The organism is Aeromicrobium sp. JP4, from assembly GCF_054957925.1.
The window spans coordinates 57,672-169,991 of the sequence record NZ_CM143290.1 but is presented as its reverse complement, the minus strand read 5'-3'; the positions used below and the strand labels follow the sequence as shown (position 1 = coordinate 169,991).

Annotated in this window: 113 protein-coding genes and 1 pseudogene (2 of these 114 running past the window's edge); 46 read left to right on the top strand and 68 right to left on the bottom strand. The window is 69.3% G+C overall.

The window, feature by feature from the left end; genetic code table 11:
• The 3 genes from ACY1JX_RS00865 to ACY1JX_RS00855 all read right to left on the bottom strand — a co-directional run.
• On the bottom strand, positions 1-904 hold the 5' portion of the coding sequence (locus tag ACY1JX_RS00865) for a hypothetical protein (RefSeq protein WP_462564886.1). The gene continues 413 nt to the left of window position 1, outside the view; the window shows 904 of its 1,317 coding nt (coding positions 1-904); the start codon lies at positions 902-904; the stop codon falls past the left edge of the window.
• A 105-nt stretch (positions 905-1,009) separates the two neighbouring features.
• A complete protein-coding gene (locus ACY1JX_RS00860; RefSeq protein ID WP_286928454.1) occupies positions 1,010-1,549 on the bottom strand; it encodes a DUF2231 domain-containing protein in 540 nt (179 codons plus the stop codon).
• Positions 1,550-1,582: 33 nt separating this feature from the next.
• Complete coding sequence (locus ACY1JX_RS00855; RefSeq protein WP_286928453.1) at positions 1,583-2,041, bottom strand: GNAT family N-acetyltransferase; 459 nt, start codon at positions 2,039-2,041, stop codon at positions 1,583-1,585.
• A 365-nt stretch (positions 2,042-2,406) separates the two neighbouring features.
• Between ACY1JX_RS00855 and ACY1JX_RS00850 the strand changes: the two genes are divergently transcribed.
• On the top strand, positions 2,407-3,003 hold the full coding sequence (locus tag ACY1JX_RS00850) for a C40 family peptidase (protein WP_286928451.1): 597 nt from the start codon (positions 2,407-2,409) through the stop codon (positions 3,001-3,003).
• A gap of 56 nt (positions 3,004-3,059) precedes the next feature.
• Here ACY1JX_RS00850 and ACY1JX_RS00845 read toward each other — a convergent pair whose 3' ends face one another.
• Positions 3,060-4,016 (bottom strand): NAD(P)-dependent alcohol dehydrogenase, encoded by a 957-nt coding sequence (locus ACY1JX_RS00845; protein ID WP_462564885.1) that lies wholly within the window; start codon positions 4,014-4,016, stop codon positions 3,060-3,062.
• A gap of 18 nt (positions 4,017-4,034) precedes the next feature.
• Between ACY1JX_RS00845 and ACY1JX_RS00840 the strand changes: the two genes are divergently transcribed.
• Positions 4,035-4,394: a VOC family protein gene (locus tag ACY1JX_RS00840; protein ID WP_462564884.1), complete on the top strand. Its 360-nt coding sequence runs from the start codon at positions 4,035-4,037 to the stop codon at positions 4,392-4,394.
• Here ACY1JX_RS00840 and ACY1JX_RS00835 read toward each other — a convergent pair.
• The 7 genes and pseudogenes from ACY1JX_RS00835 to ACY1JX_RS00805 all read right to left on the bottom strand — a co-directional run bounded on the left by ACY1JX_RS00835 (position 4,391) and on the right by ACY1JX_RS00805 (position 8,565).
• Complete coding sequence (locus ACY1JX_RS00835) at positions 4,391-5,563, bottom strand: SGNH/GDSL hydrolase family protein (RefSeq protein WP_462564883.1); 1,173 nt, start codon at positions 5,561-5,563, stop codon at positions 4,391-4,393. The two genes, ACY1JX_RS00840 and ACY1JX_RS00835, sit on opposite strands and share 4 nt — an antisense overlap.
• The gene (locus ACY1JX_RS00830) at positions 5,560-6,156 is read right to left on the bottom strand and encodes a TetR/AcrR family transcriptional regulator (RefSeq protein ID WP_462564882.1); all 597 of its coding nucleotides are present in this window, start codon (positions 6,154-6,156) and stop codon (positions 5,560-5,562) included. Before ACY1JX_RS00830 ends, ACY1JX_RS00835 begins: the two co-directional genes overlap by 4 nt.
• A 23-nt stretch (positions 6,157-6,179) precedes the next feature.
• A complete protein-coding gene (locus ACY1JX_RS00825) occupies positions 6,180-6,464 on the bottom strand; it encodes a YciI family protein (protein WP_462565904.1) in 285 nt (94 codons plus the stop codon).
• 28 nt (positions 6,465-6,492) lie between these two features.
• Complete coding sequence (locus ACY1JX_RS00820) at positions 6,493-6,762, bottom strand: alpha/beta fold hydrolase (protein WP_462565903.1); 270 nt, start codon at positions 6,760-6,762, stop codon at positions 6,493-6,495.
• A gap of 119 nt (positions 6,763-6,881) precedes the next feature.
• Positions 6,882-7,217 (bottom strand): annotated as a pseudogene (locus ACY1JX_RS00815) (alpha/beta fold hydrolase); the annotation flags it as partial.
• Between the two features lie 31 nt (positions 7,218-7,248).
• A complete protein-coding gene (locus ACY1JX_RS00810) occupies positions 7,249-7,488 on the bottom strand; it encodes a hypothetical protein (protein WP_462564881.1) in 240 nt (79 codons plus the stop codon).
• Positions 7,489-7,623: 135 nt separating this feature from the next.
• Entirely contained in the window at positions 7,624-8,565 is a 942-nt protein-coding gene (locus tag ACY1JX_RS00805) for a hypothetical protein (RefSeq protein ID WP_462564880.1), read from the bottom strand.
• Between the two features lie 85 nt (positions 8,566-8,650).
• Between ACY1JX_RS00805 and ACY1JX_RS00800 the strand changes: the two genes are divergently transcribed.
• From ACY1JX_RS00800 to efeB, 4 genes are read left to right on the top strand one after another with little or no spacing between them, the layout of a single operon-like run.
• On the top strand, positions 8,651-9,901 hold the full coding sequence (locus ACY1JX_RS00800) for an HNH endonuclease signature motif containing protein (RefSeq protein ID WP_462564879.1): 1,251 nt from the start codon (positions 8,651-8,653) through the stop codon (positions 9,899-9,901).
• A gap of 15 nt (positions 9,902-9,916) precedes the next feature.
• Positions 9,917-10,774 carry an iron uptake transporter permease EfeU gene (efeU, locus tag ACY1JX_RS00795; protein WP_462564878.1) on the top strand — a complete coding sequence of 286 codons (858 nt, stop codon included), beginning with the start codon at positions 9,917-9,919 and terminating at the stop codon, positions 10,772-10,774.
• A complete protein-coding gene (efeO, locus tag ACY1JX_RS00790) occupies positions 10,771-11,982 on the top strand; it encodes an iron uptake system protein EfeO (RefSeq protein ID WP_462564877.1) in 1,212 nt (403 codons plus the stop codon). The genes efeU and efeO overlap by 4 nt, the downstream gene beginning before the upstream one ends.
• Positions 11,979-13,226, top strand: a complete 1,248-nt coding sequence (gene efeB / locus ACY1JX_RS00785; RefSeq protein WP_462564876.1) for an iron uptake transporter deferrochelatase/peroxidase subunit — start codon at positions 11,979-11,981, stop codon at positions 13,224-13,226. Before efeO ends, efeB begins: the two co-directional genes overlap by 4 nt.
• On the opposite strand, the gene nusB is transcribed toward efeB, so the two are convergent.
• From nusB to ACY1JX_RS00695, 18 genes are read right to left on the bottom strand one after another with little or no spacing between them, the layout of a single operon-like run.
• Positions 13,158-13,670, bottom strand: a complete 513-nt coding sequence (gene nusB, locus ACY1JX_RS00780; RefSeq protein WP_462564875.1) for a transcription antitermination factor NusB — start codon at positions 13,668-13,670, stop codon at positions 13,158-13,160. The two genes, efeB and nusB, sit on opposite strands and share 69 nt — an antisense overlap.
• Entirely contained in the window at positions 13,670-14,236 is a 567-nt protein-coding gene (gene efp, locus ACY1JX_RS00775) for an elongation factor P (protein ID WP_241733185.1), read from the bottom strand. Before efp ends, nusB begins: the two co-directional genes overlap by 1 nt.
• Complete coding sequence (locus ACY1JX_RS00770; RefSeq protein ID WP_462564874.1) at positions 14,233-15,306, bottom strand: M24 family metallopeptidase; 1,074 nt, start codon at positions 15,304-15,306, stop codon at positions 14,233-14,235. Before ACY1JX_RS00770 ends, efp begins: the two co-directional genes overlap by 4 nt.
• Positions 15,299-16,381: a 3-dehydroquinate synthase gene (gene aroB, locus ACY1JX_RS00765; RefSeq protein ID WP_462564873.1), complete on the bottom strand. Its 1,083-nt coding sequence runs from the start codon at positions 16,379-16,381 to the stop codon at positions 15,299-15,301. The genes ACY1JX_RS00770 and aroB overlap by 8 nt, the downstream gene beginning before the upstream one ends.
• Positions 16,378-16,890 (bottom strand): shikimate kinase, encoded by a 513-nt coding sequence (locus ACY1JX_RS00760; RefSeq protein WP_462564872.1) that lies wholly within the window; start codon positions 16,888-16,890, stop codon positions 16,378-16,380. The genes aroB and ACY1JX_RS00760 overlap by 4 nt, the downstream gene beginning before the upstream one ends.
• A complete protein-coding gene (gene aroC, locus ACY1JX_RS00755; protein ID WP_286928430.1) occupies positions 16,887-18,065 on the bottom strand; it encodes a chorismate synthase in 1,179 nt (392 codons plus the stop codon). Before aroC ends, ACY1JX_RS00760 begins: the two co-directional genes overlap by 4 nt.
• A 37-nt stretch (positions 18,066-18,102) precedes the next feature.
• Complete coding sequence (locus ACY1JX_RS00750; protein WP_462564871.1) at positions 18,103-18,759, bottom strand: prepilin peptidase; 657 nt, start codon at positions 18,757-18,759, stop codon at positions 18,103-18,105.
• A gap of 10 nt (positions 18,760-18,769) precedes the next feature.
• Positions 18,770-19,573, bottom strand: coding sequence for a shikimate dehydrogenase family protein (locus ACY1JX_RS00745; protein ID WP_462564870.1), 804 nt, complete (start codon positions 19,571-19,573; stop codon positions 18,770-18,772).
• Position 19,574: 1 nt separating this feature from the next.
• Positions 19,575-20,714 carry an endolytic transglycosylase MltG gene (gene mltG, locus ACY1JX_RS00740; RefSeq protein ID WP_181755992.1) on the bottom strand — a complete coding sequence of 380 codons (1,140 nt, stop codon included), beginning with the start codon at positions 20,712-20,714 and terminating at the stop codon, positions 19,575-19,577.
• Positions 20,711-21,190 (bottom strand): Holliday junction resolvase RuvX, encoded by a 480-nt coding sequence (ruvX, locus tag ACY1JX_RS00735; protein ID WP_462564869.1) that lies wholly within the window; start codon positions 21,188-21,190, stop codon positions 20,711-20,713. Before ruvX ends, mltG begins: the two co-directional genes overlap by 4 nt.
• Entirely contained in the window at positions 21,187-23,844 is a 2,658-nt protein-coding gene (alaS, locus tag ACY1JX_RS00730; RefSeq protein ID WP_462564868.1) for an alanine--tRNA ligase, read from the bottom strand. Before alaS ends, ruvX begins: the two co-directional genes overlap by 4 nt.
• Positions 23,844-24,113: a DUF6167 family protein gene (locus ACY1JX_RS00725; RefSeq protein ID WP_181755995.1), complete on the bottom strand. Its 270-nt coding sequence runs from the start codon at positions 24,111-24,113 to the stop codon at positions 23,844-23,846. Before ACY1JX_RS00725 ends, alaS begins: the two co-directional genes overlap by 1 nt.
• Entirely contained in the window at positions 24,110-24,634 is a 525-nt protein-coding gene (locus ACY1JX_RS00720; protein ID WP_462564867.1) for a hypothetical protein, read from the bottom strand. Before ACY1JX_RS00720 ends, ACY1JX_RS00725 begins: the two co-directional genes overlap by 4 nt.
• A gap of 10 nt (positions 24,635-24,644) precedes the next feature.
• Positions 24,645-26,006 carry a replication-associated recombination protein A gene (locus ACY1JX_RS00715; RefSeq protein ID WP_462564866.1) on the bottom strand — a complete coding sequence of 454 codons (1,362 nt, stop codon included), beginning with the start codon at positions 26,004-26,006 and terminating at the stop codon, positions 24,645-24,647.
• Between the two features lie 16 nt (positions 26,007-26,022).
• Positions 26,023-26,559, bottom strand: coding sequence for a DinB family protein (locus ACY1JX_RS00710; RefSeq protein WP_462564865.1), 537 nt, complete (start codon positions 26,557-26,559; stop codon positions 26,023-26,025).
• On the bottom strand, positions 26,556-28,316 hold the full coding sequence (gene aspS, locus ACY1JX_RS00705; protein ID WP_462564864.1) for an aspartate--tRNA ligase: 1,761 nt from the start codon (positions 28,314-28,316) through the stop codon (positions 26,556-26,558). Before aspS ends, ACY1JX_RS00710 begins: the two co-directional genes overlap by 4 nt.
• Positions 28,313-29,635 carry a histidine--tRNA ligase gene (gene hisS, locus ACY1JX_RS00700; protein ID WP_181756000.1) on the bottom strand — a complete coding sequence of 441 codons (1,323 nt, stop codon included), beginning with the start codon at positions 29,633-29,635 and terminating at the stop codon, positions 28,313-28,315. The genes aspS and hisS overlap by 4 nt, the downstream gene beginning before the upstream one ends.
• Positions 29,632-30,327, bottom strand: a complete 696-nt coding sequence (locus tag ACY1JX_RS00695) for an MBL fold metallo-hydrolase (RefSeq protein WP_462564863.1) — start codon at positions 30,325-30,327, stop codon at positions 29,632-29,634. Before ACY1JX_RS00695 ends, hisS begins: the two co-directional genes overlap by 4 nt.
• Before the next feature lie 56 nt (positions 30,328-30,383).
• Here ACY1JX_RS00695 and ACY1JX_RS00690 point away from each other — a divergent pair, with 56 nt between their 5' ends.
• Positions 30,384-31,607 (top strand): DUF349 domain-containing protein, encoded by a 1,224-nt coding sequence (locus ACY1JX_RS00690; RefSeq protein WP_462564862.1) that lies wholly within the window; start codon positions 30,384-30,386, stop codon positions 31,605-31,607.
• A gap of 30 nt (positions 31,608-31,637) precedes the next feature.
• Here ACY1JX_RS00690 and ACY1JX_RS00685 read toward each other — a convergent pair whose 3' ends face one another.
• From ACY1JX_RS00685 to thrS, 21 genes are all read right to left on the bottom strand, one after another.
• A complete protein-coding gene (locus tag ACY1JX_RS00685) occupies positions 31,638-31,994 on the bottom strand; it encodes a GIY-YIG nuclease family protein (RefSeq protein ID WP_462564861.1) in 357 nt (118 codons plus the stop codon).
• 170 nt (positions 31,995-32,164) lie between these two features.
• Complete coding sequence (locus tag ACY1JX_RS00680; RefSeq protein ID WP_462564860.1) at positions 32,165-34,486, bottom strand: RelA/SpoT family protein; 2,322 nt, start codon at positions 34,484-34,486, stop codon at positions 32,165-32,167.
• A gap of 127 nt (positions 34,487-34,613) precedes the next feature.
• The gene (locus ACY1JX_RS00675; RefSeq protein ID WP_286928410.1) at positions 34,614-35,144 is read right to left on the bottom strand and encodes an adenine phosphoribosyltransferase; all 531 of its coding nucleotides are present in this window, start codon (positions 35,142-35,144) and stop codon (positions 34,614-34,616) included.
• A complete protein-coding gene (gene yajC / locus ACY1JX_RS00670; protein ID WP_286928408.1) occupies positions 35,141-35,428 on the bottom strand; it encodes a preprotein translocase subunit YajC in 288 nt (95 codons plus the stop codon). The genes ACY1JX_RS00675 and yajC overlap by 4 nt, the downstream gene beginning before the upstream one ends.
• Positions 35,429-35,438: 10 nt before the next feature.
• Entirely contained in the window at positions 35,439-36,491 is a 1,053-nt protein-coding gene (ruvB, locus tag ACY1JX_RS00665; protein ID WP_181756006.1) for a Holliday junction branch migration DNA helicase RuvB, read from the bottom strand.
• A gap of 2 nt (positions 36,492-36,493) precedes the next feature.
• Positions 36,494-37,084 (bottom strand): Holliday junction branch migration protein RuvA, encoded by a 591-nt coding sequence (gene ruvA, locus ACY1JX_RS00660; RefSeq protein WP_181756007.1) that lies wholly within the window; start codon positions 37,082-37,084, stop codon positions 36,494-36,496.
• Positions 37,081-37,593 (bottom strand): crossover junction endodeoxyribonuclease RuvC, encoded by a 513-nt coding sequence (ruvC, locus tag ACY1JX_RS00655; RefSeq protein WP_206680075.1) that lies wholly within the window; start codon positions 37,591-37,593, stop codon positions 37,081-37,083. The genes ruvA and ruvC overlap by 4 nt, the downstream gene beginning before the upstream one ends.
• A gap of 87 nt (positions 37,594-37,680) precedes the next feature.
• On the bottom strand, positions 37,681-38,073 hold the full coding sequence (locus ACY1JX_RS00650) for a hypothetical protein (RefSeq protein ID WP_462564859.1): 393 nt from the start codon (positions 38,071-38,073) through the stop codon (positions 37,681-37,683).
• Between the two features lie 24 nt (positions 38,074-38,097).
• Positions 38,098-38,856: a YebC/PmpR family DNA-binding transcriptional regulator gene (locus ACY1JX_RS00645; RefSeq protein ID WP_181756010.1), complete on the bottom strand. Its 759-nt coding sequence runs from the start codon at positions 38,854-38,856 to the stop codon at positions 38,098-38,100.
• 19 nt (positions 38,857-38,875) lie between these two features.
• Positions 38,876-39,469, bottom strand: coding sequence for a pyridoxal 5'-phosphate synthase glutaminase subunit PdxT (gene pdxT / locus ACY1JX_RS00640; protein ID WP_462564858.1), 594 nt, complete (start codon positions 39,467-39,469; stop codon positions 38,876-38,878).
• A gap of 26 nt (positions 39,470-39,495) precedes the next feature.
• Positions 39,496-40,917 (bottom strand): signal peptidase I, encoded by a 1,422-nt coding sequence (locus ACY1JX_RS00635; protein WP_462564857.1) that lies wholly within the window; start codon positions 40,915-40,917, stop codon positions 39,496-39,498.
• Positions 40,914-41,600: a SipW-dependent-type signal peptide-containing protein gene (locus ACY1JX_RS00630; RefSeq protein WP_462564856.1), complete on the bottom strand. Its 687-nt coding sequence runs from the start codon at positions 41,598-41,600 to the stop codon at positions 40,914-40,916. Before ACY1JX_RS00630 ends, ACY1JX_RS00635 begins: the two co-directional genes overlap by 4 nt.
• Positions 41,582-42,334 carry a hypothetical protein gene (locus ACY1JX_RS00625; RefSeq protein ID WP_462564855.1) on the bottom strand — a complete coding sequence of 251 codons (753 nt, stop codon included), beginning with the start codon at positions 42,332-42,334 and terminating at the stop codon, positions 41,582-41,584. The genes ACY1JX_RS00630 and ACY1JX_RS00625 overlap by 19 nt, the downstream gene beginning before the upstream one ends.
• Positions 42,331-42,906 (bottom strand): signal peptidase I, encoded by a 576-nt coding sequence (locus ACY1JX_RS00620; protein WP_462564854.1) that lies wholly within the window; start codon positions 42,904-42,906, stop codon positions 42,331-42,333. The genes ACY1JX_RS00625 and ACY1JX_RS00620 overlap by 4 nt, the downstream gene beginning before the upstream one ends.
• Before the next feature lie 47 nt (positions 42,907-42,953).
• Positions 42,954-43,493 (bottom strand): alternate-type signal peptide domain-containing protein, encoded by a 540-nt coding sequence (locus ACY1JX_RS00615; RefSeq protein ID WP_181756016.1) that lies wholly within the window; start codon positions 43,491-43,493, stop codon positions 42,954-42,956.
• 256 nt (positions 43,494-43,749) lie between these two features.
• The gene (locus ACY1JX_RS00610; RefSeq protein ID WP_462564853.1) at positions 43,750-44,808 is read right to left on the bottom strand and encodes a signal peptidase I; all 1,059 of its coding nucleotides are present in this window, start codon (positions 44,806-44,808) and stop codon (positions 43,750-43,752) included.
• A complete protein-coding gene (locus ACY1JX_RS00605; protein ID WP_462564852.1) occupies positions 44,805-45,437 on the bottom strand; it encodes a SipW-dependent-type signal peptide-containing protein in 633 nt (210 codons plus the stop codon). The genes ACY1JX_RS00610 and ACY1JX_RS00605 overlap by 4 nt, the downstream gene beginning before the upstream one ends.
• Positions 45,438-45,656: 219 nt before the next feature.
• Positions 45,657-46,568: a pyridoxal 5'-phosphate synthase lyase subunit PdxS gene (gene pdxS / locus ACY1JX_RS00600; protein ID WP_462564851.1), complete on the bottom strand. Its 912-nt coding sequence runs from the start codon at positions 46,566-46,568 to the stop codon at positions 45,657-45,659.
• A gap of 70 nt (positions 46,569-46,638) precedes the next feature.
• The gene (pgsA, locus tag ACY1JX_RS00595; protein ID WP_462564850.1) at positions 46,639-47,244 is read right to left on the bottom strand and encodes a phosphatidylinositol phosphate synthase; all 606 of its coding nucleotides are present in this window, start codon (positions 47,242-47,244) and stop codon (positions 46,639-46,641) included.
• Positions 47,244-47,747: an HIT family protein gene (locus tag ACY1JX_RS00590; protein WP_462564849.1), complete on the bottom strand. Its 504-nt coding sequence runs from the start codon at positions 47,745-47,747 to the stop codon at positions 47,244-47,246. The genes pgsA and ACY1JX_RS00590 overlap by 1 nt, the downstream gene beginning before the upstream one ends.
• Positions 47,747-49,732 carry a threonine--tRNA ligase gene (gene thrS / locus ACY1JX_RS00585; RefSeq protein ID WP_462564848.1) on the bottom strand — a complete coding sequence of 662 codons (1,986 nt, stop codon included), beginning with the start codon at positions 49,730-49,732 and terminating at the stop codon, positions 47,747-47,749. Before thrS ends, ACY1JX_RS00590 begins: the two co-directional genes overlap by 1 nt.
• A 145-nt stretch (positions 49,733-49,877) precedes the next feature.
• Between thrS and ACY1JX_RS00580 the strand changes: the two genes are divergently transcribed.
• On the top strand, positions 49,878-50,633 hold the full coding sequence (locus ACY1JX_RS00580) for a hypothetical protein (protein WP_286928388.1): 756 nt from the start codon (positions 49,878-49,880) through the stop codon (positions 50,631-50,633).
• A gap of 21 nt (positions 50,634-50,654) precedes the next feature.
• On the opposite strand, the gene ACY1JX_RS00575 is transcribed toward ACY1JX_RS00580, so the two are convergent.
• The 4 genes from ACY1JX_RS00575 to ACY1JX_RS00560 are packed head-to-tail and all read right to left on the bottom strand — an operon-like array spanning position 50,655 to position 56,670.
• Entirely contained in the window at positions 50,655-51,962 is a 1,308-nt protein-coding gene (locus tag ACY1JX_RS00575) for a PucR family transcriptional regulator (RefSeq protein ID WP_462564847.1), read from the bottom strand.
• Positions 51,959-53,392, bottom strand: a complete 1,434-nt coding sequence (locus tag ACY1JX_RS00570) for a phytoene desaturase family protein (protein WP_462564846.1) — start codon at positions 53,390-53,392, stop codon at positions 51,959-51,961. Before ACY1JX_RS00570 ends, ACY1JX_RS00575 begins: the two co-directional genes overlap by 4 nt.
• Positions 53,389-55,182 carry a DUF3556 domain-containing protein gene (locus ACY1JX_RS00565; RefSeq protein WP_462564845.1) on the bottom strand — a complete coding sequence of 598 codons (1,794 nt, stop codon included), beginning with the start codon at positions 55,180-55,182 and terminating at the stop codon, positions 53,389-53,391. The genes ACY1JX_RS00570 and ACY1JX_RS00565 overlap by 4 nt, the downstream gene beginning before the upstream one ends.
• 24 nt (positions 55,183-55,206) lie before the next feature.
• Complete coding sequence (locus ACY1JX_RS00560; RefSeq protein ID WP_462564844.1) at positions 55,207-56,670, bottom strand: class I adenylate-forming enzyme family protein; 1,464 nt, start codon at positions 56,668-56,670, stop codon at positions 55,207-55,209.
• Positions 56,671-56,900: 230 nt separating this feature from the next.
• Between ACY1JX_RS00560 and ACY1JX_RS00555 the strand changes: the two genes are divergently transcribed.
• The 3 genes from ACY1JX_RS00555 to ACY1JX_RS00545 are packed head-to-tail and all read left to right on the top strand — an operon-like array spanning position 56,901 to position 59,895.
• A complete protein-coding gene (locus ACY1JX_RS00555) occupies positions 56,901-57,677 on the top strand; it encodes an MBL fold metallo-hydrolase (protein ID WP_462564843.1) in 777 nt (258 codons plus the stop codon).
• On the top strand, positions 57,674-59,716 hold the full coding sequence (locus ACY1JX_RS00550) for a hypothetical protein (protein ID WP_462564842.1): 2,043 nt from the start codon (positions 57,674-57,676) through the stop codon (positions 59,714-59,716). The genes ACY1JX_RS00555 and ACY1JX_RS00550 overlap by 4 nt, the downstream gene beginning before the upstream one ends.
• On the top strand, positions 59,713-59,895 hold the full coding sequence (locus tag ACY1JX_RS00545) for a hypothetical protein (protein ID WP_462564841.1): 183 nt from the start codon (positions 59,713-59,715) through the stop codon (positions 59,893-59,895). Before ACY1JX_RS00550 ends, ACY1JX_RS00545 begins: the two co-directional genes overlap by 4 nt.
• A gap of 1 nt (position 59,896) precedes the next feature.
• Here ACY1JX_RS00545 and ACY1JX_RS00540 read toward each other — a convergent pair whose 3' ends face one another.
• Positions 59,897-60,901, bottom strand: coding sequence for an asparaginase (locus tag ACY1JX_RS00540; RefSeq protein ID WP_462564840.1), 1,005 nt, complete (start codon positions 60,899-60,901; stop codon positions 59,897-59,899).
• A gap of 50 nt (positions 60,902-60,951) precedes the next feature.
• Between ACY1JX_RS00540 and ACY1JX_RS00535 the strand changes: the two genes are divergently transcribed.
• A complete protein-coding gene (locus tag ACY1JX_RS00535) occupies positions 60,952-61,410 on the top strand; it encodes an RrF2 family transcriptional regulator (RefSeq protein ID WP_181756028.1) in 459 nt (152 codons plus the stop codon).
• Between the two features lie 13 nt (positions 61,411-61,423).
• Here the strand turns inward: ACY1JX_RS00535 and ACY1JX_RS00530 are convergent, their stop codons facing one another.
• The gene (locus tag ACY1JX_RS00530; RefSeq protein ID WP_078700849.1) at positions 61,424-61,603 is read right to left on the bottom strand and encodes a hypothetical protein; all 180 of its coding nucleotides are present in this window, start codon (positions 61,601-61,603) and stop codon (positions 61,424-61,426) included.
• 77 nt (positions 61,604-61,680) lie between these two features.
• Positions 61,681-62,286 (bottom strand): phosphoribosylanthranilate isomerase, encoded by a 606-nt coding sequence (locus ACY1JX_RS00525; protein ID WP_462564839.1) that lies wholly within the window; start codon positions 62,284-62,286, stop codon positions 61,681-61,683.
• 58 nt (positions 62,287-62,344) lie between these two features.
• Here ACY1JX_RS00525 and ACY1JX_RS00520 point away from each other — a divergent pair, with 58 nt between their 5' ends.
• Entirely contained in the window at positions 62,345-62,716 is a 372-nt protein-coding gene (locus tag ACY1JX_RS00520) for a VOC family protein (RefSeq protein ID WP_462564838.1), read from the top strand.
• Here ACY1JX_RS00520 and ACY1JX_RS00515 read toward each other — a convergent pair.
• Positions 62,709-63,296, bottom strand: coding sequence for a TetR/AcrR family transcriptional regulator (locus ACY1JX_RS00515; RefSeq protein ID WP_462564837.1), 588 nt, complete (start codon positions 63,294-63,296; stop codon positions 62,709-62,711). The two genes, ACY1JX_RS00520 and ACY1JX_RS00515, sit on opposite strands and share 8 nt — an antisense overlap.
• Before the next feature lie 79 nt (positions 63,297-63,375).
• Between ACY1JX_RS00515 and ACY1JX_RS00510 the strand changes: the two genes are divergently transcribed.
• Positions 63,376-64,530 carry an MFS transporter gene (locus tag ACY1JX_RS00510; protein WP_462564836.1) on the top strand — a complete coding sequence of 385 codons (1,155 nt, stop codon included), beginning with the start codon at positions 63,376-63,378 and terminating at the stop codon, positions 64,528-64,530.
• 31 nt (positions 64,531-64,561) lie between these two features.
• Here ACY1JX_RS00510 and ACY1JX_RS00505 read toward each other — a convergent pair whose 3' ends face one another.
• A complete protein-coding gene (locus ACY1JX_RS00505; RefSeq protein ID WP_462564835.1) occupies positions 64,562-65,368 on the bottom strand; it encodes a MerR family transcriptional regulator in 807 nt (268 codons plus the stop codon).
• A 78-nt stretch (positions 65,369-65,446) separates the two neighbouring features.
• Here ACY1JX_RS00505 and ACY1JX_RS00500 point away from each other — a divergent pair, with 78 nt between their 5' ends.
• The 3 genes from ACY1JX_RS00500 to ACY1JX_RS00490 all read left to right on the top strand — a co-directional run bounded on the left by ACY1JX_RS00500 (position 65,447) and on the right by ACY1JX_RS00490 (position 67,711).
• Entirely contained in the window at positions 65,447-65,797 is a 351-nt protein-coding gene (locus ACY1JX_RS00500) for a nuclear transport factor 2 family protein (protein WP_462564834.1), read from the top strand.
• Between the two features lie 62 nt (positions 65,798-65,859).
• The gene (locus ACY1JX_RS00495) at positions 65,860-66,246 is read left to right on the top strand and encodes a DUF1304 domain-containing protein (RefSeq protein ID WP_462564833.1); all 387 of its coding nucleotides are present in this window, start codon (positions 65,860-65,862) and stop codon (positions 66,244-66,246) included.
• Between the two features lie 94 nt (positions 66,247-66,340).
• Entirely contained in the window at positions 66,341-67,711 is a 1,371-nt protein-coding gene (locus tag ACY1JX_RS00490) for a YncE family protein (RefSeq protein WP_462564832.1), read from the top strand.
• A gap of 110 nt (positions 67,712-67,821) precedes the next feature.
• Here ACY1JX_RS00490 and ACY1JX_RS00485 read toward each other — a convergent pair whose 3' ends face one another.
• Positions 67,822-68,322 carry an LURP-one-related/scramblase family protein gene (locus ACY1JX_RS00485; protein ID WP_286928369.1) on the bottom strand — a complete coding sequence of 167 codons (501 nt, stop codon included), beginning with the start codon at positions 68,320-68,322 and terminating at the stop codon, positions 67,822-67,824.
• Positions 68,323-69,016: 694 nt separating this feature from the next.
• Between ACY1JX_RS00485 and ACY1JX_RS00480 the strand changes: the two genes are divergently transcribed.
• Both ACY1JX_RS00480 and ACY1JX_RS00475 read left to right on the top strand, forming a co-directional pair.
• A complete protein-coding gene (locus ACY1JX_RS00480) occupies positions 69,017-69,970 on the top strand; it encodes a tyrosine-type recombinase/integrase (protein ID WP_462564831.1) in 954 nt (317 codons plus the stop codon).
• Between the two features lie 745 nt (positions 69,971-70,715).
• On the top strand, positions 70,716-72,323 hold the full coding sequence (locus ACY1JX_RS00475) for a hypothetical protein (protein WP_462564830.1): 1,608 nt from the start codon (positions 70,716-70,718) through the stop codon (positions 72,321-72,323).
• Between the two features lie 293 nt (positions 72,324-72,616).
• On the opposite strand, the gene ACY1JX_RS00470 is transcribed toward ACY1JX_RS00475, so the two are convergent.
• The 4 genes from ACY1JX_RS00470 to mobF form a co-directional block, all read right to left on the bottom strand.
• The gene (locus tag ACY1JX_RS00470; RefSeq protein ID WP_462564829.1) at positions 72,617-72,859 is read right to left on the bottom strand and encodes a DUF2188 domain-containing protein; all 243 of its coding nucleotides are present in this window, start codon (positions 72,857-72,859) and stop codon (positions 72,617-72,619) included.
• Between the two features lie 464 nt (positions 72,860-73,323).
• A complete protein-coding gene (locus ACY1JX_RS00465; protein ID WP_462564828.1) occupies positions 73,324-73,617 on the bottom strand; it encodes a hypothetical protein in 294 nt (97 codons plus the stop codon).
• Positions 73,618-74,564: 947 nt separating this feature from the next.
• Positions 74,565-74,762: a hypothetical protein gene (locus tag ACY1JX_RS00460; protein ID WP_462564827.1), complete on the bottom strand. Its 198-nt coding sequence runs from the start codon at positions 74,760-74,762 to the stop codon at positions 74,565-74,567.
• Between the two features lie 222 nt (positions 74,763-74,984).
• A complete protein-coding gene (mobF, locus tag ACY1JX_RS00455; protein ID WP_462564826.1) occupies positions 74,985-78,524 on the bottom strand; it encodes a MobF family relaxase in 3,540 nt (1,179 codons plus the stop codon).
• Positions 78,525-78,863: 339 nt separating this feature from the next.
• Between mobF and ACY1JX_RS00450 the strand changes: the two genes are divergently transcribed.
• The 12 genes from ACY1JX_RS00450 to ACY1JX_RS00395 are packed head-to-tail and all read left to right on the top strand — an operon-like array spanning position 78,864 to position 89,599.
• Positions 78,864-79,481 carry a hypothetical protein gene (locus tag ACY1JX_RS00450; RefSeq protein ID WP_462564825.1) on the top strand — a complete coding sequence of 206 codons (618 nt, stop codon included), beginning with the start codon at positions 78,864-78,866 and terminating at the stop codon, positions 79,479-79,481.
• A complete protein-coding gene (locus ACY1JX_RS00445) occupies positions 79,463-80,416 on the top strand; it encodes a hypothetical protein (RefSeq protein WP_462564824.1) in 954 nt (317 codons plus the stop codon). Before ACY1JX_RS00450 ends, ACY1JX_RS00445 begins: the two co-directional genes overlap by 19 nt.
• Positions 80,417-80,442: 26 nt before the next feature.
• Positions 80,443-81,099 (top strand): SAF domain-containing protein, encoded by a 657-nt coding sequence (locus tag ACY1JX_RS00440; protein WP_462564823.1) that lies wholly within the window; start codon positions 80,443-80,445, stop codon positions 81,097-81,099.
• Position 81,100: 1 nt separating this feature from the next.
• Positions 81,101-81,868, top strand: coding sequence for a hypothetical protein (locus ACY1JX_RS00435; protein ID WP_462564822.1), 768 nt, complete (start codon positions 81,101-81,103; stop codon positions 81,866-81,868).
• A complete protein-coding gene (locus tag ACY1JX_RS00430) occupies positions 81,865-83,346 on the top strand; it encodes a CpaF family protein (protein WP_462564821.1) in 1,482 nt (493 codons plus the stop codon). The genes ACY1JX_RS00435 and ACY1JX_RS00430 overlap by 4 nt, the downstream gene beginning before the upstream one ends.
• The gene (locus ACY1JX_RS00425) at positions 83,343-84,188 is read left to right on the top strand and encodes a type II secretion system F family protein (RefSeq protein WP_462564820.1); all 846 of its coding nucleotides are present in this window, start codon (positions 83,343-83,345) and stop codon (positions 84,186-84,188) included. The genes ACY1JX_RS00430 and ACY1JX_RS00425 overlap by 4 nt, the downstream gene beginning before the upstream one ends.
• A complete protein-coding gene (locus tag ACY1JX_RS00420; protein WP_462564819.1) occupies positions 84,185-85,090 on the top strand; it encodes a type II secretion system F family protein in 906 nt (301 codons plus the stop codon). Before ACY1JX_RS00425 ends, ACY1JX_RS00420 begins: the two co-directional genes overlap by 4 nt.
• Positions 85,091-85,119: 29 nt before the next feature.
• A complete protein-coding gene (locus ACY1JX_RS00415) occupies positions 85,120-85,302 on the top strand; it encodes a hypothetical protein (protein ID WP_462564818.1) in 183 nt (60 codons plus the stop codon).
• A gap of 25 nt (positions 85,303-85,327) precedes the next feature.
• A complete protein-coding gene (locus tag ACY1JX_RS00410; RefSeq protein ID WP_462564817.1) occupies positions 85,328-85,690 on the top strand; it encodes a TadE/TadG family type IV pilus assembly protein in 363 nt (120 codons plus the stop codon).
• Positions 85,687-86,109 (top strand): TadE/TadG family type IV pilus assembly protein, encoded by a 423-nt coding sequence (locus tag ACY1JX_RS00405; protein ID WP_462564816.1) that lies wholly within the window; start codon positions 85,687-85,689, stop codon positions 86,107-86,109. The genes ACY1JX_RS00410 and ACY1JX_RS00405 overlap by 4 nt, the downstream gene beginning before the upstream one ends.
• Positions 86,106-86,525 (top strand): pilus assembly protein TadG-related protein, encoded by a 420-nt coding sequence (locus ACY1JX_RS00400; protein WP_462564815.1) that lies wholly within the window; start codon positions 86,106-86,108, stop codon positions 86,523-86,525. The genes ACY1JX_RS00405 and ACY1JX_RS00400 overlap by 4 nt, the downstream gene beginning before the upstream one ends.
• Positions 86,522-89,599 (top strand): LysM peptidoglycan-binding domain-containing protein, encoded by a 3,078-nt coding sequence (locus tag ACY1JX_RS00395; protein WP_462564814.1) that lies wholly within the window; start codon positions 86,522-86,524, stop codon positions 89,597-89,599. Before ACY1JX_RS00400 ends, ACY1JX_RS00395 begins: the two co-directional genes overlap by 4 nt.
• A gap of 133 nt (positions 89,600-89,732) precedes the next feature.
• Here the strand turns inward: ACY1JX_RS00395 and ACY1JX_RS00390 are convergent, their stop codons facing one another.
• The 3 genes from ACY1JX_RS00390 to ACY1JX_RS00380 all read right to left on the bottom strand — a co-directional run bounded on the left by ACY1JX_RS00390 (position 89,733) and on the right by ACY1JX_RS00380 (position 96,605).
• Positions 89,733-90,248 carry a GIY-YIG nuclease family protein gene (locus ACY1JX_RS00390; RefSeq protein WP_462564813.1) on the bottom strand — a complete coding sequence of 172 codons (516 nt, stop codon included), beginning with the start codon at positions 90,246-90,248 and terminating at the stop codon, positions 89,733-89,735.
• Positions 90,249-90,361: 113 nt separating this feature from the next.
• Positions 90,362-91,849, bottom strand: a complete 1,488-nt coding sequence (locus ACY1JX_RS00385) for a hypothetical protein (RefSeq protein ID WP_462564812.1) — start codon at positions 91,847-91,849, stop codon at positions 90,362-90,364.
• Positions 91,850-91,853: 4 nt separating this feature from the next.
• On the bottom strand, positions 91,854-96,605 hold the full coding sequence (locus tag ACY1JX_RS00380; protein WP_462564811.1) for a DEAD/DEAH box helicase: 4,752 nt from the start codon (positions 96,603-96,605) through the stop codon (positions 91,854-91,856).
• A gap of 256 nt (positions 96,606-96,861) precedes the next feature.
• Here ACY1JX_RS00380 and ACY1JX_RS00375 point away from each other — a divergent pair, with 256 nt between their 5' ends.
• Genes ACY1JX_RS00375 through ACY1JX_RS00345 form a run of 7 tightly spaced genes read left to right on the top strand, consistent with a single transcriptional unit; the run spans position 96,862 to position 102,558 of the window.
• Complete coding sequence (locus ACY1JX_RS00375) at positions 96,862-97,776, top strand: bifunctional DNA primase/polymerase (protein ID WP_462564810.1); 915 nt, start codon at positions 96,862-96,864, stop codon at positions 97,774-97,776.
• Positions 97,773-98,141, top strand: coding sequence for a hypothetical protein (locus ACY1JX_RS00370; protein WP_462564809.1), 369 nt, complete (start codon positions 97,773-97,775; stop codon positions 98,139-98,141). Before ACY1JX_RS00375 ends, ACY1JX_RS00370 begins: the two co-directional genes overlap by 4 nt.
• Positions 98,138-98,974, top strand: a complete 837-nt coding sequence (locus ACY1JX_RS00365) for a serine/arginine repetitive matrix protein 2 (RefSeq protein ID WP_462564808.1) — start codon at positions 98,138-98,140, stop codon at positions 98,972-98,974. The genes ACY1JX_RS00370 and ACY1JX_RS00365 overlap by 4 nt, the downstream gene beginning before the upstream one ends.
• Entirely contained in the window at positions 98,931-99,950 is a 1,020-nt protein-coding gene (locus tag ACY1JX_RS00360; RefSeq protein ID WP_462564807.1) for a ParB N-terminal domain-containing protein, read from the top strand. The genes ACY1JX_RS00365 and ACY1JX_RS00360 overlap by 44 nt, the downstream gene beginning before the upstream one ends.
• Positions 99,951-99,978: 28 nt before the next feature.
• Positions 99,979-100,647, top strand: coding sequence for a hypothetical protein (locus tag ACY1JX_RS00355; RefSeq protein ID WP_462564806.1), 669 nt, complete (start codon positions 99,979-99,981; stop codon positions 100,645-100,647).
• Positions 100,648-100,657: 10 nt separating this feature from the next.
• The gene (locus ACY1JX_RS00350) at positions 100,658-102,247 is read left to right on the top strand and encodes a M23 family metallopeptidase (protein WP_462564805.1); all 1,590 of its coding nucleotides are present in this window, start codon (positions 100,658-100,660) and stop codon (positions 102,245-102,247) included.
• Between the two features lie 17 nt (positions 102,248-102,264).
• Complete coding sequence (locus ACY1JX_RS00345) at positions 102,265-102,558, top strand: DUF6112 family protein (RefSeq protein ID WP_462564804.1); 294 nt, start codon at positions 102,265-102,267, stop codon at positions 102,556-102,558.
• A 61-nt stretch (positions 102,559-102,619) separates the two neighbouring features.
• Here ACY1JX_RS00345 and ACY1JX_RS00340 read toward each other — a convergent pair whose 3' ends face one another.
• Entirely contained in the window at positions 102,620-103,795 is a 1,176-nt protein-coding gene (locus ACY1JX_RS00340; RefSeq protein WP_462564803.1) for a competence protein CoiA family protein, read from the bottom strand.
• Positions 103,796-103,923: 128 nt separating this feature from the next.
• On the opposite strand from ACY1JX_RS00340, the gene ACY1JX_RS00335 reads away from it, so the two are divergent.
• The 8 genes from ACY1JX_RS00335 to ACY1JX_RS00300 form a co-directional block, all read left to right on the top strand.
• The gene (locus tag ACY1JX_RS00335; protein ID WP_462564802.1) at positions 103,924-104,238 is read left to right on the top strand and encodes a DUF6112 family protein; all 315 of its coding nucleotides are present in this window, start codon (positions 103,924-103,926) and stop codon (positions 104,236-104,238) included.
• A 31-nt stretch (positions 104,239-104,269) separates the two neighbouring features.
• Complete coding sequence (locus ACY1JX_RS00330; RefSeq protein WP_462564801.1) at positions 104,270-105,523, top strand: conjugal transfer protein TrbL; 1,254 nt, start codon at positions 104,270-104,272, stop codon at positions 105,521-105,523.
• Positions 105,520-106,986 carry an SCO6880 family protein gene (locus ACY1JX_RS00325; RefSeq protein ID WP_462564800.1) on the top strand — a complete coding sequence of 489 codons (1,467 nt, stop codon included), beginning with the start codon at positions 105,520-105,522 and terminating at the stop codon, positions 106,984-106,986. Before ACY1JX_RS00330 ends, ACY1JX_RS00325 begins: the two co-directional genes overlap by 4 nt.
• 47 nt (positions 106,987-107,033) lie before the next feature.
• Positions 107,034-107,441 carry a hypothetical protein gene (locus ACY1JX_RS00320; protein WP_462564799.1) on the top strand — a complete coding sequence of 136 codons (408 nt, stop codon included), beginning with the start codon at positions 107,034-107,036 and terminating at the stop codon, positions 107,439-107,441.
• Positions 107,438-108,919: an ATP-binding protein gene (locus ACY1JX_RS00315; RefSeq protein WP_462564798.1), complete on the top strand. Its 1,482-nt coding sequence runs from the start codon at positions 107,438-107,440 to the stop codon at positions 108,917-108,919. The genes ACY1JX_RS00320 and ACY1JX_RS00315 overlap by 4 nt, the downstream gene beginning before the upstream one ends.
• 186 nt (positions 108,920-109,105) lie before the next feature.
• Positions 109,106-109,777: a hypothetical protein gene (locus ACY1JX_RS00310; RefSeq protein ID WP_462564797.1), complete on the top strand. Its 672-nt coding sequence runs from the start codon at positions 109,106-109,108 to the stop codon at positions 109,775-109,777.
• Positions 109,774-111,759, top strand: coding sequence for an ATP-binding protein (locus ACY1JX_RS00305; protein WP_462564796.1), 1,986 nt, complete (start codon positions 109,774-109,776; stop codon positions 111,757-111,759). Before ACY1JX_RS00310 ends, ACY1JX_RS00305 begins: the two co-directional genes overlap by 4 nt.
• A 117-nt stretch (positions 111,760-111,876) precedes the next feature.
• Positions 111,877-112,320, top strand: partial view of a hypothetical protein gene (locus ACY1JX_RS00300; protein ID WP_462564795.1) — the beginning only. The gene runs 1,566 nt beyond the window's last position; only the first 444 of its 2,010 coding nucleotides appear in the window; it begins with the start codon at positions 111,877-111,879; the stop codon falls past the right edge of the window.

Genomic DNA, 112,320 nt, shown 5'->3' with positions numbered 1-112,320 from the left:
TCATCGCGACGGCACGCGCGGCGCGATCTCCGTGCGCTGCGAACTTCCCCAGAGTGGCGATGACCCGGGCGGTGTCGCCGACGATCGGGACGATCCCGACCAGGCTGAGAATTGCGTCGACGAGGTCCAAGGTTCCCAGATTCGCCGCGAGATCCCGCACGTCACCGACGCCCACCAGCCCACTGATGAGCTGCCCGATCAGGTATTCCGGCGACTGGAGCTGCTGCTCGTTGAGGCGGCCGATCTTGCGAGCAGCCCAAGCCCAGTCGCCCGCGCTCGCTCCCACGACGAAAGCACCCGCTGCCTGGGCCAGACTGAGGTCGTAGGCCAGAGGGTCAGATCCGCGTTCGTACTCCGCCTTGTCCGAGTACGAGTCGTCGTCCGGATTCGCGGACGACGGATCGGAGCCGAACGCCAGTTCCACGTCGTCGCGCAGGCCATCGTCATCGGTGTCCGGCTGGCGAGGGTCCAGATCGGCGAAGAACTCGCTGCCGTCGTCGAGCCCGTCGCCATCGGTGTCGGTCTCAGTCGGGTCGGAGAGTCCGGCGTACGTTTCCGACGCCGCACCCGCAGCGCGCTCACGTGGTCCGGCTTCAAGCGGGTCGACCAGGCCGTCGCCGTCGGTGTCCTGCTTCTTCGGGTCCGTCGTGTACACGCTGCCGTCGCTGACCTTCCAGCCGCGGAGCTCCTCGCGATCGGACAGTCCGTCGCTGTCGGAGTCCCTGAGGGCGTCGAACCAGGGCAGGCCCAGGTTTCGAGCCGCACGGTCAACGGAGTCACTCGCGCCCGCGACATTGAAGGTCAGCGTCGCCGCCACGAGCGTTGCAGCCGCCAGCAGCGCCACGCCTCTCCGGCGGCCACGCCGCACACCATGCGGATCGAGGTGCCGTTCGTTGTCTTCCATCCACCGTCCCGTATCGCCGCTTCCGTCGATGCAGACTAGGCGCTTTCGCGCGCGCCTATCGGTGGAATCCGGAGTTCGCCGGCTCGGGCGATGACGATCGGACCCTCAGGGAGTGGCGACCGTGCGGTTCGCCGTTCCCTTCGTGAGGGCCAGGTGCCCTCCGAGCAGGCCGGCGCCGACCATGACGAGGTTGCCCGCGATCGCGAGCTTCGAGCCCGTGGCGCGGTTCCCCCGCATCCGCGCGACGAGGGACCCGAAGAAGAGGAAGGTGGCGATGTCCGTGCCGGCGGCGTGCACCGCGCCGATCCTGCGTTCCGCGCCCGACAGCTCGGTCCAGTCGGCGGCACCGGCGACGGCGGTCGGTACCGCGGCCGCGAGCCCGCTCGCGACCAGCAGCCTCGCACTGTCGTGCGCCTTCGATCCGCCGGCCACGTCGAGGATCGAGGCACTGAGCCAGCAGCCGAGCGTGACGTCGGTGAGCACGGGATGCACCGAGTGGCCCAGGACTCCGGAGTGCAGCGGGCTTCGCCTGGCCCACTCGAGCAGTGGGCGGTAGACGGTCTGCTGGGCGTCGGCGACCCACTCCGCGACCGGGCTCTCGCCCACGGCCCGGACCATGCCCTGCACCATCGAGCCCGACGACACCCCTTCAACGTACGCCCGCAGTCCGGCGTCGGGCTAGGGGCGCGGACGCCTCAGCACGATCTCGTCGTCGGAGAGCTCGCCGGTCTCGACGAAGCCCAAGGACCGGTAGAGCCCGAGCGCGACCTCGTTGTCGTCCGAGACCGACAGCGCCGCCTCCCGGTAGGGCGTCCCGGAGAGCGCGGGCTCGTCGCGCTCCCACAGGGTCAGCAACGCCTCGACGGTGGCGCGGCCCAGGCCCTCGCCCTGTCGTCCCGCGTCGATCACGAGGCCGCCGATCCAGTGGCTGTCGTCGTCGGGATCGACGGCCCACATGACGTGCCCGACGGTCGTCCCGTCCTCGGTCCGCACGGCACAGGAGCGCCACAGCCCGTCGTACGCCGACAGGCACAGGTAGTAGGTGGGCTCGGCGACCCAGCCGCTCTGGGCCTCGGAGGCGCGGACCTTCGCGATGTCGCGCCAGTTCTCGGCGGTGGCAGGTTCGAGGATGACCATGGGTGCATCCTCCCCGACACCGCGAAAGTGTGAGATGGCTCACGTCATGTCTGTTCGTGCAAACCGCGTTTAGCGCTGGAATGCCAGTAACCGCAACGATCTCAGACGGAAACGGCGGAATCTCTCCGATTCGTGGTCCCGGATTTCACGTGCCTATGGTCCCTGAGGCCCTACTTGGGCCAGGCCGTGAGCACGCTGAACTCGCCGAGGTTCACGGGACCAGTCCATCAACACACAATCGGCGAGCCGGGGAAACCAGCATTGCGTCGCGTTCGCGCGACTTGGGGCTAACCACCGAGCGTGGGGCACACCTTCACTGCCAGTCCGACAGGTCTCTCCTCGAAGGCGTTGAAGGAGATCCCCCTATGCGACATGTCGCAACGATTCTCGCTGCCTCCCTGGCGGCCTCCATCATGACCGTGAGTGCTCCCGCCCAGGCGGCCCCGGCCACCGTCAGCTCGAGCGGCGCCCAGAGCTCCGTCTCCACCACGACCGCGGCCCCGTCCGCGGCCCAGCTCCGCTACCAGCGCATCGTGAAGCGCAAGGCCGCGATCAAGCGCAAGAAGTACGTCATCGCCCGCAAGAAGGCGATCAAGCGCAAGCGCGCCATCATCCGCGGCAAGAAGATCATGAATACCGCCGCGAAGTACAAGGGCACCCCGTACCGCTACGGCGGCGCGAGCCCGTCGGGCTTCGACTGCTCCGGCCTGGTCAAGTACGTCGTGAAGAAGTCCGTCAAGAAGAGCATGCCGCGCGTCGCCGGTGCCCAGATGTCGAAGGGCAAGAAGGTCTCCAAGGGCAACAAGCGCAAGGGCGACCTGATCGGCTTCTACAACGGCTCGGGCGTCTACCACATCGCGATCTACGCCGGGAACAACAAGATCTGGCACTCGCCCCGTCCGGGCAAGTCCGTCGAGAAGGTCAAGATCTGGACCGGTTCGTACAAGGTCCGTCGGGTCTGAGCGACCGCAGATCCCGTCGAGGGCGAGTCACCGCACGGTGGCTCGCCCTTGGCATGTCACGAGGACGGGACCACCACGACCTTGCCCAGGGCACGCCCCTCGCCGACGTGGGCGAGGGCCTCCGGTACCTCGTCGAGGCGGTAGGTCCGCTCGGTGTGCACCCTGACGTCGCCGCGGCTGACCAGGTGGGCGAGCGGCACGAACTGCGCGGGCCCCTCCCTCACCACGAGGACGCCCAGCGAGCGGCCGGTGGCCTTCCCGACCACCGTGCCGGCGGTGAGCACCCGCAGGAGCGTGCCGACCGAGCCGCCCACGCAGCGATACGTCCCGCCGCGCGCCACCGAGCGGCGGTACGCGAGGACGGAGCGGTGCGCCACGAGGTCGAGGACGAGGTCGTACGGCCCGGTCCGGCTGAAGTCCTGGAGCCGGTAGTCGAGCACCTCGTCGGCGCCGACCGAGCGCATGAAGTCCAGCTTGGTGGCGTTGTCGACGCCGGTGACGTGGGCACCGAGGCGCTTCGCGAGCTGGATCGCGAACGAGCCCGATCCGCCGCCCGCGCCGTTGAGCAGCACGCGCGAGCCCGGTCGCGCCCACGCGGTGCCCTGGACCGCGATCGCGCCGGCCTGCGGAATCGTCGAGGCGTCGGCGAAGGAGAGCCCGGCCGGCTTGGCGGCGAGCACCGACTCCGGGGCCACCGCGTACTCCGCGAAGCCGCCCTTCAGCGCGAGGTTGTCGCCGTACACCTCGTCGCCAGGACGGAACGAGGTCACGCCCTCGCCCACGGCCTCGACGACGCCGGCGATGTCGGAGCCGAGTGTGGGGCGCGCCGGGGCCCGCAGCCCTCCGATCCGCGCGTACGCCGGGGACCCGACGAGGCACTCCCAGTCGCTGAGGTTGACCGAGGTCGCCTCGACCCGGACCAGCACCTGGCCCGCTGACGGCGTCGGCACCGGCACGTCCTCGACCCGCAGGACCTCCGGTCCGCCGTAACGGTCATGGACCACCGCTCTCATGTGCGACATCATCCACCCATGGCGGGATCAATCACGCACATGATCGCCGGAGTGCCGGTGTCCGACCTCGACGCCTCGCTCGACTGGTACCGGCGGCTCTTCGGTCGCGAGCCGGACTTCCGCGCCGGCGACGAGATCCTCTGGGACATCGAGGAGCACGCGACGCTCTTCATCGAGCCGGGTCCCGAGCGCGCCGGCGCCGGCCGCGTCACCTTCGGCGTCTCCAGCCTCGACGACCTGCTGGAGCGCCTCGCAGCCGCCGGGATCGGGCACGGCGAGATCGAGACCTACGGCAACGGGGTGCGCCACGTGATGGTGCGCGACCCGGACGGCAACGCGCTGGCGTTCGCCGAGATGCCGCCCGAGGACGCGTCCTAGTCCGAGCCGAAGACGCCGCCCGCGGCGAAAGCGAGCTTCGCGAAGCGCTCCCCCATGAGGCGGTGGGTGTCGGCGCTGGGGTGGAGGGCGTCCGGCAGCGGGTCGGTCTCGAAGTCGGCCTCGCCGTAGAGCTCGCGCCCGTCGAGCAGGTACAGGTGCGGATCGTCGACCCGGCGCGACTCCACGACCTGTGCCATCTGCTCGCGGATCACGCGCAGCGTGAGCTTGCCGAACGCGACGTCGGCCGGGTCGCCGCCGGCCTTGAACCGGACGTCGTCGGTGCCGAGGGTCGCTGGGTCGACGAGGCCGGGTCCCGGGGTGTCCTCGTGGATCGGGCACAGGATCGGCGAGACGAGCAGCAGGGGCGTCTCGGGGTGGCCGTCGCGGATGGTGTCGAGGAAGCCGTGCAGCGCCGCGACGAACCCTCGGACGCGCATGAGGTCGGCGTTGACGAGGTTGATCCCCATCTTGACGCTGATCACGTCGGCCGGGAGGTCGCGCATCGTGCGGGCGGTGGCCGGGTCGAGCAGGGCACTGCCGCCGAAGCCGAGGTTCACCAGGTCCACTCCCCCGGCGGTTGCCGCGACGGCGGGCCAGGTCCCGGTGGGGCGCACGGCGGCGGAGCCGTGGCTGATGGAGCTGCCGTGGTGCAGCCACACCCTCCGGTCGGCCGCCTGCACGGGGTCTGCCGGTGCGTCCGCCCGGAGTGCGACGACCTCGGTCAGCTCGTTGTGCGGGAGCCAGATCTCGACCGTCTTCTCCGTCGCCGGCAGGCCCTCGAAGGTCACGGTGCCGGGCTCTCCGTGGGTCACCTCGCGTCCGCCGGTGCTCATGTCGATGGTGAGCACGTCTCCCCCGCCGACCGATCCTTGCCCGGCCGGCACGCCGTCGACGAGCAGCTCGTAGACGCCGAGCGGGCGCGGCGGCGCCCCGACGTAGGCCACGCGGGTCGGCTGGGCCGTGATCGCGATCGTCGTGGCCGCCGTGCGCATCACGAGGCGCACGCCGGAGGGCTGGGCCTCGGCCATGAGGAGCTGCGGGTCGGGCAGCTGTCGCCGGGCCCACGCCGGCAGCCGGTGCGGCTGCACGCCGCGCGCCGTCGGCTCGAGCTCGACCGCGCCGCGGAACAGCTCCTCGGTCAGAGGGACGTCATGGAGAGTTGGGTTCATCGTGAGGTGTCCTGGTCGGGTGCGGCCTTGACGGGCCAGTGGGTGAGGGCGCTGTCGAGCGCCTGGGTCATGCGGAGCCACGAGTCCTCGGGGTCGGGCTCGGAGTGGTCGAAGCCGCCGTTCACGTGCAGGCGCACGAAGCCGTTGACGGTGCTGCCGATGAGGCGCACGGCGTGCGTCTGCTCGTCCTCCGGCAGCCCGTACGCACGGACGACGCCGAGCATCAGGGCGCCGACGCGCGCACCCGCCGGAGCGGCCTCCGGCGCGGTGATGCGGACCTGCGTCGCCTCCCACCGCCCAGGGTGCTCCAGCGCGTAGCCGCGCACCGTGTCGACGAGCGCACCGAGCGCGTCCCGACCGGCACGCCCGGCGAGCGCGAGGGCCAGCCGGTCGCCGAGCTCGGCGAGGGCCAGCGTGCTGACGCGACCGCGCAGGTCGTCGGCGCCGTCGAGGTGGAAGTACACGCTCGCGGGCTTGACCCCCACGCGCCGCGCGACCTCGGAGACGCTGAGCCGCTCGAAGCCGAGCTCGTCTGCGATGGCCGCAGCCGTAGTGGCGAGCGACTCTGCGGTGAGGATGGGGCGGGCAGCCATGCGAAACTACTTCCTATAGGTGTTCACCTACATCCTATAGGTTGCCCACGGAGTGACGCTCCCCGACCGTCCGCTTTGCCCGGGTCGCACCTGAAGATCGACATCCCCCGGAACGACGGGTCCGACTGCTCCAGGAAGGGTCCGTTCGCGACGAGGACGCCGCGGCGCCCCAGCTCGGCGCGATACGCGAGGTGGCGCTCCTGGAGGGCCTCGAGCTCGTCCTCGGGCAGCTCCGGCGCGTCGACGGGCCTGCGCAGGATCACCACGGCGTAGGCGTCGAAGGCGCCAGGAACGTCGCCGGCCGTCACGGGGACACCCGGGCCAGCCACTGACGGATCAGCGCGCCCAGCAGCTCGGGCTGCTCGTGCGGAGCGCGTGACCCGCGTCGTCAACGACGGCGAGCGTCGCGCGCGGATGGACGCCGAGCAGCTCGACCGCACCCGCGTACCCCACCGTCGAGTCCAGCCGCCCGGCCACGACCAGGGTCGGTCCGGGGTACGGCACCGCGGCCAGCGAGAGTCCCCAGTTCTCGCCGATGCACTCCATCGCCGCCTCGTCGACGAGCGCCGCCGAGGGCGCGACGAACCTCTCGTACCGCTCGAGCATCTGCGGTGTCTGGACCACGAAGTAGTCGCGGAAGACGGCGTCGCCGAGACCCCCGGGCCGGCGACCACCCGGTGCTCAGGCACGTTGTGGTCGCCCGTCAGCACGGGGCACACCAAGGCCAGCCCGGCCACCTGCTCGGGCACTCGCGCGGCCATCCCCCGCGCGAGGTACGCACCCCACGAGTGGCCGAGGAGCAGGAACGGCTCGCGCCCGCACTCGGCGTGCACGAAGTCCAGCATCAGGTGCAGGACGTCGTCGGACGACCGCAGCGACTCCGGCGCGGGCGAGCGTCCCATGCCCGGCAGGTCGGGATACACGCGGCGCAGCCCGTCGACCTGCCCGAGGATCGGCTCGAAGCACGCCTCCGGCTCGCGGTGGTCGACCCCGGCGCCGTGCAGCACGACCACCGGGCGACCCTGCCCGTGACGGAGGACGTGTAGTGCTGCGGGCTCCATCCTCGCAACGTAGTCCCCCGCGATGCCGGAGTCAGCCCATCTTGTCGACCCAGCGCACGAGCAGGCCGTGCTTGTCGACGTCGTGGTAAGCCGGCGGGCCCGGCACGGGGTCGTCACGCAGGCACGCGATGACCTCGGCCGGGCCGTGCAGGTGCTCCTCGACGGCGGTGGTCCAGTGCACGTCCGGGGCGAGGCTCCGCTCCAGCCGCACCCAGTCGCGGCGCTCGATCAGGCTCAGGATGTTGCCGACGGCAGGGACGAACTCAGCCACGGGTCTCCAGGTCCGGCGCCGCCTGCTGCAGCGCCCACTCGAGGGCACGGTCGGCCACAGCCTCCCAGCCCGGGAGCGGACCAGTCCAGTGGACGCGCTCGTGGCTTCCCGGAGTTCGCCCGACATCAGAGCCGATCAGTCGGTAACGCTGGCCGGTCGCGCGTCGCGCCACGCCGTGATGTGGTCACGAAGCGTCGCGAAGAGCCGTTCGTCGGTGACTCCGGACGCATTCAGGGTCCACGTCCAGCCGTCGGCCGTCGTCCACTCCGTCAGCGCAGTTCGATGTTCCTCAGGATCGCGGGACGCCTGTCCGGTGACGCCGACGGAGCAATAAGCCTCGAAGTCGATCATGACGACGTCAGGGTCGAAGGAGCGCACCTCGACCGTCAACGGCACCTCCGCGGTCACGTGGGGCAGATCGAGCTCCTCTGCCAGCCTCTCGCCGCGGAGCGCCGCCTCCCGGAACTGCTCACGCGCCGAGGGAGGAACGTCGCCGACCAGCTCGTCGCCCACCCCCACGTAGCCGAACCACCGAGGTTCTGTCGTGGAGCCGTCCCAGCGCCACTGCTCCTCGTCGATCGAGTCGAGCACCTCCAGGTCGGTCCACCGAAGGACGGAGGAACGGGCCTCGGTCATCTCCAAGGGCATTCCCGTGACGGCGTCCAGCACGAGGTGCAGGGGGAAATCGTCGTGGTACGTGTGATCCAACGTGACGGAGACGGTCGCGCGACCGAACCTCTCACCGCGCTCGACGGGCCCGTCCGCCCGCCGTTCGCTCAGCTCCAGGTCACGGAGGCTGGGGCCGGCCAGTCGGTGCCACGGCGCATCCTCGTCGTGGAGACCGAAGGCCTCAGCGCTCATCGAGAAGGGACGGTCCGAGCCTTCGGAGAAGCTGAGCAGGCGCTCGCCGTCGCAGATCATCTGCAGCCGGCCTTCCGGCGTCTCCACCCTCACCCGCTCGGCATGCTTCCAGACGCGATGCCGCCGACCGCCGATCACCACGGTGCCGACGATCGGCGGCTCTGACGGGACCCCGCATGCGAGACGTACCAGCATCTCGACGACCTCTTCGTTCACAGCGTCAACCTAGTGTTCGCGCTTCCCTCGCACAGGACTTTCCGCGCTCTCGGTTTCTGTCGGTGGGGCCCACTAGGTTGGGTCCATGAGTTGGAACCGGGCGATCGTGACGGGCGACGCCGTGCGTCGCGCCCGGGCGATCGCCGAGTTCGAGGAGTGGGATTTCATCGCCTCATTCCACGCCAAACGGGTGGCCGACATCGATCGCACGGACGACATCCTGCTGTCGAAGGACCTGGCGCGGCGCGAGGTCACCCTCGAGCTGGCTCAGGCGCTGCACGTCACCGAACGCCAGGTGTGGGCGATGGTCAGCGAGGCCACGGTGGTCCGTGAACGAGTGCCTGCGGTCTGGTCGGCATTCCGATCGGGCGACATCGACGGAGTCTGCATGTCCGCGATCGCCGACACCGCCGAGCGCCTGGAGACCCCGGAGGCCTGGGCGGCGCTCGAGGCCTCCGCTCCCGACTACGCCTCCACCCACACGATCGCCGAGCTGCGGGCCTGGCTGCGGCGGCTGCGCGCCCGGCTCGAGCCCGAGCAGGTCCGCGAGGAGACGGATCGGGCGGTCGAGGAGCGCCGCGTCTCGATCAGCCACAACAGCGACGGCACGTCGTGGCTCAACGCCCTCCTGCCCACGGGGGTCGCCATCGCCGTCGGCGACCGGCTGCGTCGCGCTGCGAGGGCTTTGCCGTCAATGGACCGGGAGTCCGGCGAGAAGGACCGACGCACGCGCGAGCAGAAGCAGGCCGACCTCGTGGCGCACTGGCTCACGTCCTGCACCGGCACCAGCACCGACATCCGCGCCGAGATCGCGATCAGTATTTCGGCCACCGACCTCATCGGCCTGACCGACGGCCCCGGACTGACTCTCGACGGCGAGCCGGTCGGCAGCGCGTGGGCCCGCGAGCTCGCCCAGTCCGAGCATGCCGTGCTCAGACGTCTGGTCCTCGACCCGGTGGGCGAGGTCCTCGACACCACGGTCCTGAAGTACCGGCCGCCCGAATCACTGAGACAAGCGCTCCGCTGGCGCGACGGCACCTGCCGGGTCGCCGGCTGCCGCGCCCCGGTCCACGAGACCGACGTCGACCACGCGAAGGCCTACGACAGCGGCGGCGCGACCAGCGGATCCAACCTCAGGTGCCTGTGCAGGAAGCACCACAACATGAAGTCCCACGGTCACCTCGACGACCGGTACCTCGACACGCCCGTGCGGCACCTCGAGCGCTACCAGATCCCCCCGCGGCGGCCACGTGGCTTACTACACACCGCCCGCGTCGACGCACGGCCGACGCAGGAGTACCTTGGTGAGGCTGACCTAACACCGGGTCGGCCCTGAAGCTGAAAGTCGCTGATGCTCGGTACCTTCCTGATCGGTCTTCGCGAGGGCCTCGAGGCCGCGCTGATCGTCGGCATCCTCATCGCCTACGTCCGAAAGATCGGCCGTGACGACGTGGTGCCACGCATCTGGGCCGGCGTCGCCATGGCCGTGGCGCTGTCGCTCGGACTCGGCGCTCTGCTCACCTTCGGCACCTACGGCCTGACGTTCGAGGCCCAGGAGATCATCGGCGGCACGCTGTCGATCGTGGCCGTCGGGCTCGTCACGTGGATGATCTTCTGGATGGCACGCACCGCGCGCGGCCTGAAGGGCGAGCTCGAGCAGCAGGTCGACTCCCGGCTGGACGGGCCGGGATGGGGGCTCGTGGCCGTCGGCTTCCTCGCGGTCGCCCGCGAAGGCCTCGAGACCGCGCTCTTCCTGTGGAGCGCCGTCCGCTCCACCGATGACACTCCCCTGGCCTGGGTCGGCGCGGTGCTCGGCCTGGCCACGGCGGTTGCCATCGGCTGGCTGATCTACCGCGGCATCGTCCGCATCAACCTCGGCACCTTCTTCACCTGGACGGGAGCCCTGCTGATCGTGGTGGCCGCCGGAGTCCTCGCCTACGGCATCCACGACCTCCAGGAGGCCGGTGTGCTTCCCGGACCGTGGACGCAGGGCGAGTCCGCGTGGGCGTTCCGGCTCAGCGACACGATCGACCCGTCCGGACTCCCGGCCGCCCTGCTCAAGGGCACGATCGGCTTCTCCCCCGACATGACCAAGCTCGAACTCGCCGTCTGGGCGACGTACCTCGCCGTCGTCGGCTTCGCGTACGCACGCGTCGTCCGGCGACCCACCCCGACCCGACCCGTCACGACCGAAGGAACTCCCGCATGAACCGTCGCTCCCGCTCCACCGTGCTGGCCGTCGCCCTCACCGCGACGCTCGGCCTGAGCGCCTGCGTCAAGAACTCCGACTCCGACTCCGCCGCGATCAAGGTCTCCAGCACCGCCGACGGGTGCGAGGTGTCCGAGGTCGAGGCCGGCAGCGGCACCATCACGTTCGACGTCGCGAACGACGGGGACAAGATCACCGAGTTCTACCTGCTCGACAGTGACAAGCTGCGGATCATCGGCGAGGTCGAGAACATCGCGCCGGGCACCTCGCGCAACCTCACCGTCCAGGCGCAGCCCGGCGACTACTTCACCGAGTGCAAGCCCGGCATGGTGGGCGACGGTGTCGGGAACGCGCAGTTCACCGTCACCGGTGACGACGTTGAGGTCGACCAGGACCAGCAGAAGGCGATCGACGCCGCCGTCGCCTCGTACACCGCCTACACGAAGGACCAGGTGGGCGAGCTCGTCACGAACGTCGACGACTTCGTCGACGCGTACACCTCCGGCGACGACGAGACCGCGCGCCGGCTCTTCCCGATCACGCGCATCAACTACGAGCGCATCGAGCCCACCGCCGAGCAGTTCGGCGACCTCGACCCCAAGATCGACTACCGCAAGCCCGGGGCCGAGGCCGAGAACCTGCCCTTCACCGGCTTCCACCGCATCGAGATGGACCTGTGGCTCGACGAGGCGCGCAAGAACTACCCCGACGAGAAGCTGGCGGCGCTCGACGAGGCCGGCCGCGCCGAGCTGGGTGCCCAGCTGAAGACCGACATCCAGGCGCTCTACGACAAGGTCCACTCCGACGACTTCGTCCTGACGATCGGCGACATCACCAACGGCGCCATCGGCCTGCTCGACGAGGTCGCCGCGCCCGACGGCAAGCTGCCCGGCGAGGAGGACGAGTTCAGCCACACCGACCTGTACGACTTCTACGCCAACGTGGAGGGCGCCAAGGTGGCCTACGCCTCGGTCCGCGGAATCGCCGAGAGCAAGGGCGCCGACGGTGAGCAGCTCGTGAGCAGCCTCGACGAGCAGTTCGGGTCGATGTTCGCCCTGCTCGAGACCCACGGCGACTACGACGAGGGCTTCGTCTCGTACGACACGGTCGAGCAGCCGCAGCGCAACGAGCTCGGCGCCCAGCTCAACGCCCTCAGCGAGCCGCTGTCGCAGCTGACGCACACCGTCCTCGGGGTCTCCTCGTCGTGACCGGGCCTCGCCTGTCCCGGCGCTCCGCCCTGGGCCTGCTCGGTGCCGCCGGAGCCGCAGGAGCCGTCGGGGTGGCCGGCGGCTTCGCTGCGGGAGCCGCGCAGGACAGCACCGCCAGCGGCACCGACCTCGCCGTCCCGTTCCACGGCAAGCACCAGGCCGGGATCGCCACGACGGTGCAGCAGCACCTGTACTTCGCGTCGTTCGACATGACGTCCACGGCCGATCGCGAGGACCTCCAGGCCCTCCTGGCCGACTGGACCGACGCGGCCGCGCGGATGACCACGGGCCGCGAGGTCACCCCCGAAGGCGCCGTCGGGGGTGGGCCGTACAAGCCGCCGGACGACACCGGTGAGGCGCTCGACCTGGCCGCCAACGCGCTGACGATCACGTTCGGGTTCGGCCCGACGCTGTTCGACGAGCGGTTCGGGCTCGCCGGCCGCCGGCCGGAGGAGCTCGTCGAGCTGCCGTCCTTCGCGTTCGACCTGCTCGAGGACCGATTCAGCGGGGGCGACCTGTGCATCCAGGCGTGCGCGAACGACCCGCAGGTCGCCGTGCACGCGATCCGCAACCTCTCGCGCATCGCCTTCGGCCGGGCCCAGGTGCGGTGGACCCAGCTCGGCTACGGCCGCACGTCCACCACCTCCAAGACGCAGTCCACCCCTCGGAACCTGTTCGGGTTCAAGGACGGCACGGCCAACATCTTCGGCGACGACACGTCCGACCTGGCGGCGTCGGTGTGGACCGACGGCTCCGACCAGTCGTGGATGGCCGGCGGCACCTACCTCGTGGCTCGTAAGATCCAGATGCTGATCGAGTCCTGGGACCGGGTGCGGCTGGAGGAGCAGGAGGCCATCATCGGCCGCGACAAGGGGCAGGGAGCTCCCTTGTCGGGCGGCACGGAGTTCACCGAGCCCGACTTCGACGTGGTCTCCACGAAGGCCGGCGGGCCGGCGATCCCCGAGACGGCACACGTGCGCCTGGCTCATCCCGACCGGAACGGCGGGGCACGGCTGCTGCGCCGCGGCTACAACTACGTCGAGGGCAACAACGACCTCGGTCAGCTGAACGCCGGGTTGTTCTTCCTGGCGTTCAGCCGCTCACCGCAGCAGTTCATCACGATCCAGAGGTCGCTGGCCGGGGATGCGCTCAACGAGTACATCCGCCACATCGGGTCAGCGCTCTTCGCCGTCCCCGGGGGCGTCCGTCCCGGTGGGTCCGTCGGCGACGGCCTCTTCACCTGACGGGTCCTCGATCTCGGGCTCGGGCTCTGGCTCGCCCAGCGTCAGGGTCGACTTGATCTGCGAGACCTTCGACAGCAGGCCGTTGACGAAGCGCGGCGACTCGTCGGTCGACAGCTCCTTCGCCAGCTCGACGGCCTCGCTGATCGCCACCGGGTCGGGCACGTCGTCGGCGTAGAGGATCTCGTAGACGCCGATCCGCAGCAGGTTGCGGTCCACGGCCGGCATGCGGTCGAGGGACCAGGCGTGCGAGTGCTCCTCCAGCAGCCCGTCGATCTGCCGGACGTGCGCCGCGACGCCCTCGACCAGCCCGACCGTGTAAGGGTTCACCGGCGGGTCGTTGGCCTCGAGCCGGTCGGCGAGGGTGCCGTCGGCGGACAGCCCGCGGGACTCGGACTCGAACAGGATGTCCAGGGCCCGCTTGCGGTACTTGGTGCGTGCAGCCATCAGGCCTTCACGCGACCGAGGTAGCTGCCGTCCCTGGTGTCGACCTTGACCTTCTCGCCCGAGCCGACGAACAGCGGCACCTGGATCTCCTTGCCGGTCTCCAGGCGGGCCGGCTTCGTGCCACCGCTGGAGCGGTCGCCCTGCAGGCCCGGATCCGTGTGCTCGATGACGAGCTCGACCGAGGCGGGCAGCTCGACGTAGAGCACGCGGCCCTCGTTCGTGGCCACGACGGCGTCCTGGTTCTCCAGCAGGTAGTCGACGGTGTTGCCCATGACCTCGGGCGTGACCTCGATCTGGTCGAACGTGGACGTGTCCATGAACACGAAGCTCGAGCCGTCGTTGTAGAGGTACTGCATGTCGCGCTTGTCGACGCTGGCCGTCTCGACCTTGGTGCCGGCGTTGAACGTGCGGTCGAGCGTCTTGCCCGACTCGACGTCCTTGAGCTTCGTGCGGACGAAGGCGGGGCCCTTGCCCGGCTTGACGTGCTGGAACTCGACGACAGCCAGCAGCCGTCCGTCGATCTTGAGCACCATGCCGTTCTTGAGGTCGTTCGTGGTTGCCATCAGTCGATCTCCAGGAGTTCTTTGGTCAGATCGGTGAGCACGTCGGGCTCACCGCCGTGGGCGGGGTCGGTGACGAGGACGGTGTCCTCGATGCGCACGCCCCCACGGCCCGGAAGGTAGATCCCCGGCTCCATCGTCAGGACGGTGCGGCTGGCAAGTCTACCCGTGTGGGACGACGCGATGAACGGGTCCTCGTGGATCTGCAGTCCGACGCCGTGCCCGAGGCCCGTCGTGAACGCGTCCAGCCAGCCCGAGGCCTCGAGCGATCCGCGCGCGGCGGTGTTCGCATCGGCCACCGGAACGCCGTCGCGGAGGCGGTCGAGACCGGCGGCCTGCGACTCGCGGACGGCGGCGTGGATCTCGCGCTGCCAGTCGGCCGCGGGGCCGAGGACGAAGGTGCGCGTGCAGTCGGCATGGTAGCCGTCGACGCGCGCACCGAAGTCGATCTTCAGCAGGTCGCCGCGGCGCAGCTCGCGGTCGGTGGGGTCGTGGTGCGGGATCGCCGTGTGCTCCCCCGCCGCCAGGATCGTCTCGAACGCCTTGTCCTCGGCGCCCAGCTCGAGCATCCGCCACTCGAGGTCGCGGGCGACCTCGCGCTCGGTACGGCCGACCAGCGGGCCGGCCACGAGCGCCTCCAGTGCCTCGCAGGAGATCTCGCAGGCGCGACGCAGGGCGGCGATCTCGCTGTCGTCCTTCGTCTCGCGGAGCCGCTCGACCACCCGGCCCGAGGACTCGGGACGGTCCAGCTGCTGCCACGAGTCCACGTCGAGCGAGTGCGTCTCGGCCACGAGGTCGGCCGGGGCGCGGCCCGCCGCGACCCCGAGGAGGTCGCGGGTCACGACGATCTCGATGTCGTCGTTCCCGGCGGCGGCGAGCTCGGCGGCGGACTGGTCGCGGTAGCGCCCGTCGGTGAGGAAGACCGCCTCGCCCTCGGCACGAACGAGGCAGGCACCGTTCGAGCCGGTGAACCCGGTCAGGTAGCGCACGTTGATCAGGTCGGACACGTACATCGCGACATGCCCGGACTCCGCGAGGAGGCCACGCAGCCGGTCGAGGCGGGTCGGCTCAGCCACGGACGGCCTCCCAGCTGGCACGCAGGACGTCCTCGTCCGGCCCGGCGAGGATCCGCGGGGACGCCAGCGCGTCCAGCACCACGAACCTCAGCTGGTCGCCGCGCGTCTTCTTGTCCAGGCGCATGCCGCTGAGCAGCTCCTCGAACGACGCTCCGTCGTAGCTCGTCGGCAGGCCCACGAGACCCAGCGTCGCACGGTGCCGGGCCACCAGCGCCTCGTCGATCAGGCCGGAGCGTTGCGCGAGCTCGGCGACGAACACCATGCCCACGCTGATCGCCTCGCCGTGGCGCATCGTGTACTTCTCGTGCCGCTCGATCGCGTGGCCGAGGGTGTGACCGTAGTTGAGCGCCTCGCGGCCGATCGAGCCGTCCGCGCCGGTCTCGCGCAGGTCGCCGGCCACGGTGCGGGCCTTGACCGCGATGCCGCGCGTGACGAGGTCGGCGAGCAGGTCGTCGGCGGGGTCCAGCGCGCGCTCGGGGGTCGCCTCCACGTCGTCCAGGATCGACGGGTCGGCGATGAAGCCGCACTTGACGACCTCGGCCAGTCCCCCACGCAGCTCGCGCTCGGGCAGCTCGGCGAGCGTGGCGAGGTCGCACAGCACGCCGACAGGCTCGTGGAACGCGCCGACCAGGTTCTTGCCGGCGGCGACGTTGATGCTGGTCTTGCCGCCGACGGCGGCGTCGACCATCCCGAGCACCGTGGTGGGCACCGTGACGAAGCGGACGCCGCGCAGCCAGCTGGCGGCGACGAAGCCCGCCAAGTCGGTCGTGGCCCCTCCCCCGACGCCGATCACGAGGTCGGAGCGGGTGAAGCCGCGCAGGCCCAGCTGGTCCCAGCAGTGCGCGAGGAACTCGACGGTCTTGGCGCGCTCGCCGTCGGGCGCCTCGATCAGCAGCACCTCGCGGCCGGGCAGGTGCTGCGCGAGCCCCTCGGCCACGCCCAGGACCGGGCCGGCGTGGATGATCGCCACGCGCAGGGCGTCCTCGGGCACGAGACTCTCGAGCTCAGCCATGACGCGGTGGCCGACCACGACCTCGTAGGGCTGAGCCGTCTCGACGGCGACGCGGCGGGTCATCGACCCAGCTCCTCGAGGACGCGGTCGACGACCTCGTCCGGGCTCAGGTCGTTCGTGTCGATCGTGAAGGTGGCGACCTCGTTGTAGAGCGGACGGCGCGCGTCCATGAGCTTCTTGAGCTGGCCGCGGATGTTGCCCATGAGCAGCGGTCGGCCGGAGTTCATGCCGACGCGGGCGGCGGCGTGCGCGAGCCCGACGTCGAGGTGGGCGACCGTGTGCTCCGCCAGCAGCGCGCGCGTGCCCTCGTCCATCACGGCGCCGCCACCGAGGGCGAGGACGCCGTCGTGGGTGCGCAGGGCCTCGGCCACCGCGGCGGCCTCGAGCTCGCGGAACACCGGCTCGCCGCGGCTGACGAAGATGTCCTGGACGGTCTCGCCCTCGTTCGCCTCGACGTCCTGGTCGGTGTCGCGGACCCGGACCCCGAGCCGGTCGGCGAGGAGCTCGGCGACCGTGGTCTTGCCCGCACCCGGCGGCCCGACCACGACGACGACCGGACGGGTCCCGGTCACCGGTGGCTCAGGTTCTCGAGGTAGGTGCGCACGTTGCGGGCGGTCTCGCCGACGGAGTCGCCGCCGAACTTCTCCAGCAGCGCGTCGGCCACGACGAGGGCGACCATCGCCTCGGCGACGATGCCGGCGGCCGGCACGGCGCAGACGTCGGAGCGCTGGTGGTGCGCCCGGGTCTCCTCGCCGGTGGCGACGTCGACGGTGCGCAGGGCGCGCGGCACGGTGGCGATCGGCTTCATGGCGGCGCGGACCCGCAGCAGCTCACCGGTGGTCATGCCGCCCTCGGTGCCGCCCGCGCGACCGGAGACGCGGCGGATGCCCTCGGAGGTCGGGACGATCTCGTCGTGCGCGAGGGAGCCGCGGGTTCGCGCCAGCTCGAAGCCGTCGCCCAGCTCGACGCCCTTGATCGCCTGGATGCCCATCAGGGCGGCGGCGAGGCGGCTGTCGAGGCGACGGTCCCACTGCGTGTGCGAGCCCAGGCCCGGCGGCAGCCCCTCGACGATGACCTCGACGACGCCACCGAGGGTGTCGCCGTCCTTGTGGGCCGCGTCGACCTCGGCCACCATCGCCTGCGACGTCTCGGGGTCGAAGCAGCGCAGCGGGTCGGCGTCGAGCCGCTCGACGTCGGCGTGGCTCGGCAGCACGCCCGCCGGCGCCTTGACGGTGCCCAGCTCGACGACGTGGCTGACGATCCGGGCACCCGTGGTCTGGGCGATGAACTGCGCGGCGATCTCGCCCAGGGCGACGCGGGCGGCGGTCTCGCGGGCGCTCGCGCGCTCGAGGATCGGCCGGGCCTCGTCGAAGTCGAACTTCTGCATGCCCGCGAGGTCGGCGTGCCCCGGGCGGGGACGCGTCAGCGGCGCGTTGCGCTTGAGCCCGGCGAGCGTCTCGGGATCGACCGGGTCGGCCGCCATGACCTGCTCCCACTTCGGCCACTCGCTGTTGCCGATGCGCATCGCGATCGGGCTGCCGAGGGTGCGTCCGTGGCGGATGCCGCCGATGATCTCCAGCTCGTCGGCCTCGAAGGCCATCCGGGCGCCGCGACCGTAGCCGAGACGGCGCCGCGCGAGGGCGGCCTGGATCTCCTTGCTCGTGACCTCCACACCGGCCGGGAGGCCGTCGAGGGTCGCGACGAGTGCGGGGCCGTGTGACTCACCGGCAGTCAACCAACGAAGCATGGGGCGATTCTCTCAGACCCCCGGCGCCCAGCCTCTGTCAGACCCAGAGTGCGGCGAACGCACCGAGCAGCAGGTACGGACCGAAGGCGATGGGGATCCGCTGCCCGATGCGGCCGCGCACGAGCACCAAGCCCACGACGGCACCGATGCACAGGCCGAAGAACACGCCGTAGTACGTGGCCACCAGACCCAGGGGGCCCAGCCCGACGCCGACCACGGCCGACAGCCGGACGTCGCCGTATCCCATGGGTCCGAGGACGGCGAGGAGGAAGTAGAAGCCGAACACCGCGAGGTTGCCGATCAGCGCGTGCAGCAGCACCGAGGCGTCCTGCATCCACAGCGCGCTCACGCCGATCAGCAGCCACGAGACGACGTACAGGCGCGAGACGATGAGGTACGGCAGCAGGTGCACCTTCCAGTCCACCCAGGCCAGCACGGGCGTGGCGGCCGCGATCGGGATCCACACCGGCAGCAGCCTCGGCTCCGAGATCGTCGCGGCGGCCACCGCTCCCAGCGCGGCCGCCGGAAGCGCCAGCCACAGTCCGAGCCGGGGCACGGCCGCCAGGTCGGCGTACGGGATCTTCGGCGGCATGTCGTCGTCGGGCTCCGCCACCGGCTCGGGGAGCCGCGCGAGCAGCAGCGGGGAGACCGCTGCCAGCAGACCGGCCAGCAGGGCACTCACGACGAGGGGCACGAGGTGCACCCTAACGGCTGGCGAGCGCCTCCATGGCCGCTGTCACCAGGACGGCCGGCTCCACCGTGTCGCCGGCCATGAGGTCCACCTGGAGCACCGCCTGGTGCGCCAGCAAGTCGAGTCCGGTGGCCAGCGAGCGGCCCTCGGAACGGGCCGATCGCATGAGCGCCGTGGGCCACGGGTCGTACACCGCGTCGAACACCGCGTTCGTCGCGCCGACGAACCCGTGCTCACGCCCGGCGAGCGACCCGTCCGGGACCGTGTTGACCAGGAGGTCGACCGACTCGAGCACCTCGACGTGCAGCGGGACCACCGTGACGGCCAGGCCGAGACCCTCGATGGTCCGGGCCGTGGAGGCCGCGCGGGCGGTGTCGCGGACCCGCAGCTCGACCTCGCGGGCGCCGAGACGCCGGCACGCCAGGGCCATGGACGCCGCCGTGGCGCCGGCACCGACGATCCGCACCGAGCGCAGGGAGCCGACGCCGATCTCGTGCAGCGCGCTCACCGCTCCGGGCACGTCGGTGTTGTGCGCGGACCAGCCCCCGTCGATGGCGACGAGGGTGTTCGCGACGCCGAGGGCCTCCACGTAGGCGTCGCGCTCCGCGGCCAGGCCGGCCGCCTCGCGCTTGAGCGGCGCGGTGACGGAGTAGCCGCGCCAGCCCTCGCGGTGCTCGGACACGAACTCGGTGAGCTCGCCGTCCTGCACGTCGAAGGCGCCGTAGCTCCAGTCGAGGCCGAGCTGGCGGTACGCCGCGCGGTGCATCGCCGGCGACAGCGAGTGCGAGATCGGCGAGCCGACGACGGCGCACCTCATGTCAGCCGCCGCACGAACCGGCGCCGTACTCAGCCTGGCAGTCGGAGTTGTGCTTGCCGAAGTCCTCGTTGTAGACCACCGAGCCGTCCTTCTTCGCGAAGAAGTACAGCCACGGACCGGTGGCCGGGTTGAGCGCAGCCTCGATCGAGGCCTCACCCGGCGAGCCGATCGGTCCCGGCGGCAGGCCCTGGTGCTGGTACGTGTTGTACAGCGACGGGTTGGCGCGCTCCTCGGCCGTGGTCCACACGTCGCCCTTGCGCTCGCTGACGTAGGACACGGTGGAGTCCAGCTGCAGGGGCATGCCCTGCTCGATGCGGTTGTAGAGCACGCGGGCGATCTTGGCGTAGTCCTCGGGCTTCTGGCCCTCGTACTCCAGGATGCTGGCCACCGTGAGGACCTCCTCGCCGGACAGGCCCAGCGCGGGCGCCCGGGTGCCGATGTCGAGGTCCTTCGCCACCTTGAGCGTCTGCTGCACCATGCGGGTCAGGACGGCCTTGGCGTCGTCACCCGGCTCGACGAAGTAGGTCTCGGGGTACAGGTAGCCCTCGGGGTTCCCGTTGGCGTAGTCGGGCAGGCCGATCGAGGCGGGGTCGTCGAGCGCGGCCTCGAGGTCCTTGGACTCCAGCTCGGTGTTCTTGGAGATGATCTCCACGATCTGGCCCACGCGCGCCCCCTCGGGCACCGTGAACTTCGCCTGGACGCGGGCCGACGGGTCGACCAGGGCAGCGAGTGCGGCCTCGGCGGACATCTGCTGGCGCAGCGTGTAGGTGCCGGGCTGGATCTGCTGGGCGCGCGCGTCGGTGAGGCTCAGCTGGTAGAACGCCTCGGACGACTTCACGACGTCCTGCTCGGCCAGGATCCGGGCGATCTGGACGCCGTTCGCGCCCGAGGGGATGGTCACCTCGGCCGTGCCGGTGCCGGATCCGGAGTAGTCCTCGGCGCCGCCCATCCGGTCCATGGCCTTGGTGACCACGACGTAGCCACCGATCAGGATCGCGATGACCGCGATCAGGGCGATCACGTTCTTCAGGCCCGACTTCTTCTTCGCCGGGGGCTCCTCCTTGCGACGCGAGCCCGGACGGTTGCGTCGGGGCTCCTCCTCGCCGGTCAGGATCTCCAGCCCGCCGTCACTCTCGCTCATCCGTCGTTTCCTTCCGTCGCCACGTCGACCACTTCGCCGGGCGCGCTTCCGCGCGCCTTCTCGGCGTCGATCGCCGACTGGAGAATCACCACGGCAGCCGCCTGGTCGATGACCGATCGTGACGATTTCGTCGTGCGCCCACTCGCGTGCAGCTGGGCCTGGCCCGCCACCGTCGAGAGTCGTTCATCGATCAACCGTACCGAAACACCTGGAAGCGCCGCTGCCAGAGCGGTCGCGTAGGCCCTCACCTTGACCGCGGCGGGGCCCTCGCGACCCGACATCCCGAGGGGCAGACCGACGACGACCTCGAGGGCCTCGTACTCCTCCACGAGCGCCACGAGGCGGGCGATCGAGCCCTCCCCCGCCTTGACGGTCTCGACCGGCGTGGCGATCAGTCCGTCGGGGTCGCACGACGCGACCCCGATGCGGGCGTCGCCGACATCGACCCCGAGGCGGCGTCCCCTGCGCCAGGTCATCCGCGCAGGGCGTCCCGGACGGCGGCGAAGGCCGCATCGATGCCACCGAGATCGGTGCCACCACCCTGGGCGACGTCGGCCTTGCCGCCACCGCGGCCACCGATCCGCTCGCCGACGGTGGCGATGAGCTGCTGGGCCGAGAGGCCTCGGTCGACGGCCTGCGGGTTGAGCGCGACGACCGCGGAGGGCTTGTCGCCCGCCGTGCCGATCACGACGACCACGGCCGGGCGGTCGGCGAGGCGACCCCGGATGTCGAGCGCGAGCTGGCGCACGTCGCCGCCACCGACGCCCTCGGCACGGTGTGCGACGAACGCGACGCCGTCGATGTCCTCCGCCGACTTCGCGACGTCACCGGCACCGGCCTGCAGCTGCGCCGTCCGGAACTTCTCGAGCTCCTTCTCGGTGGACTTCAGGCGCGAGACGAGGTCCTGCACGCGGGCGGGCAGGTCGTCGGCCTTGGCCTTGAGCACGTCGCTGAGCTGGAGCACGAGATCGCGCTCGCGGGCGAGGTACTGGAAGCCCTCGATGCCGGTGAGCGCCTCGATGCGGCGGTTGCCCGCGCCGACCGAGGAGTCCGAGGTCAGCACGACGGTGCCGATCTGGCTGGAGCGCTCGACGTGGGTGCCGCCGCAGAGCTCGCGCGACCAGGGCCCGCCGATCTCGATGACGCGCACCTCCTCGCCGTACGTCTCGCCGAACAGCGCGAGAGCACCGAACTCCCTGGCCTCGGGCAGGGTCATCCAGTGCTGCGAGACCTGCAGGTCCTCGCGCAGCGCCCGGTTCGAGACCTGCTCGACCTGGTGGAACTGCTCGGGGTCGAGCGCGCCGCCCCAGCCGAAGTCGAGGCGCAGGTAGCCGGGCCGGTTGTACGAGCCGGACTGCAGCGCCGTGGGGCCGAGCACCTCGCGCAGCGCCGCGTGCACGACGTGGGTGCCCGAGTGCGCCTGACGGGCGCCGATGCGCCACTCGTGGTCGACCTCGGCCGAGACCTCGGAGCCCGCGGTCAGCTCGCCCTGGACGACGCGCACCTGGTGCACGACGAGGCCGCGGATGGGCCGCTGGACGTCGAGCACCTCGGCGTGGCCACCGTCCCACCGCAGGACGCCGGCGTCAGCGTTCTGGCCGCCCGACTCGGCGTAGAAGCCGGTGCGGTCGAGCACGACCTCGCCGACCTGGCCCTCGGTGATGACGGGCACCGACTGGCCGCCCGAGAGCAGGGCCAGCGCCTTGGACTCGGTGATCAGGTTCGTGTACGCCACCCAGTCGGTGGGTCCGAATGCGTCGATCGTCTCGCGGTACACCGTGGTGTCCGCGTGCAGGCCCTTCTTGGACTTCGCGTCGGCCTTCGCCCGGGCCCGCTGCTCGGCCATGAGGGAGCGGAAGCCCTCCTGGTCGACCGAGAGGCCCTGCTCCTGTGCCATCTCCAGCGTGAGGTCGATCGGGAAGCCGTACGTGTCGTGCAGCTGGAAGGCCTGGCTGCCGCTGAGCACGCTGCCGCCGGACTGCTTCGTCTCGCCCGCGGCCACGTCGAAGATCTGGGTGCCCTTGTCGAGCGTCTGGCGGAACGCCTCCTCCTCGGCGTAGGCGATCTGGCTGATCCGGGCGAAGTCCGTCTCCAGCTCGGGGTAGGACGCCTTCATCCGCTCCATGCTCACCGGGAGCAGCTGGGGCAGCGCGGGATCCTCGTAACCGAGCAGGCGCATCGAACGCACGGCGCGGCGCAGCAGGCGGCGCAGCACGTAGCCGCGGCTCTCGTTGCCGGGCGTGACGCCGTCGCCGATGAGCATGAGGCTGCTGCGGACGTGGTCGGCGACCACGCGGAAGCGCACGTCGTCGGTGTGGTCGGCGCCGTAGCTGCGACCGGTGAGCTCAGCGGCCCGCTCGATGACCGGAAAGACCTCGTCGATCTCGTACAGGTTCTCCTTGCCCTGGAGCAGGTACGCGACGCGCTCCAGGCCCATGCCGGTGTCGATGTTCTGCTTCGGCAGCGGCTGGACGACGTCGAACTGGTCCTTGGCGGTGACGTTGGCGATCTCCTCCTGCATGAACACGAGGTTCCAGATCTCCAGGAAGCGGTCCTCGTCGGCCTCGGGGCCGCCGTCGGGTCCGTACTCGGGGCCGCGGTCGACGTAGATCTCCGAGCACGGGCCGCCCGGACCCTCGACGCCCATGTGCCAGTAGTTGTCGAGCAGGCCCCGGTCCTGGATCCGCTCGTCGGGCAGGCCGGCGACCTTCTTCCACAGCTCGCGCGCCTCGGTGTCGGTGTGCAGCACCGTGACCCAGATCTTCTCGGGGTCGAAGCCCAGGCCGCCGTCGTCGACCGACTTGGTGATCAGCTCCCACGCGAGCGTGATGGCGCCTTCCTTGAAGTAGTCGCCGAAGCTGAAGTTGCCGTTCATCTGGAAGAACGTGCCGTGACGGGTGGTCTTGCCGACCTCTTCGATGTCGAGCGTGCGCACGCACTTCTGCACGCTCGTGGCGCGGTCGAACGGCGGCGTCTCCTGGCCGAGGAAGTACGGCTTGAACGGCACCATGCCGGCGTTGACGAACAGCAGGTTCGGGTCGTCGAACAGCAGGGGGGCCGAGGGCACGACCGTGTGGCCGGCGTTCTCGAAGTGGGAGAGGAATCGGCGCCGGATCTCAGCGGTCTCCATCAGAGGGGGTCCTTTGGTTCGGGGGGTTCGGTGGGCTCGGTCAGCGCGAGCCGGGGTTCGTGGTCCAGCAGGTGGTGGCGCAGGTGATCCTCGCGGGCGTGCATCCCCTCGTGCATCTCCGCGCGGAAGGCCCGCACACCGGAGCCGAGGGCGGCGGCCTGGTCGATCAGGCCCGGCATCGAGAGCCGGTAGGCCGCTCGCTTGGCCTTGACGCTGGAGTACACGCCGGCCGCCGCTCCGGCGACGAACCAGGCGAGACGGGCGCTCATGAGCCCACCCAGCCCTGGCCGCCGGACGACGGGGGCGGACCGTTGGTGGCGCGAGCCGCCGCGCGGGCGGCCCGCTGGCGAGCTCGCCTCCTCGCGCGGTACTCGCGGCGCATCAGGCCCAGGATCCGGTCGCGGCTCTCGGGACGCAACGCGTGGGCGACGCCGCCGACGAGGATGTTCAGGCGCACCGACGGGCGCGTCATCGTGGCCGCGACGAGCTGGTCGTGGGTAGGCTGCACGATCACGCGGCCCTCGACGACCCGCACGACCTCGGTGGTCGGCTCGTCGCGCACGTCCAGCTCGGTTCGGTCCGCCTCGTCCCGCCCGACTTTTGTGACGCTGTTCGGCTCGAGCCCGGCCTCCCGGGCGACAGGTGTCACAAAAGTTGCTGGAGACGGAGCGGGCGCGGCCAAGTGCATGGCCCGCAGGCGGCGCACGGCGACGAGCGCGACCACGGCCGCGACCACTGCCACGACCGCCAGGACGGCGGTGGCGACGAGCATCGCGAGCTGCACGGACATGGGAACGAGGTTACCGGTCTCGGACGATTGCGCGGATTCGGGCGAGGCGCTCGGCGATCGCTCCCTCGGCGCCGTGAGGACCCGGCTCGTAGTAGTCGGAGCCGTCGACGTCGTCCGGCGCGTACTGCTGCGGGACGACGCCGCGGGGGTCGTCGTGCGCGTAGACGTAGTCGTGCCCGTGGCCGAGCTTCTTCGCCCCGGAGTAGTGGGCGTCGCGCAGCGCGGGCGGCACCGCGCCGACCTTGCCCGCGCGGACGTCGGCCATCGCGGCATCGATCGCGCGGATCACCGCGTTGGACTTCGGCGCCGTGGCGAGGTGGATCACCGCCTGCGCCAGCGGGATCCGGGCCTCGGGGAAGCCGATCATCGCGACCGCCTGGGCCGTGGCCGTGGCCAGCGGCAGCGCCGTGGGATCGGCCATGCCGATGTCCTCGCTCGCGTGGATCATCAGGCGGCGCGCGATGAACCGCGGGTCCTCCCCCGCCTCGATCATCCGGGCGAGGTAGTGCAGTGCCGCGTCCACGTCGGAGCCGCGGATCGACTTGATGAACGCGCTCGTCACGTCATAGTGCTGGTCACCTTGGCGGTCGTACCGGACGGCAGCCTTGTCCACGGCGAGGGCGGCATCGTCGAGGGTGATCTCGGCGTGGCCCTGGTCGGAGGCGGCTCCCGCGGCGGCCTCGAGGTAGGTCAGCACACGGCGGCCGTCTCCCCCGGCGAGCCGTACGAGGTGGTCGCGGGCGTCGCCGCTGATCGCGATGTCTCCGCCGTAGCCGCGCTCGTCGGCGATCGCGCGGTCCACCAGCACCGCGATGTCGTCGTCCGTGAGCGGCTGCAGGGTGAGCAGCAGCGAGCGGCTCAGCAGCGGCGAGATCACGCTGAAGTGCGGGTTCTCGGTGGTGGCGGCGACGAGGCTGACCCAGCGGTTCTCCACCCCGGGCAGCAGCGCGTCCTGCTGCGCCTTGCTGAAGCGGTGGACCTCGTCGACGAACAGCACGGTCTCCTTGCCCCGCGAGAGCGCCTGGCGGGCCCCGGCGATGACCTCGCGGACCTCCTTGACGCCGGCGCTCACGGCCGAGACCTCGACGAAGCGGCGGTCGGTCTGGCGGCTGATGAGGCTCGCGAGCGTGGTCTTGCCGGTGCCGGGCGGGCCCCAGAGCAGGACCGTGAGCGGGGCGTTGCCCTCGATCATCCGCCGCAGCGGCGACCCGGGCGCGAGGAGGTGCTGCTGACCGACCAGCTCGTCGAGCGTCTGCGGTCGCATCCGCACCGCGAGCGGGGCGCTCGAGTGCACGTTGCCCGCGAGGGATCCGCTGGAGTCGCGGCGTCCCGAGGCGGGCGCCTCGGGCAGGTCGAAGAGTCCGTCGGTCACCCCACGAGCCTACGGCTCATTCCCCGGTGCGACCGTCGATGCACTCGCGCAGGAGGTCGGCGTGGCCGTTGTGGCGGGCGTACTCCTCGATCATGTGCACGAGCAGGTCACGGATCGCGACGGTGCCGGCGCGGTGGTGGGGCAGCTCGCGGCCGAAGTCGGCCTCGTCGATGCCCTCGAGCCACGCCTCGGCCCGGGCGATCTGCGCGCGCAGGGCCTCGAACGCCTCGTCCACGCACTCCTGCGTGCCGACCGCGCCGTTGAAGTCCGCGTCGCTGTCGTGGGCCTTGAGGAACAGCGGCTCCTCCGGCGACTGCTGGGCGACGCGGACGAACCACGTGTGCTCGACGTACGCCATGTGCCGCACCAGGCCGAGCAGCGACAGCGTGCTCGGCGGCACGCTGCGGTGCGCCAGCTGCTCGGGCGAGAGGCCCGCGCACTTGAGCTGGAGCGTCAGCCGGTGGTTGGCCAGGTACTCCAGGTACGTGGCCTTCTCACCGACCGGGTCGCCCTCGGTGCGCGGGTCCTCCGCCGCAGGCAGCCAGCGACTCACGGAGTCTCTTCCTCCTCGTCGGGCTCGGCGTCGACGCCGGCCTCGGCGCGCTGCTCCGGCGTGATCGGGGCCGGAGCCGCGGTCAGCGGGTCGTAGCCGCCACCGGACTTCGGGAACGCGATGACCTCGCGGATCGAGTCGGCGCCGGCGAGCAGCGCGACCGTGCGGTCCCAGCCGAACGCGATGCCGCCGTGCGGCGGGGCGCCGTACTTGAACGCCTCGAGCAGGAAGCCGAACTTCTCCTGCGCCTCCTCGGCGCCGATGCCCATGATCTCGAAGACGCGCTTCTGCACGTCCTCACGATGGATACGGATGGAGCCGCCGCCGACCTCGTTGCCGTTGCAAACGATGTCGTAGGCCTGCGCGAGCGAGTCGCCGGGCGTGGCGAGGGTCTCGGGATCCTGGGGCGCGGTGAAGGCGTGGTGGACCGCGGTCCACTCGCCGCCGCCGACCGCGACGTCGCCGGAGTCGAGCTCGCTGACCGACTCGAACATCGGCCAGTCGACGACGAACGCGAAGGCCCACCTCGACTCGTCGATGAGGTTCTCGCGCTTGGCGATCTCGATGCGCGCGGCACCGAGCAGCTGGCGCGAGCTCTTGACCGGGCCGGCCGAGAAGTAGACGGCGTCGCCGGGCTTCGCGCCGGCGGCCTCCACGAGGCCCTCACGCTCGGCGTCGGACAGGTTCTTCGCGACGGGACCGGTGAGGGAACCGTCCTCCTGCACGAGGACGTAGGCCAGACCGCGGGCGCCGCGCTGCTTCGCCCACTCCTGCCAGCCGTCGAGCGTGCGGCGGGCCTGCGAGGCGCCGCCGGGGTGCACGACCGCGCCGACGTACGGCGCCTGGAACACGCGGAACGGCGTGTCCTTGAAGTAGTCGGTCAGCTCGACCAGCTCGAGGTCGAAGCGCAGGTCGGGCTTGTCGGAGCCGTACTTGCTCATCGCGTCGGCGTACGTGATTCGCGGGAACGGCGTGGGCAGGTCGACGTCGATCAGCTTCCACAGCGCGACGTAGATCTCCTCGGCCAGCGCCATCACGTCATCGGGCTCGACGAAGCTCATCTCGATGTCGAGCTGGGTGAACTCGGGCTGGCGGTCGGCACGGAAGTCCTCGTCGCGGTAGCAGCGCGCGATCTGGTAGTACCGCTCGAGGCCGCCCACCATGAGCAGCTGCTTGAACAGCTGGGGGCTCTGCGGCAGCGCGTACCAGCTGCCGGGACGCAGGCGCGCGGGCACGAGGAAGTCGCGCGCGCCCTCGGGCGTGGAGCGGGTCAGCGTGGGCGTCTCCACCTCGACGAAGTCGTGGCGGTCCAGCACGGCGCGGGCGGCCGCGTTGACCTTCGAGCGCAGGCGCATCGCGTGGGCCGGGGCGGGCCGGCGCAGGTCGAGGTAGCGGTGCTTGAGGCGCGCCTCCTCCCCCACTTCCACGTGCTCGTCGATGGGGAAGGGCAGCGGCTCGGACCGCGACAGGATCTCGACGTCGTCGGCGATGACCTCGATCTCGCCCGTGGCGATCGCGGCGTTCTCGTTGCCCTCGGGACGGCGCTGGACCGTGCCGGTGACCTTGAGGCAGAACTCGCTGCGCAGCTGGTGGGCGACGTCCTCGCGGACGACGACCTGGGCGACGCCGCTGGCCTCGCGCAGGTCGATGAAGGCGACTCCGCCGTGGTCGCGGCGGCGGGCGACCCAACCGGCGAGGGTGACGCTCTCGCCGATGTTCGCGGCCGTCAGGGTTCCGGCGTCATGGGTGCGGATCACGCTGTCGTCTCCTTGTGGGTCACCTGCGGTCGCAGGTCGGTCTCGGGGGGCGTCCAGGCGTCGGGATCGGCCGACACCTGCTCGCCGGTTCTGATGTCCTTCACCTGGTCGCCGTCCTGCGTGACGAACCAGACGAAGGGGATGCCACGGCGCTCGGCGACGCGGATCTGCTTGCCGAACTTCTGGGCCGCGGGGGCCACCTCACAGGCGATGCCACGGGCGCGCAGGCGCTGGGCGATGGCGTCGCTGCCGGGACGCGAGTCCTCGTCGTTGACCGCCACGAGGACGGCCGAGGGCACGGAGCGCGACGCAGTGACGCCGCTCGTGGTCAGCGTCGAGAGCAGGCGCGAGACGCCGATCGACAGGCCCACGCCCGGGTACGTGCGCTTGCCGTCGCTGGCGAGCTCGTCGTAGCGGCCGCCGGAGCAGATCGAGCCGAGGCCCGGGTGCTCGGCGACGCGGGTCTCGAACACCGTGCCGGTGTAGTAGTCCAGGCCGCGCGCGATGCGCAGGTCGGCGGTGACGGTCACGCCCTCGACGGTGGCACACCCCGCCACGACGGCTTCCAGCTCGGCGAGTCCCTCGTCGAGCAGCGGGTGCTCGACGCCGAGGTCGCGGACCTGCTGGACGAACGACGTGTCGGTGGTGACGATCTCGGCCAGCGCGAGGCACGACGTGGCCTGGGCCTCGGTGAGCCCCTGCTCGCCGAGCAGGTCGGCGATCTTGTCGGCCGACAGCTTGTCGAGCTTGTCGATCACCTGCATGACGGCGGTGGGCCTCTCGATGCCCAGGCCGAGGTAGAAGCCCTCGAGCACCTTGCGGTTGCTGACCTGGAGCGTCAGCGACAGGCCCGGGATCGGCAGCCCGGCCAGCGCCTCGGCCATCACCCGCGCCACCTCGACATCGAAGTGGAACGGCAGCGCGCCGTCGCCGACGATGTCGATGTCGGCCTGGGTGAACTCGCGGAACCGGCCGGCCTGGGGCCGCTCGCCGCGCCAGACCTTCTGGATCTGGTAGCGGCGGAACGGGAACTGGAGGTGACCGGCGTTCTCCACGACGTAGCGCGCGAACGGCACCGTGAGGTCGTAGTGCAGGGCCAGCTCGGAGGCCTCGGACTCGTCGGCGTGCAGACGGCGGACGGCGTAGACCTCCTTGTCGATCTCGCCCTTGCGCAGCAGCGTCTCGAGCGGCTCGACCGCACGCGTCTCGATGTTGGCGAACCCGTGCAGCTCGAAGACGCGAGCCAGGTGGTCGAAGACCGCCAGCTCGACGCTGCGCTCCGCCGGCAGGAACTCGGGGAAGCCCGACAGCTTGCTCACGCGGTCAGCTCCTGCAGGAAGGGGTTCGTGGCCTTCTCGCGGCCGATCGAGGTCTGCTGGCCGTGGCCGGGCAGCACGACGACGTCGTCGGGCAGCGTCAGCACCTTGGTCTGCAGGCTGCGCAGCATCTCGGCGTGGACGCCGCCGACGAGGTCGGTGCGGCCGATCGAGCCGAAGAACAGGAAGTCGCCGGAGAACATGATCTGCGAGACGGGCTCGTCACCGGTGTAGTCGACGCGGTAGGCCACGGTTCCCGGCGTGTGGCCCGGGCAGTGGTCGACGGTGAGCGTCAGGTCGCCGACCTGGATCGTGGCGCCGTCGACGGCGTCGCGGACCTCGGCCGGCTCGGAGAACTGCGACTCGTCGATCTCGCCGAGCTGCTGGCGCAGCATCGCCGCCGACTCGCCCGAGATCGCGGACATCGGGTCGGCCAGCAGGTGCCGGTCGGCGGGGTGGATCCAGAGCGGGCAGCCGTACTCGTCGGCGACCCGCGCCGCGTCCCACATGTGGTCGAAGTGGCCGTGCGTCACCAGGACGGCGGCCGGGGTCAGGTCGTGCTCGGCCACGACGGCGCGCACGCCCTCGGCGGACTGCATGCCCGGGTCGACGATCGCGCACGGGGAACCCGGGCCGGAGGCGACGAAATAGCAGTTCGCCTGCAGTGGTCCGGCGGGGAAGGCGGTGAGAAGCACGTCCGTCAGGGTACGCGAGGAGGACCTGACGCCGCGAACCTCCTAGACTGACCGCCATGAGTGATTGGGGCCGCGTCGACGCGGACGGCAACGTCTACGTCAAAGAGGGCGACGGCGAACGTCTGATCGGGCAATGGGTCACCGGAGGCGACGCCGCTGAGGCGCTCGCGTTCTACACCCGGCGCTTCGACAACCTCGAGACCGAGGTCGACCTGCTGGAGAAGCGCATCGAGGCCGGAACCGTGTCGCCCGACGACGCGACCAAGGCCGTCGCCACGATCCGCGAGCAGCTCGTCGACGCACAGGCGATCGGCGACCTCGCGTCGCTGTCGGCGCGTCTCGACAAGGTCGAGCCGGCCCTCGGCGAGCTCCGCGCCAAGCGCAAGGCCGAGCGCGAGCAGCGCACCGCCGAGGCCACCGAGGCCAAGACGCGCATCGTCGCCGAGGCCGAGAAGATCGGCGCGGGCCAGGACTGGCGCAACGGCGCCGACCGGCTGCGCGCGCTGCTCGACGAGTGGAAGGCGCTCCCCCGCCTCAGCAAGTCGGCCGACGACGAGCTGTGGCACCGGTTCTCCAGCGCTCGCACGGCCTACACGAAGAAGCGCAAGGCCCACTTCGGTGAGCAGAGCGTGCGCCGTGACGAGGCGAAGAAGATCAAGGAGAAGCTGATCGAGGAGGCCGAGGCCCTCTCCGGCTCCACCGACTGGGGCACCACGTCAGGCGCCTACCGCGACCTCATGCAGCGCTGGAAGGCCGCCGGCTCCGCCCCGCGCAACGTCGAGGACAAGCTGTGGAAGCGCTTCCGCGCCGCCCAGGACGTCTTCTTCCAGGCCCGCGAGGCCGCCAACGCCGCGCAGGAGTCCGAGTTCGCCGAGAACGCCACGGTGAAGCGCGAGATCCTCGTCGAGGCGGAGGCGCTGCTGCCGATCAAGGACCTCGAGGCCACGCGCCGTGCCTGGCACGACATCGCCGACCGCTGGGAGGCCGCCGGCAAGGTGCCGCGCGACCAGATCAAGGAGCTCGAGGGCCGCATCCGCGCCGTCGAGAAGGCGATCCGCGATGCGGGTGACCAGGAGTGGAAGCGCACGGACCCCGAGAAGTCGGCCCGCGCGGACGACATGATCACCAAGCTCGAGGACGCCATCGCCGGCATCGAGGCCGACATCGCCAAGGCGGAGGCCGCCGGCGACGCCAAGAAGGTCAAGAGCCTGCGCGAGAACCTCGAGTCGCGCCAGGCGTTCCTCGAGATCGCCCGCCGCACCGCCTCCGACTTCGGCTGATCTCGATACGCCGCTCGCTGCGCTCGCGAGCTACTCGATCACCGGTCCCTCGGTGATCGAGTAGCGGGGCGAGGAACGAGCCCGCGTATCGAGATCATGCGGCCCGGCGCCAGTTTCGCTTCTTCGCCAGCCACGGCAAGAGGTGGAGTCACCGCGCATGAGTGCCTCGCGCTTGGCTCGGGACCACCCTTGGATCCGCTTCTCCGCCGCGAACGCGTCCGCGACGGACTCGAACTCGTACGACCACAGGAGCTCGACGGGGAGCCGGTGTCTCGTGTACTCCGCGCCCGTGCCGGTCTGGTGCTGGTGCAGCCGTCCGGCCATGTTGCGTGTGCTGCCGACGTAGTAGGAGCCGTCAGAGCACCGGAGGATGTAGACGTGAGCCATCCGCTCAGCGTGGCGTACCTCGCTGGGCCGGTGCACTCCGTCCACAGGTGATCTCGATACGCCGCTCGCTGGCGCTCGCGAGCTACTCGATCGCGAGTCAGCCGGTGATCGAGTGCCGGCGAGCGCAGCGAGACGGTGTATCGAGATCAGGAGGTCGGTGATCTCGGTGGCTACTGCGTGACGCGGTAGGCGTCGAAGACGCCCTGGACGCCGCCGACGGCCTTGAGGACGGCGCCGAGGTGCTTGGCGTCGGCCATCTCGAAGGTGAAGCGACTCTTGGCGACGCGGTCGCGGCCGGTGCTGAGGGTGGCCGACAGGATGTTGACGTGCTGGTCGGAGATCACCTTGGTGATGTCAGACAGCAGGTGCGGACGGTCGAGGCCCTCGACCTGCATCGCCACGAGGAATGTGGTCTTGGCATTGGCGACCCAGCGCACCTGCACGACCCGCTCGGTCTGGTGCGCCAGCTCGACGAAGTTGACGCAGTCCGAGCGGTGCACCGAGATGCCGGAGCCGCGCGTCACGAAGCCCTCGATCTTGTCGCCCGGAACGGGCGTGCAGCAGCGCGCGAGCTTGACCATGACGTCGCCCGAGACACCGACCACCTCGACACCGGCGTCGCCGCGGGCCGTGGACGGCCGGCTGGAGCGCAGCGGCATCGCCGTGGCCTCGGCGGCCTCCTCCTCGGCACCCTCGCGGCCGCCGGCGAGGTCGATGACGCGGTCGACGACGCCCTGCGCGCCGACGTTGCCCTCCCCCACCGCGGCGTAGAGCGCGGAGATGTCGGCGTGACCCATCTCCTTGGCCACCGTGTCGAGGTTCGCCTGCCGGAACAGGCGATGCATCGGCAGACCCTCCTTGCGCATCTGCTTCGCGATGAGGTCCTTGCCGTGGTCGATGGCCTCCTCGCGGCGCTCCTTCGTGAACCACTGCCGGATCTTGTTGCGCGCGCGGGGGCTCTTGACGAAGTCGAGCCAGTCGCGGCTCGGGCCGGCGGTGGGCGACTTCGACGTGAAGATCTCCACCACGTCGCCGCTCTCGAGCTCGGACTCCAGGGACACCAGCCGCCCGTTCACGCGCGCGCCGACGCACGCGTGACCGACCTCGGTGTGCACGCCGTAGGCGAAGTCGACCGGCGTGGCGTGCGCCGGCAGCTGGATCAGGTCACCACGAGGCGTGTAGGCGTAGACGCCCGCGTTCTGCATCTCGAAGCGCAGCGAGTCCAGGAAGTCGCTGGAGTCCTCGGTCTCGGACTGCCAGTCGACCAGCTCGCGCAGCCACATCATCTCGTTGCCGCCGGGTCCGTCCTTGCTGGCCTTCCCGCCGACGGCCGCGAGCGACTCGGCCTTGTACTTCCAGTGGGCCGCGACGCCGAACTCCGCGCGGCGGTGCATGGCGTAGGTGCGCAGCTGCAGCTCCACCGGCTTGCCCTGCGGGCCGATCACCGTGGTGTGCAGCGACTGGTACATGTTGAACTTCGGGACACTGATGTAGTCCTTGAAGCGGCCCGGGATGGGGTTCCACCGGGCGTGCAGGACGCCCAGCACGGCGTAGCAGTCGGCGACGTCGTCCACCAGGATGCGCACGCCGACGAGGTCGAAGATGTCGGAGAAGTCGCGGCCGCGCACGAGCATCTTCTGGTAGATCGAGAAGTAGTGCTTCGGCCGGCCGGTGACCTTCGCCTTGATCTTGGCGTGGCCGAGGTCGGAGTTCACGTCGCGGATGACGCGCTCCAGGAACGCCTCGCGCGACGGCGCGCGCTCGGCGACGAGCCGCACGATCTCGTCGTAGACCTTGGGGTGCAGGGTGGCGAACGCGAGGTCCTCCAGCTCCCACTTGATCGTGTTCATGCCCAGGCGGTGGGCCAGGGGCGCGAAGATCTCGATGGTCTCGCGGGCGATGCGCTCCTGCTTGTCCTGGCGCAGGTAGCGCAGGGTGCGCATGTTGTGCAGGCGGTCGGCCAGCTTGATGACGAGCACGCGGATGTCGCGCGCCATCGCGACGACCATCTTGCGGATGGTCTCGGACTGGGCGGAGTCGCCGTACTTGACCTTGTCGAGCTTGGTGACGCCGTCGACGAGGTGGACGACCTCGTCGCCGAAGTCCTTGCGCAGCTGCTCGATCGTGTAGGAGGTGTCCTCGACGGTGTCGTGCAGCAGGGCCGCGCACAGGGTGGGCGCCGTCATGCCGAGCTCGGCGAGGATCGTGGCGACGGCCAGCGGGTGCGTGATGTACGGGTCGCCGCTCTTGCGCTTCTGGCCCTCGTGCATCGCCGCGGCGACCTCATAGGCCTTCTCGATCGCCGAGACGTCGCCCTTGGGATGGGTGTCGCGGTAGACCTTGATCAGCGGGTCGAGGACCGGGTTGCCGCCGCCGGTGGACTTGCCGCCGATGCGGGCCAGCCGGCTGCGCACGCGCGCGGAGGTGCGTGCCGAGTCCGGGGTCCTGGTCTCGGCAGCCTTCGTCGATGGTCCATCGATGCGCTCAGCCACGCGTGCCTCCTTCAGTCCATCCTACGGAGGGCGCTTCAGAGGGCGCCGGTGAACACCGAGGCGAGCACGCCCAGGACGAGCGCGGCGATGGCGATGATGGCGACGATGCGGACGGTGCGCTGGCTCATCAGTACTCCAGGAGTGCGGTCAGGGGGACGTCGCCGAGCACGGCGCGACCCTCGAGGGCGGACAGTTCGATGAGGACGAGGCTGCCGGCGACGACGGCGCCGGCGCGCTCGAACAGACGGCCGGCGGCGGCGAGCGTTCCCCCGGTGGCGAGGACGTCGTCCACGACGAGCACGCGGGCGCCCTCGGGAACGGCATCGGCGTGGATCTCGACGACGGCGTCGCCGTACTCGAGCGAGTAGGACTCCGAGAGGGTGCGCGCGGGCAGCTTGCCGGCCTTGCGGACGGGCACCAGGCCGATGCCCAGCGCCTCGGCGATCAGCGGCGCGAGCAGGAACCCGCGCGCCTCGACGCCGGCCACGACGTCGAGCGGTCCGAAGGCCCTCGCCGCGTCGACCAGAGCGGAGACGGTGGCGGCCAGCCCCTGCGGATCGGAGAGCAGCGGAGTGATGTCGCGGAACGTGACGCCGGCCTCGGGCCAGTCGTCGATGGCGCGGATGAGCCGCGCGGCGGCGTCCGGGAAGTCGCTCATGCTTCGGGGTCGATCACGTCGGGCGCGACGACCTCGGCGACGGCCGCGCGCGCCACGGTGATGACCACGCCGGGCGCGATCTCCAAGCCGACGGTCTCGTCGTCGATCGTCGAGATGGTGCCGTGGATGCCACTGCTGATCATCACGCGGGCACCGGGCTTCAGCGCCGACTGCATCTGGCGCAGCGCCGAGTACTGCTTCTGCCGTTCCCGCATGGGACGGATGATCAGCAGGAAGAAGACCAGGGCCAGCAGGATCAGGGGCAGGAAGTCAGCGAACGTCACCGGATGGAGTCTAGTCGGCGGAGTCGAAGGGCAGCTGCCCGGCATCGACCCCGGCCGGGGGCGTCAGGCCGAGGTGTCGCCAGGCCGCCGGGGTGGCGATCCGCCCACGCGGCGTGCGGGCCAGGAAGCCCAGCCGCACCAGGAAGGGCTCGGCCAGCTCCTCCACCGTCTCGCGCTCCTCCGACACCGCGACCGCCAGCGTGGCGATGCCGACCGGTCCACCGCCGAAGTTGCGGCACAGGGCGTCGAGCACCGCGCGGTCGAGCCGGTCGAGGCCGAGGTCGTCGACCTCGTACAGGTCGAGGGCGGCCTGCGCGATCGCGTGGTCGACGGCGCCGTCGGCGCGGACCTCGGCGTAGTCGCGGACGCGTCGCAGCAGGCGGTTGGCGATGCGCGGGGTGCCGCGGGAGCGTGAGCCGATCTCCGCGGACGCCTCGGCGCTCACCTGCAGGTCGAGCAGGTCGGCGGAGCGCCGCACGATGCGGTCGAGGTCGGACGGCTCGTAGTAGTCGAGCTGGGCCGTGAAGCCGAACCGGTCGCGCAGGGGGCCGGGCAGCAGGCCGGCGCGGGTGGTGGCGCCGACGACGGTGAACGGCGGGATCTGCAGCGGGATGGCGGTGGCGCCCGGACCCTTGCCGACGACGACGTCGACCCGGAAGTCCTCCATCGCCATGTAGAGCAGCTCCTCGGCGGGCCGCGACATCCGGTGGATCTCGTCGATGAAGAGCACGTCGCCCTCGTTGACGCCCGAGAGGATCGCCGCGAGGTCGCCCGCGTGCTGGATCGCCGGGCCGCTGGTCAGGCGCAGCGGTGCCGCGAGCTGGTTCGCGATGATCATCGCGATCGTGGTCTTGCCCAGCCCGGGCGGGCCCGACAGCAGGACGTGGTCGGGGGTGCGTTCGCGGGCCACTGCGGCATCGAGCACGAGTGCGAGCTGCTCACGAACCCGCTCCTGGCCGACCAGCTCGTCGAGGGTGCGCGGCCGCAGGGCCTGCTCGAAGGCGCTCTCCTGCGGCGACGCAGCCTCGGCCACGATCGACTCGAAGTCGTCGTACTCGTCCATGCTCACCGGCCTCGGTCCATCGATCGCAGGGCGTCGCGCAGGATCGCCGAGATGTCGGGATCGGGACCCACCCCGTCGGCCACCCGGTCGATCGCGGCGTCGGCGTCCTTGGCCGACCAGCCCAGCCCGACGAGCGCCTCGTGCACCTGGTCGCGCCACGCGGGACCGGCCGTCGAGACGGCGGACGAGGCGACGGCGCCGACCCGGTCCTTCAGCTCCACCACGATCCGCTCGGCTCCCTTGCGGCCGATCCCGGGCACCTTCGTGAGGGTGGCGTGGTCGGACGAGGCGATCGCGGTGCGCAGCCGCTCGGGCGGCAGCACCGCGAGCATCGCCTGGGCGACCTTCGGACCCACGCCGCTGGCGGTCTGCACGAGCTCGAACATGTCGCGCTCCTCGGCGTTCGCGAAGCCGTAGAGCGTCATCGAGTCCTCGCGCACGACCATCGAGGTCCACAGCGTGGCCTCCTGGCCCAGGCGCAGGTCGGCGATCGTGGAGGGCGTGCACATGACGTGGTAGCCGACGCCCTGCAGGTCGAGGACGGCTGAGTTCAGCGAGACCGCGGCAACGGCGCCGCGCACGTGGGCGATCATCGGGCCGCTCCGGCCGCGGCGACGGCGGCGGCGAGTCGGTTCTGGGCGGCGCCCCGCCAGATGTGGCAGATCGCGAGGGCGAGGGCGTCGGCGGCGTCCGCGGGCTTCGGCGGCGCGTCGAGGCGCAGCAGCCGGGTGACCATCGCCGCAACCTGCGCCTTGTCGGCGCGGCCGCTGCCGGTGACGGCGGCCTTGACCTCCGACGGCGTGTGGAGCTGGACAGGGATCCCGTGGCGCGCGGCCACGAGCATCGCGATCCCGCTGGCCTGGGCGGTGCCCATCACGGTGCGCACGTTGTGCTGGCTGAACACCCGCTCGACCGCGACCACGTCGGGTCGCTGCCGCACGACGATCTCGTCGAGGGCGCGCTCGAGTCGCAGCAGCCGCTTCGCGAGATCGAGGTCGCTCGGGGTGCGGACGACGCCGACGTCGACGAGGTCCAGCGGACGGCCCACGAACCCCTCGACGATGCCGACGCCGCACCGGGTCAGGCCGGGGTCGACGCCCAGGACGCGAAGGGAACGCATGTTCGACACTCTAGGCGGTGGCGGCGACGCGCCCGTGGAGGCACGCCGCCCGGTTCGTCGGATCGGCGGTCAGCCGGTCAGCTTCCCGTCGGGCGTGCGGGAGATCTCCTCGGCGAGCTCGGCGGCGACGCGGCGGGCGTTCGCGCGCCCGGCGACGAGGGTGCGGTGCAGCGGCAGGTCGGAGCCGTCGCGGCGCAGCTCCACCGGGTAGCGCGCGAGCAGCAGCCAGCCCGCGGCCAGCAGCACCGGGACGAACGCCAGGGCCCACGCACGGTCGCTCTTGACGAGCACCGGAGCCAGCACCGCGAGCAGGACCAGCCCCAATACGACGAGCAGCGGCGCGAAGCCGCCAGCCGCCGGGGCGCCGCCGACGACGAGGTCCCCCTCGCTGCCGCGCAGCGCGGGGCGGCCGACGCGGACGCTCCAGCCGACTCCGTCGGGAGTGCGCACGCGTCGGTCCATGGCCACATCATGGCCGAGGCCGGCTCAGAGATCGGCCATGACCTCGTCGGGCGCGTCGAAGTTGGCGAAGACGTTCTGCACGTCGTCGCTGTCCTCGAGGGCGTCGATGAGCCGGACGACCTTCGCGGCACCCTCGGCGTCGACCTCGACGTGCACGCTGGGCACGAACGAGGCGTCGGCCGAGTCGTAGTCCAAGCCCGCCTCCTGCAGCGCGGTGCGCACGGCGACGAGGTCGCCCGGCTCGCACAGCACCTCGAAGCTGCCGTCGTGGTCGTTGACCTCCTCGGCGCCCGCGTCGAGCACGGCCATCAGCACGTCGTCCTCGTTCGTCGGGCCGCCCTCCTGCTCGGCAGGGACGATGATGATGCCCTTGCGGCTGAACATGTAGGACACCGAGCCCGGGTCGGCCATCGTGCCGCCATTGCGGGTCATCGCGGTGCGGACCTCCATGGCGGCCCGGTTCTTGTTGTCGGTGAGGCACTCGATGAGGAACGCGACGCCGTTCGGGCCGTAGCCCTCGTACATGATCGTGGTGTAGTCGACTCCCCCGCCGTCGGCGCCACCGCCGCGCTTGACCGCGCGGTCGATGTTGTCGTTGGGGACCGACTGCTTCTTCGCCTTCTGGATCGCGTCGTAGAGCGTGGGGTTGCCCTCGGGGTCAGGGCCACCCGTGCGCGCCGCGACCTCGATGTTCTTGATCAGCTTGGCGAACAGCTTGCCGCGCTTGGCATCGATCGCGGCCTTCTTGTGCTTGGTGGTTGCCCATTTGGAGTGGCCCGACATGACGTTCCTTTGCGTAGTCCTAGCTCTGCTTCACGAGGTCAACGAAGAGTCCGTGCACACGGTCGTCGTCCCCGACCTCGGGGTGGAAGGACGTCGCCATGAGCGGCCCCTGCCGCACCGCGACGATTCTACCGGCGGCCTCCCCCGAAGGGACCTCGGCAAGCACCTCGACCCCGGGGCCGACCTCCTCCACCCACGGCGCGCGGATGAAGACCGCGTGCACCGAGCGGTCCACGCCTTCCAGGTCGAGGTCGACCTCGAACGAGTCGACCTGACGACCGAAGGCGTTGCGACGGACCGTGACGTCCAGGCCGCCGATCGTCTCCTGGCCGGGCGCGCCGTCGCGGATCCGGTCGGCCAGCATGATCATCCCGGCACACGTCCCGAAGGTCGGCATGCCGTCCTTCACGCGCTGGCGCAGCGGCTCGAGCAGGTCGAAGTTGCGGGCCAGCTTGTACATCGTGGTCGACTCGCCGCCGGGCACGACGAGCCCGTCGCACCGCGCCAGCTCGGCCGGGCGGCGGACGGTGAACGCCTCGACACCGAGTCGCTCGAGGGCCGCGAGGTGCTCGCGCACATCGCCCTGGAGCGCGAAGACGCCGATGGAAGTCACCCCGAGAGTCTAGTGCGCGGGCCCCATCAGTTGATCGTGAACCGGATCGTCCGCTCGGTGATGACCCTGCTCGACGAGTTGTCGTAGACCCTCAGGTAGAGGGTGTACGTGCCGGACTCGGCGAACGGCGATGTCCCCAGGTTCGTCAGCGGGACGCGCCAGGTGACCGGACTCGCCGTCGAGGTGGGCAGCGCGGGGGTGACGTCCGCCTGGTGCCACGTTCCGCACCCGCTGAACAGCGGCCAGCCGGAGGACGTGTCCCAGCACCGGGTGAGCAGGAAGTTGACGCGCTGGAGCCGGTACTCCACGCGGTAGATCCCGTCGCTGTCCGCGGCCGTTCCGCACGGCGAACGGCGACCGCACTGCGCCAAGGTGGTGGACTGGGCCGCCGAGGGCGAGGCGAAGGTCGTGGAGTCCTGTGGTGTCGTGAACGTGATAGCGGGCGGCAGGTTGACGCTTCCACACTGCAGGTCAGTGGTCCCGGTGAGCGAGACGTTCGCGGTGCGCGTGGAGTTGGAGAGCCACGGCGACGTGGCCGTGCCCTTGAGCTCGGAGCGGCCCGTGAGCTCGTAGTTGCCGGGGGCCAACGAGGATCCACCGATGTCGGCGCGCCTGATCTGGGTGGTCACGACGCTGTCCGGCACGCCGGTCGGCGAGACCCGCTTGAACGGTGTGGCAGGAAGCTGTCCGCCGGTCGGCGCCACGTACCAAATCTGGTTGTAGCGCTGCGACGCCACGAGTGTGCGCAGCGTGATCGAGGTGCCACCCGCGTCGTTCGTGCACACGGGAGAGCCCCAGTCGAAGATGCGCACCTGGTGGGAGTGGATCTGCCCGGCCTCGAACGTGGAGCCGTCGGTGAAGTAGGCCTCGGTCCGGGGAATCGGCACGAGACCGGCCATCGCGATGCCGACGGCCGCCACCCCGGCTGCACCGGTGCCCATCGCGGACCGGGTCTCCCGCCCGGCGCGCTGCCACAGCCGGACCGCCAGCAGCGCCACGATGATCCCGGCCGCGAAGAGCGCCCACGGTGTCGCCATCGCGTTGGCCACGTACCCGAGGTACGGGACGTCGAGGAACACCCGGTCGACCTCGGTGGCCAGGTACGGCTGACTGTCGGGCTGCGCGTTGGCGTCACCGCGGAGGGTGAAGCTGATCTGCTCGCCGGCCTTCTCGACCTCGACGACCCGGTGCGTCACGCGAACGCCGGTGGCACTCTCGACCGAGATCACGTCCCCGACGGCCACGTCGCCGGCATCGACCGTCTTGGCGAGGCCGAGCGCGCCCGCGTGAATCGCGGGCTCCATCGAGCTCGAACGGAAGATGAGCGGCTGGACGCCGGCAACCACGGTGGCGAGTCCGAGGACGAGCGACATCGCGCCCAGGAATGCCGTCACCCACAGCAGGACGTTGCCGCCGGTGCGCAGCACCCGAAGCAGCCGCTGCCTCATGGCGCCCCGACCTGCTTGGCCGAGATGACGACCCGGATGGTCGTGGACGTCCCCTGGAAGGAGTTGGGCGCGGCGGACGACAGACCGGCCAGCATGCAGACGCGGATCGACTCGTTGGCGTTCATCCGGATCGGGGTGTTGTTCGGCGTGACCGGCTGTCCCGTGGTCGAGAGCACGTGGTTGGTCCACCACGGCGTGCCGCCGGTGCACGTACCGGTGCGGTTCACGGCCTCGCGGGTGCCGACGTTGTTGGCGGTGCCACCCAGCATGGTCGTGGCCGAGAGGTGCGGGTTCATGTCGTTGGACGTCGAGGTCCCGACCGCGGTGAAGGTCAGCGGCGTCGTGCCGACGTTGCGCATGTGCAGCTCCATGCTCACGGACTCGCCGGGCGAGACGTTGTCGAGCTGCATGACGGAGTACGTCCACGACTGGTTGAGTCCGACGGCCTCCCACCGGATCTCACCCGTGACCGGGTCACGTCCGCCGAGCTGGAGGTCCAGACTGCCGGCCTCGATCTTGCCCGTGGTGAAGGTGGCGGTGTCGGCCCAGTACGCCGTCGTGCCCACGGCGGCGAACCCCAGGACCAGTCCGAGCGACAGCAGCAGCCGAACCGGGACCGACGCCACCACTCGCCACGTCGAGCGCAGGCGACCGTGGTGGCTGGTCATCGGGGTGTCACGCATGGTTCGTCTTCCCTTTCGCGCCGCCCGGCCGCGATGAACGCGGCACCGGCGGTGATGGCGAGGATGGCCGTCCAGATCAGTATGGCTGGGGCGTCCGACCCCGTGCGCGCCAAGTCGCCCGCGTCGTCGCGGACGCCGGCACCGGATCCGTCGGAGTCGTTCGAGTCCGGAGCCGCAGTCGGGTCCTCGTTCGCGCTGTCGTCGGAGTTGTCGGTCGGGCGGTCGGTGGGCGTCTCCTCACCGGGTCCCGGATCCGTGCCCTCCACGGCCTCGGCCAGCCGGACCTCGATCACGAAGTCCAGCGAAGCGGCCTGCGAGGCGTTGGACGAGGCCGGGTCGAAGGCCGCCTCCAGGTCGACGCGCACGGCGCTGCCCGGACTGATGCTCGCCGCTGTGAGCTCCGGCGACGAGACACCGTTGCGCAGGACGAACCAGCGTCCGTCCACCCGCGCGCGCAGACGGAGATGGTCGGCGGCCAGGAGCCGGTCGGTGTCGTCGCTTCGCACCGAGGCCGTCAGCTCGGCGTCCGAGCTCTCCTGGTTGCGGACGTGGAACGAGACGGTGCGCTTGTCACCGGGGACCCAGACGGCATCCTGCTCGAAGAGGGGCTCGCTGATGGTGTCGGCCCATTGCGTACCGTCCGTGCTCAGGCCGATCCTGTCGTCAGCCGCTGCGGGCGCGATGCCCGCGAAGGCGAGGCCGAGCGCGAGGGCGGTCGTCAGGAGCCGCCTCATTGCCTCGCCTCCTCGTCCGTGGGTCGAGCACGTCTGAACCGTTCTCGGAGTGCCCCGCCCAGCATCCAGGCGGCGTACAGTCCCAGTCCCCCGGCGACGACGTAGACAGCGGCGTTGCGCCGGTCCTGTCCGATCGCGTTGCTCATCCATCCCAGCTTGGGGACGGCGTACCAGAGGGTTCCCTTGATCTGCACCGGCATGACCGGCGTTCGGTCGACGCTCGAGTTGGCGTCGCCCTGCGTGATGAAGCGGCGCTCACCGTCGGCTCCGAGGGCCACGGAGACGACACGGTGGGTCACGACCGCTCGCTCACCCGACGCCAGCTGGTAGGTCACGACCTCGCCGATGCCGATCTGATCGGCGGGGGTCGGCCTCACCACCACGAGCGTTCCGGGCGGGTACTTCGGCTCCATGGAGCTGGTGAGGATGGTGTAGGGCGTGGCGCCCCCGATCCGTGGGATCAGCACACCGACCGCGACCGCCGAGACGGCCACGAGGATGACGAGCCAGGCAACCACCTGGCCGGCCCACCGGAGCGCCGTGAAGCGCCCTCGGTCGGTCGTACTCGTCATCCCCGTGACCTCACTCATCGATGGTCGATTGCGAACTCAAGCCTTCGTCACGGCGTGGCGTCGGACTGCGTGAGCGTGATGTTGCCCTCGGTGAGGTCGAGCGTCATGCCCTGCGACGTGTTGTCGACGGTCGTGCCGAACGGGAAGTCGACGACGACGGTCGCGCCGAGCACGTCACCATCGTTGGCGTCGGTGATCTCGGCGCCGGCCGCCAGCGGAGCAGCATCGAGCGTGTACGTGTCGGTGACGGTCATCTTGTCGGCGACGCTCGCCGTTCCGTCCAGACCGGTGAAGTCGACGTCCGCCTGCAGGTTGTCGCCCGTCGCGCCGATGGTCCACGTGCCCGTGTAGCGGAGCGTGTCGCCGGGAACGACCAGGACGGAGGAGAGGTCGTTGCCTGCCACGGCGGTGCCGTTCAGCGTCCAGGTGGCCGCCGTGCCCGAAGGCGTGAGGGTCAGCGTGCCGGCCTCGATGTTGCCGCCGACGACGTCGCCCTCGGCATTCCAGTACGCGAGCGAGCCTGCGCCACCCAGCAACAGGACGGCGGCGGCTCCGGCGGCGACGGCGCCCTTGGTGGACTTGTTCATGTGTTTTCTCCTTGGTTGGCTGATCGACCATCGATCAGTTGCTTCATCTATGTAACGACGGATCGGCGGAAAAATGACGCCGAATTCCGAAAGAATCTTGGGTGTATGACAGAGGTCACGACGAAGTTGTGACATGGGTCCCATGGACTGGGACATTTGTTCCACGAGAGCGGGAACAGGACGCAGGGGGAATCCACACGCGTCCGGGGACGCGGCAGGCGTTAACCCAACCGTAACATTCATCACATGCGTTTACTCAATTCGCAGGAGATGTCACCGCCGAACAGCTGAAGTCGTTGAAGAACGCCGACCGCGTCACGCGGTAGGACCGGTAGCTGGCCGATCGCCAGGTGAGCGCTCCCCCGGGACCGACGAGGGCGGAGTACACGCGCAGGTGGTAGGTGGTCGACGAGAACCAGCCGCCGGCGGACCCGGAGTTGAACGTGAAGCTGTTCGTGCCGTTGGGGGCCACCGACCCCTCGACGTCGGGACTGCCGAACGCGGCATCGTCGTCCACCTCGTAGTAGTAGCCGTGGCGCGCGTCGTCGTCCGACCAGCTGACGACCGCCGACGACGAGAGGAAGGGCTTGCTGCAGCTGATGCTCGACGGACGCGCCGGGAGGGCCGCCGCGCCCACGGACCCGGTGGTCAGCTGCGCGGAGTCGCTGAAGGCTGCCGTCGTCGACTCCACCGCCGGACCCACCGTCGCGGAGAGGGCGAGCGCAGCCAACGAGACGCCCATCGTCACGGGGCGGAGCACGGAGCCCGCACCGCGCGTTGAGGCGTCGCCATCGACGTCGCCGTCGTCGTCGTGGCCCGACGACGGCCCTCGGGGCTCGTCGTCGTCCTGGCGTCGGAAGCCGAGGTAGAGCAGACCTGCCACGACGAGTCCGACGACGAACATGCCGTTGGGAGAGCCGACGAGATTGACCAGGCGGCCCACCCGGGGCACGGCGAACGACACGCGCTCCACGTCATCGACGCGGTAGGACTCCTGGTCCGGCGAGAGGTTCGCGTCGCCCTTGAGCTGCAGGATCGCGCTCCCGTCGTCCTGGCGATCGACCTTCGTGACCCGGTGCGTGATGCGCGTGCCGCGATCGTTGATCACACTCACGATGTCCCCCTCGGCGAGGTCCACCGCTTCGACCGTCGTGGCGAACGCGAGGTCGCCGGCACCGATCGCGGGCTCCATGGAGCCCGACGTGAAGACCAGCGGCGTGAGGCCGAAGGCGAACATGACGCCCGTCCACACGAGGCACAGCGTTCCCAGGGCAGCGCCGATCCACAGGATCGTCTCGCGCAATCGGCGTCTCACAGGAGCTGCGATGCCGTGAGACTGAAGGTGGTGGTGGCGCTCGTGCTCTGCGCCGCGTTGCTGGCGGTGGCGGGAAGCGACACCTGGATGCAGAGGTTCTTGCTGAAGGTCGTCCCGCCCAGGTTCACCACGGGGTTCGTGCCACCGATCACCGACTGGCCGGTGGATCCGAGCACCACGCCGGTGGAGACGCTCGTCCCGGTGCAGGACGCACTGCGCAGCCCGTTCGCATTCGTGGTCTGCGTCCCGGCGGTCCCCTCGAAGACACTCCAGCGCAGGTGGGAGGCGAGCCCACCGGCCGACGTGGCGGTCGCGCTGAGCCCGAAGCCCGCCGTGTTGGCCCGGCGTTGCACCGGGACGGTGAAGGCGAAGCTCTCGCCGGGAATCAGGGAGGATGCCGACAGGGCCGTTCGGGTGACCGCGCCGCCCTGCCCGGAGAGCTCGCCGTCGATCAGCAGGTCCAGGGAGCCCGACTGGATCGTGCCGCTCGTCAGCTGGGCCTCGTCCGTCCAGTAGGCCAGGGTGTTCACGCTGGTCAGGCCCAGCGCGAGACCGAGCCCCAGCAGCGCGCGGGTCCGCCGCATCGCCACGACGGCGAGCAAGCGAGAGGGGATGGAGCGTCTCTGCATCAACTTCTCTTCCTTCTCCCCCGCCAGCAACTTCGGACAAGTCCCATACAACGACGGAACGTGGGACTGATGGGGTCAAACGTGAAAGAAACGCGAGTTAGTGGCAGAGATCACGACTGATTGATGGTGTACGGCTAGTTCGTTGTGACCAGGTCCATGACACGAAAGAACGCCCCCGGTGGATACCGGGGGCGTTCTGACGAAATGGGGTGGCGGCACTCACCAACCGCGAGTCTCCAGGCGGTGGGGCTCGGGGATCTCGTCGACGTTGATGCCGACCATGGCCTCGCCGAGACCGCGCGAGACCTTGGCGATGACGTCGGGATCGTCGTAGAACGTCGTGGCCTTGACGATGGCCTCGGCCCGCTGGGCGGGGTTGCCGGACTTGAAGATGCCCGAGCCGACGAACACGCCCTCGGCGCCCAGCTGCATCATCATGGCGGCGTCGGCCGGGGTGGCGATGCCACCGGCGGTGAACAGCACGACGGGCAGCTTGCCGGCCTCGGCGACCTCGGCGACGAGGTCGTACGGCGCCTGGAGCTCCTTGGCGGCGACGAAGAGCTCGTCCTTCGGCAGGCTCTGCAGGCGAGCGATCTCGGCGCGGATCTTGCGCATGTGGCCCGTGGCGTTGGAGACGTCGCCCGTGCCGGCCTCGCCCTTGGACCGGATCATCGCCGCGCCCTCGGTGATGCGACGCAGCGCCTCACCCAGGTTCGTGGCACCGCACACGAAGGGAACCGTGTAGGCCCACTTGTCGATGTGGTTGGCGTAGTCGGCCGGGGTCAGGACCTCGGACTCGTCGATGTAGTCCACGCCGAGGCTCTGCAGGACCTGCGCCTCGGCGAAGTGACCGATGCGCGCCTTCGCCATGACGGGGATCGAGACGGCCTCGATGATGCCGTCGATCAGGTCGGGGTCGCTCATCCGCGCGACGCCGCCCTGGGAACGGATGTCGGCCGGCACGCGCTCGAGCGCCATGACGGCGACGGCGCCCGCGTCCTCGGCGATCTTGGCCTGCTCGGCGTCGACGACGTCCATGATGACGCCGCCCTTCAGCATCTCGGCCATGCCGCGCTTGACCCGGGCGCTGCCGGTCGTGGACTGGTCGTTGCTGGGGTTCTGGGTGCTCACGGGTCAAGTCTACGAGTCGTCTGCGGCGCTTCACGCATCGCTCGGCGCCCGCGAGACGGACGGCCCCGGATCAGGCCGCTTCGGCCTGCCGCTTGACCATCGCCATCCGCTGCCCGACGGTCACCGCGCTGGCGACCGCGAGGGCCCAGAGGGTGATGTGCTGCAGGACCGGCAGGTCGAACAGGCCCGACAGGCCGGTCATCACGAGGATGGCCACGAGGCGGTCGGAGCGCTCGGCGATGCCGCCCTTGGCCTCCATGCCGAGCGACTCGGCGCGAGCCCGCGCGTAGGACGTCAGGCCGCCCAGCACGAGGCAGGCCAGCGCGAGGCACAGGTAGACCTTCGAGTCCCCCTCCCACGCGTACCAGAGGGCGATGCCGCCGAAGACCGCCGCGTCGCCGACGCGGTCGAGCGTGGAGTCCAGGAACGCCCCGTACTTGGAGGTGCGCCCGAGCTTGCGCGCCATCGTGCCGTCGATGATGTCGCTGAACACGAACGCCGTGATGAACATGGTGCCCCAGAAGAACTCGCCCTGTGGGAAGAGCCACAGGGCACCGACGCAGACGCCGATCGTGCCGACCCACGTGACCATGTCGGGGGTCACGCCGATCTTGATGAGGCCGTCGGCGACCGGTGAGAACAGCCGGTTCCAGAAGGCACGGAAACGCTCCAGCATCAGGCCATCTTCTCCCACACGTCCCGCAGCAGCTCGGCCGACTCGGCGATCGTCTGCGGCAGCGCCTTCGTGCGCCCGACGACGGTCATGAAGTTGGCGTCGCCGCCCCAGCGCGGGACCACGTGCTGGTGCAGGTGCTGGGAGATCGAGCCGCCCGCCGACGCCCCGAGGTTGAGGCCCACGTTGAACCCGTGCGGCGAGCTGACCTCGCCGATCGCGCGGATCGCCTGCTGGGTCAGCAGGGTGAGCTCACTGGACTCCTCGAGCGACAGCTCGGTCAGGCCCGACTCGTGGCGCAGCGGCAGCACCATGAGGTGTCCGGGGTTGTACGGGTACAGGTTCATCGCCACGAAGCAGTGCTCGCCGCGCACCACGATCAGGTCCGTCTGCCGCTCCCCCGCGACCATCGCGCAGAACGGGCAGCCCTCGTCGTTGCCGGCCTCCCGCACGTAGGCCATGCGGTAGGGCGCCCACAGCCGTTCGAGGCCGTCGGGATCGGGCATCAGACCTGCACCCGGTCGCGGACGGCCGTCACGATCTTGTCGATCGCGTCGTCGAGCGACACGCCGTTCTCCTGCTCGCCGTTGCGGAAGCGGAACGAGACGGCGTTCGCCTCGACGTCCTTGTCGCCGACCAGCACCATGAACGGCACCTTCTGCGTCTGGGCGTTGCGGATCTTCTTCTGCATGCGCTCGTCGGAGTCGTCGACCTCGAAGCGGATCCCCTCGGCGCGCAGGCGCACCGCGAGCCGCTCCAGGTACTCCACGTGCCGCTCGGCCACGGGGATGCCGACGGCCTGCACGGGCGCGAGCCACGGAGGGAACGCACCGGCGTAGTGCTCGACCAGCACGCCCATGAACCGCTCGATCGAGCCGAACTTCGCCGAGTGGATCATCACCGGCTGCTGGCGGGTGCCGTCGGCGGCGACGTACTCGAGATTGAACCGCTCGGCGGACGGCATGTTGAAGTCGTACTGCACGGTGCCCATCTGCCACGTGCGGCCGATCGCGTCGCGCGCCTGCACCGAGACCTTGGGCCCGTAGTAGGCCGCGCCGCCCGGGTCGGGCACCAGCTCGAGACCGGTCGCCGTGGCGACCTCCTCGAGGACCTTGGTGGCGTTCTCCCAGTCCTCGTCCGAGCCGATGAACTTGTCCTTGGACGCGTCGCGGGTCGAGAGCTCGAGGTAGTAGTCGTCCATCCCGAAGTCGTCGAGCAGGCTCAGCATGAAGTTCAGCAGGTGCGCCACCTCGGCGGGGGCCTGCTCGGGCGTGACGTAGGAGTGCGAGTCGTCCTGGGCGAAGCCGCGCACGCGGGTCAGGCCGTGGATCACGCCCGACTTCTCGTTGCGGTAGACGTGACCGAACTCGAACAGGCGCAGCGGCAGCTCGCGGTACGAGCGCTGGCGCGACCGGAAGATCAGGTTGTGCATCGGGCAGTTCATCGCCTTGAGGCGGTAGTCGCCACCGTCGATCTCCAGCGCCGGGAACATGCCCTCGCCGTAGTGCGGCAGGTGGCCGGACGTGTAGAACAGCCCCTCCTTCGCGATGTGCGGCGTGCCGACGTACTCGAAGCCCTCCTCGATGTGCCGGCGGCGGACGTAGTCCTCCATCTCGCGCTTGATGACGCCACCGCGCGGGTGGAACACCGGCAGGCCCGAGCCGATCTCGTCGGGGAAGCTGTAGAGGTCGAGCTCGGTGCCGAGGCGCCGGTGGTCGCGGCGCTGGGCCTCCTCGATGCGGTGCAGGTGCGCCTCGAGGTCCTCCTTGGACGCCCAGGCGGTGCCGTAGATGCGCTGCAGCTGCTTGTTCTTCTCGTCGCCGCGCCAGTAGGCGGCGGCCGAGCGCATCAGCGTGAACGCCGGGATCCGCTTGGTGGTGGGCAGGTGCGGGCCGCGGCACAGGTCCTTCCACGCCAGCGACCCGTCGCGCTTGAGGTTGTCGTAGATGCTCAGGCCGCCCTCGCCGACCTCGACGCTGGCGCCCTCGGCAGCGCCCTCCATCGACTCGTTCCCGGCGGTGGACTTCAGACCGATCAGCTCGAGCTTGTACGGCTCATCGGCCAGCTCGGCGCGGGCGTCGTCGTCGCTGATCTCACGACGGCTGAACTTCTGGCCCTCCTTGACGATCTTCTTCATCCGCGACTCAATCTTCGCCAGGTCCTCGGGGGTGAACGGGACCTCGACGTCGAAGTCGTAGTAGAAGCCGTCCGTGATCGGCGGGCCGATGCCGAGCTTCGCGTCCGGGAAGAGCTCCTGCACGGCCTGGGCCATGACGTGGGCCGTCGAGTGGCGCAGGATGTCGAGGCCGTCGGGCGAGTCGATGGCGACCGGCTCCACCGCGTCGCCGTCGGCCAGCTCGCGCGCGAGGTCGACCAAATCGCCGCCGACGCGTGCGGCGATCACCTGCGGGTCCTCGGAGAACAGCTGCCACGCCCGCGTCCCGGGGTCGACCTGCTGCTGGGCTCCGGCGACGGTGACGGACAGACTCATGTGAACCCCTCGGTGACTGGGCGGCCCCTACGGCTGGGCGGCGCTCTTGGGCTCACCCTACCGAGGTCGCCGTTTCGTCACGGGAACCGTCCCGGCCCGAGTACGCTAGGTCGACTTTGCCCCTCATCTCGGAAAGGCGTCACTCATGCGCCGCACCATCCTCGGCCTCCTGGCCGCCCTCGCCGTCGGCGCCAGCGCGACGCTCGTCGCCGCCCCCGCCCAGGCGGCCCCGAAGCCGGTCACGATCAAGAAGATCTCGAACAAGTCGATCGACTGGTACGGCACGGCGCTGGTGAAGCCGAACCTCAAGACGGCCAAGAAGGTCAAGGTCCTCAAGAAGGCCATGACCATCAAGCAGGGTGGCAAGGTGCTGCGCAAGAACCGCTCTGCGGTGAAGCTCAAGCCGGGCGCGTACATCGTGACGACGAAGATCACCTACAAGTACAAGGGCAAGAAGCGCGGCGCCTTCGCCAAGCAGCGCCTCGTCATCAAGCAGGGCCGCTGCGCCTCGGTGCTCAACATGCGCACGCTCAAGACCGACGCCGCGTTCTCCCCCGACGTCAAGGGCGACAGCGTCGCGACCGTCTCCTCCAAGCTGCGTTCGGCCGGTGAGGGCGAGCGCTACACGCCCGAGAAGCTCATCGCCCAGCTCGAGGCGCTCAAGGTGCTGATGGGCGACGAGATGCCGGAGTTCGTCGTGCTCATCGACCAGGCGATCGCCGAGGTGAAGGCGCTGCAGGCCAAGGGCGTGACGCAGCTCGAGGACCGCGTCTACCAGGGCTGCGGCAAGCAGGACATCGACGTCTACGCCACGTTCGCCAACGGCGAGCTGATGTCGGCCGAGGACGACTCGGAGTTCATGGGCATGAGCGCGGCCCGCGCCGCACTCGCCGCGCGCTGACAGCCGCTTCCCGGCCCGGGCTCAGCCCTGGCCGGGACGGCGGTGACCGTCGGGCTCACGCAGCAGGTCGTCACCGAGCAGGCGGCACGCCAGGAGCGCCAGCTCGAGGTCGACCCGCCGGTCGCCGAGCCGTTCGTCCAGCTCCGCGCTGATCCGCTCGATGCGGTACTTGACGGTGTTGCGATGGACCTGCAGGGCCTCGGCGGTGCCCTGGAAGTTGCGCTCGTGGTCGAGCCACGCGCCCAGCGTCTCGCGCGCTCGGGCGGCGGCGGGTGAGACCTCACCCAGTGGACCCAGCACGTCGCGCACCCAGCGGGGCAGCGCTCCCGGCTGCTGCAGCAGCATCGAGATCAGGGCGATCCCGCGGCCGTCGTAGCCGACGACCTGGCTGATCCGGTCGCCCGCCGCGAGCGCCAGCTCGAAGGTGTCCCGCGCCTGGGCGTGCGTGCGCCGGAAGCCGTCGATCCCCGACTCCGGAAGCCCCACGGCCGCGCCCACGTCGGGGAACTTCGCCAGCACCTCGCGCACCTGCCGCACGATCGGCTCGGCGCGCAGCCCGCGACCGATCCACAGCCACGCGGTCGTGCGGTCGACGGCCGAGAACAGCGGTGCGGTGCCGGTGCCGACGGTGCCCTCGAGCTCGCGGCTGATCCGCTCCATCGCGACGAGCGCGTCGGTGATGCCGTCCTCGTCGCGCGACCAGAGCACGAGCCCCACATGGTGCTGGTCGAAGCGGTAGCCGGTCTCGGACTCGAAGTCGTGCACCGAGGTGTCCACGCCCCGCAGCAGTCCCTGCAGCATCGCCGAGGCGACGTTGCCCGACGTGGTGGCCCACCGCCCCCGCTCGTCCTCGTACCGGTCGAGCAGGTGCAGGCAGATCCAGTCGATGTACTGGTGGACGTCGTCGGCGATGACCTTCAGGGCGCGCAGGGTGAGGGTGCGATCGGCGTCGATCGCCTCGGCCTCGTCGAGCACCACGGTCATGAGGTACTCCTGGCCCATCTGGTAGGCGCGGACGAGCGAGTACGACGGCACGCCGCGCTGCGCCAGCCGCAGCGCGTACTCCACGGCGGCGGTCGGCGCCTGGATGCGGTCGACGGGGATCGCGTTGATGAGCAGGTGGACGATCGTGTTGATGTTGCTGTCGACGCTCGCGTCCAGCAGGTCGATCAGCGGCTGGTCCAGGTCGAGATCGCCGATCGAGCGGATCTTGTCCGTCAGGACCCGGGTCAGGTACGGCTGCTCCTCGGAGAGGCGCTGTCCGAGGAGCGCCACGAGCCGGCGGACCTCGGCGGAGTCGGGACCCGCTCCGGGGGGCGGCTGGGTCATGGCCCGATGGTCCCGGCGATGCCCGCACGGCGCAAGGCCCTCGTGGCGGCGAGATGGCCGCACATGCCGTGGGCGCCCGCGCCGGGCGGCGTCGCGGCCGAGCACAGCCAGGTTCCGGGCACGCCCGTGGCGTAGGGGTCCAGCCCGACCCGCGGACGGAAGATCAGCTGCCGTGGCGTGTTGGCGCCGGTGACGATGTCGCCGCCCACGTAGTTCGTGTTGTCGCGCACGATCTGCTCGGTCGATCGGACCGACATGGCGACGATGCGCTCGCGGACGCCCGGGGCGAACCGCTCGATCTGGGACAGGATCGCCTCGGTGGCGTCACCGGTGAACCCCGACGGCACGTGGGCGTACGCGTCGATCGGGTGCACGTCCCCGGCGCGACGGCCGGGGTCGGCCTGCGACTGCTGGCCCAGCAGGACAAAGGGCCGCCCCGGCATCCGGCCGCGCCACACGTCCCGCTCGGCGGCGGCGATCTCGGTCATGCTGCCGCCCAGGTGGACGGTGCCGGCGCTGCGGGTGGGCTCGTGCGTCCACGGCACGCCGCCGTCCACTGCCAGCGCCACCTGGAACGCGCCGGGACCGAAGCGGTAGCCGCGATAGGCGCGGGCGATCCGGCCCGGCAGGGCGTCGCCGAGGATGTCGGCCGCGGCACGGGGGCTGGTGTCGAGCATGACGATGTCGGCGTGCGCCACCTGGTCGCGACGCGTGACGCTGACCCCGGTGCCGATCGTGCCGCCGAGCGCGGTGAGGCGCTCGGCCATGGCGCGGGTGATCGCCGCCGAGCCGCCCTCGGCGACCGGCCAGCCGTAGCGGTGCGCCGCGGTGCCGAGCGCCACGCCGATCGCGGCCGACATCGGGGCGTTGAGCGGGCGGAACGCGTGCGCCGCGACCCCCGCGAACAGGGCGGCCGACTCCTCCGACCCCAGCATCCGTCCCAGCCACGTGGCAGGCAGCAGGCTCGCCATGCCGAAGCCGGCCAGGGCGATCGGGTGCCGCGGCACGTGCAGCATCGGCTGGAGGAACTCGTGGGCGATCCGGTCGAAGCGCGCCGAGAGCGGGCCGAAGACACGACGGTAGGCGCGGCCCGACTTCCCCAGCGACTGCGCGGTGCGGTCGACGTCGCGCCACACGGCGGCGCCGCCACCCCCGTCGAGCGGGTGGGCGTACTGCACCTCCGGCCAGCGCCAGGCCAGCCCCTCGCGGGACAGGTCGAACGCGCGGCTGAACGCCGTGTCGACGGCCAGCGGATGGAAGCCGGAGCACTCGTCGTGGAGCACGCCGTCGGCCGTGTAGTGACCGCTGCGGGTGCCGCCGCCGATCTCGTCGGCGGCCTCGAGCACCTCGACCTGGACCCCGGCCTGCGCCAGGGTGAGGGCGGCAGCGAGCCCGTTGGGCCCACTGCCGACCACCACCGCCGTCGTCACGTCGTCACCTTCTCCTCACCGGAGAGCTCGCCTGCCGGGCGGTAGCCCGGGGCCTGCCACGTCACCGTGTGCTTGACGCCGTTCGGGATCCAGGGTTGCTCGGTGACAGCATCCCGCACGTCGTACCAGCCGCGCTCGACGACGCCCAGGGCCGCGTCGATCACCTTGTACTGGACCTTCGTGGTGTGGATCGGCTGGGACTCGGTGAACGTGGTGACCCACTCCCCCGGCTCGAAGTGGCAGCGCTCCTGGACCGCCGCGATCGTCCGCTCGTCGAACAGGTGCCCGTCGCCGAACTGCCAGCCCAGCAGGACGGTGCAGACGACCTCGCCCTCGCGCAGCCGGTAGTTCTCCAGCGCGTCCACGTGACGCTGCATGAGCGCCAGCTGCACGCGGCCGTGGCTGTGCATGCTGCGGAACGCGACGCACTTCTGCAGGAAGACCTCCGCCACGCCGTAGCCGTAGACCGCGGCGAGCTGCTCGCGTTGGATCTTCATGCCCTTCGTCAGGCCGGTGTCGAGCTTGTCCTCGGCGCCGTTCATCCGGAACGCCATCGTGCCCGAGGCCCAGTTGCCGGCGTACTGGCGCATGGAGATGAGGAACGACACCCACTCGGGCTTGAGGTTGCCCAGGATCGGCCCGGTGAGGAAGCCGACCAGGACCACCGCCAGCAGCCACGGGCTGCTGAAGTCGCCCACGCCGTAGCCGTCGCCGGCGAAGAACCCGCCGAACAGGAACGGCGTCACGAAGATGAAGAAGATGTTCCACTCCAGCGGCACCGCGAGCGGGTAGGTGGAGTAGATGAACAGGTGGAACGCCATCATGCCGGCGATCGCGAGCCACGTGACCGTCTCGTTCGTGGAGAACAGCAGCACGAGCGGCAGCACCAGCTCGACGACGGTGCCGCCGATGTGCGCCCACGTGAACGCCATCTTCGTCGGCATCAGGTCGCCGTTCTCGACGTCGCGGTAGAGCGTGCGCTTGAACCGCTTCGAGGTGAGCCACGGCGTGTTGCTCATCATCGCCTGCACCACGAAGGTGAGGTGGTGCCCGAACTTGGAGACGCCGGCGCCCAGCCAGATCGTCACCATGGCGATCTTGGCCACCAGGATCATGTCCACGTGCGACGAGAGCACCCCGAACGCCAGCAGGCACAGCGCGTACTGCTCGGGGCGCGAGGCCAGGAACACGACCTTGTCGCGGAAGGCCATCACCGCCAGGCCCGCCACGTAGGCGATGAGCGGCCACGTGGCGATCAGGCCCGCGTCGGAGTACGCCGCCGCCGTCTGCTCTCCCGGCAGGACGAGCGCGACCACGAGCAGTGCCACGAGCGCGAGGTACAGCGCCACGTCGAACACCGTGCGGCCGGAGCCGGCGGTTCCCGGGACCTTGTCGCCGTAGGGCGGGCAGCGCAGCGTGCCGACCCGGGCCCAGTACTTCCAGCCGCCGGTGAACGGGCCGAACTTGAACGACAGCGGTCCCCACGAGGCGGCGTGGCCCGTGATCTCCCACAGCACGATCCAGACCATGAGCTTCTGGTAGACGATCAGCTCGCCCCACCAGCCGCCGAGGTCGAACAGCCCGATCCCCGGGGTGGTCAGCCCGACGACGAGCCAGCCGCCGACGATGAAGACGACCGTCTTGACCAGGTAGAGCGCGTGCATCTGCTTGGGGCCGCCGAACCCGTAGTCGGCCCAGTGCAGCGCGAGCATCCTCATCCGGTCCATGACCGGCATCTGCTCGAACTGCTCCGGATCGACCGGTGGCATGTCCGCTGTGGTGAATCCCATGAACCTCGACCTTCCTCGATGTGATCAGGCGCTGCGCACGAGTCGGCGCAGGGTGGGCTTGTCGATCTTTCCGACCGGGTTCTTCGGCAACGCCTCGATGACGTCGACGGCGGCGGGCACCTTCACCCGGGTCAGCTCACGGCGGCAGTGCGCGAGGACGTCGTCCTCGGTCAGCACGGCGCCGGGGTATGCCACGACGAACGCGACGGGCACCTCGCCGAGGACGTCGTCGGGACGGCCGACGACCGCGACCTCCAGGACACCCTCGATTCCGGCGATCGTGTTCTCGATCTCCTTGGGGTACAGGTTCTCGCCGCCGCGGATGATCATGTCCTTGATGCGGTCGACGAGCTGCAGGTAGCCGTCCTCGTCGAGCCGTCCCACGTCGCCGGTGTGCAGCCAGCCGTCGACGATCGTGTCGGCGGTGGCCTGCGGCTGGTTGAGGTAGCCCTGCATCACCGTGGGGCCACTGATCAGGACCTCGCCGATCTCGCCGGCCGGCAGGTGCTCGCCGTAGGGGTCGCCGATCGCGATCCGCTGCCCCGGCAGTGCCGGTCCGACGGTGCCGAGCTTGCGGACGGCGTCCGGGCCGACGGGGTTGCACGCCGACGCGCACGTTCCCTCGGTGAGGCCGTAGCCCTCGACCATGAGGAAGCCGAAGCGCCGCTCGCACGCGGTCAGCAGCTCCTGGGAGACCGGCGCGGCGCCGCACACCACGAACCGCAGCGACGACGTGTCGGGCTCGACCTCGGCGGGCAGGGACGCCAGCAGCGCGTAGATGGTCGGCACCGCGGAGAAGTACGTCGGCCGGATCCGCTCGACCTCGTCGAAGAAGGTCTGCGGGCTGAAGCGGCCGACGATCGTGAGGCGGCCGCCCACCCGCAGCGGGGCCAGCAGCGAGACCATCACGGCATTGACGTGGAACAGGGGCAGGATCAGCAGGCAGTGGTCGTCAGCGTCGAGCTCCAGGTGCCGCGCCATCGCGTCCGACATCGCATCGACGTTCGCGTGGCTGAGCATGACGCCCTTGGGACGGCCGGTGGATCCGCTCGTGTAGACCAGCAGCGCCAGGTCCTGCGGCGCGAGCTCGACCGGGGCGGCGCCCGTGGGGGTGGCCGTGGCGAGGGAAGCCACGGTGACGGGTCGGGCGCCGCCGGTCGGTGCGTCGTCGCTCTCGACGACGATGAGTCGGGCGCCGGAGTCGGTCACCTGGTGGGAGGCCTCGACCTGCGTGAAGGCCGGGTTCACCGGGGTCGCCACCCCGCCGAGTCGCCAGGCGGCGAGCAGGCACACGACCAGCTCCACCCGGTTCGCCAGCATGACGGCCAGCACGTCGCCGCGCCCGAAGCCCTCCTGCGCCAGCCGCCCCGCCACGGCGTCGACGCGCCGGGCGAGCTCGGCGAACGTGAGGGACAGTCGGTCGTCCGCGACGGCGGGCGCGGCACCGAAGCGATCGGCCAGCGCGTCAGCCAGGTACGGCAGGGTCATCGGGCATCCTTCCGGGTCTTCTCGGTCGGGGTTCGGGGATGTGATGTACACCACATGCGTGGACGCTAGGGCACCCTCCGGGCCCGCCGAACCTCCATTTCGGCAGAACTTTCGAGCTTGGACTGTGCACCGCGGACAAACGCGAGGCTGCCGGGCGCGCACGTTGTCACTCGTGCACAACTTGGCGGCCGCTCTTGTCACTTCGGCCCATGGAGGCGCCACACTGAGGCATGACGGCCGTCACGTGGTGGGGACACTCGTTCGTCACGGTCGAGCTCCCGGGGGCCACCGTGGTGACCGATCCGCTGATGTCCCGGCGGCTCTTCCACGTGCGGCGCGCCTCGGACCCTCCGCCGGCTCACGCCACCCGGGCCGACCTCGTGCTCATCTCGCACCTGCACCACGACCACCTGCACCTGCCGACCCTGCGCCGGTTCGACGACGCGGTGCCGATCGTCGTCCCACGCGGGGCCGTGCAGGCGGTGCGCTCGCTGGAGCGCCTCCAGACGATCGAGGTCGTGCCGGGCGACCGGCTCACCGTGGCCGGTGTCGACGTCGAGGTGCTGCCCGCCCGTCACGACGGTCGCCGCGACAAGCGGCCCGGCGCCGCGGAGGCGACCTCCCTGGGCTTTCGCTTCGGTCGTGACGGGACCACCTGCTGGTACCCGGGCGACACCGGCGTGATGGACTTCGCGGCGGTCGAGCCGGTCGACCTCGCCCTGGTGCCGATCGGCGGCTGGGGGCCGTCCCTCGGCGACGGTCACCTCGACCCCGAGCAGGCCGTCGAGGCGGTCCGCGCGGTGGGCGCCCGCTGGATCCTCCCGGTCCACCACGGCACGTACTGGCCGGTGGTGCTGCGCTCGTCCGGCCCCACCCACGAGCAGTGGTTCCAGCGGCCCGCGCCGCGCTTCCGGGCCGCCGCCGCGGGTGCCGGGCTCGGAGCCCGCGTCGTGATGCCGCCGATGGGTGTCCGCACGCCCCTGCCGCGTGGGACCATGCCGGTGTGAGCCAGACCACGCCCGTCGGGTGGGCCGCCGCACCCGTGCAGGCCGCACGACGATCTCGGTGGGTGCCGCGCGTGCCGGACCTCCTGCAGGCGCTGTGGACGGTCGTCGTCGTCGGGGTCGGCGTCACCCTCGGCCTCCTCGCCGTGGGCGAGGAGGTCTACGACGAGCTCGAGCTCGTCCTCGTCGTCATGGTGGCGATGTTCCTCGTCGACGTCATCCTGGCCACTCCCCTGCGCCTGCTGGCCTCGCGCGGCAGCGTGCTGCTCGCGATGGCCCTCGGTCTCGGCGCCCAGGTGCTCGTGCTCGGCGCCGCCATCAGCCTGGGCGCCCGGGCGAACCTCTCCGTCGGGGACACGGTCGTGGTCCTGCTGGTCGCCTCCGCGGTGATGGCGGTAGGTCGCTGGTTCTCCGGGGCGACCGACAGCGGCTACGTGGTCGGCGCCGCCACCGCCCGCACCTCGCGTGCCCTGCGCTCGCGGACCGACTCCGACGGGCGCGGCATGCTCATCGTGCAGCTCGACGGCCTGGCGCTGCCGGTGCTGCGGCGCGCCATCGCCGGCGGCCAGGCACCCAACATCGCCCGCTGGATCGGCTCCAGCCACACGCTGAGCGGATGGTGGGCCACCATCCCCTGCACGACCCCCGCCAGCATGGCCGGCTTCCTGCACGGGAGCCCCGACGTGCCCGCGTTCCGCTGGTGGGACCGGCGCTCGGGCCGACTGCTCGCCGCGGGCAACCCGGCCGACTCACGGCTCGTCGAGTCGCGGTTCCCGCCCGACTCGGGGCTGCTGACCGAGGGCAGCGCCATCAGCACGACCTACACCGGCGGATCGTCGCGGGCCTACCTCACGATCAGCAAGGCGACCCGCGCCCGCGACCTCGGCTCCGGCTCGGCGTACCTGGCCTTCTTCATCCGTCCGTTCCTGCTGCCCGGCGCTCTCGTGATGACGATCGGCGAGGTGCTCAAGGAGCTCCACCAGGGCTACCGCCAGCGCGCCCGCGACGTGCAGCCCCGCATCCCGCGCAAGGGCGGCTACGTCGTCCTGCGCGGCGTGACGAACGTGCTGCTGCGCAAGCTCAACCTGTCGCTGGTCGCCGAGGAGATGGCGAGCGGCTCGCCGATGATCTTCGTGGACTTCGTCGACTACGACGAGATCGCCCACCACGCGGGTCCGGAACGCCCCGAGGCGATGCGCGCGATCGAGGGCCTCGACGGCGTCCTGGCGGCGCTCGAGGAGGTCGCCCGATCGGTCGCCACCCCCTACGACCTGGTGCTGGTGTCCGACCACGGGCAGAGCCTGGGCGCACCGTTCTCCCAGCTGGCGGGCTGCTCGTTCCCCGACCACGTGGCGGCGCTCATGCGTCCGGACCGCGGCGGGGCGTCGTTGCTCACCACGACCGGCGGCGGCGAGGAGCTCGGCCCCCTCAACGCCCTGGCCTCATCCGTCGTCGGCGAGGGCAAGCGCCAGCCGGAGAAGGTCGTGTCCGACTCCGCCGACCCCGAGGTCGTCGTCACCGGTGGCGGCAACCTCGGCATGGTGTGGTTCCCTCGGCGTGACTCGCGGCCCACGCTCGCCGAGGTGGACGCCGCGTGGCCTCGCCTCGTGCCCGGCCTGCTGGCCAGCCCCGGCGTCGGGCTCGTGCTGTCGACCGACGAGACCGGCGCTCCCCTCGTGCTCGGGCCCGACGGCACCCGCGGCCTGGGGCCCGACGGCGCCTCCACGGGGAACGATCCCCTCCGCGGCTTCCCCTCCCGGACGGCGCTCGACCTCGCGCGCCTGCACGCGCTGCCCGACTCCGGTGACCTCGTCGTGATCTCCACCGTGGACGAGCTCGGCGGGATCCACGCCTTCGAGGGGCAGGTCGGGTCGCACGGCGGCATCGGCGGCCCGCAGAACCACGCCGTCCTGATCCATCCCCGCGACTGGAAGATCGACCCCGACCTCGCCGAGCACGTGCCGGAGCTGGGCGACTCCCCCGTCATCGTCGGCGCGTGGAACGTGCACCGCCAGCTGCGCACCTGGGCGGACGAGGCATGACCTCACGGATCGACGACCTGGAGCGGTGGGTCACCCACGGCGGCACGTGTCGCCTCGTGGAGACCGACGCCGCGGGCGCCGAGGTCGTGCTGTGCCGGTGCGACGGCGGCGAGGAGGTCGAGCGGTTCCGGACGAGCGACGTGGCCGTGATCGACTGGGTGCGCCAGCGGGCGGACTAGGTCAGAACGTCGCGCGGATCGCGCCGACGGCGTGGCCGGCGCCCAGCACCGCGCGCTCGCGCAGCGACTCCACGGCCTCGTGGTCCACGTCGTCGCCGGAGAACGCACCGAGCGCGTCGAGCGCGGCCACCAGGACCGGCGCGAGGGGTCGCTCCGCCCCGTCGAGCACCTTGAACGCCACGGCGCGCCCGTCGGGCAGGCCGGCCGCGAAGATGCCGTCGGCACCGTCCTTCGCCACGAGGCCGGGCACCGCGCGCATCAGGGTCGTGGTGGGACGCTGTCCGCCGGCGACCATCTGCGGGTGCGTCGACATGGCGTGCGCCACCCGCGCCTCGGCCGAGTCGGGATCCTGCTGCGGCGACGCCGCGAGCCGCCCGATCCCGCGCGCCAGTCCCGTGACGGTCGTCGCGAACAGCGGCGCGCCACAGCCGTCGACGGTCTCGTGGCTCACGGGCACCCCGGTGAACTCCCCGATCGTCTCGCGGATCGCGCGCTGCAGCGGGTGATCCGGCGCCAGGTACGTCTCGGTGTCCCAGCCGGCCGTGACGCACGTGAGGAGCATTGCGGCGTGCTTGCCCGAGCAGTTCTGGCTGATCTGCTCGGGGCCCTGGCCGCTCTCGAGCCAGTCGCGCATCGCCGTGGTCCCCCACGGCAGGTCGGGGGTGTTGCGCAGGGCGCGCTCGTCGAGGCCGGCGCGGGCGAGGATCGCCAGCGCACCGGCGATGTGGTCGGGCTCGCCGTTGTGGCTCGCGGCAGCCAGGGCCATGAGGCGCTCGGGCAGGTCGAGCCCGTTACGGACCATCGCGACGGCCTGGAACGGCTTGACGCTGGAGCGCGGCCACATCGTGACCTCCGGGTCTCCCAGCGTCAGCACCGGCGTGCCGTCTGCTCCGAGGGCGACGAGGTGGCCCAGGTGCACCGACTCGACGAGGTCGCCGCGCACGACGTGCGCGAGCGGGGCGGCGGTCACGGTGGAGACGTCGGGGGAAGGGGAAGCAGTCGTCACATTCGGAGGATAGTCACGGAACGGCCGGTCGGCTTTGCGACACTGGGGCGGTGAGAGTCTCGACGAAGTCCGACTACGCGCTGCGGGCGCTGATCGAGTTGGCGGCCGAACCGGGTGACAAGCCCGTCACCGCCGACGAGCTGGGCCGTCGTCAGGACATCCCTCACGGGTTCCTCCAGTCGATCCTGGGAGACCTGCGCAAGGCGGGGATCCTGCTGTCCCAGCGCGGGCAGTCCGGGGGCTGGCGGATGGCCCGACCGCCCTACGCCGTCACCGTCGCGGACGTCTTCCGGGCCGTCGACGGACCCATCGTCTCGATCTACGGGCTGCGTCCCGAGGCCGTCGAGTACAACGGCCGGGCCGAGATCCTCAAGCCGGTGTGGATCGCCGCGCGCGACGCCCTGCGCGAGGTGCTGGAGACGGTCACGATCGAGCAGCTCGCCGAGGGGGCGCTGCCGTCGTCGGTCATGAAGCGCACCGAGCACATCGAGGCCTGGCGCTCGCGCTGAGCGCTCCCGGTCGTCACGACGCCAGCGCCGCGAACGCCTCGTAGACCATGTAGGCGGGCCAGAAGAGGCCCTGGAAGATCGCGTAGAGGTGCTCCCAGAGGCCGTCGGCCTCGGTCCAGAACCACACCCACGCGCCGAACATCCCGAGACCGTAGATCGCGCCGCCGCCGGCGGCCGCCGTTCCGTTGGCCATGTCACGCCTTCCAGCCGTCGCGGAGAGTTCCGCTGCTCCCACTGTCGCGACCGCGCGGGTGCACCCGCAACCGGGCCTCAGGCCCGCAGCGCCGCCTCCACGAAGGCGCGGATGAGCTCCGACGACTTCTCACCGGGCGCGGTCTCCACCCCGCTCGAGACGTCGACGCCCCAGGGCCGGACGGCTTCGACCGCCTCACGGACATTCGCCGGGGACAGGCCCCCGGCGATCAGCCACGTGCCGTCCGGCGCGCGGTCGGCGAGGTCCGAGAGGTCCCACCGCTCCCCCGACCCCGGCTTCGGGGCGTCGAGCAGCAGCACCTCCTCGCCCCAGGCACCCACCTCCAGCGGCGGGTCGAGGTCGAGCGAGGTCGCCCGCCAGACCCGCGGGACGACCTCCAGCGCGGCGGCGAAGTCCTGCTGGTCGTAGGCCCGGCCGTGCAGCTGGAGCACGTCGAAGCCGAGGCGGCGCGCGGTGCGCGCGGCGTCCTCCGCCGGCATGTCGTTGACGACCAGCACGGAGTCGGCGCTGCCGCGGGCAGCCTCGATCACGGCGCGCGCATCGTCGTCGGTGGCCCGCCGGGAGCTGGTCCGGTTCATCACCACGCCCACGGCGTTGGCCCCGGCACCCGTCGCCACGCGGGCGTGCTCGGCCGTGCGGAGGCCGCAGATCTTGACGTACACGCGTCCATCCTCGCAGTCGGGCCTGGCCCGGCGGCCTCCCACGGGAGACACTGGCCGCGTGACGGAGACCATCCCCATCCTGCCGAGCGCCGACTTCGACGTCACCGTGAGCTTCTGGGACCGCTTCGGGTTCACGCCCCGCGGGCGGTGGGACGAGTACCTGATCCTGCGGCACGAGGACCTCGCGATCGAGCTGCACTTCTGGCTCGACGACTCCGTCGACCGCTGGACGAACGACGTGGCCTGCTACCTCCGCTTCCCGGACCCCGAGGCGGCTCGCGCGTGCCACGCGGAGTGGAGCCACGTCGAGGTCCCAGAGCCGGCGGTCCTCAGCTCTCCGCGCGACGAGCCGTGGGGCGCCACGGAGTTCCACGTCATCGACCTGCACGGCAACCTCGTGCGGGCCGGTGGGTTCCCGCCCGTCAGCTGACGAGCCGTGCGGCGGTCTCCCGCGCCACGGCGAGCATCCGTCCGTCGCCGTCGATCCCGCGCTGCGCGACTCCGCCCTCCAGGAGCAGGAAGAGGTGGTCGGCGACTGCGGCAGGGTCGGTCACGTCGGGGCGGTCCACGCGCAGGAGCTCCTCGAGCTTGCTCCGCACGGCCGCCTTGTGGGCCCGGACCACGGCCTGACCGGGGTGTCCGGCGGGCAGCTCGCCCGCGGCGTTGAGGAAGCCGCAGCCCCGGTCGATCGACGGGGCGTCGAGGGCGTAGGCGTCGAAGACGGCGAGCACGCGCGGCGCAGGTGCCGACGCCAGCCGCTCCTCCAGGCGGTCCCACCACGCGGCGTGCCGGGCCTGCAGGTAGGCGGCGATCAGGGCGTCCTTTGAGCCGAACCGGTCGTAGAGCGTGCGCTTCGTGACGCCGGAGGCCTCGGCAATGGCGTCGACGCCCACCGCGTGGATGCCGTGGCGGTAGAACAGGTCGGCCGACGCGTCGAGGATCCGCCGGGCGCCGGGCGTGAGGTCGGGGACGCGCAGCGCCTCCTCGTGCCCGATGGTCGACTCCACCATGCGTTCCTCCGATCGACTTCACCGGTCAGTGTAGTACCGTCGACAGCGTGGTTCACCGATCAGTGAAGTTCCCGTCCCGATGAGCTCCGTCACCTCGCACCGCGACGAGCTCGCGCTCAGCGCCGCGGGGCTCTGCCTCATCGGCGCCTGCTACGGACTGGCGAGGTTCGCGTACGGCCTGTTCGTGCCGGCGTTCCGGGACGAGTTCACCCTCGGCGCCGCCGCGGCCGGCACGATCGCGGCGGGTGGGTACGTCGTCTACTGCGTCGCGATCCTGGCGTCGTCCACTCTCACTCCGCGTCTGGGTGGGCGCGCGGTCGCCGTCGCGGCCGGCGCCCTCGCGACCGCCGGAACGCTGACGGTCGCGCTGGCGCCGAGCGCCCCGGTGCTCGTCCTCGGCGTCCTCCTCGGCGGAGCGAGCACGGGCGTCGTCTCCCCGGCACTCGCCCACGCGGTCGCCGGCACCGTGGCACGGGAGCGGCAGGCCCGCACCCAGACCGTCGTCAACGCCGGCACGGGCGTGGGCGTGGCCGTCGCGGGGCCGATCGCGCTGCTCACCCAGCAGGAGTGGCGCGCGGCCTGGCTGGCCTTCGCCCTGCTGAGCGCCCTCGCCACCCTCGGCGCCGCCCTCGGCGTGCCGCACGGCGAGCGACGACGCGCCGGACGCTATCCGTTGCTCCCCCGACCGCTGTTCCCCACGGGCAGCGTCCGGCTCACCGTCGCCGCTGCACTCACGGGCGTCGCCAGCGCCGCGGTCTGGACGTTCGGGCGCGACCTCCTGGTCACGGACGGTCACCTCGGCGAGCAGGCCTCGACCATCGCGTGGATCCTGCTGGGCGCCTTCGGCGTCCTGGGTGCCGCCGGGGGCGACCTCACCGAGCGGTTCGGCCTCCGCGCCGCCTGGACGGCGACCGCGCTGGTGCTCGCGGGCGCCACCGCCGCCGTCGCGGCCTGGCCCGGGAGCCTCCTCGCCGCGTGCTTCGCGCTGGCCGCCTTCGGCGCGGCCTACATCGCCGCGAGCGGCCTGCTCCTGCTGTGGGGAACGCGCGTGCATCCGCGGAGCCCGGCCGCGGGCGTCGGCTGGGGCTTTCTCGTCCTCGCCCTCGGACAGGCCGTCGGAGCGGCGACGCTCGGCGCGGTGGCCGACGCCTCCAGCACGCGACTCGCCTTCGCGGTGGCGGCCGCCCTGGGGGTCGCGGCTGCCGCGGTGCGACCGCGCGAGCTTGCGACCTAGGACGAGGGCGGCCGCTCGACAGCGTGGCGGGTCATGCCCCGGTCCCTCCTCCGACGTGGAACACGGGCCAGCCGATCTCGGTCCGCCACGCATCCGGGTCGTCGGTGTCGCGGGGGCCGACCAGGTAGGTCTCGCGCACCGGGCCGGCCACCGCCAGGGCGTTGGAGACCAGCCAGGCGCCCACCGCCCCGTAGCTCACGTCGATGTCGTCGTGCGGGCCCACGTGGGTCGTCACCGCCAGCTCAACGGCCGGCAGCGTCGCCGGCCGGATGCGCCCGACGGCCTCGGGTCGGGGCGTGGGGCGGTACAGCAGGATGCGGCCGCGGCCGACCTCGACCAGCTCGTTGTCGAACAGCGCCCCGGGCACGCCGGTGGGCTCGCGGACGCCCGCATCGAGCTCGGCGATGGCTCCGGCGTACCAGGTCAGCACGTCGGCGTGGTCCACCTCGGCCTCGATGCCCGCCACCGTCGTCTCCGGCACCGACCTCAGCTCGACCTCGAGCGGTGCCGGCTCGGGCTGGAGCAGCCGGCGCAGGCTGACCACGGCCGCGCGGGTGCGCTGCAGCTCGGCCTCGAGCCGGTCGAGGTGGTCGGCGAAGAGCGACGCCCGGGCCTCGACATCAGGCGTCAACAGGATGCGCCGCACGTCCGCCAGCGGGACGTCGAGCTGGCGCAGCCGGTGGATGACCTGGGCGGTGGGGATCTGGTCGGCGCTGTAGTACCGGTAGCCGGTCTGGTCGTCCACCGTGTCCGGGACGAGCAGGTCCGCCTCGTGGTACCGCCGCAGCGTGCGCACGCTCAGATGCGTCATCCGGGAGAACTCGCCGATCGCCAGCACGTGATCAGTGTGCACTCTCCCCCTGCGGGAGGGTCCAGTCCTTGACCCTCCCGTCCGGACACGCCGGAGGCTGTTCGCATGACATCGACGACGATTTCCCCGGCCCAGCTGCCGGCTCCCATCCGCGACTACCTCGACGCCCACACGAGGCAGGACACCGACGCCGCGCTCGCCCACTTCGGACCCGACGCCGTGGTCACCGACCAGGGCGAGACCTTCCGCGGCCTCGACGAGATCCGCGACTTCCTGACCCGTGCGGGCAGCGAGTTCACCTACACGACCGAGCTGACCGGCGCCGAGCGCATCGACGACACGCATGCAGTGGCGCACGTCAGGCTCGAGGGCGACTTCCCGGGCGGCGTCGCCGACCTCGCCTACCGCTTCACGCTGCGCGGCAACCGCATCGTCGAGCTCTTCATCGGCGCCTGACGCGATCCACTCGGGCGAGGACCTACCCTCGAAGGACTGTCCACGAAAGGGACCCAAGAGACATGGTCGTCGCCGGTGTGATCCTCGCGGGCCTCGCAGCCCTGCTGCACGTGTACATCTTCGTGATGGAGTCGGTCACCTGGACGAGCGCCGGCACGCGCGCCACGTTCGGGATGAGCCTCGAGGAGGCCGAGTCGACGAAGCAGCTGGCATTCAACCAGGGCTTCTACAACCTCTTCCTCGCCATCGTCACCGCCGTCGGGATCACGTTCATCGCGAGCGACTCGGACGACGTCGGCGTGGCGCTCGTCCTCGCGGGAATCGGCTCGATGGCCGCCGCGGCGCTGGTCCTGCTGCTATCCGACCCCTCCAAGCGGGGCGCCGCCATCAAGCAGGGCACGCTGCCGCTGCTGGGCATCATCGCGCTGGTGATCGGCGTCCTCGCCTGACCGGCCGCCCAATCCCGAGGAGAGTGTGACCCAGATCACCAAAAGGTGAGACAAGGGGTGTCACAGCGAGTTACACCGGGTGCATGATCCATCCATGCCCCAGAGCCCACGCCCCGCCCGCATCGCCGCCACCCTGGCCGCCGCCGTCACGGCGGCTGCCCTGATCCCGTCCGCGGCGGCGACGGGAGCCGCCGCGGCGAGCCCCGACTCGCTCCGCGACGTGATGTTCGTGGGCAACAACTGGGCCGGGACCGCCTCGATCGTGGACGCCCACGACCCGAAGATCCTCAGGTCGGGCATCAACCTGATCCCCGACAAGGCCCAGGAGCTGCGCGACATCAATCGCAACCCCCTGCGCCTGATCACCTTCACGGCGGTGCGCGTCGGCCCCGGGCAGGGCCACGACCAGTTCGTCGACGACATGTTCAGCACGAAGGACGGCCGGTTCCTGGCCGTGTCCCGCCCGAGCTTCGCCGACGTCGTGTGGATCGACATCGCCAAGGCGGTCGCCGGTGACAGCGACTCGATCGTCGCCGAGCAGCCGATGGACGGCTACCGCAGCGACCACGCCGGCCTCTCCCCGGACGGCAAGCGGCTGCTGGTCAGCGACTCCGTGGAGCGCCAGGTCATCGAGTTCGCGATGGTCGACCAGACGCTGCCGGACGGCCGGACCGTCAAGATGGGTGACCGCCTGCGCACGTTCGAGTCGGGCGACACCCCGCACGAGAACAACTACAGTGCCGACGGCCAGCGCATCTTCCACGCCTCCATCGGCTCGGCCTACACGGCCCTCGACGGGCCCCTCGGCGACTGGACCAAGGGAGACCGGTGGTTCGAGATCGTGCGCAACGACGACTTCGGGATCGACAAGCGCTGGGACATGGGCAAGGAGCTGGCCGAGGCAGGCCACCCGAAGATGAGCTCGGCCGTCCGGCCGATGGCGATCGCCCCGGGCGAGCGCTTCGTCTACTTCCAGGTCTCCTACTTCCACGGGTACGTCGAGTTCGACACGATGGCCGCTGACATCAACGGCAAGGCCGACTACTCCACCGGCAAGGTCGCCGAGCCCCGCACGGGTGCCGTGACGCGCCTCATCCCGCTGCCGAACCGGGTGCCCAAGATGCCCATCACCGAGTACGTCAACGACTCCGCGCACCACGGCCTGTCCATCGACAAGGACGGGACGACGCTCTGCGTGGCCGGCACGATGGACGACTACGCCGCCCTCGTCGACCGTGCCACCGGAGCACCCACGCTCTTCGACACGGCGACCACCGGGCACAGCTACCTCAAGCCCTACTGGACGACCGAGGGTCTGAACGACACGTGCTGGATCTCGCTGTCGGACTCCGACTCCGTCGCGGTCCTGGACGTCCGCACGAAGAAGGAGATCGCCTACCTGCCCGTCGGCGACCACCCCCAGCGGGTGCGACTCGGCACCGTGGAGCGCGGCCTGTTCGGCTGATCAGGACCGGGCCTGCGAACGGAGAAGTCCCGCATTTGACGGCCGCCGGATCGTGCTCAAGATCCGCGTCGCGCACCGAGGTGACACCCACGTGGGGCGCGAGCCATTCGTCAGCCCGCTGACATCGCGTCCACGCAGACCGTGATCGCCAAGATCAGCGGGATGTCCTGACCTTCGGCCAGCTGAACACCGTAGGAGTCGCGGATCCTGAACCACTTCTTGGACACCGTTGCCACCGTGTCCCCGTCGCGTTCGATCTCGTACTCATGATCGACGACGTTGCCGTGAGCCTTGAGGCTCTCGCCGCCGTCGACTTCGATGAGGTAGTGGTCGCGCAGGCCCAAGAGCCGTTTGTGCACCGTGGCCCTGGTGGTACCGCGCTCGATGACCATCTTGTCGCGGACGGTGAGCTTCTTCTCCTGGATCTTTGACAGCTCCTGGCCGCGCGGATCCTCAAGGACGAAGGTCTCACGCATTCGAGCGGCCTTGCCATTGACCTTGAAGGCCCTGTTCCCATCTTCGTCCTCGATCCAGAAGTCGTCCCCGATCGCCATCATCTTCTGGCGCATCTGGAACGTGGGTCCGTCCAATCCTCCGCGGCGCAACCGCATGGTCGTGTCCTCTCGTCGTTGAAAGGCCGCTGGCTGGTGAGCGGCGTCCTCGCACGGTTCCAAGGATTCGGCCCGAAGTCCTCACATTGCGGAGATGATTGCGAAGGGCCGCTGAGGGTCAGGACGCGGCGAGATGGGGCCCGCTTCCGACGAACGCGCGCGGACGCGGGTGGTGCACCCTGTCAGGGGAACTACGCTTGAAAGAGCGAGAGCCCTGAAATCATTGCGATTCCAAGGCTCTTCTCGGGTGGGCGATACTGGGTTCGAACCAGTATTTCAGACGTCCATTTCCGTCTACGTCCAGCGCGTTATATACTGCAATTCCAGCGAATAGTGACCGCTCCCCGAGCGGCCAGTAGTAGCCACTATTGGACACGAAACACCAATCATTGGACACGTATTGGACACGAAAGCGCGGGCGTCGCGCCGGGAGAAGCGATCATTCGGGCAGATTCAAAAGCTGCCGAGTGGACGCTACCGAGCACGATACGCCGATCCTGACGGGCGCCTCAGCACGAGCGGTGGTCCGCTTCGCCACAGCGCACCGCGAACCTTTCAGACGCGCGGCGATGCCGAGGCCTGGCTTGTCGATGAGAGCCGGTCGATATCTGCTGGAACATGGTCGTCTCCGAAGGCCAGAAGAGATGCGCATGCCGAGGCGCAGGTGACGCTAGGCGACTACGCGCCACGCTGGTTGGCCGACCGCAAGGTCAAGGGCCGGCCCCTCGCGGACCGCACCCGTGATCACTATCAGGATCTTCTCGATCGGGTGATCCTCCCGACCTTCGCCAACCAAGCCCTGCGAGATATCACTCCCGAGATGGTGGCCGACTGGTACGACACCGCGGTTCCAGATCGACCGACCTATCAAGCGCACGCGTACTCGCTGCTACGCGCGATCATGCGTACCGCGGCTGATCCGACCAAGAACAGCGGAAGGCCGCTGATCCCGTTCAATCCCTGCGGGATCTCAGGCGGCGGATCCGCTGGCGCGAAGCGGCGAATCCGCCCGGCGACGGCCGAGGAGATCGCGATCATCATCTCGAACATGCCAGAGAAGCATCAGCTCATGGTGATGCTCGCCGACGGTTGCGCACTCCGCTTCGGTGAGCTTGCCGAGTTGCGTCGTTCAGACGTCGACGTGAAGAACGCCGTGATCCATGTGCGGCGCGGCGTCGTACGTTCACGCTCCGCTGGCGTCATCGCCAAGGAACCGAAGAGCGACGCCGGAATCCGAGACGTCCCCATTCCACCGGACATACTCGACGTCGTCACAGAACACAGGAAGACCCACGCCGCACCCGGAATCCAAGGACTCATGTTCCCTGGAGCCAATGGTGGCCACCTCTCCCCCAGCGCGTTCTACGGCAAGGTCTCGAAGCCGCGGCGCGGGAAGCCGGACTCCAAGGGATGGGGCTGGTACGAAGCCCGCCGCGCGGCGGGCCGTCCGGACCTTCGGTTCCACGACCTTCGTCACGGCGCACTCACCGACGCCGCACGCCACGGTGCAACACTCGCGGAGTTGATGGCTCTCGGTGGCCACTCCACGAGCCAGGCCGCGATGCGATACCAGCAAGCCGCATCAGATCGACTCGCCGAACTCGCACGGCGACGAGCCGAGTCTCGCGGCTGGACGGATGGCGCTTGATCGCCAACGTTCGGCAATCGGGCAGGGTGGTAGACGATGCCACCCGGGGTGTCGCTTCATGTTCTCGAGCCCCAACTCTTCGGCGGTGTGTGGCTACCGAATCTCGTTCGAGAGGTCGCTCCAGCGATCGAGGATGTTTTCTGATCGGGATGAAGATGCCGTTTTCGAGACGCGTGTGGCCCCTGGGTGCACGGTTGCCCTGTGATCCGCCGCTGGAGAATCGAAAGACCTCCGAATAGAGACGTTCTCGTCGGTGCCCGAGGAGACTTGAACAGGAGTGGACACTCGCTGGCCTGTGGAATTCCGATCCCCCTGCACTTGCAGTAGTCGTCTTCTCCGGTTCCGTCCCGTTGCACCCGAAGTGTCCCCTCAGGGGTGCACCAAGCTTCAGTTCTACAGCGTGTCCGGCGCACCTGAGGTCCTACTCGAGTCGCTGCCGGAATGACCAACGCCCTCCTTCGCCTGAACCTCACCAGCCTTGGCTGACCGCACCCGCGAGGTCCTACCACGTTCGCAGAAGCCGGATATCAGACGACGGCGACTTTTGGCGTGCGAGCCGACGCCCGCGGACGAATCAACCGGCACGAGGGTCGTCGCCTTGGGCCCAGGCGCGGTAAAGCAGTCACCGGGGCGGGAAAACTCGAAGCCATCTCGTCTGCCCCCGACAGTCAGCGGCGAGCGCGCTTGCTGAAGCGAGTCGGGCCGTTGTACGCCGGCGCGGGCTAGGGATCGATACTCTTCCAGCGTGACTCTTCGCGACCGGTCCGGCTCCGGAACGAATGCGGCGACGTCAGCGGAACGGATCACCTGGAGTGTCGCCGACGACCTCCTCGAGATGTTTGTCTCCCGCCTTAACAGTGACGAGGAGATTGACCTCAGCCAGAGAAGCTTCTCCGCGATGAAGGTTGAGGTTGGTTCCGCCGTCGCGCTTGACGATGGCCCCGGCGCCCCCACCTTGAAGATCAAGCTCCCTGATACAGCCACTCGAGTGTCATTCAACGTGGGGAAGGGAGCCTCGGGACAGTTCGCACTGGAATCGCTGCGCGGGTCACTCTTTGTGGGCGTTACTGGTAAGGATCAACGTCGTTCGCGACTGAGGCTCGTGGACAACTCGTGTGGATCGCTGCGCGTCAAGAATTGCAGCGTGACTTTGGTACGCCCAGACCGCCAACTCGCTAAGACGGCGGAACTTAAGCTTGTTGATCTCCACCAGTCGAGTCTCCGCGTAGTAGGACGACGGCCGGTAGGTGTGGTCATCACCGCGCGCAAGTGCACAGTAGATTTCGAAAAGGCGGATGTTGGAAAGCTGCAATCTCGTCCCGGCAGTGAGATCGTTCTAATCACTCGAGACTGCCGTGTCGGCTCCCTCGACTCAGGCGCGACGCCACACTCACCGAGCTTTGTTCTTCTACCCTCGAGCCGCGCTCGCGTAGGACGAACTACTGAGAGCGACATTGCGCTCGCCAAGGACGCAGAATTGGAAATCCTCGATCGAATCACCCACTCGATCCTCAGGGGAGACGGGGCTCTAACGGTTCACGGCGTTTGCAGTGACGTCACATTCGCTGGGCCCATCTCATTGGGGCTCAAACCGAACGCGCTGGCTATGGATGTGAAAGGCGAGTTGACGTTGTCGGCCGCTGCGGGCGCAAGCCTTTCCGGGGTCATAGTTCCCGCCGACCCGAGCGAACGCCTGCGAATCCGTGACATCCAAGCTGACAACACACAACTCAAAGGTCTCGCGATCGCCAACTTCGAAGTAGATGTCAGCCTTTCGGGCATTCAAGTTCTCAACACCCTGGAGCAGAATGCGGACTTTGCCTCACCATCCATCCCGCGCAACCTCCCCGGCATGGTGCTCCGAGATCGGTTCAGATGGCGTTCTAACAGCAGCGAGATCCACGATGACCGGATCAGGGAACAGTACGTTCGGGCGCTGCACCGGCTCGCTGAGACGCGTGGAGGCGCCGCTTCCGTCTCTACGAAGCTCGCGAGCGCGAAGTATCAAATGCGCCGGCTGGTCACCCGGAGCGCCATTGAGAGAACTGTCCTCTCCGCATATCGACTGATTGGCTACGGCGAGCGAGCCATCCCTGCGTTCTTGTCCGCAGCAATAGTCGTCACCGTCGCTACTGTGATCTCCCTCCGCGAGCATGAAGTTGACGTCGTGCACGGTTGGAGCACGTGGGGACGGACCTTCGTTGACTGGGCCGTTACACCCCTTCACGTTCTCAAATTGACGGTACCGTCGGCTCACGCGACTTTCTCCGAGCCTTGGGACACTCTGATGCGCCTGCTGATTGCCATACCAATCGCTACTGGCGCTCTAGCGCTCCGCAAGTACGTCAAGTGACAAGGCTTTCCAGTGCCTCAGAACCGAACGAGTCCGGTTGGACGATCGCCCACGGCTGAGGCACGAGCACCAAACCCGTGGTCGAAACGCCGGTGCGCCCGAGGGGTGCACATTTGCCTCATGTTCGACTCGGGCACGAGCGACCCCCCCCCGTTTGAAGGGATGTTCGTGCGTGTCCGAGGGCGACTTGAACCAGAGGGCTCTTCCTGGAACTGCCCGGGAAATCCTCATCCTGTCTACAATTCCAAGAGGAACAGGACCCGTTCGATACCGCTCAGATCACCCTGCCGCTACTAGTGCTTTTTGTCCTTCGTGGGTGACTCGTTTCCGGGCTTCACAGTGTCCGCGTCGCGTATGCGACCGTTCGTCCCATGAATGTAGACCTGTCCTCCGCCAGCGGCACGAACCTGCGACTTGGCCTCAGCCTCAGCCTCACGTTGAGTGCGAGTCTCCGCAGTCGTCTTACCGTCTCCAGTCACCCGGTAACCGTCCTTCCGGTTACCCGAAACGTCCCGACGATTCTGATTTCCGGCCATCACATGCTCCTCCGCGATCCGTCTGCTCGTCCCATCATGACCTTTTCAACCGCATCCGGGCGTGACATTTCGAGAGAAGCAAGCCCCGGTCGGCGCTAGAACACTACTCGCTATCACTCCGTCTCGTGCTTTCGCTCCGTACCTACGTTTCCGGACCTGCGGCGCCGAGACGGGTCACGACAGATCGCCGGTGCCAAGCCTCCGCAAGGCGAGGCGGCTACCCAGCGGCCGACTCCCACCACATCGGCATCCCCCGAGCCCATGCCCAAACCCACGGCAACCTGCTCATCCAGGACTTCCCCGTCAGAGTCGTCACCACCGCAGACCCCTCCGCGAACTCACCATCGAAACCAACCGCGACTACCAACCTCGCGAGAAGAAGCACCCCTGAACCCGCGCTTCCGCAGGTTCAGGGGCTACCTAGGCGCTCAGACATCTCAGGACGGAGAACGGACGGTTCCCAGTTACAGGTCGTCCCGATCGGCGCCAGCTTCTCGCCCGTCCTCAACGGCGTAGCGGATCGAGAGTGCGGCCACTTTCACGGCGGTCCCGCGGTCGGGTTCGTCCAGCGAGTCGACCGTGACGATCTTCTCTCCAGACTGCATGCTCGCGTGATGGAACGTAGTCTCCAAAGCACTCCCATAAACGCGCACGGTCATCGTCGCGTCGGGGCCGACATCGACGACGAGGCATTCGTCGCTCAGATCCGGGCCAAGGTCCGCAATTGCATTCGCGAGGGCCAATAGCGAGGAATCCACAGGCAACAGCCTATGGCCTTAAGCAGCCCGAAGTAGATGTCTTTCGAGGGGACCGTTGTATCGACAGCAGGCGCCACCACAGTGTCGAGCTGCGCCCGAGAATCGACGACCCTTGTCTTTCCTTACCGGGTCAGGTCGAACACTGGCAGCTACTCCATCATCACCCCCGGGCTTGCGCGATCGACCAACGTTCAAGAGAGGTGCTACCAGTTGTGGTAGCGATCGCCGAGAAATGCTCGGATCGACGTCGGGCTCCGTGCGGCGGCGTGCCAGTAGTGCTCACCAAGGGGTCGCACGGAAGCATCGCGGGATGTCGCGTAAGCATGGATTCGTGTCCAATCGACTCGCGTCCGACGGTAGGTGAGCATGACTCCGTCCGTGGCCAAAATGTCCGCGGGCCCCAGCGCGGGCGGACGATGGTAGAGCGCCTGCTCAAACGCTGCGACGTACCATTCACCGAGAGTCTTGGCAGGCTTGTTCCGATCGGGAAGACGAGGTCGGAACTTGCCGAACCACCCTTGGTTGGCTCGAAATAGCAGCTCGACGTCTTCGCGCGCCATCAGCGGCACCCGCCCTCCCGTCGTCGGAAAGAGCCCTGCCTTCACGTTCGTTCGTATTCGAGCGATCGCGGCGAGCGCTAAGGACCCAGAGATCGAACCAGTGGTCCCTGACTGCTCGCGAATTGACCGTTCGGGAATTGTCACTTCCGCAACATAGCGAGAAGTGCCGCCCCTCGTGCTGTTCTGGCTCCTTGAGTCCAAAGGCTTAGATCGGTGACAACCGTCGCTCCTCACTCCGCCGGCCGCTGACCCCCGCTGAGCAAGGGGAGTTACTCGACATCGTGCTGGCCAGTGTCTTGAGCCTTGGCGGCGGGGAGTTCCCCGGAGCACCTACTCGATACTGGTGGTGCCTCGGAGGCGTTCCCCCGAGTTGGGGGTGCTGCATGATCAGGTGGCCGTAGCCACTCGGACCATCCGGTTCCTGGCAAGCTGGAGAAGGCCCGCGAGCCCGCTTGAGGTGAGTTTCATGCCGTTCCAGAAGCACAGGAGCACCAGAAGGTTCACCGACTCGGATTCGCCGCTTCGGACGTTGGCGGCGCAGAGCCACGCCGCGCCGAAGTAGCCGGAACCTGCCAGCAAGGTCACGGGCGGCAGCCAAGTCGGTCCGCTCCTGCGACGGGTTGCTGCGGCGAGACGGTTCGTGGGCATGGTGCTCTGAAGCCATCGGTGTACGGCGAATGCGAGTCGCCAGTAGAGGTAAATCATGGGTTTCTCCCTTGGGTCTGTTCACCCATACGGGGCCGCCGGTTCGAAGTCACGAAGCCGGCATGGCGCTGTGGACAATTCGGGGCGAACCGGTACCTGTGGCTAATCAGCGATGCTGTGCAAGCTGACCTGGCGCGGCTCCCCGCCGCGGTCGCGGTCGGCAACGGCGGAGATCTTTGCGGCCCTGCCGATGGCGCGGGCGGCGCAAGCCGCGTCGAGTCGTTGGCTGTCCGTGCTCGGGTGCCCGAGGACGGCGGTACCGGTGATCTGGTAGCGGTCGCGGTAGGCGGCGACCGTGGCTGCTTCGGTGAGCCAACGGCTCAGGCGCTCAGGTCGTGTCGGCGGTCGGCCGAGCTTGCGAAGCCATGGTTCGTGCTGTGCAAGAGCGCGTTGCGCGAGCGCCGTGGCGCGAGACTCGATGAGTTGTCGCCGCTGCTGCAGCGCGGTCGCCATCTCCTCGGGCAGGGCGCCCGCAGCGGGAGGGACGATCCCGGCGATCAGGTCCGGTTCCCGACGGTTTCGTCTCGATGAGCTTCGCGTGGCGTGGCGGAGTCGGCTGACCAAGACGGCACCGATGTCATCGGCGTCGGCGAGCGACCGGCGATTCACGACTCTTGAGAGCAGCGATTCCGGGTGGAGCTGGTGTGCTTCGGCGCGGCGGAGTTCGGCGGTTAAGGGTCCGAAGGAGTCCGATTCGATGACTGCCTCGGCCTGGTTGGATGTCAGGCCGCTGTGATTGATCAGGGCGACCCATCGGCCGTGTTGGGCGACGGCGGCGATGGTCTCGTACTCGGCTGCGAGTTGCGCGATCGAACCCCAGTGGTCTTGCTCGGCTTCGATCATTTGGTGCGCTGAGAGTTCGGCGCCGCAGTGTTGGAGGACGCCGTGGAGCACGCTGCGGGCGGTGATGTCGTCGATGTCGGGGGCGGCGTGGGTGTCGTCGAGTTGATCGAGTGCGACGTATGCGGTGTTCGCGTCCCGGCCACGGGTCATCGCGACGTAGAGGTTCTCGCGAGTGGTCGAAGAGTTCACCACGACGTGGGCGGTGTCGACGGTGATGCCTTGAGCACGGTGGGCGGTGACGGCATAGCCGAGTTCGACGTGCTCGGCCACATACGCCGCTGGCAGCAAGACGGGATCGCCGCTCTCGCCACCGATTCGCGCGACCTCGGCTGAGCCGTCCGCGCCGACGGCGGTGACCTGCCACCGGTCGCCGTTGCGCACCCACCCACCGCGGGCTGTTGGGATTCGTCGGTCGTTGCGGCGAGTGATGACCAAGTCTCCGACGGAGGCATGGGTGCCGGTGGTCAGGCGGACCTCAGCGCCTGCCGCGGTCGCGCCGGTGAGAATTCGTTCGGCTCTCGCCCGCGCGTTGAGTTCGATGACAGCGTGGCTGGCGTCGGTGATGAGGACACTCGCCTTGCCGGCCCTGACATCGTTCTCCCACGCCGCATAGGCGACATCGAGCATGTCTGCGGTGGTGCCTTCACGGATTCGCTCATGCCGAAAGTAGGTGCTGATGACCTCAGCGGCGCCGGCCCTGAGCTTGAGGCTGGCAGCCTTCTCCCAGTCGTGGGTGAATCGGTGCACTTCGGTGAGTTCCGGGGTGTCGTCGCGTGCGTCGGCGAGGAGTCCGAAGGCGCCGCCTGCGTCGACGGACTGCAGTTGAGCCCAGTCGCCGACGAGCAGTACCTTCGCGTCTGCGGTTTCGGCGAGGCCGGTGATCCGGTCGAGGGTCAGCGTGCCGGCGAGCGTGGCCTCGTCGATGATCACCAGCTGGCCGGGCTCGAAGGTGGCGCGGCCGCAGTCGTGTTCGTGGAGCCACTTCGCCGTGTTCTCACAAGTGATCCCGAGATCGTCGCCCAGCACCTGTGCGGCGGCAGCGCTGGGAGCCAGCCCGACCACACTCCCGGCCCCGTGGTCCCATTGCCAGGTCAGCAGCAGGGCGTGCATTGCGGTCGTCTTGCCTGCCCCAGCCGGACCGATCAGCACATCCACCCGCCGTCCCGACCCGACCACCCGGAACAGGGCCGCGACCTGCTCCTGACTCACCGAGGCCCCGACGAGCTTGCGACGCGAGACCCGCGCCAGGGCGGCAGAGCTGGCGGTGGGTCCGGTCGAATCGGACGCCCTCGCCAAGAGCCGTTCTTCGGCAGCAAGCAGGTCCTCTGAGGTGAACACCACGCCGTGCTGGGGACGGAACCGGGAACTGCCATCGGGGCGCCGGAACACGGCCGGGCTGGTCGCGAGCTCCGGCGGCGTCACCGCGAGCGAGGCCTGCGCGGCCGCACCGACGATCGCGCCAACCACGACCTCACGGTCCTGGGCGGAAGCGAACCGCCAGCCCATCGTCTGACGTGAGGCCTCGGCCCACAGGTTCCAATGCCGCCACGTCGAACGCTTCTCACTGACAGCGGCGACCACTGACTCTCCGACTCGTCCGACGAGGTCGAGGGAGACGTCGTCCGCACGCAGCATCCGCGTCGGCCCTCGAGCCGAGGTGAGGCGTCGAACCCAGCCAGACGGTTCCGCACCGAGAATCCGGCCAGCGCGCTCGCGCCACCGGGTGGTGAGGTCTGCGAGTGACTCGATGTGCTTCGCCGGCCGGGTCGCGAGGGTCGCCTGGGCCCGCAGCCGGATCACCGTGGTGCGTGACGGGGGCCGCCCATGCCGGGCGATGTAGTCGTCGACGAGTCGGTCCTTCTCGTCCTCGATCATCCGGGCGCGGCCGGAGAACTCGCGCACCATCGCCTCGGGAACGCCCGCGAGTTCCCACGACGGGTTGCGGTCACGGCCCCGCGGCCGGGTCTCCCAACTGATTCCGAGCATGCGGGTGATCCGGTCGGCCAGGACCGCGTTGTAGTGCTCCGAGATCGCCACCACCGACCGATGGAGGGCGCGGCTGTCCAGGCTGCGCCAGCGGCCGTCGCCGGCGGTCTGGACCTTGTTCGACACCACCAGATGGGTGTGCAGTTGCGGGTCCCCGACCCGGGAGTCCCAATGGTCGAAGGCGACCGCGATCAACCCGACGATGTCCATCTGCGCCACGGCCCCGTCGCCGCCGTTGGATCCCGCTCGAGTCGCAGCGACCTCCCGCTCCACCAGCTCGAGGGTCTCGCGCACGGATTCGTGATGGGCCTCCACGATCAACGCCTGCGTCCCCGCGTCCGCGACGCCCCACAACACCGACAGCGACTTCGGGACGCTGAACGTCAAGTCAAAGCCTGCGACCGCCCGCCGCTGCCCGGCCGCCTGCTCCTCGGTGGTGATCTCCGCGATCGCTTCGACGCGCTGCGCCTCGGTCAGGCTGGCCTGGAGCGCGGTGACTCGGTCGTCAATCCGATTCGCGACAGACGCGAACTGCCGGTAGGGACGGCCGAGCTGCGCGCCGGTCACCGGGTCGCGACCTGCGCCCAGCAGCAGCGCCACCTGCTGCTCCGTCACCACATCACCGCTCTTGAGGGTCCCGTCCCCCATCCCGTGCAGTCCGGATCCCAGCCAACGTCCTGGTGGTGTGCCGGCCTCGGTGTAGTAGCGAGTCATAGGGGTCGACAACACCCGGTCGCCGTCACCGACGACCACGCTCCTGAGCAGGTACTTGTAGCCGTCCCCAGCCGACATGACCCGCATCGACACCGTCACCTCGCGCCCACCTCCACGCCCCGAAGGTGTCCAGAAGGTGTATTTGGGGCCGAGTTATCCACAGGGCAGGCCCACTGAGCCCGCCTCGATTGCCAGACGTGTGACCCTCCAAACACCCCTCCCGGCATCTGGGGAGCGGGGGGGTGTTTACGGCAACGGCCGCACACCTAGGACGTAGGACATCGATTCGAAAGGGGTGGGTGAACGGTGAATGACAGTTGCGCATCGTCGTCAGGCGGTGTCTCAATAGGAAGTGACGGTGCTCACGCTGGTCGCCAGCGAGCGCGTCGTCTGCGTCCTTCACGAACAGCCCGTGGAGGAAGGCAGGTATCGGGGGCCATGACGATCACACGAGGAGCACGCACACTCGCGACCGCAGCACTACTGCTCGTCGCGCTCGCAGCATGCTCCGACGATGACACCGAGCCGAAGGCAAGTGCCTCGACCTCGGCACCCACGACCGCAACGACGGCCACCACACCGCCGACAGAGTCTCAGCTCGCGACGACGAACGCCGAGGCGAAGATCCGCGAGTACTACGCCACGCTGAGTCACATCCGTCAGGACTCGAGCGTTCCGATCGGTCAGCTCAAGACCATCGCAATCAGCACCGAGTTGACGTCACTTCAGCACCTGGTTCGCAAGGAACGACGCGAAGGCAGACGGCAGATCGGCGATACCAAGATCGCCGACCTGACGATAGAATCGGTGAATCTCGACAACAGCGATCCGCAGGCCGGCAAGGCTCCGACGGTCGTGGTCTCCGTCTGCTGGGACGTAAGCGGAGTCGATGTGGTCGACAAGGGCGGCAAGTCCGTCGTCGTGGCGGACCGCCCGGACACGGGCTGGACACGGCACTTCGTCGCGAACTACGACTGGTCGAAGGACCCCGACGGTGCGTGGCGCGTCGCCGGTGGCGAAGACCTCGAGAAGACGCCATGCTCGCCCGCGGCCTGAGCCGGCTAACCCTCATCTCGTTCCCGATCGCTGCCCTGTTCGCTGCCGCAGTACCGGCAACAGCTGGCACGACATGCTCGCGCGTTGATCCATCGACAGGCGAATGTCTCATCTGGGTCGATGTCCCTGAGAACGATCCCGGTCAGCCGAAGGACGATGCTCCGAAAGACACGGGTTCCGGGACAAGCTGCTATTGGGACGGGACAAAGAACGGGATCCCGAAGCCGCCGCCAGGGCCCGTTCCGTGCAGCACCGACTTCGGCTATTGGTCGAACGCGTGGAACTGCTACGTCCGTCTGGCAGACCCACAACCGGGCCCAGACGATCCGGCGTGGCAGGGGCATGAGCCCGGCGACGGGAACGTTTACGAGTGTTGGCAGCCTCAGACGGATCTGCAGATCCAGTTGTGGGCGGCGACGCCTCCGCCGAACTCGGGCGCGGGTCCGACGCCGCGTGAGGTCGCGCAGATCGCGGTGGACCGGATGCGTCTGCGGGCGGTTGACATCGGGATCGTGCCTGAGCCGGGTCCGGATCGGATCGGTCTGGTGGGAATGCCGGTGTGGATGTGGGTCGCCGATGCGGGCGAACAGACGTGGGGTCCGGTGACCGCTTCGGCGTCGGCGGGTGGGATCACGATCACCGCGACCGCGCGGGTGGAGAGCGTCCGTTGGGACATGGGTGATGGCACGAAGGTGACGTGCCGGAACAAGGGCACCCCCTACAAGCCCGCCTACGGCCGGCGCCCGTCGCCCAACTGTGGGCATGTCTACAAAAGCGAGAGCGCCGGACAGCCCGGCGACAAGTACACGGTCACCGCGACGTCGTCGTGGGTCGTGTCCTGGCAGGGGGCCGGGCAGAGCGGGACGATCCGCCTGAACGGTCTGCAGCGGTCGGTCCAGGTGGCCGTCGGCGAATTGCAGGTGCTCGTGCAGTAGCGAGCCTCAGGGTGAAGGCAGAAACGATGAGTACCACCGTCAACAGCACGACCGAGGCCAGTCCCCCGCGCCCGCTGGCGCCGCCACCGAAGCTGCGACGGCGGCCCGCGTTGACCGCCGCTGCGGCCGCACTGGTGGTCGCTGGCGCTATCGGTGCCGGGTGGGCGTGGTCGGCGTCCACGGACACAACCGCGGTCCTGGTCGCCACGTCCGACATCGGTCGCGGGACGGTGATCGAGGCCGACCACCTGAAGCGGGTGCAGGTCGGCACCGACCCCGCGATGGATCCGGTCCCGGCATCGGCCATGGACTCGATCGTGGGTCAGCGGGCGGCGCTCGACATCGCTACCGGGGGGATCGTGACCCGATCGGCAACCACGGCAGTCCAGGTGCCGGCGTCGGGGACGTCAGTGGTCGGGGTGGCGGTCACGGCAGCGCAAGCGCCGTCGGAACCGCTGCTGGTCGGCGACCAGGTCCGTGTTGTTGTCACCCCTGCCGCGGGTGACGCCGCCCCGACCGGGACGCCGCCAGTCAGCAACGCCGAGGTCGTCGCCACCCACTACTCCGACGGCACCGGGCAACTGGTGGTCGACGTGCAAGTTCCCGCTGGCGAGGCCGCGATGCTGGCGGCGCGTGCGGCGACGGGGAACGTGGCCATTGTGCTCGATTCACGGGAGCGGTGAGATGGCTGTCATCGCGCTCGCGTCCGCGTCAGGATCCCCGGGCGTCTCGACCACAGCGCTCGGTCTGGCGTTGGTCTGGCCGCGTCCAGTGCTGTTGGTGGAAGCGGATCCGACCGGCGGGTCCGGGCTGCTTGCCGGCTACTTCCGCGGCACCCGCGAGTACACGGCCGGGCTGATCGAGCTCGCCCTCACTGCCGGCGACCTGGCCGGTGCGGTGGCCGAGGTCGCCGTCCCGATCGACGACACGCAGGTGGCGTTCATCGCCGGCGCCCGCTCCCACACGCAAGCCCCGGCGTTGCGGGATGTGTGGGAACCGTTGATGTCGGTCTGGGCGGGGTTGGAGTCGATGGGTCAGGACGTGATCGTCGACGTCGGACGGCTCGGGTTGGCCGGGTCGGCCACGCCGGTCCTCGACGGCTCCGACCTGACCTTACTGGTGACCGGGTCGAGCCTGCCGTCGTTGTCGGCACTCCGATCATGGGCCGACGCCATCGAACGCAATCTGGTGACGTGGCGGGATCCACGGCTCCTGCTGATTGGTGAGGGAGAGCCGTATCGAGCCCGTGAGGTCACCGCAGCGGTCAAGCTCCCGGTCTTGGCGTCGTTGGCCGACGACGCCGAATCTGCGGCGGTCCTGTCCCGAGGCGCCGCCCCGTCGCCTCGGTTCGAGACGGGCCCGTTGACGCGGAGTCTGCATGCGGCGGTCGCCGCGATCCGTGGCGCGCTCCGGACGCAGCGCCTCGAGCTGGCTGAAGGAGCAGGGCGATGACGAGCGACCCCGACGAATACGCGAACGAACTGTCCGGGCTACCGCTGTTCGCCCAACCGCTCCCCCAGACTGATGAAGTCCCGCTCCGACATCTGCACCGGGTGCCGCCTCTGGACGACAGAACCGCCACCGACCACGCGCGCGTGCCGGTGGATTGGGCGCTGGTCGCGGCGTTGCGGGCGCAGGCGTCGAACCAACTGAGTGAGGCGGTCGCCGCCGACCGGGCACGCATGACCCCGGCGGGCCAGCAGGAGCTGGGGCGGGCAATCGTGCTGGATCTGATCGAGTCGACGATGGCCGACCGCGTCAACGCCGGCGCTGCCGCCTACACACCGGCTGAGCAGGGCGCGACAGCGCGGGCGGTGTTCGACTCGCTGTTTCGGCTCGGCCGGCTTCAGCCCTTGGTCGATGACGACCGGGTGGAGAACATCATCATCACCGGCCACGACCAGGTCCTGCTCGAACTCATCGACGGGACGCTCGTGGACGGGCCGGCGGTGGCGGAGTCGGATGAGGAGCTAATCGCCTTCCTCGTTTTCCTGGGCTCGCGCAGCGAGGTCAACGCCCGCTCGTTCTCCGAGGCCGACCCGGTCCTGCACCTGAGGTTGGATGGCGGCTCGCGGTTGGCAGCCACCTGTTGGGTGACGCCGCGGCCGTCGGTGGTCATCCGGCGGCACCGGCTCATGCAGGTCACCCTGGAGGACCTGGTCGACCGCGACCTGATGACACCGCTGGTGGCGTCGTTCCTTCGCGCCGCGATTCGGGCCCGCAAGTCCATCGTCGTCTCGGGATGCCAGGGCGCCGGCAAGACCACCCTGCTGCGGGCGTTGTGTGCCGAGTTCGATCCATTCGAGGCGATCGGCACATTCGAGAGCGAGTACGAGCTGCACCTGCACGAACTGCCCGAGCAGCACCGGATCGTGCACGCGTGGGAAGCCCGCCCCGGCACCGGCGAACGCGGCCCAGACGGGCTGCGGGCCGGCGAATACACGCTGTCGCAAGCGTTGGAGGACTCGTTCCGGTTCAACCTGTCACGGCAGATCGTCGGCGAGGTTCGTGGCAAGGAGGCCTGGACGATGATCAAGGCGATGGAGTCCAGCACCGGTTCGGTGTCCACCACCCACGCCTCCGATGCGATCGCCGCGATCCGCAAGCTCGTCACCTGCTCGATGGAATCCGGTCCGGAGGTCGGACATGCGGCAGTGACCAGCAAGCTCTCCGAGACGGTCGACTTGATCGTGCATCTGGACCTGCGCACCGAGACCGTCGACGGGAGACCTCGACGTCGTCGGCGGGTGGCCGAGATCGTCGCGGTCGAACCGGGCGAACACCAGACCGGCTACGCCACCACCCACGTCTTCAAACCCGGACCGGACCAGGTGGCGGTCCCGTCGGTGTTACCGGACCGGTTCCGTGAGCTCGCCGTCGACGGGTTCGACCTAGCCGGCTACCTGACCCAGCAGCAGGAGCGGCCATGATCGCCGTCGCGGCCCTGGCCGGGGCGCTGATCGTCGCCGGACTCCTCGGCATGGTCGCTGGCCTGCGCCCGACCGAGGTCGTGGAACGGCCGCCCCGTCAGCGGCGGACCCGCAGGTTGACGCCCCGCGCTCGACGACTACTCGGCGTCGGGGCAGGGGCGGGCGTGTTGGCGTTCGCGATCACCGGGTGGGTACTCGCGCTGGTGCTGGTACCCGTCGCTTTCGTCGGCCTGCCTGCCCTGTTGTCGTCGTCGGAGGCGTCGCGGCGGATCGTGCGGCTCGAGGCGATGGAGGAATGGACCCGCACCTTGGCCGGCGTGCTGACCGTCGGGGTGGGGCTCGAGCAGGCGTTGGTGACGTCGCTGCGCTCGGTCCCGGCGCCGATCGAGCTGGAGGTGACCCGGCTGGTGGCCCGGCTGCGGGCCCGGTGGAAGACCGAGGACGCGTTGCGGGCGTTCGCCGACGAGCTCGGCGACGCCACCGGCGACCTGGTCGCCGCGAACCTGATCCTCGCCGCTCGCCGCCGCGGCGCCGGCCTCGCGTCGGTGCTGGAGGGTCTGGCCGAGTCGGTCGCGGCGGACGTGCGGGCGCGGCGGCAGGTCGAAGCCGACCGCGCGAAACCCCGCGCCACCGCCCGCTGGGTCACCCTGATCAGCGTCACCGTGCTGGTGATCCTCGCCGTGTCAGGCACGTATGTGGATCCGTACCGGACGCCGGTCGGGCAGGTGATCTTGGTGGTGCTGCTCGCCGCCTACATCGCCGCGCTGGTGTGGATGAAACGGATGGCCACCGGCCGACCGACTCCCCGGTTCCTCACCACCGGGACCGGGGCGACGTCATGAGCACCGGCCTGCAGCTGATGGTCGTTTCGGGCGCCCTGGTCAGTCTCGGGCTGGTGCTGCTGGTGTTCCGGTTCCTGCCCGCCGAACCGGACCTGGCCGACGCGCTCGACCGGCTCTCTCCCCACCGTCGACCGGCGACCACGTCCACGACGGTGGCCCCCGGCTGGGGAAAGGAGCGGGTCGGGGTGTGGGCGATCAAACACCTCCCTTCCTCGTTGTGGGTACGGACCCCGGTGCGGGAACTGGCGTTGTTGCGAATCCCCGTCGCCACCTTCTACGGCGACAAGCTCGCCTTTGCCGGCCTAGGCCTCGTCATCCCGCCGCTGCTGACGGTGTTCTTCGGGCTGCTTGGGATCGGGCTGCCGGTCGCGATCCCCGCCGTCGCGTCGCTGGTGCTCGCGGGGGTAATGTTCTTCATCCCGAACTACAACGCCATCGACGACGCGGCCAAGGCCCGCGTGGAGTTCAGCCGGGCGCTCGGCGCCTATATCGACCTGGTCGCCCTCGAACGCCACAACGGAGCCGGCGCCCGCCAGGCCATGGAAGCTGCCGCCCAGGTCGGCGACTCGTGGGTGTTTCGCCGGCTCGCTGAGGAACTCTCCCGGTCCCGGTGGTCGGGGCAGCCGCCGTGGGATGCCCTGCACGCGCTGGCCGACGAACTCGGCCTACCCGAACTGGATGACTTCGCCGACATCATGCGCCTGTCCGGCGAGGAGGGCACCAGCGTCTATGCGAGCCTGCGCGCCCGGTCCGCCGCGATGCGCACCGCGATGCTCGGCGACGAGATCGCCGAGGCCAACGCCATCGGCGAACGCATGACCATTCCCGGCAGCCTGCTCGGCGTCATCTTCATGGCCCTGCTCGTCGCCCCGTCCCTGATCCGAATGTTCACCCACACCTAGAAGAAGGACCCACCAGGAAGGAAACACTCATGAATCCACTCCCCCAACTGCTGGTCTGGCTCCAGCTCGCCGTGCAACCCCCGCCGCGCGCCCAACGCGGGTCGGTGACCACCGAACACGTCCTGTGGGCGGTCGCGGTCATCGCGATCGTCGGGATCGCCGTCGCCGCCATCCGGGCCTATGTCACCAGCCAAGCCGGCAACATCAACTGAGCAGCCGCCGCCCGAGCGCGGGTCGGTGTCGATCGAGATGATCGTGCTGCTGCCCGCCCTGTTCGCCGTGCTGTTCCTGGGGATGCAGGCCGCCCTGCTCCACCACGCGCGCGCCGTGGCGATCGCCGCTGCCCACGAAGGCGCCCGCGCCGCCGCAGCACAGGACGCCGGCGAGACCGACGGGATCCGCGCCGCCACCGGGTTCATCGCCGACGCCGGCGGGACCGACGTCCTCACCACCTCGGCTGCCACCGCCAACCGGTCTGCCACCACCGTCACGGTCGTCGTCCGCGGACGCAGCATGAGCGTGATCCCCGGCTGGTCACCCCACGTCACCCAGTCCGCATCGATGCCGGTCGAGCGACTCACCACCGCGGGTGACCCATGAGCCGGCGGGAGGACGGGTCCGCCACCGTCGAGGCCGTCATCGGTATCCCGGCGTTCCTGCTGTTCGTCGGACTGATCATCTTCGGCGGCCGCACCGCCACCACCCACGGCGCCGTCGAAGCCGCCGCGAACGACGCCGCCCGCTCCGCCTCCCTTGCCCGCACCCACACCACCGCCCGCGCCGACGCCGTGACGGCGGCCCGAGCGAGCCTGGCGAACCAACAGATCCGGTGCATCACCGTGCGCGTCGACGTCGACAGCAGCGACTTCGGTCGCCCCGTCGGCACCGATGGATCCGTGCACGTCACCGTGACCTGTCGGCTCGACCTGTCCGACCTCGCCGTCCCGGGCGTCCCCGGCACCACCACCATCCGCGCGGTCGTCACCAGCCCCATCGACACCTGGACCGAACGCTCATGAACCGGCGCACGGAGCGTGGGTCGGTCAGCCTGTGGCTCGTGCTGGCGAGTTTCGCCATGACCCTGCTCGTCGGCCTCGCCGTCGACCTCGGCGGTCAAGTCCACGCCCAACAACGCGCCCACGACCTCGCCGCCCAGGCCGCGCGCACCGCTGGCCAGGAAGTCCGGGCCGCCTCCGCTGTCGCCGGCCGCCAACCCGCCGTCGACACCGCCGCCGCCCGAGTCGCGGCCCGGCACTACCTGACCTCGGCCGGGGTCACTGGGACCGTCGACATCCGCGGCGGGGACACCATCACCGTCGCCGTCACCGACACCTACCGGCCCAAGTTCCTCGGCCTCATCGGGATTACCCGGCTCGACGTCACCGGCCACGCCTCAGCACGCCTCGTCCGCAGCCTCGGAGGGAACGAACCATGACACGACAACGACTCCGCGGACTCGCCGCAACCGTCGCGATCATCGGCGTCGTCGCCGGGATCCCCGCCTTCCTCGTCGCCATCGGCTCCGCGCCGTGGGACCTGGACTACGCCAGCATCGGCGACCTGCTGTGGGTGAGTGACGACGGCACGTTCCTGATGCTCGTGCTGACCATCGCGTGCTGGCTCGCGTGGGCGTTCGTCACCGTGGCCCTGTGCGCCGAGATCATCGCCGCCCTTCGCGGCATCCAGGTGCCCACCCTCCGTGGCCTGTCCGCGCCCCAACATGCCGCCCGACAGCTTGTCGCCATCGCCGCGCTCGCGTTCGTCGCCGCGCCCGGCGCCGTCGCCACCCTGCCGGGCCCACCCGTGCACGCCGCCGCCCTCGCGGTCGACCAGACCCCGACCCCTCGACAGGGGCCCGTGCCGGTCACCGAAGCCGAAGCAGCCCACCCGGACACGACGACGCCCGACCAGCCCGCGGCCGTCGATTACGTCGTTAAACGCGGCGACACTCTCTGGCGCATCGCCGAACGCGAACTCGGCGACCCTCACCGCTACCCCGAGATCGTCGCCCTCAACCACGACACTCTCGGCGACCCCGACTTCCTCACTCCGGGGATCGTCCTGCGGATCCCCGACCACCCCGCACCCGCCACCGAGACCGACGAACTCCAGTCCTATCTCGTCGTCGATCACGACACGCTCTGGGACATCGCCGACCGTGAGCTCGGCAACCCCGAGCGGTGGCCGGAGATCTATGAAGCCTCCCGTCACACCCCGCAACCCGACGGAAAACATCTCACCGATCCGGATCTGATTCTGCCGGGATGGACCTTGACGATCCCGGCCCGTCGCGACCAGGCTTCTCCTGCCGCCGGCCCGACTCCCCCGCGTGGAATCGCTCCGGATGCGGGGGCGCCGGTGCGGGCACCACGATCGGTCGAGCACGCTGGCGGACAGCGCCCCGACGCCACGCGAACCCACGCCGATACGACCACGCAGGCCGACGCCGCGGGCACCTCCGGCTGGCTTCTGCCGGGACTCACCGCAGGCGGCGCCGTGCTCGGAGGCTGCCTCTTCCTGACCCTGCGCGGGTACCGGCGGACTCAGGCTCGCTACCGCAAGCCCGGCCAGATACTCGCCCCCACCCCACCGGAACTGCGACACGTCGAGAAGACCGTCCACACCGACAGCACCGACACCGCCCACGATCTGGAGTTCGTCGAAAGGGCGCTGCGTGATCTCGCCGTCACCCTCGAACTCGACGGCACCGATCGCCCCGAGCTGGCCCACGCCACCCTCAGCCCCGACTCGCTCACCCTGCACCTCGCCAAGCCCGCAACTCTCCCGCAGCCGTGGACCGGCGCCGGCACCACGTGGGAACTCCCGCTGGGTACTGAGATCCCGGACCAAAACGGGATCTCGCCGTATCCCTTGCTGGTAAGCGTCGGCCGCGACGTGGCGGGGCGGATGGAGCTGATCAACCTTGAGCAGTTCGGCACCGTTGACCTGACCGGCGATCCAGCCTACGCCGAAGCGATGGCTCGCCACATCGCCGCCGAACTCGCGTTGAGCCCGTGGTCGGTGCTGGTCCAGGTCGACTGCATCGGCACCTGCGCCGAACTCGCAGGTCTCGACGACTTCCGACTCCGGCACCACCACGACGACCCGACGCCCGCCGTCACCGAGATGCGCCGCGACGTGAACGCCAGCCACCGAGCCGGTGCCGGCGACCCCGAGCCGTACCGCGCGATCATCACCGTGAGCCCTGCCGCGTTCGCCGACCTTCGCGCACTGATCGAGGCGCCCGGCCCGCGGCTCGGCGTCGTGCTGGTGTCCGTCGCAGGCACCGGCACGCCGCCGGGCTCCCTCAGACTGGAACTCGATGCTGGCGGCGGGCTCCACGTGGCCGCGCTCGGCCTCCACCTCACCGCGGCGGGGCTCACCAGCGACGAAGCTCTCGCCTGCGCCAAGATCGTGGACCTGACGCGGGAGGTGCAGCCCGTCCCGATCCCGGTGTACGTGGAACCCGCCGACGACCTGCACTCCCTGATCGACCAGGCCGGCGTACTGCGAGCCGAGCTCACCGACGTGCGCGACACCGAACCCGCAGGGGAAGGATCACTCCTGCCAGCCACCACGGCTGACTACGTGGCCGCGGCGGCGGCCACGACCGAGGACGTCGACACGCTCGCGCCCATCGTCTCGACCCAGGTCCGCGCCACGGTCCTGGCGAAGGACCCGACCCTCGACAACGACCTTGACGCCTGGACCGATCCGCAGTCCCTGCGCCCGAAGCTCACGCTCCTCGGCCCGGTCGAGCTCCGCGCCCATGGCCAAGCGCCCACGCCGGCCCGCCAGCCGGTGCTCCTCGAACTCGCCGGCTACCTCGCGCTGCATCCGGCAGGAGTCGTCTCTCGTGAATTGTCCGAGGTGTTCCGCCGCAGCGAATCACAGATGCGCAACGACGTCCGCGCCCTACGCGCCTGGCTCGGCACCGACCCGAACACCAGCCAGCCCTACCTTCCCGCCGGCGACGCGTCGCGGCTCTACCAAGAGACCGGAGCCCCCGGCTACCAAGTCGATGGATTGATCACCGACCTTGACTTGTTCCGCCGCCTTCGAGCCCGAGGCCAGGCACGGGGAGCCGACGGCCTCGACGACCTGATCGGTGCCCTCCACCTCGTCTCCGGCGAACCGTTCACCCAACTGCAGAAGCGCGGATGGAGCTGGCTCTACGACGACGACCGCATCCACGAGACCGCCGCTGCCGCAATCGTCGACACGGCCCACCTCGTCGCAACCCGAGAACTCACCGAGGGCGACCTTTCCGCCGCCCACGACGCCATCGAGATCGCCCACCGAGCCGTGCCGTTCGACGAGGTCTGCCGCCTCGACCTCGTCAAGATCGCCCGCGCCAACGGCAACGTGCACGAAGCAGAGGAGATGCTCGACCGCGGGATCTGCAACCGCACAGACGACTACGTCGGCCCCATCGACCTCCCCGAACGCACCGGCGAGATCGTCGCCCGACTTGACGAACTCAGGCGGCGGAACAGGTCAGCGGGCTGACACACGCATCCGGTTGCCAAGCTCCGCTTTCTCGAGAATGCCGTGGCGCGGGTGAGCATCACTGCAGGGCTATTTCGTTTCGAATTCTCTCGCTCATCGAGCCATGGTGATTGCCGATCAACCCTTCGCCGATTCACGGCTCGATCAGATGTCGGAAGTCGTCGAACAGCTTGACCTCGGCGGTCTTCTCGGCGACCTGCTCCCATTCGTCCCCGTCTTGGAACTTCGGATTGCGAATGTTCGCCCATGGCCTCATCGCAGCGATGAGAAGCGCCTCGAGATCTCGGACGATCTGTTCGGTCTCCCCACCATCGATGCCGTCCCACGAGACCACTCCGCGCACACCGTCCTTGCGGGGAGTTCCAGCGAGATCAGGAGAGTCGAAGGAGAACCACGAGAATCGCGTCCACGCGCCTCCGTGTTCGTCATTGAGGTGGTCCTTCAGTCGCCCACCCAGTCCGTTGTTGCCAATGCACAAGCCGGCGTAGTAGACGCCCAAGTCGTCGTACAAGACATACACGCCGCGCGCGTGCCGGAAGTCGACGACCCGCATTGTCCTGCTGGTCCGTCCACGACGGCCGAGGAGTCTGGTCTTCGACCAGTCGACCGCGTCGCGTTCCCAGAATCTTCCGTAGGCGCCGATGAGCATGACCTGACCGTAGCGATGCCGTCGCGTCCGGGCATGGGTTTTGAGCGTCTCGACGTGGCCTTTCAGATACGAAACTCTCAACTCCGGCTCTCGGCGCCGCGCGAGCTGACCGATCAGATGTGCAAGGCCCGGTGCCGTTCGAAATTGAACGCCGTGTGCTCGTTGAAGACGTCGACTTTGCGGCCGACTAGCCCGGCAATGGCACGGTCCAGGTCGGAGCCCATGCTCTTTCGCGGCGCTTCAATCCTTCCGTCGTCGTTAACGACGATGTGACCCCACTCAAAAAGGGCGTCGCAGCCAAGTGCGCACGCCAGGATCGCCGCCGATTTCACATCGCGGCGTTCAGCGTCGCTCAGGTGCCGGCGCGGGAAGATGTGGGCGGCAATGAGGAGACGCCCCGGAAACGTGCGGCCGCAGAGTCCACATCCGGCCTCGCTTCTCCCGTTCAGGAGTGCCGCGCGAAGGTACGTCTGTTCCCGTCTCACGCGGGTCATCGCGATCGAGTCGGTCCCGTCCCCGTCCAGGACAATCGAGGGAAGACCGAAGACAGCCTCGGAGACGTCGCCCCTTGGAACTGCCACGGCCATCTCGTCCAAGAGTCGCAAAGCCGCGTCTCTGCTCAGGGTCGCCACATACTTCTGGAGCGGGACGCCGGACCGTCCGAGTGGCCCCGGGGAACCGTGAGGAATGAGCTCCGCGATCCGCGAGAAGTGCAGTTCCAGATCCTTTTGGATGACGTCCACTTCGACCAACCAGCCGTCGTTCCCGTCCTCCTCGCGCATGCGGTAGCCCGGCGGGCGGCTCGCCGGCTGCCACGCCTTCGTTACGACGCTGACGGCTCGCAGGTAGCGATCTGCGTAGTGCAGGACGACGTCGCCCGGGCGCATGTCCTTGAGGAGCCGTCGGTCGGGTAAGTCGCGGCCCTTCTTCGGGAGGCTCCACAGGGACCCTTGCGCGAGGGCCAACTCATGGTTGTATCCCTGGGACACCCACCAGAACCTGCGCTCATCAACCGGTTCCGTCGTGCGAACCCCGCGACTGGGGTGGCCTGCCTTCTTGGCCGCTCCGGCACAGTCCTTGCACGGCGGAAGCGATTGCATCTGGGTGTCGGTCGCCAACCGCGCAGGGCCGCCGCGGAGTGTGGTCCCGTCTGTTTCGCGGTACCAGTGCTCGCAGCGTTCGAAGTGGCGCATCGCGATGGGGCGGCCCGTGGCGGTGCCGGCAAGGTCGACAGGGTCCTTGACGTATTCGACGGTCGGAAAGTCGACGAGATTCCGGGCCAGCTCCGCAAGTGGAGCGAGACGTATCCGGCGCCCCGGGGCCACACGACCGTCGCGAAGATCAACGCCTTCAGCGCGGAGCACATCCGCCTGAGATCGACTCTCATCCCGATTGCTCCAGACAAAACCCGGAGGGAGCACGCCGTGCTCCTCGACGACGCGCCAAGCATGCGGACAGGTCGTGCACGAACGAATGTGGCTACCGAGGCCACGCCCGATAGTTCCAACCCCTTGAGCGAGGTCCCCGTATGTGATCCACCGCCCAGCCGGGATCGCCTCCATGAGGTCATGAAGTCGATCCACGTCGAACTGCGATGCCACGCGTTCAGGCTCCCTCGAGGATGTCCAGCGGGGGCAGGGAGTCGACGATCTTCATCGTCTCCAAGCTGACGGTGACGATCCGCGCGAGCAGGTCGAGGACGTAGCGCGGGTCGCCGACTTCGCGCGACCAGTCGTTCGGATCGTTGACGATCCCGGAGCCCTTGTCGGTCTTGATGTAGTACCGGTCGATGATCCACTCGATTGCCGAGCGGCTGCCGAGCATGTACCGGTATGCCTCGAGCGGGATGCCCGACAGGGTGATGCGATCGTTGTAGTGGATCACTGACCGGTCCGCCCGCTCGCATGCCGCCTTCTGCTCGGCTGTCGGCTTCCCGAAACGCATCTTCTTGTCTCCCACAGCGAAGAACTCGTAGGGGGCGCCCGTCTCGGTGATGTCCAGCCCCTCGAGCGGATACGGGTCGACCGTTTCGTAGCCAAGATGCACCTCCAATAAGTGCCGCCCAGCGTCGGCGTAAGCGCGGAAGTCCGCCACGAACGGGATCCGCGGCAGCAACTTCTTCAGGTCGGCCGCGTAGGTGTCGCGATACGTCGGGGAGTGGAGCAGGCCGTATACGTAGTCGAAGATGTCGTCCTTTGTGATCTGCTCGCCCGGGTAGGCAGCCTCGAACTTAGCGAGCGCTCCGTCGGTGATGTTGTCCTGTTGGGATCCAGATTCACCGAAAGTCAGCATGCCCTCTTCAGTTCGCGGCACGAACCGCGGGAAGGCCACCGCCGCGTCCATGAAGAAGTTGAGGTTCACTGGCTCCGCGCTTGCACTCACCGAGAAGGGCGTCCGGTCGATAGGAAGCAACACGGTCATCATGACGTTCGGGGTCGAGGCGTACTTCTGGGTCCGACCAGGTCTTTCGATCAGGCCCTCTCCCGCGAAAAGCCACTCGCGCGTGAAGGGCCGATGGAGTGATGTGATGAGCGCATCATCGGTGTAGTCAAGAGACTTATTGCGCTTGAGCCGTGTGGCAAGTCCGGCCGACCAACTGATCTGCCGGGTGTCTGTCGTATGCGAACCTCCCCCAACTCGGATGTCTTCGTACGTCTCGATGAGACGGCGGGCATTGGAGGCCACTGCGTCGCGCGAGAACCCGTATACCCACGCGTCGCGATTGGTCGACAGCCCGAGTGAACTCTCAACGAAGATCGCGGACTGCCCCGCCTTGTCACTCTTGAGTGGGAGAAAAGTGCGGAAGTCGTCGCGTCTTTGGTTAAGCCAGTCGCCGTGTGCATTGGGCCTGATCGAACGAGACGGAAGGGCGAGAACGTGCTGCTCGTCCGCCACACGTACCAGTTTCTCCTGGCGGCTCAGATAGTCGCCGACGTCGGTGTAGGAGATCGTCGCAGGACCGAAATGGTCGGGGTTCCTGACCAGGACGGTGATCGCGACAGTGGCGCGGCTGCCGGCGTCGAAGATCTTTCCGCCTTCCTTGCGGGACAACTCCCCGGCTGTGCGCTGGTTGCCGCGCAGGTTGAACACGTGGATCGCCGAAAACTGGTCGGCGAGAGTCTTGCGCATGCCATCTGCGCTCGCCGAATCAAGCCATCCGCCGTTGGTGACGTAGGCGACAACTCCCCGGTCGCGGATGCGAAGTGCTGCCCACATGATCGCCCGGATATAAGAGTCGTACATGTTGCGACTCAGGCCAGCAGATGACGTCTCGACGTAGGCACGGCGGATCTCGTCATCGAGCGCCGGATAGGCCTCGTTGGCGTTGTCGTCATTGGCGGAGTCTTGACCGACTGAGTAGGGCGGGTTGCCGACGATGACGGTGATCGGTAGCGACTTCAGGTGTTCGAGACGGGCGTTGTTCTCAGGGAAGACGTCAAGATCAGGTCGGTCGTCAGGTTCCCAGGACTGGAACGTGTCGGTGAGGATCAGGCCGGGGAAAGGTTCCAACTGGCCGCTGAGTTCGGCGTAGGTCTGCTCGATGTTGACGCAGGCGATGTAGTACGCGAGCAGCAGGATCTCGTTACCGTGGATTTCGTGCGCGTACTTGCGCGCCAGATCATGCGGCTCAATAAGGCCGGACTGCAGCAGGCGGACGAGGAAGGTGCCGGTGCCGGTGAATCCGTCGAGGATGTGGACGCCTTCGTCGGTGAGTCCCTGGCCGAACTCCTGCCGGAGGACAGCGTCGGCGGATCGGAGGATGAAGTCGACGATCTCAATGGGGGTGTAGACGATGCCGAGTTTGTCGACGGTCTTCTTGAACGCGAGGCTGAAGAACTTGTCGTACAGCTCGACGAGGATTCGCTGTTTGCCTTCGGCGTTGTCGACGCCTTCGACCCGTCGGCGGACCGAGTCGTAGAACGACTCGAGGGTCTCGTTCTCGGATGCGAGGTGGTGCTCGTCCAGCGACGCGAGCATGAGCTCCATCGTCGTGGCGACCGGGTTGGTGGCCGCGAAGTCGTGGCCGTCGAAGAGGGCCTCGAAGATCGGCCGGGTGACCAGGTGCTGGGCGAGCATGTCGACGGCTTCGGCGGCGGTGATGTTGTCGTTGAGGTTGCCACGCAGGCCGGCGAGGAAGACCTCGAACTCCTTGGCGGGGTTCGAGTTCGGGTCGGCGAGCAGGCCGTTGATGCGAGTGACGTGGGCTGCGGCGATGTCGGCGACGTCTTTGGCCCAGGACTCCCAGTAGCGACGTTCGCCGACCTTGGCCACGATTCGGGCGTACATCGCGTCGCGGAAGGCATCGGTCGGGAACTCCAGCACACCCTGGATGGCCTGCTGGCGCTGCTCGTCCGGGTCCGGGCTGCTGGACCCGTCGGCGTCGGCCTCGTGGGGGTTGGTGATCGAGATGATGTCGAGCCTGTCGGTGGGCTTGTGCTTGTTGAGCTCGAGCTTGTTCACCAGCGCGTGGAAGCGGTCGTCGTGGGAGCGCAGCGCCTGCAGGACCTGCCAGACAACCTTGTAGCGCTCGTTGTCGCGCAGCGCGTCCTCGGGCGCGATCCCGGAGGGCACCACCACGGGCAAGATGATGTAGCCGAGTTCCTTCCCTGGAGCCTTGCGCATCACGCGGCCGACGGACTGGACCACGTCGACCTGCGAGCCGCGCGGGGTCAGGAACAGCACCGCGTCGAGCGCCGGCACATCGACGCCCTCGGACAGACACTTCGCGTTGGTGAGGATGCGACACGTGTTGTCGGGGGTGTCGTCCTTCAGCCAGGCCAGGTGGGTGTTGCGTTCGTGGATGCCCATCGTGCCGTCGACGTGGCGTGCTTCGACGCGGACGGCGGGCCGGTCCTCGGGCAGGTCGATGATCGCCCGGTCGACCAGGGTCGGGAACGCGGTGGAAGCGAGCTTGGACGCCTTGATGTTCTGCGCGAACGCGACCGCGGTGCGCATCGGCGCCGTTGAGCCACCCTCGTGGTTGGTGTGGCCGAAGTTCTTGGCCAGCCCGTTCCAGCAGCCGATGAGCTTGGCAGCCTCGTCGAGCTTGATCTCGCCGGACTCGCTCATCGCCTGCTGAAAGTTCTCGGCCACGTACGCTTCGTCGACCGCCAGCACGAGCACCTTGTAGTCCGTGAGCAGGTCCGCCTCGACGGCATCGCCGAACCCGAGCCGGTGCAATTCAGGCCCGAAGACGGCCTCGTCGCCCATGTCGGCCAGCACGGCGTCGGCCTCGGCGGCCTTTTTGCGGACGTCGTCGGCGAAGACGCGCGGGGTGGCGGTCATGTAGAGCCGCTTGGCTGCCTTCAGTGCGCTGTTGTCGTGGACACGCACGAACGCGGACTCGTCCTGACCCGCGACGGTGACTCCGGTGGTGCGGTGCGCCTCGTCGCAGATCACCAGGTCGAAGTCCGCGAGACCCTGCTGCTGCGCCTCGATGATCACGTCGATCGACTGGTACGTGGAGAACACGACCGTCATCCGGTGCTTGGCGCGCCGGCCGGTGTTCATCCGTTCGATCAGTTTGCCCGCATCGGTAGTGGCCGGTTCGGTCAGGTCGATGGTCGACATGTCTGCGTCGTCGGATGCGACCCTGCGACCCACGCGGACGTCCGAGCACACTGCGAATGGCCGGATGTCCACTTCGGTATTGGCCATCCACTCTCGCAGCGACTGGCTCAGCAGTTGGATCGAGGGAACCAGGAACAGCACGGAGCCGCCCTCGCCGACGAGCTCTTCGGCGATCCGCAGGGACGTGAACGTCTTGCCGGTACCGCAGGCCATGATCAGCTTGCCGCGGTCGTGGGTGCGCAGCCCCTTGAACACGTCGTCCAGCGCATGCGCCTGATGCGGGCGCAGGGCCTTCTTGCCGGTGGTGACGACGACCTCGGGGGTCTCCCACCGGAACGCGCCCCAGTCGATCGGAGCGTCGTTGAGATACATCATGTCGATCCGCTGGGCGACGCCCTTGAGCGTCTCCTCAGCGTTGCCCGACCAGCCCGCTGACGTGTCGAAGATGATCCGCTGGCTGAAGTTGAAATCCGGTCGCATCGACGCGGCCAGGAACGAGTCGATGTCGGCCTTGGCGACCTTGTGTCCGGGCCCGTAGAACTTGCACTGGATCGCGGTGAAGTCGTCACCGTCACGGTTGGCAGCCACGAGGTCGACGCCGATGTCGGGTAGCCCGGCGCGACCCTCCCATTCCGACCAAAGCCACACGTCGGAGAACCGGGCTGTCCACTCCGGGTCGGACTTCAGGTACGCCTGCATGAGCCGCTCGAACTTGTCACCTTTGTCCCGCTGATCGAGCGCTGTCGCGCGCAGGTCGCCGAGGACTTCCGAGATCGTGACGGTCACGGTGCACAGTTTGCCCGATTCGGATCGCGGCGCGGTCACATCACCCCGATCAGTCCCGGCACCGCAGTGCGGACGCGCATCTTCCTGAACGGCAGAGTTTGGGGGTGTTTACGTGGCGAGGCCGGACAACTTTTTCAGATTTCTCGGTAAACACGTCCTGTCCTGCATAAACACCCCCCAAACACCCCTATGGGGCGGAGGGGTGTTTGGGGGCGTTTACGCCGGTGGCCGGAGATTTCGGGTGCACATTCGGGGCATGAGCGAAGTCCATTTGCAGTCGCCGCCGGCGGATCGCTGGGGGCCTGAACTCTTCGGCGCGCTGGGTGAGGCGCCATCGCGGGTGGCGGCGGTGAGTCTGCTGTTCAGCCGGGGCGTGCCGGTGTTCCCGTGTGTGCCTGGTGGGAAGCGGCCGCTGATCGCCCACGGGTTCCAGGACGCGAGCACCGACCTCAGTGTCATCGGGCCGTGGTGGACGCGTTGGCCGGATGCGAACATCGGCGTCCCGACCGGGGCAGCGTCCGGCGTTGATGTGGTCGACATCGACGTTCACCCGACCGGGAGCGGGTTCGACGCGTTCGAGCAGGCGCGCGCCGAGGGGCTGGTGGACGGCTGGTCGTGGCTGGTGCGTACTCCGTCCGGCGGCGTGCACGCGTACTTCCTGCATAACCCTGGCCGTGAGCAGCGTTCGTGGCAGGCGCCGAGGCGGCACATCGACTTTCGTGGCGACGGCGGCTACATCGTGCTGCCGCCGTCGGCGGTCGCTGACGCGGACGGGGTTGGTGGCGTCTACCGCCAGATCGCTGTCGCCCGTCATCACGAGCCGCGGCCGGTCGACGCGGGGGCGCTGCGGGCCTTCCTGGATCCGCCGAAGCCGGTGACCCGCCCGGCTGACATGCCGGCGGTCGGCGCGCGACCGGACCGGTTGGCGGCATGGGTGGCCGCGAGACCGCAGGGGTGTCGCAACACCGGCCTGTTCTGGGCGGCGTGCCGGATGTCGGAGACCCGGCAGTCGTTCCAGCTGGCGGTGTCGCTGCTGGGCCGGGCCGCGCGCGATGCCGGGTTGAGCGAGCGAGAGTCGCTCACCACGATCCAGTCCGCGTATCGCGCCGCTCCCCCACAGACAACTGTGCCGGCTGGCGCCACCCGAGCGGTTGAGGCGGTGGCACGGTGAACACGCACCGCCGTTACGAGCGGCGCGTCGGCCGCCCTGTCGGGGCCACCGCCGTGGACGACGACGCGCAGGCTGCGACGGCGTTGGCCGTGCAGCGCGACCCGTCACGGACCTCAACCATCGCCGGGGTCTCCGCGTCGCCCGGCGGGCGGGGACTCGCGTGGGTGCGGTTGAGCGAGCTGCCGTCGGTGCTGGGCACGCCAGTGGCACGCCGCGGCATCGATCTGCAGACCGCGCTGGTGCGCCGCGCCCGACGCGCGCCGGGGAACGTCATCGCCGGCACGCGATCGGCGCTGGCCAGCCACGGTCCGGGGACGGAACGGCGCTCCACGGGCTCGGCTCACGAGTCGGGGCTGTCATGGTGACCGCGGCGTTCCGGCTCGAGGACTCGGAGGACCTGCGGATGCTGCTGCTGCACCTGGCGTACTCGAGCCCGACCGCGTGGCATGACGATCCTCAAGCCGGCGACCTGTTGGCGTTCACGATGGACAAGTACGGGGCCTTGGCACGCAAGTACGGACTGGAGCCGGCCGACGCGGCCGTTGCAGCGTTCGACGTGATGCGCACGAGGGCGGCACGGCTCGCCGACGACCCGTGGGCTGTGGTGACCCGGGCGGTGCAGTTGACGCTCGTGTACGACGCGATGGCCGAAGGTCTGTTGTGCTCGAACGCCCGCGCCCGTCGTGCCGAGGTCGCGGAGGCGCACGACCCGGTCAGGTTCAGCGATCACGACACCGATCTGGCCGACTTCCATCCCGCGTTCTGGGTCTCCGACGACACGGACACCGTGACCGATCCGGTCGAGCCGTCGGATGAGGACGAACCGATGAATGCATTCATGGCCGTCGAGACCGCGGTGGACGTCTTCGTCGAACTCGGCTGGCCGCGGCGGGTCGCCGCGGTGCTGCTGGAATACATCGCGGTGCGCCTGATCAACACCGGTGACCGAGAGCTCGCCTTCAAGTCCCTGCGCCGCGACCGGCGGGCACGGGTGCTGCTCGACCTCGACCAGGAGTCGTGGCTGCTCCTGCTGCCTGCCGTCCTGGGTAGTCAGGATCCGGCACTGCAGCATGCGGCCGCGGGCCGGGGCCTGCTGATGCGGCTGCTGATCGGCGAGACCGTCGAGGAGATCGTTGCCGACAACGCACTCGCCGATGCCATCGCCTGCACCGTCCCGTCCGGAGGCAGCCATGTCTGACACGGGCCGCATCGAGGTCGCCTGCAAGATCGAGTCGATCATCATCGGCGTCCGTCAACGCCAGGATCTGGGCGACCTGCAACCACTGAAGGACTCGATGGAAGCGCTCGGTCTACTGCAGCCGGTCACGGTGACACCCGACCTGGTACTCGTGTGCGGAAGGCGCCGACTCGAGGCCGCCCGACAGCTGGGCTGGAGAACGCTAAAGGTGTGGGTCCGCACGGGGTTGTCCGAGGGGTTGGAGGCCTTGCTGGCCCAGCAGGATGAGAACAAGCTGCGCAAGCCGCTGTCCCAACTGGAGGAGGCCGCGCTCTTTCGCGAACTCAAGAAGGTCAAGTCCGAGGACGCGCAACGACGGCAGCAGGCCACCCAGTTCGGCACCGCCCCGGCCGGCGTTGGAGGGGTCTCCGGTGGTCCCGATTCGGGACGACCGTCCCCACCGCGAGGAAGGGCCGCGCGCGAAGCAGCGCTCATGGTGACCGACTCCGCCTCCCACACGCGGCTCGAGCAGATCTGCTCGATGGAGCGCATCGCTGCGGATTCAGGCGAGCCTTCGCAGGTCCGCCGCGTCGCACGTGATGAGCTCGAAGCGATCCGCAACGGCGGCCACGTCGATCCGGGCTACCAGCGGGTCAAGGCTGCGCAGCGGGTCGCCGCGACCATGACGGTGCCTGAGGAGGACGAGGAGGCGCGTCGGACGTCGGCAGAACTCGTCGAAGAGGCCAAGCGGGAGCGTCGCCTGCGGGTCCAGGCGAACCGGCAGCGGCGTGCTGCCGAGGCCGCTGCCGCCCGCCGGTCGGTCCGCGCGTTCGTGGCGACGTGGGCCGAGCTCGACGGCTGGACCCAACGGTTCGACGTCGAGCAGCTCGCCCGCGAACTCACCGACGACGACTGGCGACTGTTCCGCCGGGTGCTGGCCGAGTCCCAAGCGTTCGCGAGCGAGATCCAGAGCCGTCGGATGGCGGTCACCACCTGAGGGGTGTCACTGCTACCGAAGGCCTCTCATGCTCCACCCCACGGCTCGCCTCCCACGTCACCGTCTTGTCCTGCTGACCTCCCTGGCACTCGCGGTCGCGCTGATGGTGGCGGCGATCTGGATCGGGTCCGACGCACGCTCCACGACGCCTCGCCCGAACCCCGCGACCTCCGCCAGCGTTTCGGCCCCGACCGCGTCCGACGCGACCGACGCGCCCACCGCCGTCTTGCCACGGACCTCCGATCCCACCCGGTTCGCTCGCCAGGTCGCGGAGGCGGTCTTCGGCTGGGACACCCGCACCTCGACGGGTCCAGTCGAACTGACCGAGCCGTTCATGGCGATGGCCGACCCGACCGGTGAATCCACCGCAGGTCTGGTGTCCGACCTGACCGGCTACCTGCCGACGGTCGAGGCGTGGGCCCAGTTGCGGCAGTACGAGACCCGCCAGTGGCTGACGGTCGCTTCAATCGCGATGCCGACTCGGTGGGCGACCGCGGTCGAGCAGGCCGGCGACGCCCTGCTGCCGGGCACCAGTGCGCTCACCGTGCGGGGTGTCCGGCACCGCGCGGGGGTGTGGGAGGGCGAGCTCGTCACGTCGACGCACGAGGTCGCGTTCACTGTGTTCGTGGTGTGCGGTCCGTCCTATCCCGCGTGTCATCTCCTGCGGTTGTCGCGACTCGACGACCCGCTCCCGTAGGCGGTCGGGGATGCGGGTGTTGCTGGCCGGACTCTTGGTGGCGGTCCTGTTCGGGCCAGCGACCCTGCTGATCGGCGTCGGCGTGCTGATGAATCCCGCGGCGCAGGCCACCTGCCTGACCGTATCGGGGTCGCTGGCCGTGGGCGATGTTCCCGAGCGGCTGGGCACGACCACGGCCGACGGCGCGCACGTCCGGCTCGATCACGCGCAACTCACCCACGCGGCGACGATCGTGCGCGTCGGCGGTCGTCTGAAGGGGGTCGGCCGCGCTGGCGTGACGGTCGCCCTGATGGCCGCGCTGACCGAGTCGCGGCTGCGGATGCTCGCCAACTCGGCCGCCTACCCGTCGTCGACGACCTTCCCGAACGAAGGTGACGGCGGCGACCACGACAGTCTCGGCCTGTTCCAGATGCGGCCCAGCACCGGCTGGGGCACGGTCCGCGAGCTGATGACCCCCGACTACCAGGCACGCGCGTTCTTTGGCGGACCTGCCGGACCCAACGACGGATCACCCCGCGGGCTGCTCGACGTCCCCGGCTGGGAGTCGATGTCCAAGAGTGCCGCGGCGCAGGCCGTGGAGGTGTCCGCGTTCCCGAGTAGGTATGCGACGTGGGAGCCGGTCGCCGGACAGATCATCGACGCGCTCACCTCGACTTCCTCGACGAGCGGGACGGTGGCCGAGACCAGTCGGATCGTGTTCCCGCTGCCGACAGGAACCTGGGTCCGGTCCAGTGGGTTCGGAATGCGCCGCCACCCCGTCACGGGCGTCTACAAGTTGCACACCGGTGCCGACTACGCCGCTCCCGCGGGCACACCGATCCTGGCCGCAGCAGACGGTCGGGTCGCGTCCGCCGGACCCGCCGCCGGCTACGGGAACCTGATCCTGATCGAGCACACCGTCAACGGCCACCAGGTCACCTCCGGGTACGCGCACATGTACGCCTCCGGGATCCACGTCCGCAAAGGCGAACAGGTGACCGCCGGCCAGCACATCGCGGACGTCGGCATGGCCGGCTACACCACCGGACCGCACCTGCACTTCGAGATCCGCCCCAGCGCCGCAGGTCCCATCGATCCCGAACCGTGGCTTTCCAGCCACGGCGCGGCCGACCAAGCCGCAAACGAAGCGATCACCGGCGTTGGCTGCGCGCCCGACACCGGCGGAGCGCCGTCACCGTTCCTCGGCAGCAGACCCGATCAACGCGTCGACGACCCGACCACCGGAGGGCGGGTCACGGCCCGCATGGCCCACGTGCTGGCGCAGATCCGAGCCCACCTTCCGACCTCGTCGTGGGGCTGTTGGCGGGCAGGTGACCCGGCCAGCAACGACCACACCGCCGGCCGCGCCTGCGACGGCACGTTCGGCAACTCGATCGGCACCCGCGCGTCCGGCGCAGCGCTCGCCGCCGGTTGGCGGGCCGCGCGGTGGCTCCAGTCCAACGCCCGCGCCCTGGGCGTCGACTACCTGATCTGGCAGGGCAGGATCTGGTCCCTCGCCCGCACCAGTGAAGGCTGGCGGCCCTACGGCGGCGGCGGCATGTTCGACCCGCGATCAGTCACCGGCGGCCACTATGACCATCTCCACGTCACCGTCCGCTGAGTCCACACCTGACCGACATGAACACCCTGCTTGCCCAGCGCCTCTCGTCGGTCGGCCCGGACTTCGGTGCCGTTGGCGGTTCGGCAGAGTTGCGGCAGATCGTCGGGGCCCTGCTCACCTTCGGCCTGCTCACCGCGGTCGCGATGGTCATCGTGTGCGCGAGTGTCTGGGCGCTCGCTTCGTCCAGTGGTAGCTGGCACACCGCAGCCAAAGCCAAGAGCGGACTGCTGGTGGCTCTCGGCGGCGCGGCCCTGACCGGCGGCGCGATGGCCTGGGCGAACTGGCTCCTGCACCTCGGCGCGAGCCTGTGAGCCTCAAGCGCTGCAGTGCACCCGCGCACGCGGGTCGTGCGAATCGTGTCCGCGACGAGGATCAGACCGGAAGGTTCGACAACCCGCTGCGACCGAAGGCCGCGAGGCGGCGCAGCCTCACCCCGCGATACGTCTCGTTCAGGCCCATTCCGTGTGCCTCGAACATGGAGATCAGACCGGACATCTCTTCTGCGAGCACCTGAGTGTCGCCCTGGGGAAAGCGTTCTTCGCACCAGGCCGCCACGTCCGCTCGTGGCGCGCTCCTGGGAAGTGTCGGGTGACGGCCACCGTCGCCCACGCGTCGCCTCTTCACCCGATCTGGGTCGGGGCGCGCCGGATCTGCAGACGCGACGAGGGCGTCACGGGCGGCGGCGAGCCTGCGTGCTTGGTCCATGGCTCGGTTGACCGCTGTCAGGTTGAGCTCGAGTCCCGGATGCTTGGGAAGGATCAGTGATCCTGTCGCGTCGAGACCGAAGTCGGCGAGCGGGAGCGGGAGGATCCAGTGGTAGTCCTCCCCCGCACGGGCAATGTGACGGGCGAAGTCGATCGGATCGAGTTTCCACCATCCCTCGGTTCGCGGATGGGGGTCAGTGAGCAGTACCCCGACCAGTGCTTGCTCTGGATCGAAGATGAAGCAGTTGCTCCCCGACATCTCCCCCTCCAAGTGAGGGCGGTTGTGCATGTCGAACAGCCAGACGCTGTCCGCTCCCGCCGTCCGATAGTCGCCGTGGCGACCGGCCCACGCGCCGGCTGACAGGTTGCTGTACTGCAGTTCGAACGCGGTGCGTCCCCCGTCGCAGGTCACGAGCACATCCGCGCGGCGATTGACGCCGTTCTCAGCGACGCGGGTCTCCGGTATCGCCTCCACGACGGAGGCTTGGGCACGAGCCCACTCCGCCACCACTTTCTTGCCCAGCAAGTGCCACGACGACTCAGGTGAGTGCCGCGGCTCGCCGACTGCACCCTCGACACGCGCATGACGCAGGTGCGGCGCCTGGACGGACCCAGCCGCGTAGATCAGCCACGGGTCGCCCAGGCCCTCGTCCAGGCAGTCCACACACTGCACTTGCCGGGTCCCATCTCGACCGTTCGCGATCCACCAATCGCGCGAGCGGTCGTCTGCGACCAGATGCTCGTTCGTTCGCAGGTCGACCGCGACATTGCGGGCCTCGTGCCTTGCGAGGCCGTCCAACTTCGCAACCGGCAACAAATCACCCGCGACCATCTGGCCCGCCATGCTGCTCCCTTTCGACGTACGAACGAGCAGATTGTGTCGAGGAACCCCGACACTTTCCCCCGCCTACCGCCGGCGCACCACGTGGACACCTCTCTCACGCAGGGCCGAACCACCACGTGGAGGAACCCATGATCGATCTGAACCAGTCGCGGCTGGCAACGCTGTTGCCGACCGACATCGACATCAGCCCGAACTCGAGTGGACTGCCGGGCATCCGGCAGCTGAGCTCCATCGTCGGCGCGTCCATGACGGTGGGCCTGATCCTCGCGGTGCTGGCGGTGATTGTCTCGGCCATCGTGTGGGCGCTGGGCGCGAACTCCTCGAATCCGCACCTGGCTGGGCGCGGCAAGGTCGGCGTGTTGGTCGGGCTCGGGGCCGCGATCGTCACCGGCGCGTCGGTCGCCCTCGTGAACTTCTTCTGGCACATCGGCCAGACCGTCTGAACGGGCCGGGACCGTGGCTGACGTGTGTGACGTGCCGGTCATCTCAACCGTCTGCCAAGAGGCGGGCGACGCGGCAGGGACGCTGGTGGCGGCCCCGTTCGACTGGCTCGCGGTGTCCATGGGCAACGCGGCCGGGTGGATGTTCGAGGCCGTCTGGACAGTGTTCGACTCGACCACGATGGTCGATGTCACGAGCAGCCAGTTCACCAGGGTTTACAACATCTTGTTCGGCGTGGCCGTGTTCCTGATGCTCGGGTTCTTCCTGCTCCAGGTCATCGGTGGCATCATCCGCCGCGAACCTGCCGCCCTGAGCCGCGCTGCCCTGGGTTTGGCCAAGTCGATCCTCGGCTCGTTCGTCGCCATCACCGTGGTCGCGACCGCGTTGGAGGTCACCGACCGGATCAGCATCGGCATCGTCCACGCCACCGGGACCACGATGGACCAGATGGGCGCCCAGGTCAGCCAACTCGCCGCGGGAGTCGGGACGCTCTCGATCGCGGCTCCGGGAGCGTCGGCGATCATCACGATCCTGGTGGCTGGGCTCGCGCTCGGAGCGGCGGTGATCGTGTGGGTGAGCCTCCTGATCCGCAAGGCCCTGCTGCTGATCGCGATCGTGTTCGCGCCCGTCGCGATGGCCGGATCGAGCTGGGACCACACCCGCGGCTGGGTGAGCAAGTGGGCGGCCTTCGTGATCGCGCTGATCGCGTCGAAGGTCGTGCTCGTCGTGTTCTTCCTGCTCGCCACTGCCCAGGTCTCCGCACCGATCGACGCCGACCTGACGTCGGTCAGCGAACCGATCTCCGGGGTGGTGCTGATGCTGATGGCCGGGTTCGCGCCGTACCTGACCTACAAGGCGATCAGCTTCATTGGCTTCGACACGCACCACGCGATGTCGGCCGAGCAGGAGGCCAAGTCGGCCCTCAATCGGCCCATCCCGATCCCCCTGCATCGTGGCTCCGGTCGAGCACCGAGCAAGATCCTCGACGGCGCGACACCGGGCAGCGGATCGGGCGGAGGCCATCACCCGCCCGCGCCTACGGGCCCGCCGCCGATCGGTGGCGCGGCGACTCCCGGCGTGGGCACCTCGGGCGGCGGTGTCGCGGCGGGCGGTGTCGCGGCCGCGGCCGTGGTGGCCAAGGAGGCTGCCTCGGCAGGTCCGCGGATCGGCGAGGCGGTCGGAGGCGCGGCCTCCGGTCACAGCGACGCCGCCGGCCAACACCCGCAGGAATCGGCGCCGCACCCGCAGCGCACCGCCAGCCCGATCATGGACGGCGGCCAGGCATGACGGCACAGCTTGAGCCTGCCCGCGCGTCCGAGGTGTCGCCGGTGAAGTTCTCCCGGTTGAGTCGCCGGGGAGTCCTACTCGGCCTCTCGGTCTCGCAGCTTGTGGTGGTCGGCGTCGGCGCGGTGACCCTGGTGTTCGGTCTCTACGCGGGCGGTGGAGCGTCGCTCGTGGTCGCCTCGCCGATCCTGATCGGTTGCGCGGTCCTCGCGTTCGCCACCGCTGGCGGCCGCCCTCTGATCGGGTGGACGCCGATCGTGGCCGCCTGGCTGTGGCGGCGGACTGGCGGCCAGCTCGTGTTTCGTGCCCGGGTCGTGCGGCCGCGGCCGGCCGGGACGCTGGCGTTGCCCGGTGATGCCGCGCAGCTGCGGCAGTGGGTCGATGCCGAGACCGGGGCGGTGATGGTGCATGACCCACACGCCCGGACGCTGACGGTGGTCGTCGGTGTCACCCATCCGGCGTTCATCCTGCTGGACCCGGCCGAACAGCAACGACGTGTCACGAGTTGGGGACGGGTCCTGGCCACCGCATGTCGCTCCGGGCGGATCGGTGCGATCCAGGTCTGCGAGCGGACCCTGCCCGATTCGGGCCGAGGTCTCACCGACTGGTGGGACCGGCACGGGCACCATGACCGGTCGTGGGCTTCGACCGTCTACGGCGAGCTGATCGACCGGGCCGGCCCGGCGGGCGAGCGGCATGCCAGCACCGTGTCGATCAGTCTGGATCTGAAGGCCGCTACCCGGGCGATCCGTGCTGCCGGCGGGGGCCTGCGCGGATCCGCGGCGATCCTGCGCCACGAGATGAACACCCTCATCGCGGCGCTGCGCTCCGCCGACCTCACGCCCGGGGACTGGCTCTCCCCCGGTGACTTGGCTGTGATCCTGCGTTCGGCCTACGACCCGGTCGTGGCCGGCGCGCTGGAACGCCACGGCGATCTCGGCCGCGAACTGGCCACCGCCGGCCCCGTCGCGGTCAGCGAGGACTGGGCCGGTCTGCGCAGCGACTCGGCCCAGCACTGTGTCCTCTGGGTCAGCGAATGGCCCCGATCGCTCGTTCATCCCGGCTTCCTCGCCCCCGTTCTGTTGTCGTCGGGAGTGCGACGCACCGTGACCTTGCTCTACACGCCGCTGCGGACCGACAATGCCGCGCGGGACCTGCGACGCAAGAAGACCGAGTACATCTCCGACGCGGCCCACCGTCAGCGCATCGGCCAAATCGAGGACGCCCAACAGTCCGCCGAATACCAGGACGTGCTCCAGCAGGAAGCCGAGCTCACCGCCGGCCACGGCGTCCTGCGCCTCACCGGCCTGATTGCCGTCTCCGCGCCCGATCTCGACGAGCTCGAACGCGCCGTCGCCGAGATCGAGCAGGCCGCCATCCAAGCCTCCTGCGAGACCCGACGCCTGTGGGGGCAACAGGCCCAGGCCTTCGCCGTCGCGGCGCTGCCCCTGTGCCGATCCGTGTGAACCGCCCCCCACCTACCGAACGACAGCCCAACTCATTGGAGGTCCTGATGCCCACCGTCCACGATCCCGTCGCCGACGCCGAGGAGGCCTACGAGGCACTGCGCGCGCTCGCCCACCAGACCAAGACGATCGACGACCCCGACCAGATCTACCGGATGCTCGGCAACCTCTCGGCTGCGACGCACGCACTCGGCCAGACCCTGCACCAACTCGCCGCCTTCCACGACACGAGAGGCGTCGCCCGGCCCGTCGTCGATGGGAGCACCCGCGACGGTCGCGGCGCCGGGCACCAGGTGTCCTGGGAGCTGCACCGCGCCGGGGAGATCATGACCCACGTCGCCGGCTGCATCGACCGCGCCCACGAGGCCGAAGGCACCATCGGATACCTGCGCCCACCCGCTCCCCCAGACTCGCCTACCCGCAGGCGATCCATCGGGTCGGGTCTTGGCCTGTGAAGGACCAGAGCCATCTGCTCAGCAGCGTGCTGGTCACGCCGCAGCGCGAACGGCGCAGCACCCGCCGCGCCCGACGCGCGGCCGCCACCGGGCTCGTCAGCGCCGCACGGACCGAGCGCCGAGCCCGTGCCCGGCAGCGGGCGCGCAAGCTGCGTGACGCGGAACGCACGACCGAGACACTCCCACGCTCGGGCGACCACGGACCAGCCGCGCTACGCACGCCGCTTCGGCTTCGGCTCCCCCGCCACCAAGACACCTCAGCAACCCTTGCCGGCGCCTACCCATTCCTGGCCGAAGGCGGCCTAGGCACGGAGGGAGTCTTCGTCGGCCAGGACCTCTACTCCGGCAGCTCCTTCGTCTACGACCCGTGGGTGCTTTACGCGCGTGGCGTCATCACCGCCCCCAACGTCGTCGTTGCCGGGATCGTCGGCGCCGGCAAGTCCTCGCTCGCCAAGAGCCTCTACACCCGTTCCATCCCTTTCGGCCGCCGTGTCTATGTCCCCGGCGACCCCAAGGGCGAACACACCGCCATCGCCGAAGCCGTCGGCGGCAAGGCCATCGCGCTCGGCCATGGCATGACCGCCCGCCTCAACCCGCTGGACGAAGGCCACCGACCGAGCGGCTTCGACGACACCCAATGGGCGGCCCAAGTCACCGCTCGCCGACGCGACCTGCTCGGAGCCCTCGCCGAGACCGTCCTGGAACGTCGGCTGACGCCCCTCGAGCACACCGCCATCGACGTCGCCCTGACCGACGCGGTCCGGTCGACTCCGGTGCCGGTCCTGCCGCTGGTGGTCGACCGACTGCTGGATCCGGACGTCCGCGGCGGCCACGACCGCCGGCTGGTCGACGACGGCCGGATCGCCGGCCACGCCTTGCGGAGGCTCGTCGCTGGTGACCTCGCTGGGCTGTTCGACGGTCCATCGACCGTCCGCTTCGACCCGACCCTGCCGATGGTGTCACTCGATCTGTCCCGCGTGACCGAGAACGCCACCCTTATCTCGGTCCTGATGACCTGCGCCTCCGCCTGGATGGAATCGGCTCTCCTCGACCCCAACGGCGGGCAACGCTGGGTCATTTACGACGAGGCTTGGCGACTTATGGCCCACCCGGCGCTGCTGCGACGCATGGATGCCCACTGGCGACTCGCGCGGCACTACGGCATCGCCAACATGCTGATCTTTCACAAGCTCTCCGACCTCGACAACGTCGGCGATCAAGGCTCCGCCACGAGAGCGCTCGCCACGTCACTTCTGGCGAACGCCGAGACCCGCATCGTGTACCGGCAGGAGACCGACCAGCTCGGCAGCACAGCACGCGCGCTCGGGCTCACCGGCACGGAGCAAGCGCTGCTGCCGACGCTCGGCACGGGCCAAGGGCTCTGGAGAATCAAGCACCGATCATTCGTCGTACAACATCAACTCCACCCCGCCGAACTGGAACTCTTCGACACAACTGCCCGGATGCACTTGGCATGATCGCCGACCGCGCTGACGCTGAATGGTGCTGCACTCCGGCTCCAAAATGACGTGCCTGATGGCGAACGCGTAGAGCTGGTCCGGTCCAAATGGCCCCGGATGGCCTGCTCGCTCTGATTACATAGGTGTCTACTCCGAGGTCCCCGGGCGTGGGCTGGCGAGTGTCGTTGATCTCGGAGGAAGCGGATGACTGGCACCACCACGCGGATGCAGGACGCAGTTCGCCTTCTCATGCTCATCAACGAGGCGGCTGATTCCTTGTTGGCTGAGGACATCACTGACGACCCGCGGTTGCATACCGCGGTCGGGGTCGTTCGCACTCAGGTGCGGCTACAGAAGCTGGACTTCTGGGTACGGAACCCCGACTACCTGGCGAACGAGTTGTTGAACGACTACGTGAACGGGGACCAGGACCCGGCGTTGCTGCAGATGGCTGGCGAGATCCTCGACAGCGAAGAGCCGGAGCTGCGGCGCTACCCGATGCTTCGGTACTTGTTCGGGGCTTACGAGGACCTTGAGGACGCGTTGGCGGTACTCAGTCAGGCGGATTTGGTGGTGCGGCGCAAGAAGGGCCGGCCGGGCCACGTGGTTCAGACGAACTACTTCTTGCTCCAAGGGGGCCGCGACATGGTGTCTCGCATCCGGACGGAGTACGCGGACCTGTCTTGGTATTCGTCCCGGTCTGCACTGGTTGTGCAGCTCGCAGGTGGTCAGGGTGCGACGGAGTTGAAGGATAGGCAGTACATCCAGGAGGAGTACTTGAAGACAGCAAACGGGGTGCGCATTCCCTCCATCACCGGGCGGGCACGCAAGCGGCTGGCGGACATCCGTGCGGGGCTGGAGGGTGAATCGGGGTGAGTGTTCCAAGCACGAGTGAGCTGACCGAGAAGATTGCATCGAAGGCTGGCGTCGACGTGGACGTGGTCGGGACGGTGTTGAAGGCGAATGCGGTGTCGTTGGTGCCGGTGCCACCGGCTCAGCGTCGGTTGGATGTGCGGCGCCTGTCCTTCTCGGGCGAGCGTTCGCGGACACAGTGGGATGGCCCGTTCAACGCGGTGTTCGAGTTCTCGGACGGCGTCACTGCGCTGATCACGAACGAGAATCTTCGGGGTAAGTCATCCGTGCTGGAGCTGATCACGTGGGCTCTGCGTGGGAGTCCGCGCAACCTGCGTGCAGACGTGCGGTTGTGGTTCGAGCGCATCGTGTTGGAGTACTCAGTCAATGGGGTGCCTATGGCGGTTGTACTTACGAAGGAGGAGACGGGGTTCGTTGCCGACATCCTTCGCGCGTCGGACCCTGACGTGCTGTCCTCGTACCTGGCAGGCGAAGCACCTCGCGACTCAGTGAGTTACATCAAAACCGGGCTGTCGGAGGCGGAGTTCAAGGAGCAGCAGGACCAGTTGATGCTGACCTTATTGAGTTTGGAACCCATCACGAACTTTCAAAAGCGGCCGAACAGCGACCAAGGTGCTGCACAGGACAACACATGGCCCGCGTACTTCGGTGGCATCTACTTGCCGCGAGCCGGCTCCGAGATTCTCTTTGGCGATGTTGTGTTCGCTGCGTTGCCGGCGCGCATTCTTCAGCTGTTCTGCAACGTGCCCCTGATGAGCACTCAGATACGCCTCGCCACGTTGGGAAAAGTCGTTCGACAGGACGAGGCGAATCAGAACCGCCGTCTTACCGAAGACGCAGCCGCGCGGGCTGGTGAGCGAGAGGCGTTGGTTGCGGAGCTCGCTGACTTTGAGACGAGATTCGCGGCTCTGCCGTCCGAAGGTGACCGGACCTATGAGGGCGTCGCTGCGGAGCTCCGTGAGGCCGAACTCCGGCTGGACGAACTTGCTGCGGTGAGCCGTTCGGCTGGCGCTACGTTCGATGAGGCGAAGGCCGCCCGTCAGGCTGAGGAACTTCGGGCAAACGGCGACCGGGAGACCGAGCTCGCCGAACTGTTGTTCCAAGGGTTGAACCCGAAGCACTGTCCGCGGTGTGAGCAGAAGCTCGAGAAGGCCAGGGCGGTTCGCGAGGAGAGCGACCACGAGTGTTCGGTATGCACCAAGCCGTTCCCGCCGACCGGCGCGGACACCGGAGATGAGGGTGAGCCCGAGGACGAGGGTGACGCGCTAGAGGCCCTGAAGGAGGCCGAGGAAGCCGCGTGGGTTTCAGCGGAGGTCGCCGCGGACGATGTCACCGAGATGCGTCGAACGGTGGATCGCCTGGCTCGAGAACTCGCGAGCGCGAGCCGTGCAGACGAGTTCACGAACAGGCTGGCGCTGCGGCTGGAAGAGGCCCGACTTAAGGGTCGGCTGGAGAGCATGCCGGAAAGCGGTGATGAGGTGCCGCCGTCGGAGTCACTTATGGTCATCGAGGCGGCAAACCAGGTCTTGACCGCGGTCACGGGCGACGCGGCGAAGGAGATGTTCGTCGACCTGAACGCCGAGATTCTAGCGCTGGGGCGGAAGTTCAACATCACGAACTTGGAGAAGGTTGACCTGCAGCGCAACGGCGGGATGCAGGTAACGACCGCGGGTGCAGAGGTTCCGTTCAGGAAGGTTTCGGGCGGCGAGCGGCTACGTCTCCGGGTCGCGGTCATTATCGCCTTGCTACGTGTTGGTGCTCGCTCGGGCGTCGGTTCTCATCCCGGGCTGATCTTGCTGGACTCACCCGGCTCGGATGAGTTGACCGTGCACGACGAGGCTACGTTGCTCGAGGAGCTGGACTCTTTGAAGGACGAGCTGCCAGGCCTGCAGGTCGTCATCGCGTCCGCGGAACCCGCAGCCGTTATGGACCACCTACCTACGGACAGCATCTACTCGAACTTGGAGGGTGGTCCCCTGTGGTGAGCGACCACGTCGGTGGTTTGCCGCACGATCGCCTCCCGAGCCCGAGGTGGTGGCGAGAGGTGTCGTGCGAGCGAGGTAGGTATGAGTTTGGGTAGCGAGTGGGCGGGAGGTTAGGTCATGTCATTGATTGAAGCTCTTGGCGTGCTCGCTGTGCCTGACGCCTCGGACGCAGCCGGGTTGACCGCGTTCGGTGATGCCCTCTACGCCCGCGTCGACAAGGCCGACCTGGACGATACGTCAGAGGTCGCGGCGGCCGTCAAGGTTCTGGCACCGGAGTTCGCTTCGTTGGCCGAAGCTGCCGCCCGCGCCGGCGATACCCACGCTGGAGATCTGTTTGCCGCCCTCGCCGAGGCGCTTCCCGGACTGCAAAACGTCATGTTCATGGACGCAGCGGACGTCGCGCTGTCCTCACCGAACTTCCTTGCAGCACATGGGAAGCCGTTGGCTGGTGCGTTGGCTGTACGTGTGGAAGCGACCCGCGATACCCAGGGTCTGCAGGCATACGCATATCTAGAGGTGTTGACACGACTCGGCCTGACCGAGGCGACTGGAAAGTTCCGC

Excerpts from the sequence above, each read along its gene's own strand:
- ACY1JX_RS00855 (WP_286928453.1), bottom strand. The coding sequence starts at position 2,041 with ATGGTCATCCTCGAACCTGCCACCGCCGAGAACTGGCGCGACATCGCG.
- ACY1JX_RS00850 (WP_286928451.1), top strand. The coding sequence starts at position 2,407 with ATGCGACATGTCGCAACGATTCTCGCTGCCTCCCTGGCGGCCTCCATC.
- ACY1JX_RS00845 (WP_462564885.1), bottom strand. The coding sequence starts at position 4,016 with ATGAGAGCGGTGGTCCATGACCGTTACGGCGGACCGGAGGTCCTGCGG.
- ACY1JX_RS00840 (WP_462564884.1), top strand. The coding sequence starts at position 4,035 with ATGGCGGGATCAATCACGCACATGATCGCCGGAGTGCCGGTGTCCGAC.
- ACY1JX_RS00835 (WP_462564883.1), bottom strand. The coding sequence starts at position 5,563 with ATGAACCCAACTCTCCATGACGTCCCTCTGACCGAGGAGCTGTTCCGC.
- ACY1JX_RS00830 (WP_462564882.1), bottom strand. The coding sequence starts at position 6,156 with ATGGCTGCCCGCCCCATCCTCACCGCAGAGTCGCTCGCCACTACGGCT.
- ACY1JX_RS00820 (WP_462565903.1), bottom strand. The coding sequence starts at position 6,762 with ATGCTCGAGCGGTACGAGAGGTTCGTCGCGCCCTCGGCGGCGCTCGTC.
- ACY1JX_RS00800 (WP_462564879.1), top strand. The coding sequence starts at position 8,651 with ATGAGTTGGAACCGGGCGATCGTGACGGGCGACGCCGTGCGTCGCGCC.
- efeU (WP_462564878.1), top strand. The coding sequence starts at position 9,917 with ATGCTCGGTACCTTCCTGATCGGTCTTCGCGAGGGCCTCGAGGCCGCG.
- efeO (WP_462564877.1), top strand. The coding sequence starts at position 10,771 with ATGAACCGTCGCTCCCGCTCCACCGTGCTGGCCGTCGCCCTCACCGCG.
- nusB (WP_462564875.1), bottom strand. The coding sequence starts at position 13,670 with ATGGCTGCACGCACCAAGTACCGCAAGCGGGCCCTGGACATCCTGTTC.
- aroB (WP_462564873.1), bottom strand. The coding sequence starts at position 16,381 with ATGACCCGCCGCGTCGCCGTCGAGACGGCTCAGCCCTACGAGGTCGTG.
- aroC (WP_286928430.1), bottom strand. The coding sequence starts at position 18,065 with ATGCTTCGTTGGTTGACTGCCGGTGAGTCACACGGCCCCGCACTCGTC.
- ACY1JX_RS00745 (WP_462564870.1), bottom strand. The coding sequence starts at position 19,573 with ATGAGGTGCGCCGTCGTCGGCTCGCCGATCTCGCACTCGCTGTCGCCG.
- mltG (WP_181755992.1), bottom strand. The coding sequence starts at position 20,714 with ATGAGCGAGAGTGACGGCGGGCTGGAGATCCTGACCGGCGAGGAGGAG.
- ruvX (WP_462564869.1), bottom strand. The coding sequence starts at position 21,190 with ATGACCTGGCGCAGGGGACGCCGCCTCGGGGTCGATGTCGGCGACGCC.
- alaS (WP_462564868.1), bottom strand. The coding sequence starts at position 23,844 with ATGGAGACCGCTGAGATCCGGCGCCGATTCCTCTCCCACTTCGAGAAC.
- ACY1JX_RS00725 (WP_181755995.1), bottom strand. The coding sequence starts at position 24,113 with ATGAGCGCCCGTCTCGCCTGGTTCGTCGCCGGAGCGGCGGCCGGCGTG.
- ACY1JX_RS00720 (WP_462564867.1), bottom strand. The coding sequence starts at position 24,634 with ATGTCCGTGCAGCTCGCGATGCTCGTCGCCACCGCCGTCCTGGCGGTC.
- ACY1JX_RS00690 (WP_462564862.1), top strand. The coding sequence starts at position 30,384 with ATGAGTGATTGGGGCCGCGTCGACGCGGACGGCAACGTCTACGTCAAA.
- ACY1JX_RS00685 (WP_462564861.1), bottom strand. The coding sequence starts at position 31,994 with ATGGCTCACGTCTACATCCTCCGGTGCTCTGACGGCTCCTACTACGTC.
- ACY1JX_RS00675 (WP_286928410.1), bottom strand. The coding sequence starts at position 35,144 with ATGAGCGACTTCCCGGACGCCGCCGCGCGGCTCATCCGCGCCATCGAC.
- ruvB (WP_181756006.1), bottom strand. The coding sequence starts at position 36,491 with ATGGACGAGTACGACGACTTCGAGTCGATCGTGGCCGAGGCTGCGTCG.
- ruvA (WP_181756007.1), bottom strand. The coding sequence starts at position 37,084 with ATGATCGCCCACGTGCGCGGCGCCGTTGCCGCGGTCTCGCTGAACTCA.
- ACY1JX_RS00650 (WP_462564859.1), bottom strand. The coding sequence starts at position 38,073 with ATGGACCGACGCGTGCGCACTCCCGACGGAGTCGGCTGGAGCGTCCGC.
- ACY1JX_RS00645 (WP_181756010.1), bottom strand. The coding sequence starts at position 38,856 with ATGTCGGGCCACTCCAAATGGGCAACCACCAAGCACAAGAAGGCCGCG.
- ACY1JX_RS00635 (WP_462564857.1), bottom strand. The coding sequence starts at position 40,917 with ATGAGGCAGCGGCTGCTTCGGGTGCTGCGCACCGGCGGCAACGTCCTG.
- ACY1JX_RS00630 (WP_462564856.1), bottom strand. The coding sequence starts at position 41,600 with ATGCGTGACACCCCGATGACCAGCCACCACGGTCGCCTGCGCTCGACG.
- ACY1JX_RS00625 (WP_462564855.1), bottom strand. The coding sequence starts at position 42,334 with ATGAGGCGGCTCCTGACGACCGCCCTCGCGCTCGGCCTCGCCTTCGCG.
- ACY1JX_RS00620 (WP_462564854.1), bottom strand. The coding sequence starts at position 42,906 with ATGACGAGTACGACCGACCGAGGGCGCTTCACGGCGCTCCGGTGGGCC.
- ACY1JX_RS00615 (WP_181756016.1), bottom strand. The coding sequence starts at position 43,493 with ATGAACAAGTCCACCAAGGGCGCCGTCGCCGCCGGAGCCGCCGCCGTC.
- ACY1JX_RS00605 (WP_462564852.1), bottom strand. The coding sequence starts at position 45,437 with ATGCAGAGACGCTCCATCCCCTCTCGCTTGCTCGCCGTCGTGGCGATG.
- pgsA (WP_462564850.1), bottom strand. The coding sequence starts at position 47,244 with ATGCTGGAGCGTTTCCGTGCCTTCTGGAACCGGCTGTTCTCACCGGTC.
- ACY1JX_RS00590 (WP_462564849.1), bottom strand. The coding sequence starts at position 47,747 with ATGCCCGATCCCGACGGCCTCGAACGGCTGTGGGCGCCCTACCGCATG.
- thrS (WP_462564848.1), bottom strand. The coding sequence starts at position 49,732 with ATGAGTCTGTCCGTCACCGTCGCCGGAGCCCAGCAGCAGGTCGACCCC.
- ACY1JX_RS00580 (WP_286928388.1), top strand. The coding sequence starts at position 49,878 with ATGCGCCGCACCATCCTCGGCCTCCTGGCCGCCCTCGCCGTCGGCGCC.
- ACY1JX_RS00575 (WP_462564847.1), bottom strand. The coding sequence starts at position 51,962 with ATGACCCAGCCGCCCCCCGGAGCGGGTCCCGACTCCGCCGAGGTCCGC.
- ACY1JX_RS00565 (WP_462564845.1), bottom strand. The coding sequence starts at position 55,182 with ATGGGATTCACCACAGCGGACATGCCACCGGTCGATCCGGAGCAGTTC.
- ACY1JX_RS00560 (WP_462564844.1), bottom strand. The coding sequence starts at position 56,670 with ATGACCCTGCCGTACCTGGCTGACGCGCTGGCCGATCGCTTCGGTGCC.
- ACY1JX_RS00555 (WP_462564843.1), top strand. The coding sequence starts at position 56,901 with ATGACGGCCGTCACGTGGTGGGGACACTCGTTCGTCACGGTCGAGCTC.
- ACY1JX_RS00545 (WP_462564841.1), top strand. The coding sequence starts at position 59,713 with ATGACCTCACGGATCGACGACCTGGAGCGGTGGGTCACCCACGGCGGC.
- ACY1JX_RS00530 (WP_078700849.1), bottom strand. The coding sequence starts at position 61,603 with ATGGCCAACGGAACGGCGGCCGCCGGCGGCGGCGCGATCTACGGTCTC.
- ACY1JX_RS00515 (WP_462564837.1), bottom strand. The coding sequence starts at position 63,296 with ATGGTGGAGTCGACCATCGGGCACGAGGAGGCGCTGCGCGTCCCCGAC.
- ACY1JX_RS00510 (WP_462564836.1), top strand. The coding sequence starts at position 63,376 with ATGAGCTCCGTCACCTCGCACCGCGACGAGCTCGCGCTCAGCGCCGCG.
- ACY1JX_RS00500 (WP_462564834.1), top strand. The coding sequence starts at position 65,447 with ATGACATCGACGACGATTTCCCCGGCCCAGCTGCCGGCTCCCATCCGC.
- ACY1JX_RS00495 (WP_462564833.1), top strand. The coding sequence starts at position 65,860 with ATGGTCGTCGCCGGTGTGATCCTCGCGGGCCTCGCAGCCCTGCTGCAC.
- ACY1JX_RS00490 (WP_462564832.1), top strand. The coding sequence starts at position 66,341 with ATGCCCCAGAGCCCACGCCCCGCCCGCATCGCCGCCACCCTGGCCGCC.
- ACY1JX_RS00485 (WP_286928369.1), bottom strand. The coding sequence starts at position 68,322 with ATGCGGTTGCGCCGCGGAGGATTGGACGGACCCACGTTCCAGATGCGC.
- ACY1JX_RS00470 (WP_462564829.1), bottom strand. The coding sequence starts at position 72,859 with ATGGCCGGAAATCAGAATCGTCGGGACGTTTCGGGTAACCGGAAGGAC.
- ACY1JX_RS00450 (WP_462564825.1), top strand. The coding sequence starts at position 78,864 with ATGACGATCACACGAGGAGCACGCACACTCGCGACCGCAGCACTACTG.
- ACY1JX_RS00445 (WP_462564824.1), top strand. The coding sequence starts at position 79,463 with ATGCTCGCCCGCGGCCTGAGCCGGCTAACCCTCATCTCGTTCCCGATC.
- ACY1JX_RS00440 (WP_462564823.1), top strand. The coding sequence starts at position 80,443 with ATGAGTACCACCGTCAACAGCACGACCGAGGCCAGTCCCCCGCGCCCG.
- ACY1JX_RS00435 (WP_462564822.1), top strand. The coding sequence starts at position 81,101 with ATGGCTGTCATCGCGCTCGCGTCCGCGTCAGGATCCCCGGGCGTCTCG.
- ACY1JX_RS00430 (WP_462564821.1), top strand. The coding sequence starts at position 81,865 with ATGACGAGCGACCCCGACGAATACGCGAACGAACTGTCCGGGCTACCG.
- ACY1JX_RS00425 (WP_462564820.1), top strand. The coding sequence starts at position 83,343 with ATGATCGCCGTCGCGGCCCTGGCCGGGGCGCTGATCGTCGCCGGACTC.
- ACY1JX_RS00420 (WP_462564819.1), top strand. The coding sequence starts at position 84,185 with ATGAGCACCGGCCTGCAGCTGATGGTCGTTTCGGGCGCCCTGGTCAGT.
- ACY1JX_RS00415 (WP_462564818.1), top strand. The coding sequence starts at position 85,120 with ATGAATCCACTCCCCCAACTGCTGGTCTGGCTCCAGCTCGCCGTGCAA.
- ACY1JX_RS00405 (WP_462564816.1), top strand. The coding sequence starts at position 85,687 with ATGAGCCGGCGGGAGGACGGGTCCGCCACCGTCGAGGCCGTCATCGGT.
- ACY1JX_RS00400 (WP_462564815.1), top strand. The coding sequence starts at position 86,106 with ATGAACCGGCGCACGGAGCGTGGGTCGGTCAGCCTGTGGCTCGTGCTG.
- ACY1JX_RS00395 (WP_462564814.1), top strand. The coding sequence starts at position 86,522 with ATGACACGACAACGACTCCGCGGACTCGCCGCAACCGTCGCGATCATC.
- ACY1JX_RS00390 (WP_462564813.1), bottom strand. The coding sequence starts at position 90,248 with ATGCTCATCGGCGCCTACGGAAGATTCTGGGAACGCGACGCGGTCGAC.
- ACY1JX_RS00375 (WP_462564810.1), top strand. The coding sequence starts at position 96,862 with ATGAGCGAAGTCCATTTGCAGTCGCCGCCGGCGGATCGCTGGGGGCCT.
- ACY1JX_RS00360 (WP_462564807.1), top strand. The coding sequence starts at position 98,931 with ATGCCATCGCCTGCACCGTCCCGTCCGGAGGCAGCCATGTCTGACACG.
- ACY1JX_RS00355 (WP_462564806.1), top strand. The coding sequence starts at position 99,979 with ATGCTCCACCCCACGGCTCGCCTCCCACGTCACCGTCTTGTCCTGCTG.
- ACY1JX_RS00350 (WP_462564805.1), top strand. The coding sequence starts at position 100,658 with ATGCGGGTGTTGCTGGCCGGACTCTTGGTGGCGGTCCTGTTCGGGCCA.
- ACY1JX_RS00345 (WP_462564804.1), top strand. The coding sequence starts at position 102,265 with ATGAACACCCTGCTTGCCCAGCGCCTCTCGTCGGTCGGCCCGGACTTC.
- ACY1JX_RS00340 (WP_462564803.1), bottom strand. The coding sequence starts at position 103,795 with ATGGCGGGCCAGATGGTCGCGGGTGATTTGTTGCCGGTTGCGAAGTTG.
- ACY1JX_RS00335 (WP_462564802.1), top strand. The coding sequence starts at position 103,924 with ATGATCGATCTGAACCAGTCGCGGCTGGCAACGCTGTTGCCGACCGAC.
- ACY1JX_RS00325 (WP_462564800.1), top strand. The coding sequence starts at position 105,520 with ATGACGGCACAGCTTGAGCCTGCCCGCGCGTCCGAGGTGTCGCCGGTG.
- ACY1JX_RS00320 (WP_462564799.1), top strand. The coding sequence starts at position 107,034 with ATGCCCACCGTCCACGATCCCGTCGCCGACGCCGAGGAGGCCTACGAG.
- ACY1JX_RS00310 (WP_462564797.1), top strand. The coding sequence starts at position 109,106 with ATGACTGGCACCACCACGCGGATGCAGGACGCAGTTCGCCTTCTCATG.